Consider the following 115,343-nt stretch of genomic DNA (forward strand, 5'->3'; position numbering starts at 1 on the left):
TATGATACCGATACTGAAATCGGACATTTACTATACTCACAAGTTCAAGCCAAACTGCATAGACATTCGTTGAACCATACTGAAGTGGTTATGGAAGAGAACAAAGCAAATAGATACGGGTCGGAACAAATTATTCATCCGAGAATTGGCCAAGGAACGTTTAAGGTAATGGTGACTGAAGCTTATCACCGCCGCTGTGCAATAACAGGAGAAAAAACATTGCCAGTTCTGGAGGCCGCACATATAAAACCGTATTCTCAGAATGGCCCTCATATGACAAGCAATGGATTATTGTTGAGAAAAGATATTCATACGTTATTTGACCGGGGGTATATTACGATCAATGAAGATTTGCGCATCGAAGTGAGCAAGAGGATTAAAGAGGATTACGGTAACGGAAGAGAATATTATGCATTCCATGGCAAGAGTTTGGCTGAAGTTCCCGACAATATCCATGAAAAACCTTCGATTCAATATCTGAGATGGCACAATGAAAATGTGTACTTGGCCTGAATACAAAGGCTTCCCTTTGTATTTGATGCAAACATACGCGTGCTGACAAGATGCGGTTTAAACCCGTAACTTTAGAGTCTTACACCCTTATTCACACGATTGCGTAATTTCTCATTGATTTACGTCGTTGTCGCTCGTTGTCGCCCTTGACATGGAGCCTCCAGCGGGCATGATTTTTCGCGATAGGGCGATGCGGATAACACATGCATCGCGAGGCTAACAAGCCTATCATGCCCGCCCCTCCATGTAAAGGGCTTTATCCATCATACCTTAATCACAAGCGGTTTTACGGCTTGCTGATGCATAGCTTGATGAAATTCCTGCGGGGATAGATCATACAAACTTCCATGGATCCGCCGCTGATTATAAAACAAGAGATAGTCAGATACGATACGGTATGCATCCTGATAACTCTCAAATTCATGCCTGGAGAGACACTCTTGTTCTAAAATGGCATGAAATGCTTCGATATGCGCATTTTTATTCGGCGTTTTCGGAGGAATACGTTCATGTTCTACACAATACTCCAGGCATGCTTCTTCAAAAGCATGGCTGATAAATTGCGGGCCGTTATCGGTACGAACCACGGGCAGCTGATCTTTCTCAAAGAGCCGCCGTTTCCATAACGCTCTCTGCAGGATTTGCGCAGCATGCTTCCCTTCACAAGAGAGGCCCATGTGGTAGTCGATAATCGATCGGTCGTAGACGTCAATCAGGCTGAGCAAGAAAAAGAAACGCTGCTCTGCTGCAATATAGCCGTATTTCACGTCCATCTCCCAAAGCTGATTCGAAGCGCAAATCTCACGGTTGTTCGCCAGCTTTCGGGGATATTGGATTCGCTTCCGGCGTTGTGGCTGCAGGATGCCCAGTTCCTGACACAGCCGGTATACTTTTTTCTTGTTAATGATCAGCCCATACTGTCGTTTCAGGCATACGGTTAATTTACGGTAACCGTAAGTCGCTTCTTCCCCGGCAATAAGCTCCATCAGCCATTCCTTGATCTGCTCATCGCTGACGGGACGCCGCTTATGATCCAAGGAAAAGCCGGGAATCGGCCGTCCGCCGTTATACACTCGCTCTTGCTTGAAGTGTTTCTTCCGGTAATAGTACGTCGCTTCACTGACGCCGACGATTCGCAGCACCACTGCAGCTTTATAACCCCGCGCAATCCATTTGTCGGCGATCTCTATTTTGTCCGATAGGCGGGGTTCACCTTTTTTACGAGATCACGAAGAATCGCAATCTCCAAATCCTTCTCGCCCAACAGCTTTTTCAATTTGTCGTTTTCCTGCTCTAACGCTTGAAACTCTTTGGATGATGGAGTGTAGGCTGCAACTTTTTTGGATTCTGGTGATGCGTTTTTCCAGTTTGCATGCTTCGATTGACGAATCCAACGAGCGAGCATTTTCCCGTCTATTCCATGTCGTCTTGCAACTTGGCTGGCATTGCCTGCTTCTAAGGCTTCTTGGATGAGCTGTTGTTTAAATTCAATGCTGTAACTCTTGCGCTGCATCTTTGATCCCTCCACTTTTGTTAATTCATATTGTAGTGGATAAGGAGAAAAGACTCAAAGGTAAATATGGGGCTTTAGAGGATGTTGTTGTTGCCGCAGTGTATAATGACTGGGAAAGTGGTGTCGAAAAAAGGAACTTACAGTTGAATTGTGGAATAAGTCTATTGAACTATTACAACGATAGGAGTTACATACATATGGCAAAAGAGAACCTTGTTACCAGTTTGGAAGACAAACTATGGGCAGCAGCCGACAAGTTAAGAGGCAGTATCGCTTCTTCCAAATATAAAGATGTCGTACTTGGCATCATCTTTCTTAAATACATCTCTGATCGCTTTGACCAACGGTACAACGAGCTTGTGGCAGAAGGCGACGGATTTGAAGATGACCGCGATGAATATGAGCGTTTCAATGTATTTTATGTGCCGGAAAAAGCTCGTTGGAAATATATCATTGAAAACGCAACAAAACCGAATATTGGTCAAATCATCGATGAAGCGTTTATCGCTATTGAAAAAGAAAACAAGAAGCTTGCCGGAGTCCTCCCCAAGATTTATTCCGGCGCAGACATTGACCAACGCAGAGTTGGCGAAGTGGTCATGGTGTTTGAGAATGCCAATACCTTACTTATTGAGGAAGATGCGCTCGGTCGCGTCTATGAATACTTCCTCGGCAAATTTGCCTTTATGCTTGGTCAAGGCGGTGGGGAGTTCTATACGCCGAGTAGTGTTGTAAAACTTCTCGTTGAAATGATCGAGCCGTTCGAAGGAACCATCTATGACCCGTGCTGTGGTTCTGGTGGTATGTTCGTCCAAGCTCAGAAATTCGTGAAGGCACATGGCGGCGGCAACGCCTATAAGCTGTCCGTTTACGGTCAAGAGCTAAATGCCGAAACCCGCAGACTTGATGCGGCCAGTTTATTAAACCGTTGATCCAATGCTGGCCGCAACCAATCCGGCCATTGTTGATATGGCAATATGGCATAGCAAAATCCCCTCCCGAGTTCGAGTGTGTCGATGTTAACTCTGTCGGAAGGGGATGGCAAGTTGTGAATTACTACTTTAATGGTTTTTCCTGATATTCTTCTATCCAATATGGATAATATTCATTTTCCCATTTCGAACCATCATAGTATTCAACTTCTTTTACGCAAGCAATGAATTTAACAGCATCGACTGTTTTTGAATACCCTCCAGTCAGTTGAAATCCGCTATTTGAGCCATATGTTTTGCCTGGTTGAATATTTGCTTCGGCATTCCCTTCTTTTAAGAAATCGGGTGACAACCATCCTGTTTTAACAGGATAACCGTCTTTATCAAAGCCCATCCATCCAACAACATATTTTTTGACTACTTTGTCGGAATTGTTTTTTACTTCTATGGTCAAGTAAGTATCATCAAGCCAATCGGTAAAAAGGCTGGTCTTTATAACACTCACTTCTTGCTTTCCCTTTAGTTCCTCCATCTTTTTTTTACGTTCGGTAGCTAATTTCTCCTCGTTCTGTTTTTCGTAAACTGTTTTTTTAGCTATCATATCAGAATCATTAGGGATGATCATCAATGCTTCATCTATGACTTTGATAGCTTCATCGAATTTCTGCTCGGACACAAGCTTTTCGGTATCACTCAGAATGGCTGCTTTATAGTCAGATGAGGTCTCCTTTATCAGTTCTTGTGCTTTGGTATAATTGGCACTGTCAGTTTCGATGACCTTGTTAAACTCCGAAAGAGCGTCTTTCACATTTTTGTTCTTAAGGAGTTCCTCTCCAGTTTTAAATGCTGTTCTCGAATCATTCAATTTGTCTATCTCGTTTTGAGCAGCACTCACTTCGGATTTCAATAGATTGGTTTTTTTAATCGTTTCGAGTCGGTTTGATGCTGAGCTATAATCTATATTTCCGCTAGTAAAATCTTGTTTGATTTTATGAATATCCTCTTTGAGGAAAGTCTCAACCTCTAACTCTTTATCCAAATCTCCCTTTATTTCTTTTTCGTATACTTCAATGGCATCGCCATACTGGTTTCCATGCACAGCTTTTTTGAATGCACTTACGGGATTGCTGTTTATAAAAATGATCAACAGCATACCTACAACGATAAGAACTCCAAGAACACCACTGGCAATTAACCATTTTGTTTTCTTTGTTATTGTTTTTCCATTTGATTCAGCACCGACTTTTGTTCCGCATTTATTGCAAAACAAACTGTCTTCAGCTATTGGTGTTCCACATTTTCTGCAATCCATAATGACTCCCCTCTCAATCAAAGATATTCGAAACAATTATAATAAAGCAAACCGACAACATTATGTCAGCGAATATACGTTCCGCAATGATTAGAACTAGAGATGCAGGTAATTGATACCATTCAACAAAAATATACAAAATCCTCTATCCTACTTGTGAATCAATATTTTGAAAGATAGAAACAATACAATATTTAACCTTTGGGGAATGACGTTCCTGTATGACTTGGAAATAAAATGAATACTGTGATACAATTAATATGGGAACATACATTTGTGCTTGGGAGTGGTCGCAATTAACGATTGGCGAAAAAGAAGACTAGACAATATATTAGTTAGCCCTGTTTTGGATTTCTTTGATGAAGAAATAGTCACTGCTAAAGGAATGAATTATCGAGAAGGTCAAGCGAATATGGCATTAGATATTACTGAGGCCTTTCGAGATAACAAGAATATCATTGTTGAAGCAAGTGTTGGTATAGGAAAATCATTTGCATACCTAATTCCAGCCCTGCTTGTGAATCAAATAAGTGGTAGACCTATTATAATTGCCACTTCATCAATTCATTTATCAGAGCAACTCTTATCTGATGCAAAGCAAGCGGCAAAGCTTTTAAATAGATCTGTTAATGTTGTAGTTGGTAAAGGAAGAAACAATTACTCCTGTTTAAATCGAGCGTATAATCTAAAGGTTGGGAACGATTCAAACTTTAATCGTTTACTTGAATGGGTTTTAAGTAACAAGTTTGGTGATCGTGGAAAACTTGATTTTGAAGTGACTGATCGTGAGTGGAGCTATTTTAATGTTGATAAATGTACTTTTGAACGATGTCACCACAAGAGGGACTGCCATTTCTACAGAATGAGAATTAATATTTCTGATACAGGTTATCAGGATTTAATAATAGTAAATCATGATCTTCTGATTGTTGATTTACTCCGTAAAATCAAAGGATACTCTAAGTCGATCATTACTACAAGATCGCCTATGATTATTATTGATGAAGCACATAATTTAGAGTCTAAAGTTAGAAGTGCGCTTACAAAGACATGGAGCCATAAATTGTATTTGGGTTTCAAGAAAGACTTTACGAAGGTCGTCTCATCACTTCCAACATTTGATGATATTCGAGGGAAAATGGATAAATTCGGAAATATCATATCAATCTTTTTCCATGAAATCCAAAAATACGTCACACGTGTGGCAAGAGATAAGAAATACTGTGAGTCTGAGCGCTTTCCCGTAACAGTACCGAAAAATATTGATTTTGATTTATTGTTAAGTCTTATTGATTCTTTCGAGGTAGCTCTTACCTCTGTTCCTGAAGATCGATTTGGAGATAAAGTGCTTGACGACTTGACCGAACAATTAGATTCGTTGAAACAAATGTTAACCGGACTTTACAAAGATGATCAATCGAACTTTCTATTTTGGGCAACAAAGGATAATCAATTAGAACTTCATTACTGTCCTAAAAACATTAATGAAATTTTAAATAAAGTACTTTTTAAAGGAAATTCACGAATTGTTGTTACTTCCGCAACGTTATGTAGTTCAGCTCAAACATTAGAAGGACAGTATAAATACATTTCGGACACAATTGGTTTTGAAGGAGAGTTTTCTGAACCGAAATATTCAGGATATGATTTTGATAAAAATACCAGATTGTATATTGCTGGAGATTTACCCGATCCGCAACATTCAAAATATGCAGATAGCGACAAGTATTATGAATGCATATCTGATCGAATTCAGGAGTTAAGCCAAATAACCGATGGAAGAACACTTGTACTTTTTACATCGAAGGAGGATTTGAAACAAGTTCATCAATTGCTTCTTAAGAAAACAAACAGGTGGCCGATATTGATACAGAAGGAAGGTAGTTCTCAAGCCAGTGTGATTGAGGAATTCCGTTCAACACAAGGTTTGTTACTCGGTACCGGTGTTTTTGGGAAGGATTAGATATCCGAGGTGATGACTTGTCTCAGGTAATTATTGTACGGTTGCCTTTTCCGGTGCCTGATCCAATAATTGAATATAAAATGTCACTTTCGAGAAATCCTAATGATGAGGTTCTTTTACCGGAAATGTTGATCCGTTTGCGTCAAGGGGCGGGGAGATTGATACGCTCTGAGAGCGATAAAGGAATTTTAAGTATTTTGGACTCACGACTGTCATCAAGGTCAAATAAAAAATACAGGGAAGCTGTATTATCTTCTTTACCTTATAAGCAAATTACTGAAAATATTGATGAAGTTGTTAAGTTTGCCAGAGCAAAATTGCCGCCTTCAATTCGGTGTAAGAATGCGTCATGAGGTTACAATATATTCCTTTCACCGTCTCCACACATGTGGAGTGCTGTTCACTGTTAGTGAGGAAGGACAATTAAAACGGGGATAGGCTAGATTCATGCACAACAATTTTGATTTTGATAGTACTATCTATAAGAAGTAAGGTAGTTTATACTAAATTATTCATTGATATCAGTCGATAAATATATCAATTAGTATTTACACCTCGGGTGGTTTTCGTGAGAATAGCTCATAATATATCAGCATTAAATACATTAAATAGACTTAACAAAATAATAGATCTATTGGGAATTCTTTAGAAAAACTATCCTCGGGTTTACGCATTAACAGAGCGGCAGATGATGCAGCAGGACTAGCAATATCTGAAAAGATGAGGGCACAAATCAGAGGATTAGAGCAAGCGGAGAGAAATATTCAAGATGGGATATCCTTAATTCAAACAGCAGAAGGTGGATTAACAGAAATAACTGATAATTTGCAACGAGCTAGAGAATTAGCTGTCCAAGCGGTAAATGATACATTAACTGATGAAGATAGATATATGATTCAGAAGGAAATAATGCAGTTAAAACAAGAAATTGATGATATTGCAAATCTCACTCAATTTAATGGGATTAACCTTTTAAATGTTGAAAACAGTAATTTAACGACAGTAAGCTTTTCTACATATATTGGTGATAATATATCCTCACTAACAAGATCAACTTTGATTGGAAACAGTGATAACATACATACGGCAAGTGGAATAAATATTATTTCTGGAGTTAATGATGGGTTGACAATCAAGTTTGATGGTACAGCGTACTCCATTAATATATCGCCAGGATTCTACAGCGGTTCTTCTACTGCATTATACAATGATATTAATACCAAGCTGTCTGCTCTAGGCGCACCTGTTACACTATCTGATGTATATAGTGACTGGGATGATACTCATATGAGAACGTTATTAACGAGTACAATTCCAGGTAACCATACGATTGAGGTTGAAGGGACAGCATTTAATGAGATATTTGCAGCAGAACCCCAATTTGGTGGAAATTATGAAGTTTGGGGAAGAGAAGCTGATTTTTCCGTAGGGTATACTGTTGAAGCAGGCATTAATGATACGTTAAACTTTATTGAAAATGGGGTATCTAAAAGAATTGTTCTTACTGCAGGCTCGTATAGTAGAGATGAACTGATTGCGGAGTTAAATAATCAATTTGCCAATGTAGGTGCTAGTATTACCGCTTCAATGTCACCTTCAATTGGAGTAAATATGAGTGCTGGACCTGGAAATAAGCATTATATTCTTAAGCTCACACATAACTGTCAAGGCCGGAATAAAAATTTAATTTTTAGCCGGGTTATTTTTTTAGGATTTAGTCAATATGGAGTAAGGGACAAGGGGGCTAGCCCCCTTGTCCCTTACTCGGCGGCGCGCGGCCGGGAGGTCAGCCGGAGGAGAGCCTGAAATCCGGAATTTAGAACTCACCATATACTTTTCCGACGAACGTAGATTAAAGCGTACATCATGCAGGATGACGTACCAATCCCGATCCATCTCCAGTCGGCCAGGGATAGGCGTATTTCCAATATAAAGCTCTATACCTTCTCCGCAATGTAGATCGTAATGGCGATCATCGGACGCTTTCTCTTCATCCTTCGCCACCTCCCGAACGTCGTGGAGCTTTTGTTGAAGATGGCAGTACGCCGGCGCGTATCTTTTCTTTCAAACGATAGGAATCCCCGCGCATATTAAAGACCGAGCTGTGGTGTAAGAGGCGGTCCAGTATAGCCGTCGCCAGCACGGGACTACCCAGCATCTCGCCCCATTCGCTGTATGACTTGTTGGATGTGATGATGATCGACCCACGTTCGTAGCGCTTAGATATAACTTGGAACAGGATCTGGGCACTCGTCGCATCAAAAGGGGCATAGCCAACTTCGTCCAGGATCAGTATCGTAGGCCTTGCATAACTCCGGAGGAATTTCGGAACTTGCCTGCATTCGGCTGCTTCTCTTGCAGCTTCCATGAATTCATCCGCACGCACAAATAACGCGGTCTGTCCCTGATGGATAGCCTCTAGCGCGATGGCCACGCTAAGGTGCGACTTTCCTACCCCCGGAGGTCCCAGAAACATCAGATTATGGCCCTCCCTATAAAACGAGCGAGCGATTAAATCGCGAATCCGGCGTTCATCCACACTGGTTTGCGCGGCAAAGTCGAATTCGGTTAACGTCTTTACGAAAGGAAAACGAGCATTTCGGACTCTTCGGTTCCATGATGCTTCTTGTTTGTGGTTTTCTTCCACATGCAAGAGGCTGCCTAAAAATTCAGCATATGATATACTGTTGGCAGAAGCCTCTTCAAGCAAGGCGTCGAGCCGATGGGCAATGGATTTCCAGCCCAACTGAGCGCAACGCTGCTGGAGTTCGATCAAGGCTTGCATACCAGAAATTCCTCCTCTCCGATTAACTCGTAATAATCAAGGGAGCGAGTTTCTACCTCAGGAGCTTTCTGAACGTGTGGGGAGGTCGCCAAACCATAGTCCCCTTCTTCAAGAGCTCCTTTTAATTTCGGCAGATGCTCCGGTCGATAAATGGTCGTTTTACCCGTCTCTTCGTTGATCCGGTATGTCGTGATTTTTTGTTCGTGATCCCACACTTCGAAATGATCGGAATCGATCCAACGAATACGAACTTCTTTTAGACCCAAATGACTTGGAACCGTATATTTCTTGGATTTAACCGATATGTAGCCGTCCCACACCAGCCGCTTTTCCCATTTCGCCACCACATAGGGGGCGATACCGCTGATAGGCGACAAGGCCTTGATTTCGTCCTGAAAACGTTCCTCCGGCGGCACACCGGTTGTGGCATTGGGTTTGGCGTTTGCTACCGTCTCCAGCCACTGCAGCGCATCTTGGTTCCAAGCTTCCAGCGCCGGTTCATGCTTGCGTTGCAAGAAGTTTTGGCGAACATATTTGACCGAATTTTCAACTTTGCCTTTGGTTCGTGGTTTCCCCGGTTTGCATACATCCACCTGGAACCCATAGTAGTGTGCAAAATCCGCGAAGACGCTTGTCAGGACGACTTCTTTGAGCAATCGTTTCTGGACCACGGTTTTCATGTTGTCAAAGAGCACTTTTTTTGGTATGCCTCCAAAGTACTCGAAGGCTTGTCTCATGCAGCGCAGGAAACTGTCCATCTTCATGGTATCCGTGAAACATACATACCGTTTTCGTGAATAACCCATCGTCATGATAAATCCATAAATCCGTCGGCGTTTCCCTTCGAAATTTTGAATGCCGCAATCCATCCAATCCACTTGCGCCTGTTCTCCCGGCGCTGTTTCATAGCGCGGAACCCCCTGTTTTCTCGGTGCACTCCGAAACCCTTGCACATAATCTTTGAGAATCGTTTTTCCGCCGGTATAGCCCTTGGCTCGCAGCTCATCGAACAGAACCTCGCAATTGGTCGTGCCTTCCTCGATTCGCTGCCTGATATACGCCTTATATGGATCGAGCTTGCTTCCCCGAGCCGGCCGGGTTTGTTTCTTAGGGATTTCCTTCGTATACTTTTTCGCTGTAGGCCAACTGATCTGCAACTCGTCGGCGATAGCGGTAATGCTCCATCCCTTCTTCTTTAAGTCTTGAATCACCCAGAACATTTCTTCCTTTCTCTCAAAATTCACTACTAAGCCTCTCCCTCGACACAAAGTTGCGCACCCTATTATATCGAGAGATTCGAGACTATTCTAAAATTTTATTCCGGCTATATTCTTAATTTTACATTCGGCGTTAACATAACTACAGTAGTTCGGAAAATGCAATACAATTAGTGTCAGGCAATGCACTTAATCCCTTGTTTTTGCGTTTATCCCAGCCAGGAGATGTATGGACTCCAAAGACAACCAGTTATCTAAAAACGGATATTGATATTATAAGCGGAATAACGGTAAGAGCTGGACAGAATAAGTGGGAGTTTACTGTTGACGAAGGTATTAAAAAGGTAATAACACTATCACCTGGTTCATATACAGCTACGAGTTTAATCAGTGCTTTAAATAATGAATTCAATAATGTAAGTGCAGGTATAATCGCAGTAAACGATAACGGGGTTCTAAAGTTTGAAAGGGAAATGAATGGTAGTAGTTATACAATTTCAAACTTCAGAGTAATTAATGAAACAAGTAGCGTTACGTGGAGAAGTTTACAAATAGGTGCAAACTCAAGCGATACATTTCAAATCCTCTTAACTGATGCGAGAGCAACTGCACTTGATGTGGATAATATTGACATTTCAAACAGCCAAGGCGCAGAATCTGCTATCTCTAAAATAGATAAAGCATTAGAAAAAGTATCATCAGAGCGTGCTAAATTTGGTGCATATCAAAATGCACTAGAACACATTCATAATAATATTTCAAATTATAAAATTAATTTAACGGCATCAGAATCACGAATAAGAGATGTTGATATGGCAAAAGAGATGATGGAGTTTACAAAAAATAATATTCTCGCTCAAGCCTCCCAAGCCATGTTAGCTCAAGCGAATCAGCAGCCTGAAGCCGTATTGCAAATATTAAGTAATAGTTAACTGCTCTCCAATAATATGGAGGGTTTCTTATTTTTTCCTGCATATTGGGCCGGATCCGTTCCTTGCAGCGGCTTTACTTCGTCCGATGTAGCTGCCTTTGGCAGATGGCTTCCAAGTAGGCGGCAGCCAGCTGCGTGTCGGAGAACTGCCTTGTCACGCTTTCCAAATAAGCACGGATACCTTTGGTTCGGTCTCGTCGGTGATTGGTGTTTTGAATGAGTTGCCCTTTCAGAAAGGAACGTTCATGTTCGGCCAGATACTCTCTAGTATCCAAATCATAGATCCGCAGTCTGGTTTCACATGCTTGTACACCGACCTCTTTGGCAGTGCCGTCATATGTGCCAAGCGGAACCGAGTACCGGTTGCCTTCATACCAGATGGTATTGTCCTTTCGCACGGTCCTTGTTATACTCATTTTAGGAGATTTTATTTTTTCGAGGACCGGGCGAAGATGTTGCTTTTCGATGGCAAACACTTCGGCTGGTATTTTTTTCGTGGTATGGTGAACCAGGGCGTTGCCGGTCCGATCCAGCCAGGACAAACATTCCTCATTGAGCTTATCTACACTGACAAACATCCGATGGCGGGCAAAGTTTTGTTTCACATATTTCACGACATTCTCCACACGCCCCTTGCTTTCGGGATCCTGTTTCCGGCACATGCGAACGTGGAAGCCGCGCTGGCGTACATAGGATGCAATTCATGGGTCAGGATCAAGTCGCCGTAATTTTCACTCGCAAGCAGCAAATGATCTTGGTCGTACACAATCTCCCGGGTCATCCCGCCATAATAAACAAAGGCAAGTTCGTGCGCGTCGATCACGTCCTTGGTGACGAAGGGACGGTCTTGCCAATGGACGAATTTATGCCTGGAGTGGGAAAGAACGAACGTGATGAACCATAACTTCACCGAGATGCCTTGCATATTTTTTATTTTCACTTCTCCGAAATCCACTTGCATTTGCTCCCCCATTGGTGGACGTAACTTCTGACGGTGCTCGCTCCGATTTTTAAAATCGGCATGGCGCTCTTTCAGCCAGCCAGGATTTGTGTTGCGGACAGATCCGGGTATTCCCGCAGCCACTGCAAGATTTGCTGCTCATAAGGGTCTAACTTTTTTGCACGGGTTTCAAGCTCTATAAGTTCGTTTTCTTCTGGTGTACGGTTCCGACGAATGCGGAAGCGGATCGCGCAGCTTTCGTGGTTCGGACATTCATGAACAAATTTCGTTTGAAATAACGGTGAACGCAGATAGCACGCACCTCGCGACGGCGCTGCAATCGACTTATTTTCCGTTCAAGCAAAGGACGCCTGGCGGCATGTACAGCGATCAAGCAGTTTCCAATCTGATGGGAGATTTATTCAAATAATAGTTGATATTGAATCAATCAACATTCTTTTGGAGCATCCGCTTAACCCTTTTAATGTTGCTAAGAACACTGATAAGTGTCGATTGGTTTTCACATAACCAATATCAAGTAGAGCAACTAAATTCTTGGACGACAACAGTTAACAACAAATTGAATGTACTAATTTCAAGGAGTTAGAAAATCTGAAATTTGACCGAAAAAAGCACTGCGAATATCAAATGTATGAAATATTTGGTTCCGATAATGGGTTCTGTGAGTGGAAAGTAAAAGCAAAAGGATTTGTCCTTTACTGGAATGATTTCGTGTCAGACGCTTGGTTTGTTAATTGGAACAAGCCCTACATAAAACATGGATTTGAATACAAAGAGCATATTTTTCAAAGAGCCGGTTGCCTCAAATATAAAGGTAACCGGCTTTTTGCATGAAGGTAGGAAAGTCAAGTGCCGAAGGTGATTGCTCTGGCCAACCAGAAAGGTGGAGTGGGAAAGACCACAACGGCGATCAATTAAGAAATCGGACTGGCTACTGAAGCGTGCATGTCCTGCAGGGCAACGCTCAGTCATTTTATAAAAATTCCCTTATAATTGGTAAGTCAGGAGGACGGGCTTCACGAGCACGGCCGCGAGGGATACCGGTTCCGCAAATTGCAAACCATCCAAAAAGACGATCAAACGGATTCAGTTCATTCGGGTGATTAGATCGAATTTCTTTACTAAACCTTGTAATGCGATGTATTATTGTGATACGATGTAATCGGTTGATTTTGAAGGTGAGGTGCAGGTATGGACAAAGAGATCATGAAAGGCAGTATTGATATTTTGCTTTTGTCACTCCTAGATAAACGGGACATGTACGGTTATGAAATCGTAAAGATATTGAAGGAAAATAGTAATGAACTGTACAACATGAGTGAGGGAACGCTGTATCCCGCCTTAAAAAGATTAGAGAATAAAGAATGGCTGCAATCGTATTGGGGAAATTCCGAGAGCGGCGGGAGAAGAAAATATTACAGAATTACACAAGATGGAAAGAAAGAATTGGAAAAGAAATTAAAAGAATGGAATCAAATCAATCATTTAATAAAAGTATGTTCGGAGGGAATCGCGTGGATAAAAAAATCGAAACCTATATTGATAAAATTGTAAGCGAATTAAATTGCGGCGAGGAACAAAAAAGGGAAATCATTGATGAAATGAGGGATCATCTATACTTATTGAAAAATGAATATATAGAACAAGGTTTTACAAATGAAGAAGCGACGCAAAAAGCACTGGAAAATTTCGGGGAACAAAAACAATTGATAAATGGTTTACAAGAGTCGTTATTTCCCTTTTATAAGGTATTCAAGATGGGAACATGGATTTTATTTGGTCTGTACTCCTTGATCATTCTGTTTAAGCTGCTATTTCAGAGAATGATTATACGTATTACAGATTATGCAAACGGTTTTGCGAACCCCTATTATGTTTTCCACCGAATTCAGAAGGATATTTTGATTTGGAAGCTTTAAAGTTTAATTCGAATATCATCCCTTTTAAAAATACGATGGAATACATAACTGGATATGACCGGTTTAACTTAGATATAATCATCAATAACACATTAGGGAATATTTTAATTTTTCTACCATTAGGAATTTTTCTTCCTCTTTTATTTAAAAAATACCAAACCTTCACGAAAGTATTTGCTGCGTCAATTCTAATCAGCTTTTCAATCGAATTCTTACAACTTGTTCTTAAAATTGGACAGTTTGATATCGATGATATCATTTTAAATGTCACCGGTAGTATCATCGGTTTTTTACTTATAGGGACAATAAAGAGTATGATCCATTTACCGAAAGGAAGTATATTCCGAAAAACAACAAATTAATTGCTTTTTCCCTTGGTTGCCTTCCGCAGCTGCTGGTGGTAGCTCTCGATCATATTGGTCATGTAGATCAGCTTGCACAGATCAGGTAAAGAAGGTAGCGAGCTCGTCCCAGTTGCTGCACCATGAACGGATAATGTTGTGGAGTGCTGCTCACTGTTAGTCAGGAAAGACTAAGAGTTGAGATGTATTGGCGGATATCGTAACGGAGCGGGAGAATGCCCGCTTCTTTTTTTGAACTTATTATGATAGGGGCGGCTAAGGAAGACGCTCTTCTTCTACATACCCCCTCAGTGCCGAATGATTGACTTTTTTGTCGTTGTAACCCTTAACTTAAGCATAATTTTCCTTCGTTTGTTTAAAACCATTTCCATTATTTAACTACTAATGTTTTACCTGAATCCGTGACAAACTTAAGTCCACTCCGCCAGAGAGGGCAGTATATGGAAAAAAGTAATCGGAAATCCCCCCATCAGCTAAAGATTCGTGATGAAAACAAATCTACAAATGACAGAATCCATCAAGCAAGGCATGCTCAATAAGCCTTGCTGTTTACGGTAAGGCCGGAACAGGGAAGAGCAGTTTGGGTTGGTCTGGATGGCGAAAAATGGATTCAGGCAAACGCTTGGTACACTCGTCGTACGGTCTGAAACCAGGGACTGTATCGCCCAAAATTGAAAATCGTTTGACGAGCGTGTCGGCTGACTCTAGCCGCGATGTACACGATGTTTTGAATCACGGTGCGGATGCGGCGACGTTGTACGCCTCCCCGAATCGGAGCATCGTCTTGGCGCAAGCTTTCCTGCCCCATGATGCGGAGCAGGTTGTAAGCGAACACCCCCGCGTGCAAAACCAGATCGTTGGTATCGAATTTGCCGGCGGGCAGTCGCTCCAAATCCAGATCCGTCTTCAGCTCACTATGAAATTGTTCGCTCGTGCCGTGATCGCGATACAACTCGATGACACGCCACGGCGAGCAGGTAAGAGAAGTCCAATAGACGTTCACTTCAATTTCCGGGAACAGGAGCATCTGACCTTCACGGTCGATCGTCCGTACGATCACTTGAAACACTTGACGAAGGGCTTGATCGAAGCCTTTTTCGGGAAAGGCGATCACGCCCATGTATTCCGTCTTGCCGGGGCGCTGCTCACAGGCCATGCCCTTGTCTTCGGCGATCCGTAGCCAACTTTCCTTGGATGTATTGCGCAGATTGACCTTGATGATATAATCGACCTCTGGCTCAGCATGACACACCTGCAGATTTTCCAGACTGTCGTGAGCGGAATCCATCCGCACGAGAAGGCGCTCTTTCGTGATGCGCCGGGCATACTGGATGCTTTCGCGCAGAAAATCAGCGCCATCCTTCTGACTGTGCGTGCTGCCTTCCCGAAGCTGCACATTCACGCTATACCCCTCCTGTCCGAGGTAGGCGAAAATGGGGGCGTAGCCGAACGTGCCTTTGTAGGTCAACGAAACACCCTCTTTTTTCGTACCGGAGTTATCGAACGGAGAGACATCGATATCCAGCGGAATCACCGTATGCTCGCCTGCTGTCAGTCCGGTTACAGGTGCTTTTACGTTTCGAATCAGATCGGCGGATTCTTGAAGCAGGATCTCGTTCCAGTTGGCATTCATCGTTTGAGCTGCGGCATCCAGACGCTGACGGAGCGTCGGGCTTGACGGCACCTTGCGGACACCGAGGCAGGTTTGGAATACGGGATCTTTTCGGAAAGGTTCGATGTGGTCGAAGTCGCTTTTGCCTTGGCAAAGCAAGCCAAGATAGCTGGTCATGACATCGCCATGACTGTGAATCGGGTTCTCCATTCCTTTCACGGTGGAGCGATTGAGACGCTGCGGCAATCGGGTATGGGAAAGCAAGGCGCCGACGGTGGCCAGGCCAGCATGCGTAGTCAACAGAATTTCCTTAGATTGGGTGAATTGGATTCTCATATGTAGCACCTCGCAGGTGAAAGTGGATCATTCATGGTTCCTTTAAAATTCACCATCGGAGATGCGATTTCCTTTCTTTTTCTTCTTTTTCACAGAAGAACTATCACGGATTCAGGTTTTAACCAATGAGCAGGAACTTTTAAGTAACGAGGTAATCTGGTCTCTTTATTACCTTTAGCCGAGTTAACCTGAGCTTGAGTAAGAAAAATACTTCCGGTAAGATTTGCACCTGATAAATCAGCATCTCTTAAGTCTGAACCAATAAAATCCACTTTTCTTAAGTCAGCGCCCCTCAAATTAGATGCAATCAACAATGCCCCTCTTAAATTCATACCTCGTAGGTTAGCACCTTTTAAATTCGCACCTATAAAATCCTTGCGTATCTTGCTTTCCTTATTACTTTGAATGAATTCTTTTCGAATGAATTCACTTGTTTTGAGTAATAAATGATTCACGATTTCTCTATGAGCCGGTACATCTAAATTAAGAATATCTTTCGGATTAAGATTAGTTAGAGATAAAGTTTTATCGAAAACGCTTTGCAATTCATTCCGGATGGGTTGAGTTTCTTCTAAATCTAAAGCTTGACTTAAGTAGCAAAGCATCTCATGCAACTGTTGAACAATAGGAAATACTGCAAACATTTCCTTTGATAACTCTGGATTCTTTCTCCAATCTTTACCTTTAAAAATTTCTTGTGAAACATGTTGTCCAGCACCAAAACATTCATAGGAAACACACCCATGAAAACCTTGATCTCTTAGATGTTCATGTATGCTGCAACGATGATCTGGACACAAGTTACGACAAGGGACTCAGCCTTCTTTATTAAAAGCAAAATCTGCTGATTTTGTATAGGGTAAGGCCACACAACATAACCCAAAGCAATTTTCACAGTCAGACTGCAATTTACTATTCAAAAAATCACTTCCTAAATTAATTTGACCCGCTTGCCCGTCGCCAGCGGCGAAAAGCCAAGGTAAGCGTTCCATTTGGTTCATCGAATCACTCTTCTTGATACGTGACCATATGGTAACATCATAATGGATGCTGTTCCATTTGTCACGCCGGCACAAATGTAGGGGCTCTCAACAATGAAACGTCTATATTGTCTAATCTATGAGATCTATCCCCAGCCCTGGGGGACTACCCCAAGCTTGCGACTATCATAGTGCATAGATAGACAGGCAAAACAAAAAAACTACCCATTGCAGTAAGGTAGGTCTTCTTTCTCAGCAACCTGGCGATCATATCACTGGGTATGTAGACCCATGGATTTGCGTCCCTATTTTTCGATAGGTTTGCCTTGTGTATAAATTTTATTGAAAAAAAATGTGCAACCTTCCATACTGGTCGTACAATGTTGATTATTCGACAATTTATTTATTGTACAATTATAGTCCTAAAGAACTCCATTTGCAACCATTTCCATTAAAATTCCTTATGCCAATAGGCCTATAAAATGTCCGCGAAACATTCCTCTACGTAATCAGGAGCAGCTTTGTTCAATTGTTCAATCGTATGTAAATACCTTTGAGTCGTATTAATATGAGCGTGACCCAGATTTTCCTGAACTTGCTGCAAAGAGGCACCGTTAAGAAGAGCAAGCGTTGCAATCGTGTGTCGAAGCCAATGTGGGGTTGGTTCCTTTCTCAGATCGCTTTGTTTACGAACTTTCTGCATAATTCTTTCGACCTGCCTGACCGTTAGGGGAAACAGACGTTGTTCCGGTCGATAGTGGGAAAAACGTTCTGCATAAATCATCCAGAGTTTTTTGGGAACCTTCACTTCTCTTTGTTTACCCCCTTTGCCGTCAACGACGGTTAACCACACGGAAATGCCGGCGGGATCCGAGTGGAAATGCCCCCATTCGATTGCAACCAGTTCCGATACTCGTAATCCCATTAATATTAAAGATAGGCCAATCAAATAGTTGCGTTCACCTGATTTTTTTAGCTCGATTAGGAGATGTATTGCTTCCTTTTTCGTCAGATAATGATTTTTGCTGGTTACCGGTACTTTGGGGGAGCGGATGCAAGTTGTTGGATTTACCGTAAATAGACCAATATTCGGATCACTCCCCCATTTGTATAGCGAACGAATAGGAGCAAGGAAATTTGCTACTGAAGCAGGGGATAAGGGCTTTTTACTAGGACTGCAAAGCCCCTCAGATAAACTGATCTTGAATACCTCGACCTCTTTCCATGTTACTTCACGAAGCGGCTTGAAGGATAGAAATTGACGAAATAATTGGATCGCTCTGCTGTAATTTCTCAAGGTGAATTCAGATTCCATGCAAGTCATTTTTAGGAACATAGACACGATTTGGTCATCTGTGTACGTTCGATTTTTCTGCTCTGTTTGTTGTTCCGGTAATACCATAACTTGATTCATCTTGGTTGTTTCTCCTCCATGATGTCGAATAATCAACATTGTGCGACATTGTACATCGTGTTTCGCATTAATTGCAATATGTTCTAAACGGAGGGACACCACATTGAATCAACGAATCGCAAGTTGGCTGTCCAAATTGCGGTTACACGATTCGTCTACCTATCATCACAGTATTCGCGTTAGTAATATGGCAAGACGAATAGCCGCAGAATTAAATTTAAATCAAGAGCAAACCCAAAAACTTGTGCTGGGATGCATTTTACACGACATCGGTAAAATTTTCGTTCCAAAATCGATTTTAGGAAAATCCTCCGTACTGACCCACAATGAATGGGTCTTGATGAAGCAACATCCGATCTGGGGAAACGATTTTTTACGGAATGAGGGCATTACCGATCAGGATGTTACCGGCGCGGTTCTCTATCATCATGAACGTCCGGATGGAACGGGCTATCCATTCGGTTTGGCTGCCGGTGACATTCCATTCTGCGCCAGAATTTGTGCCATATTGGATGCGTTCGACTGCATGGTTTCGGGCCGTCCCTACCGTAAAAGCATCACGTTCGCGGATGCCAAAATCGAGCTATGGGAAAATCGAAACAAACAATTTGATCCGTATGTTTTGACCGTATTTTTACAGATGAGTGAATCGTACTTTATTGAACTGCACCATACCATGAATTCAGAATATGACAGACAGTATCTTTCCCAGAACGATCCGCCGTATCTTTTATCCGAATCCGCATTCCTTGGTTGAGTGAATATCTAGGGGGTGAAATAGTGGAAGTTTTACAGCAAGACCAGTATATCGTGATTGAACTGGGCACAGAAGAATACGCTCTAAAGATTTCTGAAGTTTATGAAATTATCAAAATGCAAAAAATAACAGCAATACCTAACAGTAGGACTTTTTTGGAAGGTGTTACGCCATAATCATTTTGATAATAAGTACTGTGATTGTTCAGATGCTGTTTAAATACTTATGGAAGAGAGATGTGGTATGAACCGTAACTTAGTTAGAAATGCTGCCGGCGTATCGGTCTATTTGGTAACTGCTGTTTATATACTTCCGTTGATTTGGCTTCTGCTTGCCGCGTTCAAATCAAGAGCTGAAATGTTTACTATGCCTCCGTCTATTTTGCCAAAATCATTAAATTTTAATAACTTTGCCGTCGTTCTTTCCGAAACGTGGCCGTACTTTATTAATTCCCTTACCGCCGGTGTACTTTCAACCGTGATTGCCCTGCTGCTTGGCATACCCGCGGCTTATGCGTTAGCGCGATATACTCTTCGCGGCTCGAAACATATCGAATTATGGATCTTGAGCACGAAAATGATGCCCCCGATTGCCGTTATTATTCCACTATTTATTATTTTTCAAAAAGTTGAGCTTTTTGATACGCGCATGGGGCTGGTTTTGCTTTATACGGCATTCAACTTGCCTTTTGCCGTTTGGATGCTGGTCTCTTTCATTAAGAAAATGCCAAAAGAAATTGAAGAGGCTGCATTGATTGACGGGTGCAATCTGATGCAGACGCTGCTGTTCATCGTACTGCCATTAATTCGCTCCGGCATTGCTGTAGTGGTGATCTTCTCTTTTATTTGGACTTGGAACGACTTGTTGTTCGGGCTTATCATGACGCAGGATGCGGCCAAAACATTGCCGGTCGCATTGACCTCCTATACGAGTCAACTCGATATTAAGTGGGAGTTGATGGCGGCATTATCTGTTTTACAAACGATTCCTATCGTCTTGTTTACATTCTTTAGCCAACGTCATATTGTTTCTGGACTGACATTTGGCGGTGTTGAAAAATAATTACGGAGGCTATTGTCATGAATACTCCAACATGTTCGCTGGGAATTGATTTTGGCACGGAGTCCGGTCGTGCGGTTCTTGTGGATGTGTCGAATGGCGAAGTGCTTGCAAGCCATGTAACGCCGTATGCTCACGGGGTGATTACAGAACGTTTGCCTCATGCAGAATCCAACTCGTTTGTTCCCCCGGATTGGGCTTTACAGCATCCCCAGGATTACCTGGAGGTGCTTTACCGTTCCATTCCGGCTGTCCTTCAGGCGGCCGGCGTATCGGCGGAGCAGGTGATTGGGTTAGGAATTGATTTCACTTCATGCACGATGCTGCCGGTCGATGCTGCTTTTGAGCCGCTCTGTCTCAAAGCGGAATATTCGAATCATCCCCACGCTTGGGTTAAGTTATGGAAGCATCATAGTACCCAAGAGGAAACGGACTTATTAAATCGTATCACTCTGGAACGCAATGAACCTTGGTTAAAACGATATGGGGGGAAGATCTCCTCGGAATGGATGCTGCCCAAATGTCTTCAAATACTCCATGAAGCCCCTGAGATTTACCGGGATGCAGCTTATTTTATTGAAGCGGGAGATTGGATTGTCGCCAAGCTGATTGGTCAGTTGAAACGCAGCGGCTGTATGGCCGGATTCAAGTCGTTTTGGCATGAGGCCGAAGGGTATCCGGCTCCCGATTTTTTTGCGGCAGTAGACCCTCGCCTCCAATCGATTACCGATACCAAATTAAGCGGTGAAGTAGTGCCGCTAGGAAATCAGGCGGGGACGCTTCTGCCTCATATGGCTGCAAGACTTGGGTTAACTCCCGGCCTTCCGGTAGCCATATCGATGATTGATGCCCACGCGGCGGTTCTGGGCACCGGAGTATGCACCCCCGGGAAATTAGTTATGGTCATGGGTACTTCAACTTGTCACTTAATGTTATCGGAGAAGGAAATCTGTGTTCCAGGCGCCGAATTAGGCGGCCCTCATCGGAGGGCCGTTTTCGTTAATGATTGTCCTGGCTATGGCTTTGGCCGGCGTGCGATGGAGTTTCGTACGATTCGTAACGAGAAGCTGAGGATTGAACGGGACAATTTGAACAGAACGTACAGCGGAGAACGATTGCCGTTATGCCAGTCCAGCAATATCGACGAGTTTACGGAGACGACCTCTCATGGCATTCAGCTCATCGGAGGGGCAAAGCGCGGAAAGGCCATTATCATCCTAAATCCCGCCGAACCGCCGGTCATGATGCGGGACACCGTCTATGCGCTGGTCGAAGGGCAGGCGGACGAGTCGGCGATCGCCGCTTCCATTGCCGAAACGGTCGACTATATCCGGTCGTACGTGCCCGGCTATCGGCTGAGAACCGAGCCCATCATTGACGGCAATAAGGTATCGGTGTTTCTCGAGGTCGAGGGCGCGGGGGATTATTTGCCTTCCTATTCCGGCAATCTCGATATTATGACGGCGTCGGCTGTGAAGGTTGCGGAGGAAGTGGCGAAGAACCGGCTGTCCGAAGCCGCCGTATCATGAATCCGGGTCCGAAGGAGGAAGAGGGATTGAAGACGAATCAACGGATTACGATCACCGAGGTGGCGCTTCGCGACGGCAGCCATGCGATTAACCATCAATATACGGCAGATCAAGTGATCAGCATAGCGAAAGCGCTCGATGAAGCGAACGTTCCTTATATTGAAATATCCCACGGCGACGGACTTGCCGGGTCATCGCTGCAATACGGATTGTCGCGGACGAACGAGATGGAATTGATCGAAGCGGCCGTTTCTGTTTGTACCACGTCGAAGATCGGAGTGCTGCTGCTCCCGGGGATCGGAACGATTCGCCATTTGGACGAGGCGGCGAAGTTGGGGATCGGCATGGCACGCATCGCCACCCACGTCACGGAGGCGGACATTTCCGCACAGCATATCGCAAGGTCCAAGGAGCTCGGGCTGCACACCGTCGGCTTTCTCATGATGTCGCATATGGCCCCGCCCCGGCTACTCGCCGAACAAGCGAAATTAATGGAAAGCTACGGGGCGGATACCGTCTACGTGGTCGATTCGGCCGGAGCGCTGCTGCCCCATCAGGTGACGGAGCGAATCCGTGCGCTCACGCAGTCGCTCTCCGTTCCGGTTGGGTTTCACGGGCATAACAATTTGTCCCTTGCGATGGGAAATACGCTGGCGGCGATTGAGGCGGGCGCGACATGGATCGACGGCAGCGTCCGCTGTCTCGGTGCAGGCGCCGGCAATACCCAGACGGAAGTGCTGGTCGCGGTGCTGGACCGTTTGGGCATCGAAACCGGCATCGACGTTTATAAAATCATGGATTTGGCGGAGGAGATCGTTGCGCCGATTCTGCTGAAGCCGCAGGAAATTACAAGAGGCAGTCTTATCCTCGGTTATGCGGGGGTGTACTCCAGCTTTCTGCTTCATGCGGAACGGGCGGCGGAGAAATTCGGGCTTGATGCCAGAGACATTCTGTTGGAAATCGGAAGACACAAGGCGGTAGGCGGGCAGGAGGATATGATTATGAGCGTTGCGGCCGAACTGGCGAAAGGAAAGCGGGAAGCGCCGGTTTAGGATGGGGGGATGTCCATGAATCCAAGTGGTTATGAGGAAATGGCCTTGTTTTTAATCGAGTCGGAGGTCGGCAAACGAGAAGTCGAGCGGTTTACCAAGCGGCGGCCCGAATTGACGGTGGAAGACGGCTACCGCATTCAGGAAGCGCTCATCGCCCGAAAGCTGGAGCAGGGCTATCGGGTGATCGGGCCCAAGATGGGGCTGACGAGCCGGGCGAAGATGAAACAAATGAACGTTGAAGAGCCGATTTACGGGTTCATTTTTGATTATATGGTCGTGGAAGGCGATGTGCTTCGGCTCGATGAGCTGATCCATCCGAAGGTGGAAGCGGAAATCGCGTTTGTGCTGGCAGCGGACGTACAGGGACCGGGAGTGACGGCTGCGCAGGTGTTGGCGGCGACGGAATATGTCGTGCCTGCGCTGGAGATCATTGACAGCCGATATGAGGACTTCCAGTTTGCGCTGCCGGATGTCGTAGCGGACAACGCTTCGTCGTCTCGCGTGTTTATCGGCTCGGGCTTCAGAAGTCCCGTCGGCTTGGAGCTCGATTTGATCGGCGTTACGTTATCGATCAACGGAGAATGGAAGGACGCCGGAGCGGGAGCGGAAGTATTGGGCCATCCGGCCGAATCGGTGGCGATGCTGGCCAATATGTTATCCTGCAGAGGTCAGTCGTTAAAGGCGGGTCAGGTCATCCTGAGCGGCGGCATAACGGGTGCGCACACTTTGAAAGCCGGGGATACGGTCACGGCGATCTGGGACCGGCTGGGAACGATGCAATTCAGGGTGCAAGGTTGAAGTGCCGGCTTACATTCATATTATTTATCGGGGAGGTTGGCGTATGCAGGAGCAAGGATTGTATGACACGATCGGCGGTCATCGCGTGTATTATCATGAAGCCGGACAAGGGGAGCCGCTGCTTTTGATTCACGGTTCCGGGCCGGGGGTTTCGGCTTGGGCGAATTGGCGTTTGGTGTATCCGATTTTATCGAAGCATTATCACGTATACGCTCCGGATCTGATCGGCTTCGGCTCGTCGGAAAAACCCCCTTCGGCTCAATACGGGGTGGACGCGTGGGTGGAGCAGCTGATCGCATTCATTGAAGCGAAGCATATCGGGCCGACGTCGATCGTCGGTAATTCCCTCGGCGGCTGTCTTGCTCTGCATTTGGCCTATCGAAGGCCGGATCTGGTGAAAAAGCTGGTGCTAATGGGGAGCGTAGGTGTTTCCTTCCCCCTGACGGAAGGTCTGGACCGTGTGTGGGGCTATACGCCGGATCCGGAAACAATGAGACAGTTGATCCAAATTTTTTCCTATGACAAAAGCTTTGCCGAAAACAGCGATCTGGTGCATATGCGTTATCAAGCCACTTTGAACGAAGAAAACCAGTCGGCCTTCGCTTCGATGTTCCCCGCCCCGCGGCAGCGCCATATCGATGCGATGGCTTTAACGGAGGATCAAATCAAACGGATCGATTGTCCGGTGCTGCTCGTGCACGGTCGGGAAGACGAAGTGATTCCGGTCGAACAGACCAGCTGGAAATTGGCGCAGCTGCTGCCGAATGCGGAGTTTCATATGTTTTCAACATGCGGACATTGGACGCAGATCGAAAAGACGAATTCGTTCTGCACATTGGTGGAATATTTTTTGCAAAAATAGATGCTTTATAACGGAAAAGAAGCCGCGCCGCAGGCTGCCGCGGGCGGCTTCATGGCGTGATCGCCCGCCCGTTGAATTGAAAAAAGGAAATGTGCAGTGTGAAGATCAGGCTGGGGCCCTGGTCTTTTTTTCGTTCCCGGCGGATCATTTTACAATCAAGATATTGGAAATTAATTTCCGATCGTTTATAATAAAAACCAGGTCCGTCGTCCTAGAAACAGGAGCGCGCGAGAAGCGGACTATTCCTCTTCATGAGGCCGAAAGGCTACCCGTCAGTCCCGGCAGCCGGCCCGGATAAGGGTGTCTTTCTTGGAGTATTGTGAACGCAATTATGATCATAACCCCCATCTTTGTGGAAGCCATGATCAGCCATTCTCAACTGGGCACTTGAATGGCTGGGAGCGAGTAGTGCAACCGACCCCATAATCTATAGGGTCGGTTTATTTTTTACAATGAATTTCGGTGGAGCCGAACCATTCCGGCGGCATCCTTCCAAATCAAATTTAACGGGTGATGAGAGATGAGAAATCAAGGTTCAAATCGTGTGTCCGTTTCACCAACATATCCTTTTTTGGAAAGCCCATTATTCGAAAAGGACGAGAAATTGAAAAATATTTTAAAGGAATTGGCCGATATCAGGCATGCCTTGGACCAGTCCTCCATTGTGGCCATAACCGACCCGCGCGGGATCATACTCTACGTTAATGAACAGTTTTGCAGAATCTCCCGATATGAAAGGGAAGAATTGCTTGGTCAGGACCATCGGATACTTAATTCCGGGTATCACTCCCGTGATTTTTTTAAGAACATGTGGGCCACCATCGGATCCGGAGATATTTGGAGGGGGGAAATACGGAATAAAGCCAAAGACGGATCATTCTATTGGGTAGATACGACCATCGTTCCTTTTTTAAATGAACAAGGAAGACCGTATCAATATGTTTCGATTCGAAATGATATCAGCCTCCGAAAACAAATGGAAGAAGAGATCAGGAAAAGCGAGGAAAGATACCGTTTAATCACCGAAAATTCGTCGGACCTGATTTCAATCATTGATGCGGAGGGGAATTTTTTGTATGTGTCTCCTTCCCACGCAAGCTTGTTAGGACACGATTTGCCTGATTTTGAATCCAGCCAAATCCTTCAATGGGTGCATGAAGAAGACCGCGAGACGGTCGTTGATGCGATTGAGAGCCGGCTGGCCGCAAGAAAAGAGTCTCCGCCGCTGGAGTTCCGGGTCCGTACGAGGGGCGGCAGCTATTGCTATATGGAAACCAAGATCAATCCGATCCTCAACCAATCGGGCGAAGTCAACAGCCTGACTCTGATTATGCGGGATATCACCGAACGGAAAAAGTCGGAACAAACGATTTACCATTTAGCTTACCACGATACATTGACGGATTTGCCGAACCGGAGATTATTTATGGATCGGTTGCGTAAAGAAGTCCATCAAGCTAAGCGCCGTCATTCACAATTGGCCGTCATATTTCTTGATTTGGATCGGTTTAAATATATTAATGATTCGCTCGGTCATGAGGCCGGAGATCTTTTTCTCATCGAAGCAGCCAAAAGAATCAGTCATTGCATTCGTTCGAATGATATGGTCGCCCGATTGGGGGGCGATGAGTTTATCGTATTATTGACGAACCTGTCGAGTTCGGCGGAGGTCGAATCCATATCTCAAAGGATCCAAACCAGCCTCCAGGAACCGATCGAGCTGTTCGGGCAGCGCCATTGTATTTCTTGCAGCATGGGTATCGCCCTCTTTCCATCGGATGGGAGGGACCCGGATGAATTGTTAAAACGAGCGGATATGGCTCTATATGCTGTGAAGGATAGCGGCAGGAATGGAGTTTCATTCTTTCATTCGGATATGGAAGAGCGTTCTTTGGAACTCAACTTTCGCAGCTTAAATTCGGTAGGTAAGCCTTGATGTAATTGGGCAAACCGGCGATCCAATGCTGAAGTTGTGTTTGGATAAGTGTTGTGATCTTCTTACTGGCTTTCTTAGCGACTTCCTCGAGCAATTCAATAAGTTGCTTTAAGGCTACTGCCCAATCTAATTGACTTACTTCATCGCATAGCAAATGAAACAAGCCGCCTAGCGTGCGGTTGTCAGTGCTTTGTCGGTGTTGCCACGCCAGCAATATGTAACGGGAAAAGACAATCGTAGTATGACTGATGAGCAAGTCATACGAGCGCCCCTGAAACTCTTTTTGTAGACGCAGCAAGGATTTGGCGCACTTGAAGAACACTTCAATATCCCAGCGAATTCCGTAGATCCGGATTATTTCTTCTTCGGGGATGGAGAGGTCAGTGCATAGAATCGCAAGCCATTCTTTCTTCTTTGAGCGGTGGCGCACGAAAACCATTGTGACCGGAATCCCTGGGGACAACTCGGTACGAATGGAACGCAGGATTCCATTGTTCTTCCCTTGAACGGGGATGGCTTCAAAGTAAAGCTCTTGCAAGGATAAACGGCGACCGCGAACAAGATAACGTTTCTTGTCCGCTTTGACCATGCCGATCACATCCAGACCGCAATCAAGGATCGCTTGGATTAATGGGGCATGTGTGAACCAACTGTCCATGAGGACGTACGAGGCTTGCATGCCCGCCGAAAGCGCACGATCAATCATCGCTGGAATGACTTCAGGAGCAGGCAGCAAAGCTTCGACCCGCCGTTTGTAGCCGGACGTTCTCTTGTCGATCCCCTGCATGATGCCGTTCACTTGCGACTTGATTGAAGCGAGCAAAGAGAAGTCAACCGGAATAAACGTATGGCCGTCCGACCAGCCTAGCGTGAGCATCCGGAATCCTTTGTAGTAGCAACCCGTCGCATGATCCTTAAATCGGGAAAGCAGTTCAACCGCCTTGCTGCGATTTCGCTCAAACATGGAGTCGTCAACAACAAATACGGTTACGCGATTTTCTCCTGTCAGCGGCTGAATCTTACCAATGGTGGAGGAACTAAGCAATGTTAGAAATCTGCGCCATGCATAGCCGCTGTGATTTAGGAAGCGATAGACCGCATCCTTGCCAGGAAATGATTCACCCTTGTGGCTTTCCAACAAACGAAACCAGTTCTTGTGATGAAACAAGAGCACAAAGACAAGTTGGAATAGAAACGAGCAAGTATATCCGAATTTCTTTTTGAAGCCCGCTGTTCTTAAGTGTTGCAACACTTTCAGTTCTTTGAAGGCTGATTTGATTTCATTTGGAAGTTGATTCTGTTGTACGTTTTGCTCTATCATGTAGAGGACACCTCTTCTGTATGGTAGTGTTTGATTCGACACTCTCACTTTACCAAACGAAGCGGTGTTTTTCTATTTTTACAACATCCGTATTGAATCTGCTGTTTGTCTAGTCACATCATGCAATTAAACCGATTTTCGCTCTGCGAAAGTTGAGTTTGGAACGCATCCTGTTGGAAAATGAACTGAAAAAGGCCATTCAATATGAGCAATTTCGTATTGATTATCAGCCCAAACTCGACCTTGCGACAGGGAAAGTAACCGGCATGGAAGCGCTTGTTCGTTGGGATCATCCCGAATTAGGGAGGATCGCGCCGAATAAATTCATACCTATAGCCGAAGAAACCGGATTAATCATTCCTTTGGGAGAATGGGTTCTTCGCCGAGGATGTGAGCAAAATAAACATTGGCAGGATCAAGGATACCCTCCGTTAAAAGTATCCGTGAATTTGTCTGCCCGACAATTCTATCAACCTGACCTGTTGGACATGATCAGCAGGATATTGAAGGATACCGGACTGGAACCGCAATGGCTGGAACTTGAGGTTACAGAAAGTATTTTTGCGGACATAGACAATGCGGCAGCGATTCTGCAGGAAATCAGGAATTTAGGCGTTCATACGTCTATCGATGATTTTGGAACGGGATACAGTTCATTCAGTTATATCAAGAATCTTCCCATAGACACCTTGAAAATCGATGCTTCTTTCATCCGGGATATTCACCGGAATAAGGAAAGCCATGCGATTGTAAAGGCGATACTGACCATTGCCCAAACGTTAAATCTAAGCGTGATTGCCGAGGGAGTTGAAATTCCGGAGCAGCTGGCCGTTTTGAATGAGGACGGATGCGGTCACGGGCAGGGCTTTCTATTCAGCAAACCGTTGTCCAGTCAGGATTTTGAGAACTATTTGAAAGATTTGCCGATAACCACTTAGGCATTGTACCTATTTCTCCCCTATGCGGGTGAACAGGTCAAAGAGACCAAGAAAACGAATGCTTGGCCGAGGAGGGGATTCCCCTCTTTTTTGTTTTCATCGTATTTTTTAAAGCCAAATGAGGGACTGGGGTGTCTAATAAGTGAAACCGGGAGGAGGGAGACGACATTTGGATACCATAAACCTTGTCCAAAAGGCGCAGAAGGGTGATGAAACGGCCTATTTGGAACTTTTTAGGCAGCATGAGGAACGGATTTACCGCATGGCTTTTGTCTATGTGAAAAATCAGGAAGATGCTTTGGATGTAGTCCAGGAAACGGCTTATCGCTCATTTAAATCGATAAAGACTTTAAAGCAACCGCAATATTTTAAGACCTGGCTTACAAAAATCGCCATTCGTTGTTCTTTAGACTTACTACGCCAGCGAACCAAGGTGATTCACTTTGAACCGCGGAAATGGGATTGCGTACGGACGGAAAACGAAGATGATGTAACGATCTCCATTATGCTGGATGATGTCATCGAGAAATTGGATGAAACGGAAAAAAGCATCATCTTGTTAAGATTCTATCAGGATTACACCATCAAGGATGCAGCAGAGATGCTGGAGCTTCCATTAGGAACAGCCAAAACGGTTTTGTATCGGGCATTGGATAAACTTCGCGGGATGTGCGGGGAGGCGGAAGCGAATGGGAAATAACATCAAGAAGGAAATGGACAAAATAGAAATCCCGGCGGAGCTTCATCAAAGAAGTGTACTCGGTGTTCAAAAAGCAAAGCAGGAACTTGCCGGGCAAAGAGATGGGAGCGGTATGGGAATGAAACGGTTATGGCAAGGAATTGGGGGCGTCATCGCCGCTTCCGCCTTGGTCTTTGCATTAATGATGGCAGTTGAACCCGGCCTTGCATCATCCGTTAAGGGATACTTTAAAGATATAGTAAACGGGAGAGGGGCAGTAACGGGTACGGAATATAGGCAAGCGACCGATGAAATCAAGGTTGAACTTGGCGAGCCTGATATGAATGCAGAGAACGCCGTTGTGCCGCTGACCGTAACCATACTTCACGGAACCAGTGTACCTTACCGTGAGATCGAGGTGGTCTCGTTGGGGGAATTCACGATTGTCGGAAGCTCGGGTGAAATGTTGGATGACAAGGAAGTGACCGTTCAAGCGATAACGGATCAGGACTACAGCTTCGAGATCCGGGATTCCAGTAAACTTTTATCGGAAGCTATACCCGACGACAATAGCAGTAAAAAATTTCAAGCCCGTCTGATCATACCAAGAGATATTTTTGAACGAAATCATCATCTTGCGTTAAGAATTCATTCTTTTTATGGGCATAAAAAGGGCGATGCGCCGTTGGAAATAAAGGGGGAGTGGGAAGCGCAAATTAAATTACAGGAGTCATAACAGGGATGATGATTTCGCTAATAAAGGCAATCGTTTAACGGAATGAGTTAATCCATAAGGCTTTGGACTGTGCGCTTAACAATGGTTAGGAAATCATTGAGATGTAAAGAGGGGAATACCCCTCTTTTTTGTTTGGATTGTTCATGCCGTCAAACGTTTGGAATATCGTGTCAACTTGAGGATATTTGATGTTCCCAGTGAACAAAATAAAACAATCAGGTAATGGGGCTCGAAGCGGTCTATCCGAAGCCGAACCTGAGCAAGCGTCTCCACGCCACCTACACTCGCCCCTACCTGCAAGCCGGAAATCATGAACAGCGACCAGGGCTCTCACTTCACATAAACGAATTCGAAGACCCTCGCGCGTTGCGTCAAGGGATAGCTCGTTATATCCAATTTTACAACGAGGAACGTCCTTACCAGTCCCTCGGCGAGGCAAGGCCCATAAGGAGGTTTTCACCATGACTCAATCGATTGAGCGTGCAAACACGCGACGCATCACAAGCAACATCTTCAAAGGATCGGTTGGAAATCTGATCGAATGGTACGACTGGTACGTATATGCAGCTTTCGCCGTGTATTTCTCGTCTGAGTTCTTCCCGAAGGGAGACCCGACCAGCCAACTGCTCAACACGGCGGCAATCTTCGCCGTCGGCTTCCTGATGCGCCCATTAGGGAGCCTGCTGCTGGGCCGCTACGCCGATCGTTATGGCCGCCGTGCCGCGCTGACGCTTTCCATCACCGTCATGGCCAGTGGCTCCCTGATCATTGCCTGTACTCCAAGCTATGGCACCATTGGCGTGCTGGCCCCCATTATTCTGGTGCTTGCACGCTTGCTCCAAGGGTTGTCGCTGGGCGGAGAATATGGAACCTCGGCAACCTACCTGTCCGAGATGGCCAGCAGCGGCCGCCGCGGCTTCTACTCGAGCTTCCAGTACGTCACGCTTATTGCCGGACAGCTGGTGGCGCTGGGCGTCCAGATCATCCTCCAGCAAATACTCAGCGAACCCGATATGAAATCCTGGGGCTGGCGTATTCCCTTCTTCATCGGAGCCGTTGGAGCATTAGCCGTATTGTGGCTGCGCCGCACGATGGACGAATCGGAGCAATTCTCCAAAATGGGATCTGAAAGCAGGGAGCGTGCCGGAACCATTCGGACCCTGATGAAACACCCCAAGGCGGTGTTGACAGTGGTCGGACTAACGCTTGGAGGAACCGTCGCTTTCTATACCTATACGACGTATTTGCAGAAGTTCATGGTGAATACGGTGGGCCTCAGCAAGGAGGTCGTCAGCTGGATCAACTTTATTGCCCTGCTGGTATTCGTCGTGCTTCAACCGCTCGCGGGTCTGCTATCGGACCGGATCGGCCGGCGCCCGCTATTGATTAGTTTCGGTATCCTCGGAACGCTGCTGACCGTGCCGCTGTTCCTGATCTTGGAGCAGATGAAGAACCCTATCGGAGCATTTTTCCTCATGCTGGCAGGTCTCATCATTGTCACCGGCTATACTTCCATCAATGCGATCGTGAAAGCCGAACTGTTCCCGACCGAAATCCGCGCCCTTGGCGTGGGATTCCCTTACGCAATTACCGTTGCGGTGTTCGGAGGGACGGCGGAGTTCATCGCGTTATGGTTCAAGAGCATTGGAGCCGAGTCGCTTTTCTATTTCTACGTAGCCGCCTGCATTTTCGTGAGCTTCATCGTCTACTGGCGTATGGATGAGTCTTCCAAACATTCCCGTATCGAAGCCGAGCTCGACGGTAAAAGGGGCTAGCTGTCCGCGAACCTGGCTCAGGCACTCTGAAGCTACAATAAGTGGGCTCAAAGCGCCCCGTCAAAGGCCAGCTTTTTATTTTCTTAAAGACATTCAAAGCAGTCGCCGCGGCGGCTGCTTTTTCAGTGAAAGAAAAGACGGCGATTCTGGTGACCGGATGCTTCCCGGGGCAGATTCTTCTAGAATTTATGCATTTATTAATATATCTGATCAATCTTATAAGGTTATTCTAATTGACCTGCACCGCCAGCTGTGATAGGTTCAGAATAGTAGGAAATTATTAAGATGTGTATACTGGGAATTTCATATCATTTGGAAGCTTTGCGAGGTGGATATTGTTGAAACTGGAAGTAACAAACAGCCCTTTTAATCAGGAGCAAGTAGAACTGCTCAATCGCGTTCTGCCTCTGCTGACGGAAGCACAGCGTATCTGGCTGAGCGGATATCTTACGGCTCTTCAAGGTTCGGCGGCCGCGGTGACGCCTGTTCCTGCGCCGCTGGCGGCTTTGCCGGCGAATGAAGCGGTCGTTTCCAAGGAGGTTACCGTACTCTTCGGATCGCAGACAGGCAACAGTCAAGGATTGGCGAAGAAGCTGTCCAAGAAACTGGAAGAGCGGGGCTTTCAGGTATCGCTCTCTTCGATGGCCGACTTCAAGCCGAATAGCTTAAAGAAGGTCCAAAACCTGCTCATTGTGGTGAGCACCCACGGGGAAGGAGAGCCGCCGGATAACGCGATTGCTTTCTATGAGTTCCTTTACAGCAAGAGAGCGCCCCAATTGGAGGGCACGCAGTTTTCCGTGCTCGCGCTCGGAGATACGTCCTATGAATTTTTCTGTCAAACGGGCAAGGATTTCGACAAGCGCCTGGAAGAGCTGGGCGCAAGGCGGCTTACCCCGCGCGTCGACTGCGACGTGGACTTTGAAGAACCTGCAGCAGAGTGGATGAACCGCGTCCTGGAATCCCTCAGCGGTGCATCGGCGGCCCCGGCCGTCGCAAGTGCAGCCGGCGCGGCGGTCGTGAGCGGGACGGAAACGGAATATTCGAGATCGAATCCGTTCCATGCCGAGGTTCTTGAAAATTTGAATCTGAACGGCCGCGGATCGGAGCGGGAAACTCGCCACGTTGAGCTGTCCCTTGAGGGATCCAATCTTCAGTATGAACCGGGCGACAGCCTGGGCATCTATCCGGAGAATCATCCCCGCCTTGTGGATGAATTGATCGAAGCGATGGGCTGGAAGGCAGAGGAGCCCGTTGCCATTAATAAGAATGGCGAAGAGCGGCCATTGCGGGAGGCGCTGCTTCGTAATTATGAAATCACCGTTCTGACCAAGCCGTTGCTGGAGCAAGCGGCAAAGCTGACTTCGAACCAGGAGCTGAAAAAGCTTCTGGAGGCGGGACGCGAACAAGAGCTCAGAGCGTATCTCAACGGGCGGGATCTGTTGGATCTGGTACAGGATTACTCGCTTAAAGGTGTGCCTGCGGGCGAATTCGTATCGATCCTTCGGAAGATGCCTGCCCGTCTGTACTCGATCGCGAGCAGCCCGAAAGCGTACCCGGGTGAGGTACACCTGACGGTCCGCGCGGTTCGCTACGAGGCTCATGGACGAAACCGGTACGGCGTCTGCTCCGTTCAGCTTGCGGAGCGGGTACAGCCGGGCGATACGCTGCCTGTGTACATTCAGCATAACCCGAACTTCAAGCTTCCGGAGAATCCGGATACGCCGATCATTATGATTGGACCGGGTACCGGGGTCGCTCCGTTCAGGGCCTTCCTCGGAGAACGGGAGGAGATCGGAGCCGAAGGCAAAACATGGCTGTTCTACGGCGATCAGCATTTCTCCACGGACTTCCTTTATCAGATCGAATGGCAGCGTTGGCTGAAGGAGGGCGTGCTGACACGTATGGATGTCGCGTTCTCCCGCGATACCGACAAGAAGGTGTACGTACAGCACCGTATGCTTGAAAAGAGCCGGGACCTCTACCAATGGCTGCAGGAAGGAGCCTGTGTGTATGTCTGTGGCGACGAGAAGAAGATGGCGCATGACGTCCATGCGGCTCTGATCACGATCCTCGAAAAAGAGGGAGGCTTGGGCCCTGAGGAAGCCGCGGAATATTTGACCCGTATGCAACAGCAGAAACGTTATCAGCGGGATGTTTATTAAGTCCGAGTCCCGAAGATCGCGAGAGGAGAAAATCCAACATGTCAGAAAATAATTTACTATCACCGAACAGTGCGCCGCACAGTGATGTAGAGGAAATTAAGAAAAGAAGCAATTATTTGCGGGGAAGCCTTGCAGAAACGCTGGAAGATGTGATCACAGGCTCCATACCCGAAGACGATAACCGGTTGATGAAATTTCATGGCAGCTACATGCAGGACGACAGGGATTTGCGCAACGAACGGCAGAAGCAGAAACTGGAGCCGGCTTATCAGTTCATGGTGCGCGTGCGTGCGCCAGGCGGGGTGGTTACGTCTGATCAGTGGTTGATGATGGACCGCATCGCGCAGAAATATGCGAACGGAACGATTCGATTGACGACGCGTCAGTCCTTCCAGCTGCATGGCGTACTCAAGTGGAACATGAAGAATACGATACGGGAAGTCAACGATGCGCTGCTGAGCACGCTAGCCGCTTGCGGCGACGTAAACCGCAACGTCATGTGCAACCCGAATCCGTACCAGTCGGCGGTTCACTCCGAAGTATACGAGTGGGCCCGCCGGATCAGCGAGCACCTCAATCCCCGGACCAGAGCCTACCACGAGATCTGGCTTGACGGGGAAAAAGTGGTGGATAGCCGGGATAACGGGGGAGAGCAGGAGCCGATATACGGGCCTGTCTATCTGCCCCGGAAGTTTAAAATCGGCATAGCCGTCCCGCCTTCCAACGATGTAGACGTATTCTCTCAGGATTTGGGCTTTATCGCGATTGTCGAAGATGGACGCCTGAAGGGCTTCAACGTCACGGTAGGCGGAGGCATGGGGATGACGCACGGCGATCCGAACACCTATCCCCAGATCGGTCAAGTGATCGGGTTCTGCTCGCCGGAGCAAGTCATCGACGTCGCGGAGAAGACGGTCACGATCCAACGGGATTACGGCGATCGCTCGGTCCGTAAGCACGCGCGGTTCAAGTACACGATCGACGACCGCGGCATCGACTGGTTCATCAATGAGCTAACCGAACGTCTAGGGTGGAAGCTTGAGGAAGCGCGTCCTTACCATTTTGACCACAACGGGGACCGCTATGGCTGGGTAAAGGGAACCAACGGAAAATGGCACTTCACGCTCTTTATCCAGAACGGCCGGGTCAAAGACGATGGCGGCTATCTTCTGATGACGGGTCTGCGGGAAATCGCCAAGGTGCATTCCGGAGATTTCCGGCTCACTCCGAACCAGAACCTGATCATCGGCAACGTAAGCAGCCAGAAGAAGAAAAAGATTGAGGAACTGATCAAGCAATACGGGCTTACCGACGGGGCCCACTATACCGCATTGCGGAGAAATTCCATGGCCTGTGTGGCGCTGCCGACCTGTGGATTGGCGATGGCCGAATCGGAGCGCTACCTTCCTACGCTGCTGGATAAGATCGAGCCGATGCTGGAGGAAGCGGGCTTGCGCGACGAGGAGATCGTCATTCGCATGACCGGCTGTCCGAATGGCTGCGCCCGACCGATGTTGGCGGAAATCGCGTTTATCGGCAAGGCGCCCGGCAAATACAACATGTACTTGGGAGGCGACTTTACCGGAAACCGGCTGAATAAGCTGTACAAGGAAAACATCGGCGAAGCGGAAATTCTGGAGTCGTTAAAACCGATTCTTACTCATTATGCAAAGGAACGGCGGGAAGGCGAGCACTTCGGCGATTTTGTCATCCGCGCCGGCTATGTCAAGGAAGTTCGTTCCGGTCAGGATTTCCATTCGTAAGTAAACCTACGTTTGGATTAAATGCATCATAGGGCAAGACCAACAGGAGCAGTCTGAAGCTGTCATTGCAGCTTTAGACTGCTCCTTGCTTATCTCGCGGAGAGGCGATGAGGATTAAGGAAGCTCGACGACTTGAGCCGCCGCGTTCCATTGATAATGCATCTGCTGCCCATGGCTGGTGAGGATGAAATGCAGCTGGTTCCGATCCCAGAAGTAAGTGTGCGTTCCTTCCACTTTTGTGGCGGAGAGCGCATCTTCGAGCATGGATGAGGTACCTTGTTCGATGTCCAATAGAAGAACATGGGATTGGAACTGCTTATCATCGTCCGAGAAAAGATCCAGCGCTGCGTACCGGCCGTCCGGCGATACGATGATTCCTTCTACGCCAACATTCTTCATGCCGTTCATGGCGGTGACATGCTCCAATAGCTTGAACGTTCCGTTGGCTATGTCATAAGTAACGACCTTCACGGAGGACGCCTGACCGATGCCCGGATCCTGTAAAACCTGGAGAGAGAAAATAACCTGATTCTGCTTCGAAAGGTAGGCTAACGACGAAATACGAAAATTTCCTTCGGGCCGAAGCTCGTTTGGAAGGGTATCGGCTGAAAAGAGCCTTTGCTTCGAGCCGTCATCCTTTTCCATCACGATGAATCCGTCCGGCTGCTGAAGTATCGATCCCCCTCCCGGCAGGTCCTTCGTTTCATCAATAAGATAACCTTGTTCTTTTGGCGTAAGATAGTATCGGACGTGGCTGAAGGAATAATACGGATTAGCGGTATAGGCCCAATGTTCTTCCACATCCACATAAGGCCTGTTATTCTCCGTTCCCGAACCTGTAATGGTATAGCTCACTTGGTGCGGATTGGAAACGATGAGGAAGTCCTGATGATCTTTCAAGAGACTCCGGGCAAAATCAAGGTCGCGCAGAATCTTCGCCTGATTAAAAGCACGGACCGTTTCTTCTTCCTGCAGCGCCTTTTTCGAGAAATCAATGCGCATCACACTCATGGTCGAGCCTTCCGAGTTCTTGCTTTTCAAAGCAAACAAGCTTTGGGAATCGCTGCTCCAAACGGGATGATAATAGCTGTACAAGCCTGTAACCTTGAGCACTTGCGGCGTATCGCCCGGCGTAAGTCCTTTAGGCAGGTCCTGTTCATGGGTTTGGCGGTTTGGCGTATTGGAAGTTACCACTCGCTTGGTTTTGCCGTCAATATCGGAAATCCGGATTTGGTCTACCGTATCCTCCGCATACACATGGGATTGCAGCTCACGTCGGTTGTTCTCGGATGTAATATAGGCGATATATTTTCCATTGGGAGAAACGGCGGGATTCCGCCCTTCATCAATCACGGTCTCTTGGCCGCTGGCTAAATCTTTGAAGACCACTTCAGACCGGGTGTCTGCCGTTTTTTCAAATACGATGGCTTTCTCTCCGTTAACATAGGAGGGAGATGCTCCATCGCCAAGCTTTGTCGGCGCCAGGCTGTCCAGAGTCATTTCGTAGATGCCGGATTCTTTCACTGTAAATCCATGCTCTTGTTGTTCCAGCACTTTTTTGACATACAGGATGGTTTGATGATCCTTCCAGGAAGGCTGTTCATAGAATACCGCAGAACCATCGCCTTTAAGGAGCTCTGTATACTTCTTTTGCGCAACATCATAAACGCCCAGCGTGCCGCCGGTTTGCAGAATCAGCTTGCTTCCGTCCTGATTGATTTTGGCCTCGTTGACTTCCTGCTGAAGCAGCTGGTGAAATCCGCTTTGGTCATAGGCGAACAAGCCCTTTCCGGCAACCGGGAGGTATACCGTTCCTTTGTACTCGGAAACTCCTAACGGGCTTCCGGAGCCTATATCGATAAAGGATATCTGGTTTTGCACATGCAGCTCCTGAGCCTGAACCGTTTGCAGCCCTCCCGGGCCCTGAAGCATAAATGTCCCTGCCAACAACAGGAGCGCCGCGGCAAGACCCCATTTTTGCAAAGTTCGCTGTCTTTGCCGCCGTTTGAACGCTTTTCCAAGCCGTTGTTTGAGTTCCATATTGACAGGTATCCGTTTTTTTAATTCCTTTAAAGCTTGCTCGACTTGATGATCATCCACCGATTTTCTCTCCTTCCAAACATTGCTTAACAAGCACGCCCAGCTTTTTGATTAAACGATAGACACGCGTCTTGATGGTTTCCTCCGACTTACCTGCAATCTCCGTCATCTCTTTGTACTTTAATTCTGCAAAATATCTTAGCTGAATGAGTTCCTGGTCTTCTTCGGAGAGAGAGGACAATGCTTTTTGCAGGCATTCCATATCCTCTTTAAGCTCTACCTGTTCTTCAAAGGAGAACGGCTGAATCAGCCTATCCATTCCCTCGCCGATGAACGTATCCTTCTTCTTGCGGTAAAAATCGATGATGGTATTGCGGGCGATCGTAATAAGCCATGCTTTCGCACTCGACTGCTCCTGAAGTGAAGCATAGCGTTCAAACGCCTTGCGGAAAATATCGCTTACGATGTCGTCGGTATCCCATTTGTTGCCTAATTTCATGTAAACATACCGGTAAATATCACTAAAAAAACGATCGTATATCTCGATAAAAGGTTCTTTCATCGGGGCCCCACCTCTCACACTAAATAACGAAGCCAAACGAAAAAAGGAACACGTTGGTTCAAAATAAATATTAATCGGAATACAAAACAACAGGTTTTCGCTGCAAAAGTAAGAGGATGGAGTGCCGCGGCAAGGAATATGCAAATTTTTCTTGATCCCTTGGATCATCCGACGATACAATCATGATAGATCGTAACGCGTTAAGGCGTTATCGCGCGGCTAATCCCGCTTATGATTCATCATGCGGCCCATCATCATACCATGCCGTTGATGTTATTCATTTTATAATTCACCGTATGAAAAATGGAACAAATAAACCGGAGCATATCCTATGCGGAAGCGGTTGAGAGGATGTTTATGAAGACAAAATCCATTTATTTTCTGTTTGGCGTGTTCGCCAGTGCTTTCCTCAAATCGTTGTTTATGGCAGTAACCTATCCATCGAAGAGCGATTATATCCTTTTTCACAGCGAAGGGAAACCGCATTTGTTTTTCATTTTTCTGGGAACGCTGCTTCTTCTGGATGCGCTTGTGATTTGGCTCATACTGAGGCCTAAAGCGATCGGGTTTTGGTTAGCCCTCGCAAGTATCGCCGTATCCAAATTGGAGGAGTTTACCGCACTGCAAATCGCACTGAGGAATAATGATCTCATTAAACAACTGTTCATTGAACAAAGAGAAGCCAGGGGCCGGCTGATGGACGATAAAGCGTTGCGGATGACCGACGTTCTCTTTTCGCCAACGGGGTTGTATGCAGGCTTCTTTTTGATGCTTGCAGGCTCACTTCTGGTGCTGCTCGTACTTTGGCGGAATAGGGATTACTTCTTTAAAAGCTATATATGGCGCTAAAGAGACAACCGTTTCCGGATTTGGTTATACGAATGACCTTAGATGCAAGGACCTGGCCGCAATAAAAAGACACAGATGAAAGGATAGCGGAGAATATGTATAATTACATATACATGGAAACCTCATTAGGTGGAATGTTCTCCTCGCCAATTATATCATAAAATATAAGCTTCCTTAACTTTATTAGAATGGGGGAAAGCCCTTGACAGTAACCTACGACGCTCACTATTATCCGTATCCTTCCCGGCGAAATGTGGTCTATGGACGAAAAGGGATGGTGGCCGCCTCTCAGCCGCTGGCAGCGCAGGCCGGTTTGCAAATCTTGAAAGCAGGCGGGAATGCCATTGATGCAGCCATTGCGACGGCAGCCTGCTTAACGGTAGTCGAGCCGACATCGAACGGAATCGGCTCGGACGCTTTTGCGCTTGTCTGGGTTAATGGAAGGCTGCATGGCCTCAACGCCTCGGGTCCAGCCCCCAAAAAGCTGACGATGGAAGCCGTCAAAGCGGCTGGTTATGATCATGAGATGCCTAAGCGCGGCATGATTCCCGTTACGGTCCCCGGGGCTGTCGGCGCTTGGGCCGAACTGTCGAGGAAGTACGGAAAGCTGCCTTTGACGCAGGTGCTGGCCCCGGCTATCGACTATGCCGAAAGCGGTTACCCTGTTTCCCCGACGCTGGCAAAGTTTTGGCAGCTTTATTATGAGGACTATAAAGAAAGCTTTAAAGGGGAAGAGTTCCGGCCCTGGTTCGATACCTTTGCACCAGGAGGAAGAGCTCCGAAGGCGGGGGAGATCTGGCGGTCGACCGGACATGCGGCGACCCTGCGGCTGATTGCCGAAACGAATGGAGAAGCCTTTTACCGCGGGGAGCTTGCCGAACGGATCGATGCCTTCTTTCAAGAGCATGGCGGATTTTTGCGGAAGGAAGATTTAGCGGAATATGCCCCGGAATGGGTGGACCCCATTAAGGTCAATTACCGGGGGTATGATGTGTGGGAGATCCCGCCTAACGGGCAAGGCCTGGTTGCGCTCCATGCCTTGAATATCCTGAAGGGATTCGATTTCCCGGAGAAAGAGAGCGTGCAAACCTATCACAGGCAAATCGAGGCCATGAAGCTCGCTTTTGCCGATGGAAGGAAGTATATTACCCAGCCTTCAGACATGAAGGTCACGGCAGAAGAACTGTTAAGTGAGCAGTACGCGGCGGAACGCCGCGCCCTGATTGGTCAAAAGGCTCTTGCGCCCGAACCCGGACATCCGCCGAGGGGAGGAACCGTTTATCTGGCCGCTGCGGATGGGGAAGGGAATATGGTATCCTTTATTCAAAGCAATTATATGGGATTTGGATCAGGTATCGTCGTTCCGGGTACAGGCATAGCGCTGCAAAACCGCGGCCATACCTTTTCCCTGAACCCGGATCATGCCAATGCGTTAAAACCGGGCAAGAAAACCTACCATACGATTATTCCGGGGTTTCTGACAAAGGACGGTCAACCGGTCGGCCCATTCGGTGTGATGGGCGGATTCATGCAGCCTCAGGGTCATGTTCAGGTCATTATGAATACGATTGACTTCCATTTAAATCCCCAGGCTTCCCTGGATGCACCGCGTTGGTTATGGACCAGGGATAAAACGGTGGAGGTTGAAGCGGGCTTCTCCAGCGAGATAGCCAGAGCATTAATACGCAAGGGGCATCAGGTGAATGTCGTATTAAAAGAGGATGGCTTTGGCCGGGGACAAATCATTTGGCGTGATCCTGAAACCGGCGTTTTATCCGGAGCTACCGATCCGAGGACGGATGGAGAAGTGGCCGCGTGGTAGGCCTGTTCCCAAAAAACGTCTGACGACCGCATGATCGTCAGACGTTTTTTGTGCTTCGCTTTATCGATGAGCATCACACATAATATTTCAAATAGACCGATTCGTAGTAAGGGCTTGCAGGATTGGGGGTGACAATTTCGATCATATGTCCGTCAGGGTCTTTAAAGAAGACCTGACGCAATCCGCTGGGGGCGTTTTCCAGCTCATACCAGGGAATATTTTCGGATTCGACTTTTTGGATAACCTTTTGGAGTTCTTCTTCATTGTCAACAAAAAAAGCAACATGGGCGTCCTGTGCGGACAATTTCGCCCGATCAACATGCTCGGGCTGATCTGGCTGTTGAATGATATGAATCATAATATCGCCTAATTTATACCATATTCCGGGGAAGCTGAAATTGGGCCTTGGAATTTCCGGCAAGCCCAAAATCCGGCTGTAAAAATCCTTTGATTTCATGGCATCCTTCACGGACAAAGCTACATGATCAATTCGGGATAATTTCATTATGCATCGCTCCTTTTTGGTTTTAGACCGGTTTACGTAAGGCCGTATAAACAGCCGTGTCCAATTTTTGGGACAAATCGGCAGCATACGTTTTGATATACTTGGGCTCGGAGGTAACCTTACCCCCGTAGAACATAATGTCGTCCGCTCTGTCAATGGCCAATTCCACACAAAGCATGGGAAACGGCATATCGGGAATGGGATCGGGCAGAACACGGGCAGTTCCCGTAACGGCTAACGTATGCTCCGGAATGGAAAATAAAATTTGCATCCTTGGACGTTCATTCACGTTGCGGATCAAGGGTGACTTGGGCGAAACCGCAAAGCGAATCAGATGGGGATTGACGGCCGCCAACCAGGAGATCGCCGTCGAATAGATTTCGTTGTCCGCATTGGTGGTGACCGCGAACGCCAATTTTTCTCCTTGAAGCTGATCGACGACCGCTTGAGGCAAAAGCGTGGTATCGGTTTTCATAAGTTAACTCCTTTCTTAATTATGATTTTTTTTCCAACCAGCCCGCGTTCACATCAAGGCCCAGGCTCGCCTTTCCGATAATTTCCAAGCATTTGTCATTATTCGGCGGCATGACCATTCCGGCACGGGCATCGCGGTGGATTCTTTCCAGGGGAAATTTTTTCATGTAAGCTCTGCCTCCGCATACACGAATAGCTAAATCGGTTACTTTGACGGAAACCTCTGTTCCGACATATTTGGCGATCGTTACAGGCAGAATCCGGTCTTCCGCGGTACCGTAATCACGTGCGTCCGCAGCTTGATAAAGCAGCTGCTTCGCAGCTTCAATTTCCAGAGCCATTTCAGCGACACGATGCTGAATCGTAGGATAATGGCTGATCGGATGAATTTCCGGTTTAAATGTGGTGTTTTGGGCATAACTGACGGTAAAATCCAAAGCGGCCTCCGCCAGACCTATGCCGACGGCAGCGAAGCCAAAGGCATAACCGTCACTCACATTTTTACGAACGGCATCCCCGGGTTCTCCGATCGCATTCGCTTCTTCTACAAAACACTCTTTAAAATGAATGGTATGGCTGGCCGTTCCCCGCATCCCCATGGCATTCCAGGTATCTTCAACCGTTATCCCCGGAGTGCCGCTGGGAATTGTCAGCATGATAAGGCCGTCTTCCACCGAGGTGGTGCCTTCGATTTGACACAGCGTATTGAAATAATCCGCCGCTGAGCTTAACGAGGCGAAATGCTTTACACCGGAAACGACGTAACCGCCGTCCACCTTGCGGGCGATGGTGCTTGGCTTGAAATTCCCCCTTAAACTGCTTGTAGGTTCACTGGTAACAGATGCGAACAATTTCCCATGCTCAACCACTTCCCTGAACAATCGCTGCTTTTGCTCCTCATTTGCCATTTCCTTCAAAATATTGATGACCGTACAATGCATATTAAAAGTATTTGCGGTGGAACCGCACGCTTTCGCCAGTTCTTTAAGAACTTCCCCCATTAACCGGGAATTGGCTCCAAGCCCCCCATACCGCTCGGGGACCATGAGGGAGAGAATCCCGTGCTCCCGTAAATCCTGATAGTTTTCATAAGGAAAACGGCTTTCAAGATCGTATTGGCTTGCACGGGCGGCGAAGTTTTCTTTCGCCAATTGCTTTACCACACCGAGAATATGGCGGGCTTCCTTGCTATGTGTTAATTGCATGAGCATCCTCCTCGAATTTTACGTGTCAATGATATACACAGCATTTTCCATGCCAAACTTTGCTCCAATCATAAAATAATCGTCAACCTCAAGCCTTTCGTGCGTATTTCCCCGCATATGATGAAAAAGTTTGATCCCTCGGAAGCAAGAGGCTGCATGTTTCAATCAGTTTTTGGTGTTTTTTTGCACCGAATGGTGGTGAATTGCACCGATGGAGAAGGAGGCCGCACCAGCGAATGGAAGTGAAGGATGGGAATACTCCATTGATTCAGGAAAGAAGGTCAAAAAAGTAAAGCTGGCATGAAAATTGCTCTTTAAATGCTAATAGGGGATGGAAATGAAGCCGCAGAGAGTAAATGGAGGCTGAACGGATGACGCAATTTTGGTTTTTCCTGTTGACGATAGTTGGAGGAGCGATATGGGGAGCCCAGGCTTCCATCAACAGTGCTTTAGGTAAAAAAATAGGCACGTTGGAAGGCGCTTTTGTCAATTTTGCAGTGGGTACGTTAATTTTGGCGATCATTGTTTTATTTTTTGGCAGGGGAAACCTCCTTCAGGCAGTGACGGTTCCGAAATGGCAGCTGGTTGGAGGACTTATGGGAGCGGCGGTCATTTTCACGACGATCATCAGCGTACCCCGGATCGGAGCGGCATCGATGCTTCTGGCCATGATTAGCGGACAAATCGTCATCAGCATGATCATCGATCATTTCGGTTTTTTCGGTGTTCCGCGAATCGCTTTTGATTGGCAGAGGCTTCTGGCCTTATTGTTAATGAGCGGCTCCTTATTTTTAATTTTCAGAAGCAGTATGTAAATGTATATTCATTATTGACACGAGAGGGGGACGGTTAGATGAGTTTTCCGAATCCAATGGATCCTATTCTGGGTATTCGCTTTGTGGTCTCGAGCTCTAACCTCCGGGAGTCCGTCAAATTTTATGGAGAGACTTTGGGTTTGAAGGAGGTTTCCTCCGGTTCAGAATTCACAAGATATGATATCGGTGGAATGATCCTGGATATTATTCCGGGAGCGATCAAAAAAGAAAAGCAAAATCAACTTGCCATCTCCTTGAGTGATCCTCATCTTGTGTTTGAAGTCGACCCTCAACGGTATGAGCGGATGAAATGGCTGTTGATACGGGAGGATATCACGTTATTGGAATTAAGCGACTTGGAAGGGAGGAACAAAATGTTTTTCAAAGACCCGGACGGCAACCTCAACGCGATCTTATCCGGTTAAGGCTTGATAACAAAATGGGCCGCGCCGCATTTCCCGGTAACGTTAAGGGGATGACTTTTATTCTTTCTTTCCATTATAATGAAGGATGTATTTCATAAATTATGGATGAAATCCCCGACATTGGAGGTTGACGAGCATGGAGATGGATGCGTCAAGCCTGCCTTCTGCAAGAGAGAGTGAATGGCATACCATTATAAACGCATTGTTCGATGGAATTTGGGTTGCTGATGGTGATGGCAGAACCGTACTGGTGAATAAAGCCTATGAGAAATTAACCGGGATTCGCATAGATGATGTGATCGGTCAACGCGCCCAGGATTTGGTTGAAGCAGGAGTGCTGTCGCAATCCGCCATTCCCGGTGTTATGGAAACCTTGCAAACCGTCACGATCATAAACAAAATGAATGGAAAGCGCTTACTCGTCACCGGGGTTCCGGTTTTAAATGATGAAGGGGAATTATGGAGAATCGTATGCAGTGTCAGGGATATTACGAACCTTGCCGAGCTCCAGCAGGAAATCGAACGGAAAAGCGCATTAATTAAACACTATGAAACGGAATTATTAAAGCTTCAACAGATCGACAATGGCCCTGTTATTCGCAGCCCGCATATGATCCGGTTGTTTGAATCGGCCAAGCATGTCGCAGCCACATCGTCTACGGTGCTTATTTTAGGAGAATCTGGAGTAGGGAAGGAAGTGTTGGCCAAATGGATTCACCAAATGAGCCAGCGGGTAAACCAACCCTATATGACCGTCAACTGTTCGGCTATCCCTGAAAATCTCATTGAATCCGAGCTTTTCGGGTATGAAAAAGGGGCATTTACAGGCGCACAGCCGACCGGGAAGGCAGGATTATTCGAAATGGCTCATAAAGGGACGATTTTTCTTGACGAAATCGGGGAGCTTCCTTTTGCCATGCAGTCTAAACTGCTCAGGGTGCTGCAGGAAAAAGAAGTCCGGCGCATCGGTTCCGGAAAGCCTGTTCCTGTTGATGTGCGGGTGATTGCCGCTACCAATCGATCCTTGGAAAAGATGGTGGCGGAAGGAACGTTTCGAGAGGATTTATATTATCGCATTAATGTCATTCCGTTTACCATACCTCCGCTCAGGGAACGTAAAGAAGATATTCCTATATTAGCCGCACACTTTTTAAATGAATTCAACCAAATCTATGATCGGGATGCAGAAATAGGTCCCGTCGTATTGAACCGCTTGATGGGATATCATTGGCCCGGCAATGTGAGGCAGTTAAAAAATATCATTGAGCGCATGATCGTACTGTCCAAAAGCAAAGAAATTACGGCAGACGATTTGCCTGAATTTTTGGGAACGGCCCCCGTATTGCAGCAGAACAGGGATACGATTGTCCCCCTGCGCCAGGCCCGGATGGAGTTTGAAAAGAATCTCATTATCCAAGCGTTGAAAAAAAGCAAGTCGATTCGTCAGACCGCGCAATTGTTGGAGCTGGACCATTCGACCCTGATTAGGAAAATCCAACAGCAGGATATCGATCCTGAGTCCTTCTTGGGACGGGAATGGTCTAACTAAAACGATAAATAACAACAAAACAGTCTGCCATTAGGTGAAACGGCACTCCATTGTTAGACATCGCTAACCCTTGGAGGGCAGTTCGCAAGGTGCAGACTGTTTTGATTATCCATACACGATTATTTGGGAACGATTAAAGTGACCTTGGTTCCTTCTCCGGGCTTGGATTGGACGGAAAACTGGCCATGCACGGACCGGGCTCTCTCTTCCATGCTGAAAAGCCCTACGCCTTTGGCGCCGGTTCCACGGATAAAGCCCTTGCCTTGATCCTCAACACTGACTTCAATATAATCATCGAACTCATGAAATCTTACGCGTGCCTCGGCCACATCCGCGTATTTTGCAAGATTGGTTAAAGCCTCTTGAATGACACGGTAAATGGTCGTCTCTTTTTTGGCCTCCAAGCGTCTGCGAAGATTGCAGTCAAAATGAACCTTGATGCCGTAGTGGTTGGAATAGCTGTCGATGTAGGAACGGATGGCCGGAACGACGCCAAGGTCGTCCAGGACGGACGGGCGCAATTCCCACGCTAATCCGCGCACATCCTCGATAATTCCTGCCACTCTGTTTCGCAGGTCGCCCAGCTGCTGCACTCCGGTTTCCCCGATTAAACGGTCAATTTCAATGAGCAGGGAAAAGAGGCTCTGTCCGATCCCGTCATGCAGCTCCCGTGAAAATTTGCGCCGCTCGTCTTCCTGAACCTGCATGACATGCCCCATCATATGCTTCAATTCTTCTTCTACCTTTTTGAGCCGGGTCACCTCGTTGCGAATGGCTAGATACTGGTAAGGACGCCCATTGTCGTCTTGAAACGGCACGATGGTGGTGTTTACCCAATAGTAGGTGCCGTCTTTGGCTTTGTTCTTGATGTCTCCCCGCCACACCAGTCCGGAGGAGATCGTTCTCCACAGCTCTTTCATGAACTCTTTGCTGTGAAAGCCGGAATTGATAATCCGATGGTCCTGACCGATCAGTTCATCGCGGTCATATTTGGAAATTCGGCAAAAATTGTGATTCACATATTGAATGATTCCGCGATGGTCGGTGACGGCAACAATAGAGGATTCGTCCAGTGCAAATTTGACATTCGCCAGCTGGTTTAACGATTGCTTCAGAAGATCGCGAAAGGATGGATCGGCGATATGGGTATCCAGCTGTTTTTGTAATTCAGCGACATTCTGGCCAATGACCTCAGGGTGAGTCTTGCTTGTTTTAGGCTTCAATACAATCCTCCTTCCTGCCGGGTTCATTTCTTATCTTAGCAAAGAAGGAAGAACCGGTACAATGCTCGCGGCGCAAAAAGTGAAACAAATCAAGACCGGCTAAGCTTGCTGCTGCCCGGTCTTGATTTGTTTTCCGAATGGATTATTTATGGGCCGGCACCTTCATGCGGCTTTTGGCTATCGGGTTATGCCCGCCGTTCCTATAATTCAGGTGAAACCATTTGCGCAGCAGCGGCAGCAAGTAATAGTCGGCGCCGAATTTGCCGGCATTGGCGCCCGCGACCAACACGATTCCGCCGAGCAGAATCATCCACGGGTTTGTGCTTACCGTTCCGGCGAAAAGAAACATGAAGTTCATCAATAATCCAAAGCCGGCGGCGGCCGTCGTTAAGGCGCCAAGAATCAGACCGAGACCGACCAGCGTTTCTCCCAAAGGGATGATGAAGTTGATCAGTTTCGCGTTAGGCAGTGCGAAATGGTTCAAAAATGCAGTATAGTTAGGATAGATTAATTCGTTTGTCGCTCGATCGAGAACCGGTTTGTTTATTGCGTTGTTCAAAAAGCCTGTCGAGTCAAACTCACCCGTTAGCTTGTGCCAACCCGATGTCAGCCACATCCAGCCAAGATAGATGCGAAGGACAAGAAGCAGGCCGGCGGCATAAACATGCTCTCTTAAAACATTCATCATGGCAACCATCTCCTCAACAGCAGTGGACTTTCCTTTCACGACTTCACTGTACATCAAGCGGTAAAGCTGCGATATGATTCGCATCACAGGATAAGAAAAAGTCTTTGAGTCTGTTGCTCCAAGGAACCTGATCCATACGTTTGGCCTTAAATACGGCAAATATGCTTCGGACAATTTTCACAGTGGCAGATATCGCGCAAATAAGTCAAATCCTTGATAATGAAATAACCGTTAACCATGTCGAGGATGTTTTCCTTTCTCATATCGTTCAGCATCCGGTTGACGCTTTCCCGGGTGGCGCCGATCATTTCGGCCATTTCCGTATTGTTCAGCTTAACCGAGATGCGGCTGTACTCACCGAAGGGCTCCCCGTAGGAATTGTTCAGGCGAATGAGAAGGGAGCAGAGCGCCCCGGGCTTACCGAACATCATCAAATCGCGGAATTTGGTTTGTGTCAGCAGGTGCATCGTCGCCTGCCAGCGCATGAATTCTACCGCAAGATCGCCATGCTGCCAAAGCAGAACCTCAAGATCCTTTTGCTGAATCAGGCCAAGGTCGCAATTCTCAAGCGCTTCTGCGCTGAGGAGGTAAGCCGAGCTCGCCATGCCGTCTCCATAGCCGATCAAGTCTCCGTCGTGGTGCAGATACAAGGTGAACGTACCGCCGTTATCGGCCGATTTGGTGATTTTGACGCGGCCTTGTTTGATGTAATACAAGTATTCGGCTTTATCGCCTTCCCGGAAAAGGCGGGAGCCCTTCTTCACCTTTTTCGAATACATGATACCGGTAAGCCGTTCAACATTCTCTTCCGTAAAATACTGCTGCAGCCCCCGGGTTTGAAACCGAACGGCGTCCGATGTATGATTAACCGGATAATGATGAATCATCCGCGCCTCCTCCTTTTTGCATTCTTTGTATTTATCTTACCAACTCCAATGACCCGGCGTTATCGGGGAATCCTCTGATATTCAGGGGGGAAATCCTGAATTGCGGCATATTCCCCGACCGGGAAATCAGGGTATTCCCTGACTTACAAACGAAGCTGCAGCGGTTACAATGAAAAGCATCGGGATATGGATTTCGGTTGGAGAAGTGCACGGAGCAGCATGGAGGGAGGCGAGAAGGGTGGACACGGAGCACAACCGGATTCTAAACGAGTTGTGTATGATCCGATCCTTGGTATCAGGAGACTTTGCCGCACTGGCCTTAGGCGTTGGCGATGGCCGTCTGTTTCGCTGGACATTGTTTTCCGGTAATGAGACAGAGCGGAGCGAAACGATGACGTTTCGCTCGGGGCGGGGTGTGGGCGGTCTGACGATTCGGATCGGACGGACGATAGCATGGAACGAAACCGATGAGGCTATGGTCCACCTGTATCGCGAATGTCCCCTTACGCTTGCGGAAAGATTGCGAACCTCCGTCACGGCTCCCGTTGTCGTACAGAGGGAGAGCCGGGGTGTGATATTGGTGGGTTCCCGTACGGGCCGTCTGTTTAGCGAGGAGGATATAGCCGCGGTGACGCTGGCGGCGCAGCGGATCGGCAAGCTGATGGAGGATGAGCGGTTTTGAGACCGGGTATGATAAAGAGGAGGGTGATCGTATGATAAAAATCATGGTAGTCGACGACCATGCCGTTGTACGATCGGGGTTGAATCTGCTGCTCCACGGCAAGCATGACATGGAAGTCGTAGGGGAAGCGGCGGACGGCGACGAGGCGATTCGCCTTGCCGGAGAGCTGAACCCCGATGTCGTGCTGATGGATCTAAGCATGCCGCACGGTAAGGACGGCCTGACGGCTGCCGCCGAGCTGAAGCAGAAGCAGCCGGATACGACGGTGCTGATATTGACCATGCACGATGACGAGGAATATTTGTTCAGGGCGATTCAAGCCGGGGCGTCGGGCTATATTTTGAAAAGCGCGCCGCACGAAGAACTTCTTGCGGCCATTCAATCCGTAGCGGAAGGAAACGCATACTTGTATCCGAGCGCGACCAAACGTTTAATGGGCGAGTATCTGGAACGGCTGAAGCAAGGCGAGAACACAGGCCCTTTCGACACGCTATCCGAACGGGAGAAGGAAGTATTGGCGCTGGTCGCCAAAGGGTATTCCAATAAAGAAATAGCCGATCAATTGATTATCAGCGTCAAGACGGTGGAAACGCACAAAAGCAATGTGATGGAAAAGCTAAAGCTAAAGACGCGCCCGGAGCTTGTGAAATTTGCGCTGAAGAAGGGGCTTTTGAACTTCGAATAAAGACGGGAAATCCAATGAATAAGGAACAGGGGACTGCAGCGGCACGCGTGAAGAGCCGCTGCAGTTTTTTTGTCTAAACTGTGACAAAAATCACAGCTTAAATCCGGGGTACGCGATATGCTGAATCCACCACATGTAGGAGGTCTGATTGATGGAACGGGGAAAAGATCGGTTCTTGAATGCTGCACGTCCATCGGATTTGGTTGTCATGTTGGAACGGATGAGGGACGAGCACTTGAAAATGAAACAAACCATAGCAGAGCTCGAAGCGGCGGTGGAACGGGCCGACCGGATGCCGGATGTATTGACGGTGGCGCATGAAATGCGGCGCATCAAGCAGCCGCTGATCGCGTACATGAATGAACTGGAACGCCATGCGACCTGGGAAGAGAAAGAACTGCAGCCTTTGCTCGACGATTATTTTTTTAATAAGCATGCGCCGAAGATCAAGGATTCGATCTGGGCAATGGAAAAAGACCACCAGTTGGGCACCGCCAGCCTTGAAACGTTCCTTCAAAGACTGGACGAATTCGGACTTCGGCCGCACGCAGCTGCGGTGGCGGAAGCGGTCGGCTGTTTTATGCAAGGCTGCGGCCTTCTTAAGAAGCATTTCAGACTCGAGGAGGAAGTCATAATTCCCCTGGTGGAACAAATGCTGAATGATTCGGATGCTGATGGTCATAGCAAACGAAAATGACTGGCAAGGAGGAAATCGCCATGCTGACAGGCCTTATTTTAGCCGGTGGGCCTAATACGCGGATGAACGGCGATCCGAAGGCGCTGCTTCCTTTTGGAGGGGAGACGCTTATTGAGCGGCAGATCAGGGTCATGAGGCAGATTTGCCGGGAAGTCATCGTCGTCACGAGGGAACCGGCTCCGTTACTTCGATTGCTGGACAAGGAGGTCCGCATCATTACCGACTTTTTTGGCGGCAAAGGTCCCCTTGCGGGCATGCATGCCGGATTCAGTTTGGCCAAGTACGATCAAATTTGGGTGGCGGCCTGCGAAATGCCGTTTCTTTCGGCGAAAGCGGCTGAATTGCTATTGGAATCCAAGAAAAGCGGTTGGAACGCGGTTCTTCCTGAGGTGAACGGCAGTCCATTTCCGCTGCACGCCGTTTATGATAAAGCCTGTGCCGGCCCCATAGCCGCTTTATTGGAGAAAGGGGACTACCGTCTTTCGGAGCTGTTGAAGTCCCTTCATTGGCTGGGGATACCGGAAGCGGCTTTTAGGGAAAAGGGGATTGACCTCCGGTTTACTGTGAGCATAGATACCCTTGAAGATTATCGGCAGGCGCTCCAAAGTGAGTAAGGTTACGGAGGCTACATGCAAGCCCGCATATTGCTAATATTTCACCGCTGGGGGGATGGATGATGGATTTATCGGAAAAACGCAAAAAGCAAATCGACTACTTGGGCATAACGGCGGATGACTTATTCCTTTTAGAAAGTAAAAAGGCGGAATTGACGGCGATCGCTGACGCTCTGGTGGAAGAGCTTTATAACCGCATTATGCTCCGTCCCGAGCTCAGGACCATTATTGAAGCGCACAGCACGATCGAGCGATTGAAAAAAACGCAGAGATGGTACTTTCTTTCACTGACCGACGGGAAAATCGATGAGGCTTTTATCGAAAAAAGACTATTGATCGGGAGCATGCACTCCAAAATCGGCTTAACGACGCAATGGTATTTGGGAACGTATATGCTTTATCTGGATTTGGCGGCCTCCCATCTCCGGCAAGTGCTTCCAAACGAGTGGCTGCCGGTTCTTCATGCGATAACCAAAATGTTTAATTTGGATTCGCAGCTTGTGCTTGAAGCCTATGAAGCCGAAGAGAAGCAGAAAGTGCAAAGACTTGCGGATGAACGCGGCCATCTCTTGGCCGGCATTAACGCGGCTGTGCAGGAGCTGGCTGCGATGATGGTTGAGCTTAGCAGCAGTACGCAATCCGTAGCGGAAACCGCCATCCATACGGCGGAATCCCAGGAAAAGTCGCTTGGTACGGTAAATGAGCTGACCCGGGAAATTCAACACATTCATCATATGGGATCATTCATGGAAGAGATATCGGAGCAAACCCATCTGCTTGGGCTTAACGCGGCCATTGAAGCAGCACGGGCGGGCGAGCATGGCCTCGGTTTTGAAGTGGTGGCCAAGGAAGTCCGCAAGCTCGCCGCCAGATCCAAAGACGCTCTTGTACAAATTCACTCCAAGCTGGATATGATTTCAAGATTGCTGAAAGAAGTGAAGAAGGAGTCCGAGCAGACGAGCATACAAGCACAAACGCAAGCAGCAAGCTCCGAAGAGCTGTCCGCGTTTGTTCAAATGATTGAGAAGGTGATCGCAGAGCTGGAGCAATTGAGGCAATAAGCTGTGAATGGCATGGTACGGGATATCCCTTATCCATGAAAAGAAACGGACATCGCTTGGGATCCCGTATTGCTGCCGGGGGAGATGATATGAGGTTTTGACGCGACCAACGGATCGTTTTATAAGAAACGGCGGAAGCCGACCCTGCTAACGCAGCGATAGCTCCGCCAGAACGATCACTGCCGCAATGACAATAGACGGAAGCAGATTGGCGACATTGATGTTTTTGATGTGGAGGATGTTGAGCCCGATGCCAATAATCAATACCCCTCCAACAGCCGTAACTTCAGTGATGACGGCACTCAAGTCAGCCTCGCTGATAAATAGGGTAAATAACGTTGACGTAAGCGCAATGGTCCCTTGATATAAGAACACCGGGACTGCTGAAAGCGTGACGCCGATGCCTAAAGTGGAGGAGAGAATGACGGCAGAAATGCCGTCCAACATCGATTTGGTGTATAAAATATCATGGTTGTGCCTCAGTCCGCTGTCGATCGAGCCTAGAATGGCCATGGCGCCTATGCAGTAAATGAGCGTCGCCGTAACGAAGCCTTCCGCGATGCCGCCTCTATTCGTCGGACCGGTCTTCTCCTCCCGGCGGAATTGTGACTCTACCCAGTGACCGAGCTGGTTCAGCCGATATTCAATTCTCATGACTTCTCCGAGAATCCCCCCGACTGCGATACTGATAATGACTATTAAGAAATTCTCCGATTTAAGCGCCATCGTGATGCCAAGAACGGCAATTGCAATCCCCAGTCCCTGCATGACGGTATTACGAATTCCTTCCGGAATACGGGGCAGAACTAGACTGCCCAATAAACCGCCTACCATAATGGCAAGCGCATTGATGATGCTTCCCCATAAAGCCATAAATGCTAATTTCCTCTCTGTTCGGGCCAGGTATGTGACAAAATATCGGTCCGCTGTCTATTGATTAATCCTATAAACCATATACCATAATAACCATTTCTATTAAGCTCATCAATGATTGAATTGGAAAAATTTCTTAACACCGTTCGAGTGAGTGAAGCCTTGACAATGAAATTGATTATCATTACCATATATTCATAATAAAAAATGATAATGATTATCAATATCTTTGGGTTAGTCAGGATGAAAACCAATGAAGCAGGAGGCTAAGGGTGGAAACCAATTCAATAATTGAAGACAGGTGTTTAAGTGACTGCCATGAACAGGACTTGTGTGCTGCGGTCTCCAAAATGGTCCGGGAGGATCCTATTGGTTCGGCGGCCGGGCATGAGCGTTATTTGTTCGTGGAAGTTCCGGTTCCCTGGGACTACGATGTCACGGCATCGAGGCATTTCCCGAAGGGCTTTATGGAAGTCCTCAAAAGGGCGGCCGAGAACGCGCCAAAATTCCGATTTTTATCTTTTGTATCCGATGCTCATCCCTCGCCCGCAGGGTACAGAAGAGTCATGTATTTTCAGAAGCCGCTTCCCCCTTTTGCCCGGTACGAAAAGAAGGAGTATGTAGCTCCCGAAGCAGAGTTAAACGCTTTAGCCGAAGCGCTGCTGAACGGCTCCGAGCTTATGGATCGTTATGAATCTTACAGGTTTCATTCGGAAAATGTCAGGGACTTGTTTGTCTGTACCCATGGAAGTCATGATGTGTGCTGCGGCAGGTTCGGTTACCCCATGTATAAAATGCTTGAAGATCATTATGCGGTGAAATCGTCCGGAAAGCTCAGAGTCTGGCGTGCCAGTCATTTTGGCGGTCACCGCTTTGCTCCTACGATTGCCGATTTGCCCGAAGGACGCTATTGGGCCCAAGTGGAGCCGGAAGATCTTGACACGCTCGTTCTTCGTCAAGGGCCGTTTTCCAATATCTCCCGAAAATACCGGGGATGGGGAGGTGTCGGAAAATATGAACAAATGGTCGAGCGTGAAATCTTCCTTCGTGAAGGATGGAGTTGGCTTGACTACAACAAGAAAGGCACGGTGTTGAGGGAAGAAGGACATTCCGCGGTGGTGAGAATAGATTATTCTTCCGCGGATGGAACGGTTTCAGGAGCATATGAAGGAACCGTTGTTTCCGCAGGTACGATCAAAATGGGCGGTTGCGGAAGCGCAATGAAAGATGTTCAGCAATATCAAGTCTCCCGGCTGACCAAGCTTTAATCCGGTTTAAAACATCATGACATAAGGCAGGAATTTCATAAAATGAAGAACAGCTCTGTAGTTTTCAAATGTTTAATTGTTATTTTGTTGGGTTTTATCGCTGCCTGCGGGGTCAAGCAAGACCAGGCAGCGGAGAATCAGGGAGTGGCGGCTCCGGATCAAGTGAAGGCGGCACAGGAAGAAAGAACGATAAAGCACAAGATGGGGGAAACGAAAGTACCTGCCGATCCCAAGAACATTGGCGCCCTTCAGCCGTTTATCATGGATCATTTGTTGGCGCTGGGAGTCAAGCCCGGTTCCGGCGTGATGTTCGACCAGAAGTGGCCTGCGTTTCTTGCAGATGATTTAAAGGAAACGAAAGTAATCGGCAATGATGCGAACCCGAATCTGGAAGCGATTCTGGCCGCCGGTCCGGATTTAATCATAGGGCAGCCCTTTCAGGAGAAAGCCTATGACGGGTTATCGAAAATCGCTCCTACCATCATTTTGGACACGAATGCAAAGGATTGGCGCAGTACCTTTCTAGAGGTAGGCGAAATCACGGGTAAAACCAAAGAGGCCCGGTCCGTGCTGGAAGCTTTCGATAAAAAAGCCTCCGAAGCCAGGAAGACGCTTCAAGAGTCCATTGGTAATGAAACGGTCATGTTTCTGCGGGTCACCGATAAAGAGCTTCGTTATTACGGAATCAAAAATTATAAAATTTTGTACCAGGATTTGGGGCTTCAGCCTCCGAAGGAATTTGTGACGGACGAATCCAAAACATTCCAGGCGATTTCGATGGAAAAGCTGCCGGAGATTAATCCGGATCATATCCTGCTGCTCGTACAAAGTGAAGAAAAGCTGAATGAATTAAAGGGAAGCTCCCTGTGGCAAAACATGACTGCCGTGAAGAAAAACCAGGTGCACTCTGTCGATTATGATCTTTGGCTGCAGGGCTGGGGGCCCATCGCTTATAGCAAGCTGATTGATGAGACGCTTCAGTTTTTGGCGCGCAAATAACAGAGGCCTCCATGAAGATGCCTATGAAAAAGAAGAGGGGCAGACCATGAAGCAAACCTTATACTCGGAACATTTGAATATTGCTTATGCGGATCGGATGATTGTTGAGGATTTAAACTTGCACTTTCCAGAAGGGAAAATCACCGCGCTCGTAGGTGCCAACGGTTCGGGAAAGTCAACCATTCTGAAGGCGATGGCAAGAATTATGAAGCCTGAAGGGGGACAGGTATATCTCGACGGCAAATCGATCTACAGGCAGTCGACCAAAGAAGTCGCCAAACAGGTGGCCATTCTTCCGCAAAATCCAGCCGCTCCTGATGGATTGACGGTCAGCGAGCTTGTCTCTTACGGCCGGTTTCCGCATCAAAAAGGCTTTGGCACGCTGACGAAGGAAGACAAAGAAATCATTCAGTGGGCGATTCAGGTAACAGGGATGACGGAATTTTATGATCGCCCGGTAGATCAGCTTTCCGGCGGTCAGCGGCAGCGGGCGTGGATTGCCATGGCTCTGGCCCAAGGAACTCAAATTCTTTTTCTCGATGAGCCTACGACATTTCTGGATATGGCCCATCAGTTGGAAGTACATCAGCTGTTAATGAAGCTCAATCAGGAAGAACAGCGAACGATTATTATGGTAGTCCATGATTTGAATCATGCCTCCCGATATGCCCACCATGTGGTGGCCATTAAACAGGGGAAAGTGGTCAGTGAAGGAAGTCCGGACAAGGTCATGACCAGAGAAGTGCTCAAAGAGGTTTTTGGGATCGAAGCGGATATTATATCTGATCCGAGAAGCGGGGTTCCTCTATGCCTGCCCTTTGCGCTGGCTTAGGAAGGGACCTGCCGTGCGTCGCCCGTATTCGTATTGAAGTTATGAATTTATAGTGAGGATGTTTTAACGTGTCAATAACAGAAGCAACAGAGCCTATTGCGGATTCTTCAACACCAAAGCTTCGTTCGCGTCCCGCCGCCGCCATCGTTTTGATCGGAGGTCTTGCCGCTCTTGTTCTCGGCATCGCGGCATCCATTTCATTCGGTGCGGCGGATATCGGATTGATGACCGTATGGGAAGCTGTATTCCGGTTTAATCCGGATCTTACGGCTCATCAAATCATCCAGGAACTGCGATTGCCGCGGGTGCTTGGAGGTGCCGTAGTCGGGGCCAGCTTTGCCGTCGCCGGAGCTTTGATGCAGGGCATGACCCGCAATCCGCTGGCCGATTCCGGTTTGCTGGGACTGAATGCCGGAGCCGGCTTCGTCATGGCGTTGTGCTATGCCTTATTCCCCGGCCTTCCTTTTATTTATCTGATGCTGTGTTCGTTTCTGGGTGCCGGACTCGGGGCAGGGCTCGTGTATGGCATCGGCTCTTCCGCGACAGGCGGGCTTACACCGGTTCGCCTTGTCCTTGCCGGCGCGGCGGTCACCGCCTTGTTGTCGGCGCTTAGCGAAGGGATCGCGATCCATTTTAATGTTGCCCAGAATCTGGCTATCTGGTATGCGGGGGGGTTGGAAGGCACCCGATGGATTCAATTGCAAATCATTTTTCCGTGGATTCTTGGCGCATTGATCGCCGCCATGCTGCTGTCTCGTTCCATCACGCTGTTAAGCCTGGGCGAAGAGATTGCGGCGGGACTTGGCCAGCGCACGGAAGTAATCAAGCTTGCGGGACTGGTCATCGTCCTTATACTCGCCGGTGCGGCGGTTTCGGTCGCCGGTACGATCGGTTTCGTCGGTTTGATGATTCCCCATGTAACCCGGTTTCTGGTTGGCGTCGATTACCGTTGGATCATTCCCTGCTCGGCTGTTCTCGGAAGTCTTCTGATGGTTTTTGCCGATCTGGCGGCGAGAATGGTTAACCCTCCGTTCGAGACGCCGTTAGGGGCGCTCATCGCTTTGCTGGGGGTTCCTTTCTTTCTCTATCTGGCGCGTAAAGAAAGGAGGGGGCTGTAATGGGAGCAATGCCGGAATCCGTCTTGGAAAACAGAAGAAAAAAAGGCGGGTTTACCGTCATGGCCGTTCTCGGCATACTGATTATCGCTGCTTTCATCATCAGCATGAACACCGGATATATACGTTTGTCGCCGCTTGATGTGATAAAGACGTTGTTTGGATGGGGGACCGGGAAGCAGGAATTGATTCTGTTTGAATTCCGCTTGCCGCGCATTGTCATTTCCGTTCTTGTTGGTGCCGGCTTAGCCGTGTCCGGCTGTATTCTGCAGGGCATCACCCGCAATGCGCTGGCTGATCCCGGCATTCTTGGCATTAACGCAGGCGCCGGTTTAACAGTCATGCTGTTTATTTTTTTATTTCCGACATCGGCAGCCGCCCCGGTACTTTGGCTTCCGGTAACGGCATTGGTTGGTGCGGGGCTAACCGCCGCATTGATCTGCATACTCGCTTACAAACGGCATAAGGGATTTGTGCCGACAAGGCTGCTGCTTACCGGGATTGCAGTGGCCACAGGCATCAAAGCGGCAATGATCGTACTGACGCTGCGGTTTGATCCGGATCAGTATCAGTTTGTGGCCACCTGGCTCGCAGGCAGTATATGGGGCTCGAGCTGGAAGTTTGTGCTCGCGCTTTTGCCATGGATTGTGGTGCTTCTTCCGTTTGTATTTTTCAAAGCCCGTGTGTTGAACGTGCTGAATCTTGGGGATCAGACAGCCGTTGGGCTTGGCACGCCGATTGGGAAGGAAAGGCTTATGCTGCTGGGTGCAGCGGTAGGTTTGGCCGGATCGTGTGTAGCGGTAAGCGGCGGCATCGGTTTCATCGGGCTGATCGCTCCGCATTTGGCGCGAAGGCTTGTCGGGCCGAAGCATCAAATGCTTTTGCCGGCATCGGCTTTGGCCGGGGCTTTGCTCCTTATCGTGGCGGATACCTTGGGCCGTTGGATTGTGCAGCCGTCAGAGGTTCCTGCCGGTCTCGTCGTTGCTGTGATCGGAGCGCCATATTTTCTTTATCTGCTGGCGCATGCGAAATCTTGAATCAGTTTGAATGTTGGAGGGAAATCTGTGTTTTTAATAAAAAATAGATTGTTGTATGTAACCTTGATGATCTGGCTAGTCATTGCTCTTGCTGCCTGCGGAGGCCAAGCGGGATCCGGGGCGTCGAATGCTCCAGCGGAGCAGACCGGCGATTCTTCCCCTGTGACCGACAAAAGCACGAAGATATTTAAAGCGGCGAATGGGGACGTTGAAATTCCGGTTCATCCGCAGCGCATCGTTGCGATCACGTTCTTGGGAGATCTGCTCGCGCTCGGGGTCAAACCGGTCGGCGCCGGTTCGATCGCGTTGAACAATTCCGTTCTTTTGGAAAAGGAGCTTGAAGGTGTAGCCGATGTCGGGGACGTCTCCGTGGAAAAGGTACTGGAGCTGAATCCGGATTTAATTATTGTACCGACGTATCTTCCGTCTGAAACGGTCGAGCAGCTGAAGAAAATTGCTCCTACCGTAGCGATTCCTTCCGTTGGCCTGGAGGGCGGAGATCCGCTGGAAGAATTGAAGACCTTCGGCGTGATGCTCGGTAAAGAAAAGGAAGCGGAAGCCTTCATTGCCCGGTATAAGCAAAAGGCTGAGGAAGCGAAGGCAAAATTAAACGGCATCATCGGTCCGGACGAAACGGTGGGAAGCTATTCCATTTGGGCGAAAAATCTTTGGGTATGGCCTAAAACGCGCGATGCGGGCTACAATCTGTTCGAGATGTTACAATACAAACCGCAAGACAAAATAGCCAAGGAAATTTTCCCGGATGGCAAAGGGAAGGACATTTCCTTGGAGGTGCTGCCCGAATTTGCCGCCGACCATATGTTTATTACGGTATACGAACCGGACGGAGGGGCCGAACGGGCGAAGGAAGTAGCGAATGGGGCCATTTGGCAAGGCCTGCCCGCCGTGAAAAATAACCATGTTTACTATTTGGATTATAAAAAATTCTGGATGATCGACGGGCTTAATTTGGAGAAGCAATTAGACATTCTGGTCGATCTCATCGTGAAGCAAAATCAAAAATAACCGGTCCCCCGGATATTCAAGTCTTGATGAAAAACCCGTCCTCACCGGACGGGTTTCGTTCGTTACATATCCATATCAGGCGTGCCACCAATGCCTTTCTTTTTCTGTTCCGGTTTATCGCTAACGACACATTCCGTTGTCAGGAACATGGCGGCAACGGAAGCTGCATTTTGCAAGGCGGAGCGGGTTACTTTAGCAGGGTCCACAATTCCCTTCTCAATCATATGTACCCACTCGCCGTTGGCCGCGTTATAACCTATGCCCGCAGGCTCCCGTTGAATCCTTTCCACCACGACGGAACCGTCGATCCCGGCATTGGAAGCGATCGTTCGAATCGGGGCCTCCAGCGCATGACGCACGATGTTGATGCCCGTCGCTTCGTCGCCGCCGTCGGTTTTTATGTTTTCCACAGCCGAAATCACATTGATCAGTGCGACGCCCCCGCCTGCGACGATTCCTTCCTCGACTGCGGCACGTGTGGAGTTCAATGCGTCTTCGATACGTAATTTTTTCTCCTTCATTTCGGTTTCCGTCGCCGCGCCTACTTTAATCACAGCAACACCGCCGGCCAATTTGGCCAGCCGCTCCTGCAGCTTCTCGCGGTCGAATTCGGAGGTCGTTTCTTCGATTTGTTTTTTAATTTGTTGTACGCGCGAATCGATATCCTGCTTTTGTCCATAACCGTCGACAATCGTCGTGTTCTCTTTGGTTACTTGCACTTGACGAGCGCGTCCGAAATGTTCGAGCCCCGCATTCTTCAGGTCAAGACCAAGTTCTTCTGTAATGACTTGTCCACCCGTTAGCACTGCAATATCCTGCAGCATCGCCTTCCGGCGGTCGCCAAAACCAGGTGCCTTCACCGCTACGCAAGTAAACTTGCCGCGCAATTTATTAATGACAAGCGTGGCCAACGCTTCCCCTTCCACATCTTCGGCAATGATCAGGAGAGGCTTGCCCTGCTGAACCACTTTTTCAAGCGCGGGCAGCAAATCTTTGACATTGGATACCTTTTTGTCCGTAATCAAGATATAGGGCTCATCCAATACCGCTTCCATTTTATCCGTATTTGTAATCATGTAAGGGGAGATATAGCCGCGATCGAACTGCATCCCGTCAACCGTTTCCAGTTCGGTCGTAAAGCCTTTTGATTCTTCAACGGTGATGACCCCGTCTTTGCCGACTTTCTCCATCGCTTCCGCGATCAGTTGTCCGATTTCTTCATCCGCGGCGGAGATGGCAGCCACCTGTGCGATTTCATTTTTGTGATCCACCGGTTTTGCGATTTTCTTAATCTCATCAACCGCAACGCGAACGGCTTTCTCTATCCCTTTTCGGATGAGCATCGGGTTTGCGCCGGAGGTCACATTCTTAAGACCTTCACGAATCATTGCTTGGGCGAGTACAGTAGCGGTGGTAGTACCGTCGCCGGCTACGTCATTGGTCTTGGTTGCCACTTCCTTCACCAATTTGGCGCCCATATTTTCAAACGGATCTTCCAGTTCGATTTCTTTTGCAATGGTTACTCCATCATTGGTAATCAGTGGAGAGCCGAATGACTTTTGCAAAACCACATTGCGTCCCTTAGGACCAAGAGTCACTTTCACGGCATTAGCCAGCGTGTCCACACCGCGAAGCATAGCGCGGCGAGAATCTTCGTTGAACAGGATTTGTTTAGCCATGGGTTACCAGCTCCTTTTGACCTGAAGGTTCCAAAATCGCCAAAATATCCGACTCTCTAAGGACTAAATAGTTTTTTTGCTCAACTTTTATCTCGGTGCCCGCATATTTGCTGTAAAGAACGAGGTCACCTTCATGCACATCCAAGGGTATGACGTTACCCTTTTCTATTCGTCCTCGACCCACCGCAACAATTTTGCCTTGCACCGGTTTTTCCTTCGCCTTTTCGGGAAGTACGATGCCGCTGGCTGTCACTTCTTCCTGCTTCTGTGGTTCGATCACCACTCGGTCACCTAACGGTTTCAACATCGAGTACCAACCTCCCAACTGAATGTATTAGCACTCGTACAGTAGGAGTGCTAATGCTGATAATTAATATACATCATTTGTATCGTCGATCAAAGGCGGTTTTCCCGTATGAAAGCTTATAAAAATGAATTCAGTTCGTGATTTTTTATCATTTCTCTTGATTTTGAAGGAATACTTGTATTTTTTACCGTGGACGCACAGAAAAAAAGAGAAAAATTAAGCAAAGAAAAGAAAGAAAAAGAAAATCCGGGATTTTTTTGTTCCGGTTGCCCTAAATTAGCAAAATGTACCTTTGAAAAAAAGCAAAAAGAAAAAATATACTCAAATTAGCACTCGTCTCATTAGACCGCTAACAAAAATGATATGAAGAAGACAATCATATTTGAAGCTTTTTATTGATCGTGGGAACATGACGGTAAAGAATTTCACCTATGATCATGTCTTCTTTTTTGTGGGGTGAACCGGTATGAAAACATGATGAAGTGCGACTCTCATTGCCAGACAGGGGTTTGACATACAGGGCCTGTTATTGATTCATTTGATAGGAGGTATTTGCCGTATGAATGCATTACTGCTTGCCGGAGGTCTCGGAACCAGGTTGAAGCCGCTCACGGAAACATTGCCCAAACCGATGGCTTTAATCGCCAATCGTCCGTGGCTGGAGCATGTGATTGTTCATTTGAAAAAACAGGGTATTCAAAATTTCGTTATCGCGGTCAAGCATCATCCGGAGAAAATACAGAATCATTTTGGCAATGGAGAGAAATGGGGGATCACGATCCAATATGCGATGGAAGATTCCCTCAAAGGCACTGCCGGAGCCATCAAAAATGCAGAGCGTTATCTTGACGATCGGTTTATCGTGGTCAACGCGGATATCGTTCATGAAATCGACCTTAATCCCTTATTGGAATTTCACCGGAAGCACGGGGGAAATGTCACCATCGGCTTGACGGAGGTGGACGATCCCACCCAATATGGCGTCGTGCAGCAGGACGGGGCCGGACGCATCCTTCGGTTTGTCGAAAAGCCCCGTTTGGAAGAAGCGCCGTCACGTCGGATCAATGCGGGAATTTATGTGATGGAAAAAAAGGTGCTGAGCTTCATTCCCCCGGATCGGGAAGTTTCCATCGAGCGTGAAACCTTCCCTCTGCTGATTACCAGGAATGCAGGTGTTTACGGAAAAGTGATTTCGGGATACTGGATGGATATGGGAACCAAAGACAGGTACCGCCGGATTCATTGGGATGTCTTAAATCGCGTGAACAACCTTCCGATCCCCGGCAAAGAAAGCGGAAAAGGAATCTGGCTGGGCAAAAACTGCGATATTGGCCCCGGTGTACTGCTCATTCCGCCGGTTCTTATCGGAGATAACGTGGTTATCGGGGAACGCTCCATTATCGGGCCGTTCAGCGTAATCGGAAACGATTGTGTAATCGGCCGTAACGTGCGCTGTTCCGAAACCATTATGTGGGACCGCTGCAAAATAAACGACGCAACCCATTTAAGCAACTGCATTTTCGGTTACGATCTTGAGATGGGCTCGAAGCATATTTTGCATGAAGCGGTCATGAATCGAATGGGGGTGCTGCAAGCATGACTCGAGTGGCTTATGTCAGTACGTACGTGCCTCAAAAATGCGGGCTGGCCACCTATACGTTTCATTTAAGGCAGGCGGTCAATAACGCCAAGGGTTGGAAAGGGAAGGACCCCGTCGTTGTGCTCACGGAAAACCCGGCCGACCGGTCCGGTGATCCCGTTTTGTGGCCGCTTCAGCGCAATCAAGTTGAAGATTACGCCAAAATGGCGAGGAAAATAAATGGCTCCGATATCGACGTTGTTTCCCTGCAGCATGAATTCGGGATCTTTGGCGGTGAAGCGGGAGATCACATCTTAACCTTTATCCAAAATCTAAAAAAACCTCTCATCACAACCTTTCATACGGTTTTCAAGAAACCCGAGCCACCCTACGCCTCGATCCAGAGGGAAATCGCGGAAAAAAGCGCAAAGATCATCGTGATGAACCGGAAGGCTATTGCCTATTTGCAAGAAGCGTACGGAATCCCGAAAGAAAAAATTTGCTTTATCCCCCACGGTACACCAGAGCCGAGTTCGGAAAAAAGGCAGCATGTCCGGGAGCAGCTTGGCTGGCAGAACCGAAAAGTGCTCATGACGTTCGGGCTGCTGAGCCGTGGCAAAGGCATCGAACTGATCCTGAAGGCATTGCCGGAAATCGCACGCAGGATTCCCAATGTTTTATATGTGATTGCCGGACAAACGCATCCGGAAATCAGGAAGCGGGAAGGAGAGTCCTATCGGAACGAGCTGCAGGAACAAATTCGAACCAGCGGTATGCAGCAGCATGTTGCAATGATTGACAAGTACATGGACGAGGACGAACTGATCAAGCATATTTCAGCATGCGATATCTATGTGACCCCTTACCCGGGGATGCAACAGATTACAAGCGGCACATTGGCATACGCCGTAGGGTTGGGGCGGCCGGTATTATCCACGCCCTACGCTTATGCGCAGGATTTGCTTTCCGACTATCCGGAACTGCTTTTGCCTTATGAAAATGAACAGGCATGGATCGATAAAACGGTCTCGCTGTTGACCAACGATCCTTTATTGAAGAGCTGGAACAAACGAATGGAGCGTATCGGGGAAACAATGCATTGGCCGGTAATCGGAAGGCAGCACGCAAGCTTGTTCGCCGAGGTGAGGGAACGTGAATCCGTCATCAGTTAGTTTTCGACATATGTTTCGGCTGACTGATGACACCGGAATCGTAGAGCACGCTCTTGGCCGCATTCCCCGCCGCCAGGAGGGCTACAGCACGGACGACCAGGCCCGGGCGCTCTGGGCGTGCCTGGAGTGGCTTGATTATGTTCCCGAGAAGGAAGCTGACGGTTTACATTCGCTCATCGATACGTATCTCTCCTTTTTGCTTTGGACACAAAACGAAAACGGACATTTTCACAACAACATCGCTTTTGATCGGACGAGAGAAGCCGAAACGCCCTCGGATGATTGCCTGGGACGCTGTTTGTGGGCCAGTGCGCTCGCTTTTATAAAGCTGAAGGATCGGGAACGCGCGCTTGCGGCAAAAGAAATCCTTGAAAAGGCGATGAACCAGGTGGCCAATTTGCAATACCTGCGGGGATCTGCTTACGCGATGGCGGCGATAAGTCTCTTGATTCGCCATAACTATCCGCGCGACTTGGATGCTGTATTGGCGGCACTGGCGGCGAAATTGCTTCATGCTTACCGGACCCATGCCAGGCCGCAATGGTTATGGTACGAACCGGCATTATCCTACAGCAACGGGATTATTCCCTGGGGATTGTTTTGCGCGTATGAGGCTATGAAAAACAATGAGCTTCTTGACGTTGCTGTAGAAAGCCTGGATTTTCTAATCCGGTTATCGCTGAATGAGAAGGGGCATATTCGTCCGGTAGGGAATAGGGGATGGTGTACGCCAGAGTACAGAGCACTGTGGGATCAACAGCCGATCGATGTCATGAAGCTCGCTTTGGCCGCTTCCAAAGCCTACGAAATGACAGGAAAAGCCCGTTATGCAGAGATCGTAGGTAAATGCAGGGGCTGGTTTTACGGCGAGAACGATGCGGGGGTTCCGATGTGCAACGCGCTGGAAGGGAGCGGATACGATGGATTGGGGGAAAAGGGTCCGAATCTGAACCAGGGAGCGGAATCTACACTATCTTATTTATTGACAGAGGCTGTTTATCTGAAACTTAACGAGAACAAAAGAGGTGCAGAGAACTATGCGGCTTATCGATGCTAAACGTAACCTGCTGCCAACCCAGGTTTTTCGGGAATATGATATTCGCGGAAAAGCCTACGCGGAAATCGATCTTTCTTTCTGCTACTTGCTTGGCAAAGCGTTTGGGGAAAAGGTTAGGGCTACGGGAACCGACAAGGTGATTGTCGGCCGTGACAACCGTAAATCGTCTCCGGAATTTCATCGTGCGCTAATTTCCGGTTTGCACCAAGCGTCCTGTCACGTCGTGGATATAGGGGAAGTCACGACACCGATGTTTTACTATGCGCTTGAATTTCTAAAAACGCCCTGCGGTGTAATGATTACTGCAAGCCATAATCCCGGTGACGAGAACGGATTTAAGATTGCGATGGACTATTCGACCATTTATGGAAACGCGATTCTAGAGCTGCGGCAAGGGATGCGCCGGCTTTCGGAAGAGGAGGACATACCGCAAAAATACAGATGGAACATGCGTCTGCTGAAGCGTGAAGACGTGGAAGAGCCGTACTTGACCATGCTGGCCGAAAAAATAAAACTTGGCCCGAGAAAATTAAAAGTAGTGGTGGACTGCGGCAATGGCACGCCGTCTCCTTTTGTTCCGAAAGCGTTGAAAAACTGGGGCTGCGAAGTAATTGAGCTTTATTGCAAGTCCGACCCGGATTTCCCGAACCATCACCCGGATCCCGTGGATCCTAACAATTTGAAAGATCTGATCGACAAGGTGAGAGCGTCGAAGGCTGATATTGGTATTGCCTTCGACGGAGACGGCGACAGGCTCGGCGTCGTGGATGAGCAGGGGAACGTGTTATGGGGCGATCAATTAATGGTTCTGTTCTGGCGCGAAATTCTTCCCCGATATCCCGGCTGTGACGCTTTAATTGAAGTGAAATGCTCAAAGGCGCTGGTGGAAGAAGTCGAGAGACTCGGCGGCAGGCCGGTGTATCACCGCACCGGGCATTCGCATATCAAAGCTACGATGCGCAGGCTGAATACGCCGTTCAGCGGCGAAATGTCTGGTCATCTATTTTTCCGTGACGAATACTACGGATTTGACGACGCCCTGTATGCGGCCGGTCGGCTCCTACGGATATTGACCCATACGGATAAGCGTCTTTCGGATTGTTTTAAGGATGTACCCCGTTATTATGCAACACCTGAAACGAGAGTTCCGTGCAGCGACGACGCCAAGCTTCGCATTTTGAACAAAGTGAAGCATTACTTTCATGGAAGTCATGAGACGATCGAGGTGGACGGAATTCGTGTTTTGTTCCCTGGAGGATGGGGGCTTGTCCGCTGCTCCAACACGCAGCCGATTTTAGTATTGCGTGCGGAAGCGGAAACGGAGGAAGGGTTGAATGAAATCAAGTCGGAACTGGAAAAGGCCTTGAAAACTGCATCCGGAAGCCTGCAAGTCAACTGGTAATTGGCAGTGCCCGGTTAAGGAGTGGAACATGGATTTGGACTGCTTGGAAGGGGGTTACATGCAATGAAAGTATCCCGATATATCGGCAACCCGATCATTGAGCCCAAAGATATTCGTCCATACCTTAAAGATTATGAAGTCATAGGCGTTTTTAATGCCGGTGTCATGCGTTACGGAGATGAGATCCTGCTGCTTCTGCGCGTAGCGGAAAGGCCGGTACACCGCGATCCGAACGTTGGATTGAGTCCGTACTACGACGTCGCCAACGGCAGAATGGGGATCAATCAACTGGAAAAGGGAGTCCCGGGATATGATTTTTCAGATGCTAGGGGCATCGCTACACCGGAAGGCTCATTGCTCACGTCCCTTTCCTATTTGAGAATAGCGAGGAGCAAGGACGGCGTTCATTTTGAGATCGATGACCGTCCCGCTTTATTTCCGGAAAACCAATATGAGATTTACGGAATTGAGGATTGTCGGATCACTCAGATCAACGATACGTATTTTATCAATTATTCGGCCGTGTCCAACCTGGGAATTACAACTTGCCTGGCTTCCACGAAAGATTTTGCATATATTCAACGCGAGGGCGTGATTTTCCAACCGGACAGCAAAAATATCGTCATCTTTCCGCAAAAAATTAACGGCAAATATTATGCCCTTCATCGGCCTTCCAGCTCCAGCTTTGGCAAACCAAGCATGTGGTTGGCGGAATCTCCCGACCTGCTTTGCTGGGGGAATCATCGTTTCTTGATGGGCTGCCGGCCGGGCCTATGGGATGAAGCACGAATAGGGGGAAGCTGCGTTCCTATTAAACTCGAACAGGGGTGGCTGGAAATTTATCATGGCGCCGATCGCAATAATAGATATTGCCTGGGGGCCGTGCTGCTGGATTCGGAACAGCCCTGGCGCGTCATCGCCCGCAGTACGCAGCCTTTTTTGGAGCCGGAAACGGACTATGAAAAAGAAGGTTTTTTTGGCAATGTCGTTTTCAGCTGCGGGGCGCTTTATGAAGACGGCAAGGTAAAAATTTATTATGGCGCAGCGGATACCTCTATGTGTTATGCTGAGGTAGAAATGAGTGAAATTCTGGAGCAATTGGAACAGGTTTGACCGGCAACCCGGCGATGAAGGAGCGAATGGAGACTGTTTCACAAGAAAGACATCAACTTTTGGGACAGTCTCTTTAGCATCTTTCTAAACGTATCCAGTCCGAACAGGTCACACGTCGTTTGAGGATGACTCTTATTTCAGCGGGCTGTTACCTTTATGATGATGTGGTTATAATAGTTATATATCTTGAATACGTTTTAAAATGAAGCGGCGGTTTTATAATGGGGAGTGAGTGTTATGAATAAGAAGAATGTGAAACTAAGAGGAGCCTGGATCATCCCCAATATATGCTTATATTTGCTTTGTATTGCGGTCGGCGTCTTTGTGATGGCGAATGCCAGTGGATTAAGTGAAATCGATAGATTAGGTACTTGGGTGGTTTTGTTGCTTGCGCTTTTATCGGTCGCCCTCATTGGCACGCTCAGAATCGTATTTTGGATTAAAAAAGGTAAGATGTGATCCTGCGGGAATATTTGTAATATATTAGCATAAATAGTAGTAAAAGCGTTTCTTTGATTGACGAATGTTTAACTATTAGGTATTATTATAGTACGCTTAATTTCCGAGTCATCGGAAAGCGGGGGAACCAATTTTCTGGGGCGAATCATGATTGTAGGGAACCATCTTTCCCGAGCCCGGCAGCTAACCTCGTCAGCAGTTAGATGGGTCAAATTCATTTTTTATTCGAATGATGGTTTACATTGACCCGTATTGCGGGTCTTTTTGTTTTGTTAGACCCGCCATATAGCTGCTGATCGTCAAAGGCATCTGCGGTCATGCTGCTTATTGCGGGTTTTTTGATGCGGCGAATTTTAAAGGAGGAGTGGAGCAGGAGAGGACTCTTCTTTAAAAGGAGATGCTGTAAAGCTATGATTATGAAAACAAGAGATGGGAAAGTCGTTGAAATTTTATATAAGGATGAACAGGGATTTTGTTATTGTGATGATGGGATGACCCGGCCTAAAAGCGAATTAACCGTACCTACCAAAGAAGAGGTTTTGGATAAACGTAAAAGCAATAAACTAAAGACAGAGGAAAGGAACATGCCATGATTCAGAGAATTACTGCCGCTCATTTACAGCAGCTATCCAAAGAACAGCAAGAAAAACTGCGCGAACAATGGCATCCGGAAGAAGGGGAATATATCTTTTACAGCGGACAAGAAGAGATGATCTACTACATGGGCGGTTTTCATAAAGAGAAAGCGCTCCCGTTATTGACGATTGGTCAAATGCTGGCGTATTTGCATCAATATGACAGCTATATTCGCATTGATAAGATTTACGAAGAATGGCTGATCAAGACTTCAAGCCTTGAAGTGAAGGGTCGCGAGCTGTGCGATGCGCTGTGGAATGCCATGAAATTGATCTTATAATGAACCAAGATCCCCCATTTCCAGGGGGATATTTTTATTAACTCCATTGACACTCTCTATGTCAGCAGGTCATAATCAATTTTGAACCGGTACAAATATGTATTGGATGGATGAAGTGAATACAATAAAGAAAGAGGTGTTTACGATCGAAACAAACCCGCGTGAAATATATGGCAGCCTGGTTTCAACGGGGGAATATGTATGCGTCAGCATTGTCGGCGAACGCATCTTTTCCGTCACGCCCGCAGAGAAACAAAAGCGTGCCGATAACGAAAGGGAAGTCTGGATTTGTCCCGGTTTGATCGATCTGCAAATTAACGGTTTTGCTGGCTATGATCTGAATAGGGCTGATGCGGACCTGGAGGAACGTGTGGAAGCGATTCGGCAAATGACACGGGAAGTGCTGCGAACGGGTACGACTTCTTTTTGTCCGACGATTATTACGGCCGGATTCGAACAGATTCATTCCAGTTTAACGGCGATTCGTCTGGCCTGCAGCCGGGATCCGATCGTAGACAGCTGCGTGCTGGGCGTCCATTTGGAAGGACCTTACTTGTCTGATCAGGACGGTCCGCGAGGCGCTCACCCCCGCGAACATATTAAGGATCCCGACTGGGAAGAGTTTACCGCTTGGCAGGAAGCCTCGGGCGGGCGCATCCGTATGGTGACATTGGCGCCGGAACGCACGGGAGCTGTCGAGATGATTCGCAGGCTTGTTCAAGAAGGCATCCTCGTATGCATAGGCCATACGGCCGCGTCTCACGATGAAATTATTGCGGCTGCCGATGCCGGTGCGAGAATGTCCACTCATCTGGGGAACGGAGCGCATGCACAGCTTCCCCGGCATCCGAACTATATTTGGTCACAGCTTTCCGACGACCGTTTGACTCCGGGCATCATTTCCGACGGACATCATCTGCATCCTTCTGTCATGAAGGTGATGGCGCGGGCAAAGAATAATCAAATAGTTCTTGTCAGCGATGCGGTGCATTTGGCCCATATGAAGCCGGGCATTTACAAGACGCACGTTGGCGGGGAAGTGGAGCTGCTTCCTTCCGGGCGGCTGCAGATGGTTGCCGATCCGCTGCTCTTGGCCGGAGCGGCCGTATCCCTTGCAGACTGTGTGCAAACCTATATGCGGCTTACTTCAGCGAGTCTCCATGAAGCCATAAGGTTGGCTACGATCATGCCTGCCCGCTTAATCGGAGAGCCGCTGCTTGGACAGGTGCGGCCGAATGGAATGGCGGATTTGTTGACCTTTACTCTGAATCCAGAGGACGGCAGGATCGATATGCTTGCCGTTACAAAACGTGGACAAACGGTATATTCAGCTGCGCAGGAAAATTTGTGAATAAAGAAATCTACCATTGACGATAAAAAATGAAAGCGCTATAATTTGATTTGAAACGGTTCAAAAATTTCGTCCCAAAATGGTCGAAAATGATGTTAAATGGTTGCAGTTGCAAGCCATTTAACAAATTTAAATCCATTTGCAAGCGCTTGCATAATTGTAGAAGGTGATTGGTTTTATGGCAATCGTCTAATATCCCACTAGAAACGCAAAGGTCACAACATTAACACGACAAATTATGTTATATATATGTTATTAATTTTATGTTAATCAAATTTATATTGATTAATTCCGTTTTTTGATGTTAATATAAATAACATAAATTGCTTGAGAGCAGCGTATTATTTTTTTAGTCCTTATTTGAACCGGTTCAAAAAATGAGCCGAATCAATAGTATTCACTATCAGAAGGGGGAAGTGATCATCCGCTGCACCCACGTCAGGAAGTGTAAGTAGTCGCAAGTTAGAAAGCGTGAGGTAAACTTCTGCTGGTTTTCGGTTTTGGCATGACATGTTCGATGGCGAAACGTAAATAACTTAGGGGAGTGATTGCAAAATGGCATCTAAAAAAGCAGTCTCAAGCGGTCTTGCAGGTGTGTTGGTATTATCGGCAATGTTGTCTGGCTGTTCGGGCGGCGGCGAACCGGCCCCCGCAGGCGGAAATGCACAGGGCGGTGGGGGCCAGCCGGCAGATCAAGCGGTGAGTCTTTCCATCTGGACAGGATGGCCGGAGCTTGATCCGTATTTCAAAAAAATGGCTGAGGAATACAAAAAACAAAGCCGAACGTATCCATTGAGGTCTCTTCTTTCCCGCTGCGCGATTACGAAAAGAAGGTGGCTGCGGCGCTTCCGTCCAAAAGCGCAGCGGATATCCTCCCCTTAAATCCAAACCTGGCGCTCCGCTACATTGAGGGAGGCTTGATTCAAACCACCCCCGAGGATCTCGTGAAGTACGTGAATTCCGGGATTCACGAGAAGTTGATCGTCGATACGACCAGCGTGAACGGTAAACCATACGGTGTGCCTTCTTTCATGGGGGCCGGAGCGATTTATTACAACAAAGACATGCTGAAGGAGGCCGGGCTGACAGAGCCGCCTAACGTCGATAATCTGCTGGAATATGCCCAAAAACTGGCCAAACGCGATGCTTCCGGCAATCTGGAGCGGGCGGGAATGAGCTTGCGGTTAAGCGGCGGCGGCAGCGGCGTCGGGGAGAAATTCTGGAACCTTCTGGCCCAGCGCGGCGGCAGTATCGTCAAGGAAGTGTCACCGGGAAAATATACGGCGAATTATAACACCGAAGAGGGTTACCAAACGTTGAAGCTGTATGTGGACATGGTGCACAAGTTCAAAACGGACGATCCGAAGCTCAAGCACGACACGGAAGCGTTCCAGACGAACCTGGCTGCATTCTATATTCGTGAATCCAATGTCATTATGGACACGAAGAAAAAAGCTCCCGATCTAAATTATGATGCCGCTCCGCTCAAAGCCAACGTCATCAGTCTGATCAACTATTATGTCTCCAGTACGGATAAAGCGAAAGCCGAGGCGGCATGGGATTTCATCCGTTTCCTGACCAAGCCGGAGAATCACAAGCAAATCATCACGATGAGCGGCTGGCTGCCGGCCCGCAATGATCTGGATCTCAATGACGTGTATAAGGAATATCCGCAGTATAAAGCGTTCTTTGTGAAGCAGGACCTGCAAATGTATCCGCCGCTGCCCGAATTCGATGAAATTCTGACGAAATTCGCCGACCGTCTGGCAACCAAAGGGTTTACGGATCCATCCTTTGTTGATAATCCGGATAAAATGAAAGCTTTCCTGAATGATGCGGCAAAGGAAACGAACGATATTTTGAAAAAAGCAGGCCGATTGGCGGAATAAAAGGAAGTTTATGATCGAAATCATTAACAACCTACAATTTTAGCAGTACTAACTAAACCGCAGCCGGGTCCGATGGTCACGGTCGGGCCCGGTTTGCCAGTTGGGGTGGGAGTATGCCGGACAAAATCAGATTCGCTATCGTGGGTGCCGGTGTGATTGCAAAGTATCACGCAGAATCCATCCGTCAGCATCCGGATGCAGAGTTGGCGGCGGTCGCCGACAACAGCACCGAGAAGGCAGGACGGTTGACGGAAGGACTTACGGACGCTCGCTTGTTTAAGGATTATCGGGAAATGCTGAAGATGGAGGACATTGATGTGGTCTGTGTTTGCACGCCGAGCGGTTCTCACAGCGATGTGACGATAGCCGCCGCCCAAGCGGGAAAGCACGTGCTTTGTGAAAAGCCTCTGGATATCAACGGCGACCGGATGACCGCGATGATCGATGCTTGCCGCAAAGCGGGAGTGAAGCTCGGATGCGTATTTCAAAGACGCTTGATGCCGGCCATGCTACATGCCCGTCAGGCGCTGCAGGACGGCAAAATCGGCAGGCCCGTTCTCGGCAATGCTTATCTCAAGTACTACCGCAGTCCGGAGTATTACAAGAGCGGCGGCTGGCGCGGAACCTGGAGGCTCGACGGCGGCGGGGCTCTTATGAATCAGGGGGTTCACGGCGTAGATTTGATTCAGTATATCATGGGTGAGGTCGAGTCGGTATTCGCTTACACGGCCACGCTGGCTAGGGAGATTGAAGTGGAAGATACGGCCGTTGCGGCATTGAAATATAAGAGCGGAGCGTTCGGCATCATTCAGGCCGCGACCTCCGTCTATCCGGGTCAGGAGACCCGGTTTGAGATTCACGGAGATCAAGGGACGATCGAATTCGGTGATGAAGGCATCAAGCAATGGACGTTCATGGGGCATGACGAACCGGCCCCGGTGTTGGAAGATACGCTCGGCCTGGCCTCAAGCAGCAATCCGCAGCAGATTTCCATTGCCGGTCACTACTTTTACGTGGACGATATGATTCAGGCGATCCGCGGCAATCGTGAGCCTCACGTGAACGGCGAGGAGGCCAGAAAGTCGGTTGATCTGATTCTGGCCATATACGAATCGGCAAGGTCGGGTAAAGAAGTCAAGGTGTAGACGCCAAGGAGGAGACGGATGTGGTAAAATTGGCAATAGATGGGGGAAGTCCGGTGAGAACGAAGCCATTCCCGGAATGGCCGATTTATGACCAGTTGGAAGAAAAGCTGCTGCTTGAGGTTCTGCATTCGGGAAAGTGGGGTGGAGCAACCCGCAGCAAGCTTCCCGAAGCGGAGAGGCTGTTTGCCGAGCTTCATGATGCGAAGTATGCGGTGACGGTCGTGAATGGGACGGTGGCCATCGCTATAGCCCTTCAAGCGGCCGGAGTAAGAGCCGGTGACGAGGTCATTGTACCTCCTTACACGTTCTTTGCTACCGCAGCGGCTCCGCTCCTGTTCGGAGCGATTCCGGTATTCGCCGATGTGGAGGAACAAACGCTTTTGATCGATCCGGATCAAGTGGAGGCGCTGATTACCCCGAGGACAAAGGCGATTGTACCGGTGCATATCGGGGGAGCGCCGGCGAACATGACCAGGATGAAGGCGATTGCCGAGAAGCACGGCTTGCGCATCATCGAGGACTCGGCGCAAGCGGCAGGGGCCCGCTGGAACGGAACGGGTGTAGGCGCTATCGGCGATTTGGGCACATTCAGCTTCCAGTCGTCCAAAAATATCAATTCCGGCGAAGGCGGCATGATTCTGACCAACAACGAAGCCTTGGCGGATCAAGCCTGGTCGCTGGTCAACGCGGGCCGCATCCGTGACGGTGCTTGGTACCAGCATGAAGTGATCGGTTGGAATTTACGCATGACCGAATTTCAGGCGGCCCTGCTTATCGGTCAGCTCAGCAGACTGGAACAGCAAATGGCCGTCCGTGAGAAGAATGCCCGCCTCCTGAATGAACTGCTTCAGGATGTGGATGGCGTAAGTCCGTTGGCAACGGACCCGCAGGTTACCCGGCACGCTTATCATCTGTATATTTTCAAATTGCATAAGGATCTGGCCGACAAGCTGAATAAAAGCGACGTATGCCGTATGCTGAACGCGGAAGGCATTCCCGTTCATGAAGGCTATGTGGCTTTAAACCAAAACCGCGCGATTTCGGAAGAGATTCGCAAGAGGACAGGGCAAGCCCGCAGGGATTCTTGTCCGGTAGCCGAACGCGCATGTGAAAAAGAAGCCCTGTGGCTTCCGCAAAATGTTTTATTAGGGGACGAACAAGACATGCACGATATTGCTCAAGCCATTCGCAAGGTCGTGCAATCGGTTTAGTTCCTGCAGGAAGGAGAGTACCCTACCCAATGATATGGGATCGTGTGGGCGTGTTAACCGACGAAGTATCCCCGCATGTGGAGGAAGCTCTGGATTGGATTGTGGAGCATCAGCTAAAGCATGTGGAAATTCGCATGGTTAACAGAAGGAATGTCATGAATTTATCCGACGAGGAGTTGGCAAACCTGCGCCGGGAAGTAGAGAAGCGGGGATTGTTTGTCTCCGCCATAGCCTCACCTGTATTTAAATGCGCTTTAGACCCGGCGCGTCCGGTTTCAGCCGGAGACACGTTTGGTCAGCCGGAGGAAGCGGTCGAAGCGCATTACCATAAATTGCACAGGGCAATTCAAATTGCCAAACAACTCGGGACGAGAAGAATCCGCATTTTTTCGTTCTGGCGGGAACAGGATCCGATGAAGTATGAAGCCGACATCGTCGCGCATCTCAAGGCGGCGGCAGCGATCGCGGAGCGGGAGGATGTCACCTTGCTATTGGAAAACGAGCCTTCCTGCAACGGAGGATACGCGGAGGAAGTAGGGCGTTTCGTCCGCGGCGTGGCATCCGAAGCCGTCAAAGTGCTTTGGGATCCTGGGAATGAGGCCTATGGGGGAAAGCCTGCATTCCCTGACGGATATGAACAGATTAGAGATGTGCTGGGTCATGTACACTTGAAAGACGCCCGGGTAGAGCCCGACGGAACGCCGCGCTGCGTGCCGATCGGAGACGGCCGTGTTCCGTTTGCGGCTCACATTTCCGCTTTGGAGAGAGATGGTTACCGGGGGCTGTACACCATTGAGACGCATTACATTCCCGAGGGCGGGACGGCTGCGGAAGGAACCCGGTTGACACTGTCAGGCTTGCGCAGGGCGCTCTCACAAGGGGAGGTGCAGCTATGAACGTGACGATCGCCGATATTGCCAAAGCTACGGGCCTCGCGAAAAGCACGATTTCCGGAGTGTTGAACCAAAAAAGCGGTTTTTCCGAGAAGACCCGCCAGAAGGTGCTGAAGGCAGCGGAACAGCTCGGGTATGTGCCTAACGAAATCGCCAGAGGCTTATCTTCAAGATCGACCGGTTCCATTGGATTGATCATCAAGGATATCACAAACCCTTTTTACAACCACATTACCAAAGGGGTACAGGAAATTGCCGGTGAGCATGGGTACACCGTATTTCTATGCAGCAGCGGCGAGGATCATCAAGCCGAGATTGATCACATTCAGGCCATGGTCCGCAAAAGGGTAGACGGTTTGATCATTGCTCCGCTCCTGGAGGAAGTCACATTCGACCATTTTTTGAATTGAAAAAAACGAACGTCCCGTTTGTGCTGCTCGGCAAAATTCCCGGCTTGTCCTGCGATACGTATGAATTCGACGATTATGACGGCGGACGCCAAGTGACGGAGCACCTGTTGTCCATGGGGCATACCCGCATTGGTTTTGTACGCGGCCCCAAAACCTCCAAAGCGGCCAAAATGCGCTATGCCGCATTTGTGGATACGATGAAGGGGCAGGGCATTGAGGTGGATGAAAGGTTTGTGTTTCATGATGCGAACGGAATAACGGACGGAATGGACATAGGCCATCGGATCGCCGAAATGACGGATCGGCCTTCCGCGATCATCTGCTTTGATGACGTGATTGCCATCGGTGCCGTTAAAGCGCTGCTGGAGGCCGGACTCCAGGTGCCGGAGGATGTCTCCGTCGTCGGGTTTGACGACATCGAACTGACTACGTTTCCGCTGACAACCGTGTCGATTCCGACTTATGAAGCGGGGAAAGCATTGGCCTGGACGCTGTTCGACCGTATTTTCGGGCGGCGCGTTTCAGGGTTTCAGCATATCATGTTCGAGCAAAAGCTCATCGTTCGATCATCGGTCAGACGGTTACATCATCTTAAAGAAACGGAAGGTTGATCTATGGAGTCCACAACAATTCATCAACTGACAGTATTGCGTCATACGACGCGCGAAGCGATGGGTAAGGCTGTAGCGCTCGATGTTGCGGGCAAAATGAAAGAACTTCTTGGGCAAAAAGAGGTCATTTCCATGGTGTTTGCTTCGGCTCCGTCCCAAAATGAATTTCTTGATGCGCTTCGAGACGAGGAGGGCATCTTCTGGGACCGGGTCATCTGCTTCCATCTGGATGAATACGTCGGGTTACCAGCCGATGCGCCGCAAAGCTTCTCCTTATATCTCAGGGAGAGGCTGTTCAATCATCGCCATCCCAAGCAATTTCATGCCATTAACGGCTTGAACGATCCGCAGGAAGAATGTAAAAGATATTCGGAATTGCTGGCTTCCCATTCCATCGATATTGCCTGCATTGGAATCGGAGAGAATGGCCATATCGCATTCAATGATCCCCATGTAGCGGATTTTCAGGACCCCTTGAAAGTGAAAGCCGTCCAGCTGGATGAATCCAGCAGGCAGCAGCAGGTAAACGATGGATGCTTTGACGCATTGGACCATGTTCCTGTTCAAGCCATTACGTTAACCATTCCGACGATTTTATCGGCGTCCGCTATCTTTTGTACCGTGCCGGGCGACAGGAAGAGCAGGGCCGTGCATGAGACGTTGTATGGTCCAATCGATGTGCAGTGTCCCGCTTCGGTGCTGCGCAGGGCCGAATCCTGCCGCATTTATTTGGACGAAGACAGCGCTTCGTTATTGTAGGCCGAATCGATGGTGAACGGAAAGGGAAGGAGGGGCTAGGGAAATGGAAGCATCTGTGAAAAAAAGGTTTCGGCTGAAGCCGGGTCACTGGTTTTGTATTCTGGCATTGGCGCCGATCATCGCCCTGTATACGTATCTTAGATTCATACCGATCGCCAAAACGATGTACATCAGCTTGTTTGAATGGGACCTGATATCGGTCAAAAAGCCTTTTGTTGGTTTGGAGAACTTTATCACGCTGTTTCAAAGTGAACCTTTTATTATTGCTATCCAAAATACGTCGATCATTGCCTTTGGCATTCTCATCTTTAGCGTGCCTACCGCGCTAATCATCGCCTCTATGCTTCATAAAGGCATCCGCTTTAAAGCATGGTACGAGGCGCTTTATTTTCTGCCTGTCATTACGCCGATGGTACCGGTGGCCGTAACCTGGAAGTGGATCCTTGATTCGCAGCACGGTTTGTTCAACTATTTTTTATCCTTTTTTGGGGTGGCGCCGAAGGCTTGGCTGTTTGACCCGGTACTCGCGATCGTATCGGTGATTATGCTGACCGTATGGAAAACGGTGGGATATAATATGATCATTTTTCTTGTGGGTATGACGGGGATATCGAAGGAATTTTACGAAGCCGCTGCCATTGACGGGGCGACGGGAGCCAAAGCATTGCGGTACATTACTCTTCCGCTGCTCAAACCGATCACGGTATTCGTGTCGATCATCACGCTGATTCACGGCTACAATGTGTTCAGCCAAATCTATATTCTGGCTTCCGACATTCAGGGTTCCCCGGGATATGTTGTGCGTGTGCTTGTGTATGACATGATCGAAAACGGATTCCGTTATTACAAGATGGGGTACGCCTCGGCCGAAGCCGTTGTGCTTTTCCTGATCGTGCTTGCGCTGACGATGGTACAGCTTTGGTTGGCTAAGGATAATACCACGTCTGGAAAGGGGTTGAACCGATGAAACGGAGAAATCAGATCATGACGGCCTTGCGGATGCTCCTATTGACTCTGGGAGCGATCCTGATGGTCATCCCTTTCCTGTGGATGGTATCGACGGCGTTTAAAACGCCTCCGGAGCTGAATATCTATCCTCCGTCATTTATTCCGCAGCAGTTTAATTTCGACAACTTTGTTGCGGTGTTTGAAACGGCGCCCTTTCACCTTTACTTTTTTAACAGCCTTAGAATGGCGGTATTCTCGGCGCTTGCCATTGTGTTCACCTCTGTGATTGCCGGGTACATTTTCGCCAAATTCCGGTATTATGGTCTGGCTTTTATTTTTTCATTATTGCTTGCAACAGCGATCGTCCCTTTTGAAATCTACATGATTCCGCTTTACTTGCAGATGCAAAGTCTGGATTTGCTGAATAAATTCAGCGGATTGGTCCTGCCGTATTTGGTCATGAGCTTCGGTATCTTCTTTATGCGTCAGAACGTCATTCAGCAAATTCCGGATGAAATTCTGGAGTCGGCCCGGGTGGACGGAGCGTCGGAGTGGCGCATCTTTTTTCAATTGGTCGTCCCACTGCTGGTGGCGCCGATGAGCGCCTTGGGGATTTTCGCGTTTATCGAGGCGTGGAACGCTTTTGTTTGGCCGCTTCTTGTCGTCGGCGACAAGTCTTTGTTTACGATGGAGCTGGGTCTGGCGATGTTCCAGTCGTCCTTCTCGATCGATATGACGGTAATGTCCGCCGGATCGGTGATTTCGGTGATTCCGATATTGATTGTGTTTATCTTCCTCCGTCGTCACATTATTCAAAGCATCAGTATGACAGGCAGCAAGTAAATACTGCAGCATATTCCAGGGTTGATCGGGGTGGGCCATGAATCATTTATTGTCGTTTTACCGGGAGCATGCGGAGAAGGTTCTATTGCCCTTTTGGTTTCGGGCTATCGACCTTGAGCGCGGCGGAATTTACACTTGCTTCAATAATGAAGGTACGGAGCTTGTCAGTACCGACAAGTATACGTGGTCCCAGGGGCGGATGATTTGGATTCTTGCCCATACGGCGTCCATGATCCAAAAAAATCTCCTCTCGGGAGATGCGGACTTTTGCTTGCGGAACGCCCGCAAAACGATGGATTTTCTGCGCGATCATGTATTCCTGGATAATGGGAACTGTGCTTATGTGCTGACGGCAGACGGCGGGAAAAAGGAAGCGATTCCGGGGTTGGGGTACGATATCAGCTTTTATGCGGATTGCTTTGTCGTACTCGGCTTCGCCAAATTTGCCCAAGCGGCCGGAGATTCGGCGGCGCTTCAGGACAGCTTGCGTTTGTACCGGCGGATCATGGAGCGGGTAGCGGAGGGGGATTTGCGAAGCGAGCCGTACCCGGTGCCCGAAGGGTATGAAGCCCATTCCGTTCCGATGATTCTGCTCAATGTCTCCCAGGAGCTTGCCGATGCGCTAGATGCGTTCTCGCATCCGGAGGTACAGGCCGTGCGGAACGAGGCGATTTCCTTCATGGATACGATCATGGACCGGTTTTATGATCTCGACGGCGGCATCATCCGTGAAATGCTTCCGGCCGATCGGAACGAAGCGGATACGCTGCTCAGCAGGCATGTGACGCCGGGACATTCGCTGGAGTGCATGTGGTTTGTGATGACGGAAGCGGTGAAGGCCGGCAGCAGGCAGCGGGTGGAGCAAGCGGCTGCAGTGGTCGAACGGGTGTTCGATTTGGGCTGGGATCCGCAACACGGAGGACTGTTTCGTTACGTCGACCGCGAGGGAGGGGGAGGTACGCGGCCGCAGAAGCGGCGGGCGCTATGAGGCATTGGTAAGCGACACGTGGGACATGAAAATATGGTGGCCCCACTCCGAGGCGCTGTATGCTTTGCTTCTCGGCTATCGACTGACGGGCAGAATCGATCTATATGCGAAGTATGAGCAGATGCACGATTATGTGTTTCGTACGTTCCCCCATCCGGATCAAGCGGTCGGCGAATGGATTCAAATCCGGGATCGGAGCGGTCAGCCGGTACAGAAGACCGTGGCCCTTCCGGTCAAAGATCCCTATCATATTTTGCGAAACGTATTGTTGATCATTGAGCTGCTTGCTTCGGAATAAAGGGTTTGCAGTTGAGGGGGAAGAGACCATGACAAACCATAACGCGGTTTTCTCCGAGAAACCGGACGGGTTGGCGCCATCTTATGATCTTCAGCTTGGCTGCTCCAAGGTCGACATCACCCCGCAAAGCCCGCTGCCGCTTGCGGGCTTTGCGCATAGACAAGGAGATTTTGAACGCGTCGAACGTCCTTTGTATGCAAGAATCTTGTTTTTTCAACAAGGCGGGACTGGAAGCGCGCTGGTGATATCAGCCGATTTGCTGTGGTGGGGGGCGGAACGCGTAGACAGCCTGAGGAACAAGCTGAATGAACGCTTTGGACTGAGTGAAGCGCAGATTGTGCTGCATGCCACGCATAATCATTCAGGTCCGCAAACCAGCGGCTTGTTCACGCCTTCGCTTGGCCGCCCGGACCCAGAATATATCGCTTTTTTGGAAGAACGTATCTTGGACGGCGCAGAACAAGCGGCACGGGCTTTCGAGCCTGTGACGGCGGAGCGGGGAATCGGGAGCTGCCGTCTTGGCATTTACCGCCGGAAAAGGGTAGACGGGAGTATACGGATGGCGCCGAACCCGGAAGGGCCTGCAGATCCTGAAGTGACCGTTATTCGTTATGCGTTATCCAACGGCAAAACCAAGGCCCTTCTGGTTCATTATGCCTGTCATCCTACCACATCGGGTGACAATACGGTATCGTCCGAATTTCCGGGGCTGGCCATGGGGCTGATTGAAGAGCAGCTCGGTTGTGGAGCGGTCTCGGCGTATGTGCAGGGCTGCTGCGCCGACGTTCGGCCGGCCCTTGTACGGGACGGCGAATTTTATCGCGGCGGCGATGAGGATGTGCGCAGCATCGGGCAGGCACTGGCTAGCGAGGTGTTGGCCGTTTTGACAAGGCCGATGAAGCCGCTTGCGCCGCGGATGCTGCATTCACGAACGGTGCGCGTTCAGCTCCCCTTGCAAGAACCACCTTCTCCGGATGAGCTCAGGAAGTGGGCCCGCCTGGAACCGTCACAGAAGGAACTGGAGCTTGGCGGGGGAAGAGCCGGCGAAAAAGCCGGGGACGCGGTTGGAGCAGATCGTCCTGATGCCCATGCGAATCCCATCAAGCAGCTCGCGCCGGACGAAGATATTCTGGAGCAGTGGAGCAGACTGCTGCTTTCCAATCATCACTACCGGCAGCGCACCGTCGAGTTGGAGCTTTCGTATCTCGAATTGGCTGAGGGGTTCGCGCTGCTTGCGACCAATGCGGAAATGGCTGGAGACTACGGCCGCTTCGTCAAGATCGGCTTCGGAGGCAGGGTGCTCCCCGTGTGCTACTCCAACGGCATGATCGGGTATATCCCTACAGCCGGCCAGCTGGCCGAGGGGGGTTATGAAGCGGTCGATTATATTTATTATTTTGGCCTGCCCGCTCCGCTTGCTCCGGAAGCGGAGGAAATCATACGCAGCGGAATCCGAACCTTGGTTACCGCTTAGGAGGGCTTTGGACGAGACGCTCACGCTGACCGGGCCCGCATAGCCAGACCCAAACAAGCGCCTTCCGGCATCGTCATGTACGATCGGAAGGCGCTTCGCTTGTCGCGATGCTTATTCAATCCACTGCACAATATCCTCCAGGTTTTGTCTCGTTTTTGGACGATGCGGGTCTTGGGCCCGGTATCCGAAGGCTACCATGACCGAAATGTCCAGATTCCCGTTTTCCAACAGTCCCTCCTCGTCAAGAATCTTGTGTACCTCGTCAAAATCGAATCCTTCGATGGGGAGGAATCAATTCCGATCAGAGCCGCAGCGGTCATCATATTGCCAAGGGCGATATCCGTTTGCTTGCAGGCCCAATCGAACAAGGTACGCTCATTGTCCAGCAAATGTAGATCGGATTCCTGGAATTTTCGATATACGGTAGGGATGCGTTCCAATACTTCCGGGGGCATCTGTTTTACATTTTTGTACAGGTTGAGCACATAGTCGGAATCGTATCTTACGTTTCTCCGGGCCAGAATAATCACAAAATGACTGGCTGTCGGAAGCTGTCCTTGTGCTCCCCAGGATACCTTTTTCAGCTTTTCTCTCAATCCATCGTTCTGGACGATCAGGAACTTCCAGGGCTCAAAGCCGACGGAGCTTGGAGACAATCTTCGGGTTTCGAGAATAAACCGTTTCGAGAATAAACCGGAAATCCTCGTCGGAAATTTTTTTCGTCGGGTCGAACTGTTTGGTAGGTAGCATGTCTGAAATAGAAGGCGTCCAGTATTTCCTGTTTTTTGATCGCTGTCTGGTTCAAGGGTCATACTCCCTTTCCCGTATTTTTCCATGATCTCTTCATCATACCACATATCACTTATTTTAAGTAATCGCCCGAAGCTGCCGGTGCGGTTTCGAGGGGAGAGCGGCATATTATCCACAATCTTATCCACATCATCAACAATCATTTTGCTTATATGACGCATGTATTCCTGCAGCAGTGTCAACATATCCACAGTTCAAGTTATCCACATATGACGGCGCCGCAAGAACAACCATGTTTATAAAATCCACCGGGGGTTAATTAAAAGGTTGCGGAGGATTCATTTTGTCCAACGGATTTTTTTAGCTGTGAAAAATAGTATTGACAAAAGAAAAATTAACTTGCTAATATGTATTTCAGAAATCATTTTCTGATAGCGGTTACAAAATGACATCTATAATTTATGGCTGAGTATATTTTTTAACCATTTCAGAAATCGTTTTCTGAAACCGTTTACTGATGATTGTTTCATCAAAATGGGAGGTGCTTGCTTACCAGTTTTGGTTTACAAACGAGGCCTGAAGATTTGAGACTTCAAGTTCAGTCAGAGGAAGCCAATAAGGTTTACAAATACTGAGGGGAGTTAGGAATATGTTAAAAAAATCCAAACCATTCATGATGTGCATGGCTTTGACTGCGGCCGTTTCGCTGCTCGCTGCAGGCTGCTCTTCTTCGTCTTCTTCTTCCAACGGTTCCACCGCGCCTTCGGGAGAGGCCAAGCCGGTAAATTTGCGTCTCGGTCATGTTTTTGCCGCCAACAGCGTCACGGATCAAGCCTCCCAAAAATTTGCCGAATTGGTGGGCCAAAAAACAAACGGCGCCGTGAAAATCAGCATTTTCCCGGCAAGCCAAATCGGGGGGGATGAAGCACTTGGGCAGAATCTGTCCCGTGGTACCCTGGATATGGCCTTTTTGAATCAAGGATCGCTGGCAGGGATGGATCCGCTGCTTGACTTCAGCTACTTGCCTTACATTGCGGAGAACAACGAACAGGCGGATCAGCTCTTCTATGGCAGCGGCATTATCCCGGCGACGATTAAAGAAACGCTGAAAAAACACAATATTCATGCTCTGGGCTTTTACGAGCTGGAGTTTAGAGGATTGACGAACTCGAAGCATACAGTCAAAACACCTGCGGAAATGAAGGGACTTAAGCTGAGAGTTCCGGGTTCCCGCGCGATCAAAGGATTCTTCGAAGCGGTCGAATCCCAAGCCGTATCCATTCCTATGCCGGAGTTGTACACCTCACTGCAGCAAGGCGTTGTTGACGGGCAGGATAACGGCCTAATTATTACGTATGACAATAAGCTTCACGAGACGAACAAATACGTCACCCGTCTGAATCATGTTTATGCGTCCGGTACGATCAGCATCAGCCAAAAAATGTGGGACAGCCTGACACCGGAACAGCAGAAGGCATTTGAAGAAGCCGCTAAGGAAACGCAGCAGTGGCAAATTACGGAGAACCGCAAGCTGATCGATTCCTACGTACAAAAAATGAAGAATGAAAACATCGAGGTCGTCGATTTGTCGCCGGAGGAAATCGCGGCTTTTAAAGAAATCGGCCGTTCCTTATGGGATAAATTTGCCGACGTCTATGGCGCTGATCGGATATCGAAGCTGAGAGAAGAAATTGCAGCATTGAAATAAAACATCCGGGTCAGCGAATCTATGTGCCCGGATGCAGATACATTTTATGATACGGCGGTGGTTAACTGTGTTGGAGCGTATTGAAAATACAATGGCACGGATCGAAAAAGCGGTCGTCATCATTGCCTTTGTCGTCATGCTGATTTCAATCTTTCTGCAGGTATGCTTTCGAGCCTTCGGCTGGCCTTTGTTGGGAACGGTCGACATCGGTTTACTCAGTATTTGTGTATTGACCTTTATCGGATTCGGATTGGCCGTTTATACGAAAGACCATATAACGATCGAAGTGACCGATTTGCTGCGAAGTCCGAGACTACGCAAGGTGATTCATTTTTTATCCGAGATTCTCATGCTGACCTTCAGTGTTGCGCTCATTTCGATTGTGTATCCGTTCTTTACCTATATCGCCGAGTCCGGTGAGAAAACCATCGAGCTGGGGATTCCGATTATGCTGCCGATTGGTGCACTGGTGATCGGTGCAGGCCTTGCCATCTTCCATGGGGTGATCCAATTGCTTTTGATGATCCGTGAGATGCGTCCTACAGCAGAAATGAGGTGACTACTTCATGACCCTGGTTATCGTTAGTGTCTTCATTTTATTGATTCTTGCCGTACCGATCGGTGCAGCCTTTGCATTATCGGCTTTTCTCGGAGCGAAGATGAACGGGCTGCCACTCGATACCTTTGCATCGCTGCCGTACCAGACGATCAACTCCTTTCTTCTTCTGTCCATACCGTTCTTTATCTTGACCGGACAAATCATGAATCAAGGCAAGCTGATCGGCCGGCTGATAGAGATTGCCGAAATGTTCCTGTTCTGGCTGAAGGGCATGCTCGGATATGTGACGATTCTGGCCAGTGCGTTTATTGGCGCGATCACGGGTTCTTCGGTAGCTACCGTGGCTGCCATCAGCAGCATCATCGGCAATCGGATGGTCGATAAAGGATACAAACGTGGCTATGTAGCGGCTCTGATGGGATCCTGCGGGCTGCTTGGCGTTTTGATTCCGCCTTCTATTCCTTTGATCGTGTACGGTGCGGCCGTGGGCGCTTCGATTTCCGATTTGTTCCTTGCGACACTGCTTCCGGGCATCCTGATGGTCTTTGCCTTTTCCATCGTGCATTTTCTGCTTCTTAAGAGGGTGCTGAACCATCCGGAAGGGGAGCAGGGGAGCGGAGAAACTCCGGTCTTCAAGCAGAGCAAGAGGATCGCCTTTGTCCAGTCGATTCCCGTACTGCTGATGCCCGTGATCGTGCTCGGCGGAATATACGGAGGGATCTTTACGCCGACAGAAGCGGCTGCGGTGGCTTGTGTGTACGGCCTGGTGTTGGCGCTGGCGGGCAAAACGATGAAAATGCGCGAGCTGTCCGGAGTGTTTTATAAAGCGGCACTGACGTCCATCTCCATCTTATGCATCATTGCCTTTACGTCTGTGTTTAACAATTTCATGATTCTGGAGCAGGTTCCTCAGATGCTTACGGGTGCGATTCAGAACATCACGGACAACAAGATCATGTTTTTGATCATAGTCAATTTGATTTTGTTTTTGGTCGGCATGTTCATGGAAACGAACGCTGCCGTGCTGCTGATGGCCCCGCTTCTTTATCCGGCGGCTATGCAGTTCGGTATGGATCCGATCCACTTCGGTATCATGCTGGTGACCAACATCGAGCTTGGACTGATTACCCCTCCTATGGCGGCTAACTTGTTCGTGGCGGCAAAAACAAACAACAGCTCGCTGGTGGAGATGATGCCTTACGTCGCTTGTTTTTTTGCAGCGGCAGTCATCATCCTCGGGATGATCACCTTTATGCCGGGATTAAGCCTTTGGTTCAAATAACTCATCCAAGATCATCGACAATGAAAGGAGTTTATGAACAGATATGCAGCTACCCAAAACGTCTCAATCGGCGGTCGTACGCGAATTCGGCAAGGAAATCGGAATTGAGGAGGTTCCGGTGCCGCAGCAGCTGGAACCCCGGTCGCTGCTCGTGCAAATCGACTGTTGCTCGATCTGCGGTACGGACGTGCATCTGTGGGAAGGCACGCTTTCCCTGAAAGTGGATTTGCCTGTTATTCTTGGCCACGAAATGGTGGGCAGGATCGTGGCAATGGGCCCGAACGCCGACCAGGATTCCGTCGGGCAGTCCCTCCAGATTGGAGACCGGATCATCTGGTCTCATACCAGTTGCGGTTCGTGTTACTACTGCACCGTAGAAAGACAGCCGACGCTTTGCCATCATCGCCGTGCTTATATGTACGAAACAATGGAAAAGCCTCCTTATCTGATGGGAGGGTTCTCACAATACGGATATGTCGTACCGGAATCGGGACGGATAAAAGTGCCGGATTCTGTCGAGGACAAATTGGCAAGTCTGAGCAGCTGCGCTTTCCGCTCGGTTATTAACGCGTTCGATCAGGTCGGCACGATCCGTCCGACGGACACGGTGCTCGTACAAGGTACGGGACCGTTAGGCTTATTGGCCATCGGGGTGGCCAAAGTATCGGGCGCCAAAAAAATTATAGCCATCGGCGCCCCGGACAGCCGTTTGAAGCTGGCCGAGGAGTTCGGCGCCGACTGCGTGATCTCCGTAGATCAGCATGATCCCGCAGCACGAAAGGCTATTGTCATGGAGGAAACGGGAGGCCGCGGGCCTGCAAAGGCATTCGAATTTTCCGGTCATCCCGGCGCTTTCGCGGAAGGGCTGGAGATGGTGGCCAAGGGTGCGCGCTATATGGTCGTCGGCCAGCTCGGCGAAGGGAAGGTGACGATCCAGCCGTCGATGATTACAAAGAAAAACTTGAAGGTGTTCGGTTCGTTTTCCGGGGATATCAGCCATTATTGGAAGGCGCTGCAGTTCATCGCCAAACATCAGCGGGATCTGCCGTTCAGCAAGCTGATTTCCAACGAATATTCGCTCAAAGACGTTAACGTCGCATTGAAACGAATGCAGTCGTTCCAGGAGATCAAGCCCGTGCTTTATCCCTGGAAATAATTTATACGAAAAGACGAGGTGACGAGGATGGACGATCAGAAACGAGGCGAGCTGCCTCTTGCAGGATTACGGGTGGTCGATGCCTCGACGATATTGGCGGGGCCTATGCTGGCCACCTACCTAGGAGATTTTGGAGCGGAGGTCATCAAGGTTGAGCATCCGTCGGGTGATCCGCTGCGAAACGCCGGCCGGCAGAAGGAAGGCAAGTCGCTGGAATGGAAGCTCGTTTCACGCAACAAAAAGCCGATCACCTTGAACTTGGGTAAACCCGAAGGTCAGGAATTGTTTATGAAGCTGGCGGAAACGGCGGATATTGTCATTACCAATTTTCGGCCGCAAACCTTGAAAAAATGGGGGATCACCTACGAGACGCTGAGTGCCCGCAATCCCGGCCTGATACTTGTACAGGTATCCGGCTTCGGTGTGGAGGGTCCTTACAGCGACAGACCGGGATTCGGCACCCTGGCTGAAGCGCTCAGCGGATTTGCCGAAATCAACGGATATCCCGACCGCGGTCCGCTGCTGCCCAACCTGGCTCTCGCCGATCAGGCGACGGCACTGCTTGGAGCGTATGCCACGATGGTGGCGGTATACGAGCGCGATCATTCCGGGAATGGCAAAGGGCAGTTTATCGATCTGCCGATTTATGAGGCGCTTATGGGCATGCTTGGCAATCAGGTGATGGAATACGACCAGCTCGGTATTCTCCAGAAGCGAATGGGCAACCGTACCCAATGGACGGTCCCGCGGAATTTGTACCAGACCTCCGACGGCAAATGGGTGGCCATTTCGGGCAGCTCTCAGCCTATTGTCGAACGCATCCTGAAAGCGGTGGAGAGAGAAGATCTGATTACCGATCCGCGATTCAAAGACAATCAAGCCCGGCTGCAGCATGCGGAAGAAATCGATGGCGTCATCGCGGAATGGATGTCACGCCACACGCAATCGGAAGTGCTGGCGCGTTTCCACGAGTGCGATGCAACCATCGCGCCGACCTATACGATCGAAGACATTTTCAAGGATCCGCATTTCCGGGCGAGGGGCAACATTGTTGAGGTGCCCGACGGAGATTTCGGAAAGGTCAAAATGCTGAATACAGCACCGAAATTTTCCCGTACCCCGGGGCGAATCCGGCACAGCGGGCTGGAAAAAGGGGCCTGCAATGACGAAGTGTTCGGCAAGCTCGGGTTAAGCAAAGCTGCGCTGGATGAACTAAAGAAAAACGAAATCATATAACTTACCAACCGGGAGGATGACTATGGAACAGTATCAGCTTTATATTGGCGGGCAGTGGGTGGAGGCACAATCGGGAGAGCGCTCCGAATCCATCAATCCTTATACGAACGAAGCCTGGGCGAGCGTCCCCGTCGGTGCGGAAGCGGATATCGATCTGGCCGTACAGGCGGCGCGCAGGGCGTTTGACGAAGGTCCATGGTCGAAAATGTCGAACAGTGAAAGAGGACGTCTTCTCATCCGTCTGGCGCATTTGATCGAAAACAACATCGAACGTTTGGCGCAAATCGAAACCCGGGACAACGGCAAGCTGATCCGGGAGACTACAGCGCATCTGAAATCGCTGGTCGATTATTACATCTATTTCGGCGGCATGGCCGATAAAATTCACGGGGATGTCATTCCGCTCAACAAAACATCGGTGCTGAACTATACACTGCGTGAACCGATCGGCGTCGTCGGGGCGATTACGCCGTGGAATTCGCCGCTCCTGCTCACAACATGGAAAGCGGCGCCTGCATTGGCTGCCGGGAACGTCATGGTGATCAAGCCTTCCTCCACGACACCGTGCTCGATTCTGGAATTCGCCAAGCTGGTCGAGGAAGCGGGGTTTCCGCCAGGCGTATTCAACGTCGTTACCGGACCGGGCAGCCGCATCGGCAATTACCTCGTACAGCATCCGGGTGTGGACAAAATTTCGTTTACCGGCGGAACCGATACCGGACGTTCGCTGGCTTCGCTCGCGGGCAAGCACATTAAACGGATCACACTCGAGCTGGGCGGCAAATCGCCGAACATTGTGTTTGAGGACGCGAACCTTGATAATGCGGTCATGGGCGTCATGGCGGGAATATACGCCGCCTGCGGCCAAACGTGCAGCGCCGGGTCCAGACTGCTGCTTCAGCGTTCGATCTACGATGAGTTTCTGAACAAGCTGGCGGAACGCTCACGTCAAATCAAGCTCGGCGATCCGAGTGATTGGCATACGGAGGTCGGTCCGCTGGCCAACCGTTCGCAGTTGGAAAAAGTGGCTTACTATGTGGACATTGCCAAGCAGGAGGGGGCCGAGGTGCTGCTGGGCGGTAAACGTCCGGAAGCGGCGGAGCTGCAGCAGGGGCTGTTCTATGAACCGACAATTCTTACGAATGTCACCAACGACATGCGTGTGGCGCGTGAAGAGATTTTCGGGCCGGTCTTGTCGGTCATTCCGTTCGAAACCGAGGACGAAGCGATTCGCATCGCTAACGATTCCGATTTCGGTCTGGTCGCCGGCGTATGGACGAACCACATCTCCCGCGGACACCGGATGGCGCGCGCGATCCGCAGCGGTACGGTATGGGTCAACACCTTCCGCAATGCCAACTATGCTTCTCCTTTCGGCGGTTACAAGGCGAGCGGCTACGGACGCGAGAACGGTCTTGAGGTGTTGAAGGACTACACGCAGGTCAAAAGCGTATGGGTGGAAACGGAAGAGAAAATGAGAGATCCGTTCGTCGTTGGTTAGAATATGAAGGATAGGGGTGGATACCTTTGTTATATAGAACGATGATGTTTACGCCGGGTAACCGGCCCGACAGGCTGATCAAATCGTTGGATAGCCCGGCGGATGCCCTGATTTGGGACGTCGAGGATGCGGTCCACCCGAATGAGAAGGAGGCGGCCCGTACGGTGATCCGGGATGTGCTGGACTCTATGGACGATGCTCCCTCCAAGCCGATTTTCATCCGGGTCAATCAAGCAGGTACCCCGTGGTTTGAAGACGATGCCCGTCTGGCGGGACATCCGCTGGTTCGCGGCTTGCTCCTGCCCAAGACGGAGAGCGCCGCACAAGTGGAGCAGGCCTGGAAGCTGATGGGCCGCAAGGGCGAGCTCATCGTCCTGATCGAAACAGCTGTTGGCGTTCGCGACCTGGAGAACATTCTGGAGTCGCCGCTGATCACCGGTGTCGCTTTAGGCGCCGTCGATTTGGCTGTCGATCTGAATTTGACACTGACGGATTCCGGGTTGGAGCTGCTCTACTTCAAGTCCCGTATCGTAACGCTGGCCAGAGCTGCAGGTATTCAAGGCATTTATGATTCGGTATTTCCCGATTTTAACAACTTGGACAGCCTCCGCATACGAGCCGCGCTGACGAAAACAACCGGATTTACCGGACAAATGTGCATCCATCCCGTGCAGATCCCGATCATTACTGAAGTCTATACCCCCTCAGCGCAGGAAATCGATTGGGCTAAGCGGGTCATCCATGCGCTGAAGAATGAAGCGAAGGGACTGGGCGTCTTTACGATTGACGGCAAAATGGTGGATCGCCCGGTGATCGAAAGGGCAAAACAAGTCCATGAGGCGGCCGTTCGCTGGAAATTGGCCTGAAAGCACCCGGTTTATTGACATGCGGTTAGTTTCATTCTATACAATAGAGGTATAACTTTTTTCGTGAATGGGAGCAATGTGGATGAAGGTAACCATCGATGATGTAGCGCAGAAGGCGGGGGTATCCAAAGCGACGGTTTCGCGCGTACTGAACAAAAACTATCAATACATTTCGGATGATACGAAAGAACGCGTGCTGAGAGCGGTCGAACAGCTGGATTACCGGCCGAACGCGCTGGCCAAAGGCTTGAAGTCGTTAAAGACGAACGTAATAGGTCTCGTGCTCTCCAATCTGCGAAATCCGTTCTGGTCACAGGTATTGGAAGGTATCGAGGACGTGTGCAAACATTACGGATATAACCTGATGATCGCCAATTCCCGCGACAGCCTGGAATCGGAGGAGGATCACATCAGGGGCTTCGGCTTACGTCAGGTAGACGGCATCATTGTGAACCCTGCAACAGGTATGAATCCATTATTCGAGACCCTGTCCGAAAAACAATTCCCTCTGGTATTTCTCAACCGTAAAGTGGAAGGCGTAGCGGCCGATACCGTCGTGGTAGACAACATCAAAGGCTCCAGGATGGCCGTAGAGCATCTGCTGCGGCTCGGGAAGCGGAAAATTGCCATTTTCCTGTATCCGCCCAACGGAATCAGTCCTCGTCTCGAACGGATTGAGGGGTATCGATTAGCGATGGAAGAAAACGGTTTGCCGGTCCATCCGGACTGGATCAAAATCGTGCGGAACAAGCAGGAGTGTCAAGTCGAAATCGGCAAGCTATTGGAAACGGGGCTGCCGGATGCGATCTTTTCCACCAACAGCATTCTTACCCTGGAGATTATGGATGCGCTGAAGGAGTTGGGGCTTTCGGTACCCAAAGACATCGCCGTATTGGGCTACGACGAGACAGCCTGGGCCAAGCATCTCGATCCGCCCTTGACGACCATCGAGCAGCCCGCTTACGAAATGGGGAGGGTGTCCGCCGAGCGGCTGATCCGGAGAATGGATAACAAAACGGATGCAGCTTTGGAAACGATTCTGTTGGAGCCGGCGCTCATTGTCCGCCGTTCCTGCGGGGAAACCTAAAGGACCAGCGATCCGCATAGGAAAAAATAATTCAACCGTCCGCCCGCGGCATGCTTGAGAGAGCAGCCGCGGGTGGACGGTTTTTGGACTGCCGGACAGCTGGACTGGACCGGTAGCCTTCAAAGAGCGGGAAGACGGACGGAGAACGTGCAGCCTTTACCGGGTCTGCTATCGACGCTGATCGTGCCGTCATGGGCTTCCACAATCGATTTGGAGATCGAGAGTCCAAGTCCCGCGCCCCCATGCTTGCGCGTTCGGGACGCATCGCTGCGGTAGAATCGCTCAAAGATATGGGGAATATGCTCTTCGGCAATGCCGATACCGTTATCGCGGATCATCAGGTCCGCTTGATTCCTGCGGGACGACAAGCTTACCTTAATCACTCCGTGTTCCGGGTCGGTATGCTGAACGGCGTTATGGAATAGGTTGAGGATGACCTGTTTGATTTTATCCGAATCGTAAATCCCCCGGATGCCTGCCGTCAGGTCGAAATCAACGGTCCGGCTTCCCGCCAGCATCCGCAGGTGCGGCTCCATTTCCCGGATGAGTTCGTCCAGCCTTGTTTCCTTCAATTGAAGCTCCGGGGAACGGTCGAGCTTGGCCAGCATCAGCAAATCCTCTACGAGCTTCTTGATGCGTTTGGATTCGCCATGCATGCTTTTCAAGGCGGGATACAACTGTTCCGGCCTGTCGGCCGCCCCGCGAAGCAGCACCTCCAAAAAGCCGTGAATCGACGTCAAAGGCGTGCGCAGTTCATGGGAGGCGTCGGCAATGAACCGCCGCATCTGTTCTTTGGCTTCCCGTTCGGCCTCAAAGGAGGTCTCAAGCCGTTCCAGCATGCCGTTAAAAGAGTCAGCCAGACGGTCGATCTCCAGCTGCCCTTGCGGACCGGGGAACCTTTCGGCTAAATTTCCGGCATCCGTCCGTTCGACCGCCTTTACCATCATATCGAGTGGATTCAGCGTACGGCGAAGCACAGGCAGATAGAACGCCAAGCCACCCGCCAATGCTAGAACGGACAGCGCCACGAACGTCAGCAGCTGGCGCATGACCACATCCTGCAGAGGCGCTGTGGCCGTCCCCATTTGAAACATGCCGCCGATCTGCAAGCCGACCGGCCGGAACACGATGAGCTGTTCTTTCCCTTCCTCGTCCCGGACAACGCGATAATGGACCCGTCCCCGATGATCGGACGGCTGAATGGAGCGGTACTCCTCGTCCGACAGACGCGGCGAAACGGAACCATTGTCTCTGGTCAGATCGATGAAGGTTCCGTCATGCCCGATATAGGCGACAGACATATCCGGGAGGAACAGAACCGGGCCTCGAGGCCGGCCTGTATCGGACTGCGAGCCGGGCGCACGGTCGCCGGAAGACCGTTCCGGAAGCGGATTCGGCCGGGTCAATATATCTCTTGGCAGCGTCCTTAGCTGCGTTACCATCGTTTCCGCCTGATTCCGGTATAGAAAATCCTTCATTAATACATATTGCAGCGCGCCGATCAGCAGGAGAAGGGCGGCCAAAATGAACAGCGACCGTGTCAGAAGCTGAAAACGGAGCGAACGGGGAGCCATCACCCGTTTAACCGGATCAAGAACTTTCCTTATCATGGCAAATCCATCCGGTACCCGGCGCCCCTGAGCGTCCGGATCAACCGATGCTCCTTGTCGGCCAATTTGTCCCGCAAGGAACGGATGTAAACCTCGACAATATTTCTTCCCCTCCGAAGTCATATCCCCAGACCTTATCCAAAATTTTCGTCTTGCTTAGCACGATGCCATGATTGATGACCAAAAATTTAAGCAGCTCGTATTCCGTCGGGGAGAGCCCCAGCGCCTGCTCCTGATAGACGATTTCTTTTCTGCGGTCGTCAATGCGGAAAGGGCCGATCGTTACCTCGCCGAACAGATTCGGAAACTGATTGCGAATCCGGGCGCCGATGCGGGCAAGGAGTTCTTCGAAGCTGAACGGCTTGACCACGTAGTCGTCCGCTCCGAGTGTCAGTCCCTTTACCCGGTCATCGACTTCGTCTTTGGCAGTTAACATGATCACGGCAATATTGTTCCCGTTCTTCTTGAGCAGCCGGCACACCTCAAATCCGTCCATGCCCGGCATCATCACGTCCAGCACGACGACATGCGGCTCGAATTCTTGTGCCAGATTGACGGCGCTCATGCCGTCAGGCGCGGTTTTGACTTCGAAGCCTTCGTTTGTCAGTCCCAGCTCCAGAAATTGCAGTATGTGGGGTTCGTCATCGACCAGCATAATTTTAATGCCTTTTAAGCTTTTCATCCCTATGCCTCCCACGTCAGTCCATGGTATAAATTATCCGCCACGAAGCTGAATGTACGCTGAATGCGGCCTGAACCGCGGCTGAATCATTGCAGGAGGCTTGAAAGCATGCCGAGAAGCGATGCCGTACTCGAATTAAAGGAGGGCCTTGCCATGACAAAACCAACGGTTCTGTACGAAGCGGACTTGGATCAAAGAAGCTCTTCTTCTATGGTAACGTTTTGGCTGTATGAAGTAAATTCAACCGGATAAACAAACGATTAAAAGCAGGCTTTCGAGTGATTATCGGAAGCCTGCTTTGGTTTCATCCATATTCGTCAAGGGGTCATTTATAAGCCGAGGTAGGCTGCTTTGACATGCTCGTTTTCCTGCAATTGTTTGCCTGTTCCGCTGATGGCCACCTTGCCATGCTCGATGACGTATCCCTTGTCGGCAATCGACAAGGCGTGATGAACATGCTGCTCTACGAGGACAATGGTGATGTCCTTTTTCATTTTTTGGATCGTTTCGAATATTTCATCCACGAGAATCGGTGCGATTCCAAGTGACGGCTCATCCAGCAGCAGCAAGGAGGGCTTGGATGCGAGGCCCCGGCCGATGGCCAGCATCTGCTGTTCTCCGCCGGACAGGTTCCCGGCCATATTGCCTGCTCTTTCTTTTAAGCGGGGGAAGGTATCAAGGATATGGGCGATGGATTCCTCGCGAAATTTCGCCGCCCGCTTGTTATAGCTGCCCATTCGCAGGTTCTCCAGGACGGTCATTTGCGGGAATACCTTACGGCCCTCCGGGACATAGGCGATTCCGAGTTCGGCCATTTTGTGAGCGGGAAGATGGCCTATTTCCTGATCTTTGAAACGGACCGATCCTGTGTGAGCGGTCAAACCTACAATCGACTTCAGTATCGTTGTTTTACCGGCTCCGTTGGTGCCGATGATGGATACGACTTCTCCGGGACTGACATCAAAAGAAACATTCCAGACCGCTTGCACCGCCCCATAGAAAGATTCCAGATTAGTGACTTTTAACATATCCATCCCCCAAGTACGCTTTAATCACCGTCTCATCGTTCATAACCGCCTTTGGGTCCCCGTTGGCAATCATGACGCCGTTCTGGAGCACGACAATGTGATCCGAAACCGCCATCACGGCTTTCATAATATGCTCGATAATCACAATGGTTGTTCCATTCGTACGGATTTGATGAATCAGCTTGATCGCCTCGTCCACCTCGGATGGCGTGAGCCCGCCCATCGGCTCGTCCATGAGAAGCAGCTTGGGTCTTGTCGCGATTGCGCGCGCCACCTCAAGCCGTTTCAAATTTCCGATCGAAAGCTGTCCAGCCGGAATATGCTGAAGAGATTCCAAATGCGTGAAGGACAACATCTCCTTTGCTTTTTCTTGAGCTTCTTTTATATTTTTGCTTTTAGCCAAGGAGGCGACCATCAGATTATCGAAAACGGTTAATTTGGCTAGCGGTTTTACGATTTGGAAGGTGCGTGCAATCCCTATGGCATTCAACTCATGCGGCTTCTTTCCGGTAATGTCCTGACCGTCGTAATAAATTTTTCCTTCGGAAGGAGGGAAGACGCCTGCAATCATGTTAAAACAGGTCGTTTTGCCGGCTCCGTTAGGTCCGATGAGCGCGAGTATCTGCCCTTCTTTCACATCAAAGCTGATGTTCTCATTAGCGGTGACTCCTCCGAACCGTTTAGTAATGCGGTCGATTTTCAGTAAGCTCATGCGGTTCTCCCCTCCTTTTTTTCATGCGTGTCATCCATTTCTTTATCCCGTCAACCATGCCGCCCGGAAGGTAAACGATAACGGCCATAATCATCAGACCGTAAATGACCAGATAAAGGGAAGGGTAGGTTTGCAGCGCAGGAATTCCCTTTAAGTATTCCTGCAGGCCGATAAGCAGCGTGGACCCGATTATGGGCCCGGCGATGGTTCCGATACCGCCGATAACGGTGACAAAAATCATTTCCGCTGAAAGATGTACGGTAAAGGCCATCTCGGGATCGATAAACTTGTTGAACAATCCGTAATAGGAGCCTCCCAAGCCTGTGATCGCTGCAGAAAGAAATAAGGATAGGCTCTTATATCGTGCGGCATGAATCCCCATGGACTCCGCGGCATCTTCATTCTCGCGGATCGCGATGAGCGAATAACCGGTTTTTGTTTTCATCAGATAAGAAATGAACAGACAAACCAGAACCGTTAACGCCAAGCCGAGAAAAAAATACTCCTGTTTATCCGAAACGCTTATGCCAAGAAAGGTGCCGCCGGACTCCAGCATGATCCCTTCGCCGCCATTGGTCACGCTTTTCCAGTTTCGGGCGATAATCAGCAAAATTTCGGCCATCGCCAAGGTTCCTAAACCGAGATAAGGTCCCCGCAGCCGGAATATCAGTTTGCCCAGAGGGAGGGAGAACAGTCCTGCCAGCAGGGCGGAGAGCGCCATGCTCAGAAACATATCCATGTTGAGCTCGTTCATGAAAATCATGGAGGCGTAAGCCCCGATGCCAAGAAACATGGCGTGACCGAAGGAAATTTGTCCGGTGAAGCCGCCGAGCAGGTTCCAGGCTTGCCCCAAGATGATCCAAACGAGAATATAGGAGCAAACGGTGTAGAAGTAAGCGTTTTGTGCGCCGATGAAGGGGACGATCAAGCCTATGGCCAGGGCTGAGACGAGGGCAATGACAGCCGTTTTGGTTTTCATGTTTTATTTCGCCCTCCCAAACAATCCCTGCGGTCTGAACAGGAGAACCAACAGGAAGATGACTAACCCGAACATATCGCGGAAGCCCGTTCCGCCCGGAATGTAAGCCGCACCGAAGCTTTCCGTAACGCCAAGAATTAAACCTCCGAGCGCGGCTCCCGGAATGGAACCCATGCCGCCCAATACGACGATGACGAATGCTTTAACGACAAAAAGTGTTCCGATGGAAGCATAGATGGGATAATTGGCCGCCAATATATTTCCGGCAATCCCGGCAAAGGCCGCACCGAGACCGAAGGTTAAACCGGAGATGACCGACACGTTGACGCCGACAATCGTAGCCGCCATAGGCTCTTGTGATGCGGCACGGATGGCAAATCCGGTATCTGTTTTCGTTAAGAACTTGTGCAGACTATAGATCAAGAGTGCGGTGACGACAAAACCGGCCGTAAGGGTGGCATTGAGCGACAAGCTTCCGATATGCCATACTTTGTTTTCCCAATACAGGTTTTCACCGTTAAGACGCAGGAATTTAGGTCCGATAAAAGCGGGAAGCGCCATCACATTGGCAAATAAAATTCCCGTGCCTGCCGTAAGCAGAAGCGTATTTTCCTCGCGAGCTTTTTTGGCTTTTTCAACAAACCATCGATAAAGAAAATACCCGATAGCAAAACAAACGGGTACAGAGAACAACATGCTGATAAAAGGATCCATGCCGAATTTGGAAAACAGGAAATAACTGATAAACATACCGATCATCACGAATTCGCCGTGGGCCATATTGATGACGTGCATAACCCCGAATATCAGGGTCAACCCGAGGGCGATAATGGCGTAAATACCCCCGATCAGCAATCCATCCAGGAGGGTCTGGAGCATAGGTGTACTTCCTTTCTGTAAATAAAGTCGGGCAAGAGGGAACGGGGGATCCCATCCCCTCCGCCACGATACGCATCGTAAAGAATGCCTCTCTGATTCCTGCCGGGCTCTTTACCAGCCTTTGAAATCTTTCATTTGATCCTGTGCGTACTCATCCGGATACACGGTGATCATTTTTCCGCCGATCCATTGGGAAATATCGGTCATGCCCTTGTTCTGATTTTGTAACCGTCAAAATCTTCGAACTTCACACGTCCAAACACCGTTTCCAGATCGGTGGCTTCCAGCGCTTCCTTTACTCCTTCACGATCCAGGGTTTTGGCGCGCTTCAAGGCGTCGGCGATGACATAAATCGCTGCATAGCCCTCTACCTCGTGCTCGCCGGGCTCATGCTGGAACTTGGCGGTGAAGTTTTTATGGAACTCCTGGAATTTCGGATCCTTTTTGTTTCCGTGCCATGGGCCTGCGGTCAATACCGTTTCGGCGAGCTCGCCGGACTGCTGCGCAAAGCCGATGATCGAGTGGCCCGCGCCGGTACCGACAAACATCTTTGGAGACAGGCGGGATTCTTTGGCTGCCTTCATGATTTGAGTGGCGTCGTTGTCATCCCCGGCGGTGACGATAACCACCTCGGGGTTAGCCGCTTTGATTTTTTCCATTAATGGCTTGAAGTCCAGCTCTCCGGCTTTATACTTTTCCAGCGTGAATGGAATGCCTGCGGAGTCGGTATATTTTTTGATGCCGTATTCATACACCGCTTCACCGAACGCATTATCTACATTGATATAGGCGATGGATTTCGGCGGATTGGTTTGAAAGTAGTCGCGCAAAGCGGAGGTGTACATTCCGGCTGTCGGGCTTAAACGAAATACGTAATCATAATCGCTCATCGTGGCTTTATCGGAGCTGCCATGATCGATCAGGTAAGGGATTTTATTTTCATTGGCCACTTGGGCTTCGACCAGGGTGACCCCGGATGAGCGTCCGCCGGTCAGCAGCAAAATGTCCTTATTGGCCACCAGCTTCTCCGTCGCGGTTTTACCCACCTGGGGCTTTTCTTGAGAATCTTCAATGATAATCTCGAGCTTTTTCCCGTTGATCCCCCCGGCCGCGTTAATTTCTTCAACGGCAAGGGAGTAGGCTTGCTTGAATTTTTCTCCGAATACGGCCGAACCGCCTGTCATCGGCAGCACGGCGCCGATTTTCAGGGTACCTTCACTGGAGGGGGCGGGCGTTCCGGCGTTCGAAGGTGCATTCGTCTCCGCAGCTCCGCATCCGCTGAGAAGCGAGCCTGCCAGAAAGACGGCGGACAAAACACCCCAATAGGCTTTACGTGAATTTTTCATGGCTTACTCTCCTCGTATCATATTTGTTGTAAAGCTTTGAAGGCCAATTTCCAGTTCCCCAGGGAACTGGCGACCGCTTTCAAAATTTCCAGCGTTGGCTCTTTGAAAATTGAATTGGGACTGGACTTTTCGAGATGCTTCCAGACAATAATTCTTAGGGTTATTCGGGGAAATCCTTCTCTCTCCTGTAGCATCGACTACTCTTAAAGTCTGCTTCCTCGGCTCTCGCTTGAACTTCTAACCCGCTGGCTGTCCCCTTCGGCAACCCATGCTCGAAGATAGCAGCTTCGAGGCAGCTCATGGACCGAAGTGAGTTCTCATATGCGAGGGTGATTGAACGGCGAGTGCGCTGGGGGCATCCCGAAAGGTCCAGTCCCTGAATCCCATAAAGAAAGGAGGAATCCCACGTGAAGTTGTTTGTCGGGATTGACGTGAGTTCGCAAGATTTAAAGGTGTGCATCATGGATGCTGGCGGCGATACCCTCCAAGCGTTCACGGTGCTCAACAACTACCACGGTGCCTGCCACCTGCGGGATCAGATCCTTGCCCAAGCCGACCGCATCAAGCCATCGGAGATTCACATCGGTCTGGAATCAACATCGGTTTACAGTTGGCACCCCGCCATGTTCCTGCATGAGGACAAGCTTCTCAGCGAGCGGCATACGAAGGTATTTACCATTAATCCGAAGCTCATTAGCAAGTTCAAGGAAGCCTATGTGGACCTCGATAAGAACGACCGCATCGATGCCTGGATTATTGCAGACAGGCTGCGTTTTGGAAGGCTGCCGATGACCGTTGTCGCCCAAGAGCAGTACATCGCTCTTCAAAGACTGACCCGCATGCGGTTTCACCTCGTCCACAACCTGACACGAGAGAAGCAGTACTTTCTCCAGCACCTGTTCTACAAGTGCAGTGCGTTCTCCGCGGAGGTGGAGAGCTCCGCCTTCGGCCATGCCATCACTGAATTGCTCCTTGAGAAATACAGCCTGGATGAGATCAGCTCGATGGATGTGGCGGATTTAGCCGACTACCTCAAGGATAAGGGCCGTAATCGATTCCCTGATCCGGAGGGTGTAGCGAGGTGCATCCAGAAAGCCGCGCGTGCTTCCTATCGTCTCTCAAAAGTCGTCGAGGACTCCATCGATATCATCCTGGGCACTTCTATCGAAGCCATTCGAAGTACGCAGAAGCAAATCAAGGAGCTCGACAAGGCGATTGAACGCATTATCGCCGGCTTACCCGGTGAAAACGTCCTGAAGACGATCCCCGGTATCGGCCCGATCTACAGCGCTGGTATTATCGCCGAAATCGGTGACATCCATCGCTTTGACGATCAAGCCGCTCTGGCGAAGTACGCTGGGCTTACTTGGCGAAAGAATCAGTCTGGCAAGTTTGAAGCCGAAGAAACGTCCCGTATTAAATCCGGCAACCGGTTTCTGCGTTATTACCTGGTTGAAGCTGCCAACTTGGTAAAGAACCGCGACGCAGAATTCGGAGAGTACTACCGGAAAAAATACAACGAAGTCACGAAGCACCAACACAAACGCGCCCTCGTCTTAACCGCAAGAAAACTTGTGCGTCTGGTCGATGTGCTGCTACGCAACGACCAAGTCTACACGCCGCGGAGGAAGGTGACTAACGCCTAAAGCTTCTCACCTACTTTCTGCGAAGCCCATTGGGAATTCCCAGTAAAATCGAGGTATATCCTGGAAAAAACGCTCGATTTTACTCAGGGTTTATTTCGTGATGCCATTTTTCCTGACTCAAAGCGATTTTCCATCAAAAGAATTTCCAATTACCGCGAATCAGGGACTTGACATCTTACCGCTGGACTTTGAATGAATTAAAGCTGAATGACAATCAATTTTTCTTCGGTCATTTCCGAAATGGCATAACGGATTCCTTCTTTGCCGATTCCCGAGTCCTTGACGCCGCCGTAAGGCATATGGTCGGCACGGAAGGTAGGAATTTCATTGATCATGACCTGACCGACGTGCAGCCCTTGTGCGGCACGGAAGGCGGCATCCAGATTCGTGGTGAAAATCCCGGCATTCAGGCCGTAACGGGATTGATTCGTTAGACGAACCGCTTCTTCCACCGAGGCGACGCGATTGATGATGACAACGGGGCCAAACACTTCCTGGCAAACGACCTTCTCTGACTCGTTGACATCGGTCAAGATGGTAGGGGGAATGACTTGTCCGTTGGCTTCACCCCCGGCCAGGAAAGTCGCACCGGATTGCCGGGCTTCGTCGAGCCAGGCCGTAATACGCTGCAGGCTGCATTGATTCACCACGGCGGAGACATCGGTTTGTTCATCGGAAGGAGCTCCGACGATTAATGTTTTGGCGGCTTCGACAAAGCGTTCCACAAAAGCATCGTAAATCGCTTCGTGCACATAAATCCGCTGGGTATGAATACAAACCTGTCCCGCGTAGGTGAAGGCACCGGTTAAAGCTTTAGGAACGGCTTTATCGAGATCGGCCTGCTCGTCGATGATGAGCGCCGAATTCGATCCTAATTCTAGGGTGATCTTCTTTAAGCCCGATTGGGAACGAATGAGCTTTCCTACTTCGGGAGATCCCGTAAAGGAAATTTTCTTCACTCGTTCATCCGCCAAGAGAACAGGCCCCAGCGTCGGTCCATCCCCTGCAACGACATTCAACGCACCGTCGGGAAGTCCGGCGTCCCGCAGCAGTTCAGCGAGCTTGAAGCTGGTCAGCGGCGTTTGTTCCGCCGGCTTAAGCACGATCGTGTTACCGCTTGCAATCGCAGGAGCGACTTTGTGGGCTACCAGGTTCAGGGGAAAATTGAACGGTGTGATAGCTCCAATCACTCCAATAGGTTCCCGGACGGTAAAAGCGATTTTTCCTTCCCCGCCTTTGGCCGCATCCATCGGGATGGATTCTCCGTACATCCGCTTGGCTTCCTCGGCGGCGAACAAGAACGTTTGAATCGACCTGGTTACTTCCATGCGGGCGGTTTTAATCGGTTTCGCCGCTTCCAGGGAAATCGTTCGGGTGAAATCCTCCGCCCGCTCTTCCAGCAATTGTGCGGCTCTGTACAAAATGCTTGACCTTTCATGAGAGGAAAGGGTTTTCATAAGTGCGTAAGCCTGTTCGGCTTCTGCAATGGCTTCCTCCATTTCCTCCGGTGTAGAGAGCGGGATTTCGGCAATGGTGGATAGATCATAAGGATTCTTTAATTCATAATGAAAAAAGCTCGATTTCCATCGTCCCCCTATAAAATTGGCTTTTCTTATTACAGCTGCCCCATTCAACGGATGTCCCTCCTTTTTCTCGCCTTCGTACGGCTCAAGTTATAAATAAGCAAAGTCCATGCCAAAGCTTTTTGTATCAAATAAAGGCTAGCGCATGTTTGGAGAGCGGCTGATAACCGAAAGCCCACACCTCAAGTGTGGGCTTTCGCACAGCAACTATTTAAAAATCGAGCGATTTCGCACAGTATCCGGGCGCTAGAATACCTCGCCAAAGTATTTCTTCACTCTCCGCTGTAAGGAAAATCGGCTGATCCCCAAGAGCTGGGCCGATTTACTTAAGTTCCACCGGGTTTGATGCAGAGCCTGCTCGATATATTGCTTCTCCAATCTCTCCAATTCCCGTTCCAGATGGAAAGCTTCCGGGAAAGGGCGGACGGTTTCGCGGACGGAGGCCTTTTCGCAGTCATTTTCCGCCGCTTTGAGATCCAACTGATGCAAGGCCTCGATGACGATTTCCTCCGGCAGTTGGGAAGGGGTGATCATGGTGTCATGGTTGAGGATGACCAATCGTTCAATGCAATTTTTCAATTCCCGCACGTTCCCCGGCCATGGATATTGGCGGAACAAGTCCAGTACGGCGGGGGAAAAGCCGGGAATATTTTTGTTGAGCTTTGCGGACAGCGATTTCAAAAAATGGTCGGAGAGCAGCACCACATCGTCTCCGCGGTCGCGCAAAGGAGGTAAATAAATGGGGACCACATGCAGACGATAATAGAGATCATTGCGAAAAAGCCCGGCATCGACCATTTCTTTCAGATGACGGTTGGTTGCCGCTACCACGCGCACATCGATCGCCCGATCCTTCGTGCCGCCTACCCGGCGAAGCTTCCGATCCTCCAGGAACCGCAAAAGCTTGACTTGAATGTCCAACGGCAGTTCTCCGATTTCATCGAGAAAGATGGTGCCTCCGCAGGCTAATTCAAGCAAACCGGATTTTGCCTTGTCGGCCCCCGTAAACGCATGCTTCTCAAAACCAAACAGCTCGCTCTCGAGAAGATTGGCGGGTATTGCGCCGCAGTTCAGAGCGATAAAGGGCATTTGCCGGCGATGGCTGCAGGCATGGATGGCATGGGCAGCCAATTCCTTTCCTGTGCCGGTTTCTCCCATAATCAGAATACTTGTATTGGTCTCGGCCACTTGGCGGATTTGGGCAAGCACGTCCAGCATCGGACGGGACCCGCAGATGATCGGAGGGTGATCGATAGGCTGCTCCCCCTGATGCCGGGGGGAACCAAGCTCCGCCGCCTTTTTCTCCTTTGTCCACACGCTTTCGATGAGGGTCAGCACATCCTCCAGTTCAAACGGTTTATCAATGTAATCAAAGGCTCCCGCTTGAAGGGCCTTGACCGTGGATTGGGCATCTCCGTAGGCCGTCATCATCAGCACGGTCACGTCGGGATTCATTTTTTTAATGTCCTTCAGAATCTCGATCCCGTTTTTCCCCGGCAGCCGAACATCCAAAAATACCAGATCCGGCTGAACCTCGGCGATCCGCTTCAGCCCCGTTTCGCCGGTTTCTTCGGTCCAAACCGAAAATCCCTCATCCTCCAAACCCATTTGCAAGGACAAGCGGATTACCGCTTCATCATCAATAATGACCACTCGCTTCATCAACATGCTTCCTCCTCTTCTTCGGTATTGTAAAGGAAAATACGGTGCCTTGTTCCTCATCTCCAACATCTTTGGCGTCAATATGTCCGCCGTGCTCCGTCACGAGCCGGTGTACGACAGACAACCCTAATCCGGTTCCCTTCGGATCGGTCGTAAAAAAGGGATTAAATATTTTATCCGCATGTTCGGGAGGGATCCCGATGCCATTATCCGAGATGTCGATGCGGAGTTCTTCGGAGTTTTCCGTCATGTGAATGACAATTTTGCCTTCTGCAGACGGGACCACTTTAATCGCGTTCAGCAGTAAATTCAGATAAATCTGTTTCAAATGATCCGGATCGTAAAAGGCGAAAAGAGGGGTATGCGTCTGTCGTACTTCAATGCGGATCTGTTTGTCCCGGATGGGCTGAGCGAGAAGGGCCAGTACTTCATCCAGTACTTGGCAGATGTCAACCCGGAGCAGCCTGGCAAGCTGCGGCTTGGCGAAATGAACCAGCTGAATGGTTAGCCGATTCAGCCTTTCAATTTCCGACTGAATTCCGGTGAGCAGCATATCGTTTTGCTCATTTCCGGCAATCCGCCTTTGCAGCACCTGCACGCTCGTTTTCATTCCCGTCAGCGGATTGCGGATTTCATGGGCCATACCTGCTGCAAGCTCACCCAGCGCGGCTAATCTTTCCAGGCGGGTCAGCCGGACTTCCATCTGTTTTCTCTCTTCCATTTGCCGGACCATTTGATGAAAGGCGTCGACAAGGATTCCGACTTCATCCTTCCTTTGCAGCATTTCCTCGTTTTCCTTTTCAAGGTGGAAGGGCTGCCCGTCCCGAACCTGATCAAACCATCCGGCCAGACGTTTCAATGGCTTGGCAATGTGGTGCGCCAGCAGGATGGTTGCCTGAATGACGAATATACTGGCAATGACGATGGTGATCAGCGTATACTTCTGGATATTGGTTAAGGCTGGGGAAAACGGATTTATCGTTACCAGGATGCCTATGCGCCAATTCCATGGTTCATAGGTATCAAACAGCAAATACGACTGATGAAACCAGGTATTGTCAAGGATGACCCGGCCATGAGGCTGATCCGTTCCGGACAGATGCAGCCGGAGCTCCGTCCATGGATCGGACGGCGCCAATAACATGACCTCTCCTTCGACAATGACCATCTCGTTCTTCCACAGCTTTTGGGTAAACTCGATACTATCCTTCTTTCCGTCTGTCAATGAAACGGCCCGGGCGAGGACTTTCTGATGGATGTGCTCCAGCTGCAGCAGCGCTTGATTAAGGCTTAACGCCGCTTTTTCTTCCATGCTCTGGCTATAGTTTTTATAAGCGGACCAATAGGAAATTCCCCCGACGAAGAGAACGGGGAAAATGACCAGCAGGAGAAAGGGAAGCATAATTTTGGTTTCAATGGAGGGTGAGAATGGGATCTTCTTCATTTTTCCTGTTCCTTTTTCTTCTATAGAATGTGCTGACCGTTACCAGACAGAGAAGAGAGACCAGGACGCCGGGTAAAGCCGGATTCGTCCATTCGCCTTCGAGACGGAAGAAGAGGATTTCCATGATATAGATCGAGGTGCCGCCGACAAATCCCGCCCATGCCCCTTCCTTGGTCGCCCCCTTCCAGAACAGTCCGCCATACAGGGGGACGAAGAACGTCGCGGCAAAAAATCCCCATATATAGCTGCTGTAATCGAGCAAAGTACCGGGAGGAATAAAAGCCATCAGCAAAGAGACGGTTGCTCCAATGGTAACAAGCCATCGGCTCACGCGAATCAGCTTCTCTTCAGTGGCTGGGCGTTTCACGGCATAACGATAAATATCCCAGCTGAAGCTCCCCGCCAGAACCAGAAGCTGGGAGTTGGCCGTAGAAACGGCGGCAGCCATAATGGCCGTCAAAATCAGTCCGGCCCAATAGGGGGCGAATAGGCGTTCCACTGCCATGGGCATGATTTCGTCTAACGATACGGCCGCAAGCTCCGGGGATAAGGCCCGGATTCCCAGGCTGGTGAAGATCAGAACGGCATACGTCGCAACCAGCAGGATGAGGGAGATGCCGATCATTTTGACTGCAGTGGAACGATCCTTCGCCGCGAGCACCCGGTTCATATATTGGGGATAGGTGGATTTGCCCAGTGCCCAGCTCATAAACATAAACATGCCTAAATAAAAAAGCGAGGACCGGTCTGCGGCCATTGGGGATGGGGTGCCCTGCGGCAATGAAATGGAAGCGGATACAAACTTTTGTGCAGTGTGCAGGCTTCCGCCAAGCTCCTGATAAACGAGGATGGCTCCGGTGAAAGAACCTATTAGAATTAACAAAAAATTGACCATATCTGTCCTGGCAACGGATTCAAAGCCGCCAAAGGTCGTGTAGATCAGGAATAAATAAACCAGTAACACAGCCAGCGCGTAAGGAATTTCCAGCATATGGCCGACAACGAGGCCAAAACCCCGAATCTGCAGCATGATATAAAACAGGTGGGAAAAAACGACCGCCATTCCGCCTACCGCCTGCAATCTTCTGCAGCCATAACGGACATAGAAATATTCCGGGAGCGTACGAAGGGATTTCCGGAGGGATTGATGGGCCAACCGGTTGGTCAAAGGAATAAAAAGCAGCGCCCCTGCGAACCAGCCCAGAACGCCGAACACGGACGGATACAGACCGAAGCGGTAGACGCTGCCCGTAATGAATAGCATGGAAGTGGCGCTAATCCATGATGCGCAGAACGTACAAACGCCCAGAAATACGCCCATATTCCCATGGCCTATAAAATAATCCTTGCTGCTTTTCACCCGATCAAATCCGTATTTTCCAAACCACAGCAGCACGATACTGTAGAATAAAAAATAGAGCAGGTACAACAGGCTATGTTCCATCCAAGCTCCTCCTTAACGGACTGCATACAAGAGACGATTCAACCATTCTGCGATGAATAATTTTACCAGTTAAATATATACCAAAATATGAACAAGATCTATTGGAAACGCATTAAATGGATAATTTTATACCATAAATGTTAAATAGATTGCATATCAAAAGATTGAAAATTGCTATAAAATGAACTATTAGCAAGTGCTGGAGGGAGGATTATATGAGAATCAGATGTATTCAATGGACAACTTTATTTGTTTGCATCATGCTGATGGCAAGTACATTGGCGGGTTGTTTCGGAGGTCATGATCAGGATTCCGATAATTCTTTCGGCAAGAACGGCAAACCGTATGCGGGCACAAGTATAACCGCTTACATGGGGGTTAGCCCTGCGGCGGATGTGATCAGGTCGATGCTGCCCGAATTTGAGTCCCAAACCGGGTTGAAGGTCAATTTGCAGATTTTGGCCAATGAACAGCTGAGCCAAAAGCTGTCCGTTCAATTAACGGCAGGCAGTTCCAATCCCGATGTCTTCATGATTCGCCCGTTGGAAGAAGTGAAGCTTTTTCATAAAAACGGTTGGGTACAGCCGTTGGATGAATATGTGAGAAGAAATCCGGATTATGACTTTGATGATTTCTCCAAATCAGCCATAGAATCTACAACGGCCGACGGGAAGCTGATTTCCGTGCCGCTCTCTACCGAACAGCAAATTCTATACTACCGGAAAGACTTGCTGGAACAAGCCGGCATACCCGTTCCCAAAACGTTGGATGAGCTGGAGGAGGCGGTAAAAAAGCTGCATGATCCGGACAATGGCGTCTACGGTTTTGTGGCCAGGGGGCAGAGGAATGCACTTGTCACTCAGCTTTCGTCTTTCTTATATTCGGAAGGCGCCGATTTTCAAAAGGACGGTAAAGCGACAATCAACACGCCGGAAGCCATCAAGGGGATCAGCAGATATGCCAATTTGTTGAAAAATTATGGTCCTCCGGGTGTTTTGAATATGGCCTGGCCGCAAGCGATGGGTGTGTTTGCCCAAGGGAAAGCGGCGTTCTTTACCGACGCGAGCGCGATCTACAGCAGCATGCTTGATCCCGGTACGTCGAAGATTGTGAATAAGGTTGGTTTTGCTATGTTCCCTGCGGGCCAGGCCGGGGCCAAGCCTTTTAATATCACGGCTTGGGGACTGGCGATGAATTCCGCATCGGCGAATAAAGAAGCGGCATGGACATTCATCGAGTGGGCAACCGGTAAAGACCTTGTCTTGAAATCGCAGCAAAGGGGAAACCCCGGAGCGCGGAATTCGGTATGGAATGATCCTCAAGGGGTTTCCGGATTTCCGGAGGAATATATCCCTGTCATAAGCGAATCCATACAAGTCGGGGTGGGCCATGACCGCCCGCAGGTGATCAGTGTAAGCGAGGCGCGCGATATCATAGGCGACATTGTCATTAAGGGCTTGTTAGGCGAGGATATTAAAGACGCAGCAGATAAGGCCAATCAAGCATATCAAGCGATCATCGACAGGGAGAAAGCCAAATAATACATCATTGCAGGAGACGTCGTATGAACATAAAAATGAACACCTTCGGCAAAGTGATCACGCTCGTCTTTTCTTTGCTTATCCCGATCATTTTATTATATGGATATTCCCATCAAGTAAGCATGAACGTGGTTCGGGAGACGGTTGAGGACGGAAATCGCAACCGGCTTTCTTTTTTATGAGCCAAATGGAATTAATGATCGAGCAGTTTACCAAGTATTCGGTGATTGCCAGCCGGGACTACAGTATAAAAGAATATTTGGAGGGACGCAGCACAGGCAAACCGCTCGATCAGGTGCAAAGAAAAATGCGGATTGTGGAAATGCTGAATATGCAGATTGCAACCAGCGGCTGGAACAATCAGATTATTCTCCATTTGTCGGATTCCAAGGAAGTCATATCCACCGACTATTCGGTTGAATACAACCAGGACTATATCGATCAGACGGAATTAAAAAAATGGCTGCACCGGGATACGGTAGTCTTTGGAGCAAAGCAGATGTTCTTTTCCCGAATGAGGGAATCCGATAACCCGAATTTACTTATTGAGGTTAGATTTACAGATGACAATCTAAAAAATATGCTGAATCAGCTGAAGCAGGGCGGGAGGAGCGAGCCTTTTTTCTATCTGGCCGGTAAGGAGCCGATCTTAAACCGTACGGCGGATCATACGCTTGTGAGCAGCGCCGTCGAACAACTAGACCGTTTGAAGCTGGGCAAGAGCGGAAATTTGACGATATCGCTGAATGAACAGCAATATATTGTCAATTATATCCGTTCGGAAAGCCTTGGCTGGTATCTCGTGGATCTGGTCCCGCTGGAAAGTATCTATTCTCCGATTACGGTCAGCCGGAATTTATTTTATACTTCGGTCGGTCTGCTGATGGTGTTAAGCATTTTGATGACGTTATTATTGTACCGGAATGTTCAAAGGCCGATTCAATTGCTGCTGCGCGGCGTACAAAGAATCAAAGACGGGCAGTATTCCGTAAGGCTTCAGAAGCAGCCCAACAATGAATTTGATTTTTTATTTAACAGCTTTAACCAAATGGCCGAACAAATCCAAGAGCTCATAGAAAAGGTATATAAAGAAACGCTCCGCTCGAGGGAAGCGACTTTGAAGCAGTTACAATCGCAAATCAACCCTCATTTTTTATATAATTGTTTGTTTTATATCAAGAACATGGCGAGTTTGGGAGAAAAAGAGGCCGTGGTGGCCATGTCTCTGAATTTAGGAGAATATTACCGTTATACGACCAGGCTCGAAAACCCGATGACCACCATCAGGGAAGAAATGAAGCTGATCCAAAATTATCTGGAGATCCAGACGATGAGAATGCAGCGTTTAGGCTACGAGATCGCGATTCCTGAAGACATGATGGAATTGGAAATTCCGCGCCTGCTGATTCAGCCCATTGTGGAGAATGCCGTCATCCATGGGGTGGAGAATCAGTTGGAATTCGGCATCATTCATATCAAAGGCGAATGTTCCAACGGGACGAATCGGATCATTGTAGATGATAACGGCGGCGGCATGTCGAAGGAGGCCATGACAGAGCTCCAAACCAAAATCAACGTGCCCATGGATGAACAAACAGGCTGCGGACTCTGGAACATTCACCAGCGTTTAATTCACATGTATGAAGGGAAATCCGGGTTGGTTTTTTCACCGTCACCCTTAAACGGACTTCGCGTTGAAGTGATATGGGAAACGGCCGGCGGTTCAAAGAAAGGAGAGGATGGAGATGTTCCAATTACTGATCGTAGATGATGAAGCCAGTGTCGTGGATAGTCTTGCAGATACTCTTCCTTGGCCTGAAGCCGGAATCGGCTCCGTTTATAAAGCGTATTCCGGATTTGAAGCACTGGACATCTTAAAAACCAATCCCATCGATATTATCATGACCGACATCCGGATGCCCGGCATGAGCGGATTGGAGCTTTTGGAGGAGGTCCGCCGCAATTGGAAAAAAATTAAATGCATTTTATTGTCGGGACATGCGGAATTTGAATATGCCAAGCAGGCGATTCAGCATAATACCTTTGACTACTTGTTGAAGCCGATTAGCGATGAAGCGATTTTATCGAAGGTGAAGCATGCGGTGGATGTATTGCAAAGGGAGCGCGAAGAAAGTCAGTCTTACCAGCGCGTGCTGAAAGCGTTGGAGGAGAACCTTCCGAAGCTGAGGGCCGAGCTGTTAAACGAATTATTGCAGGGTGTGAAGTATTCCAAGCAGCGATTAACGGAGAAGCTGGATTTGCTTAAGATGAGCATTGCTCCCGATTGCCCGTTCGCTTTAATGCTGGTTCGGATGGAAGGGCAGCTTTCGGAGCTGGATTTTTACAGCTTGTCTTTGATGGAATATGCGATCGGCAACATGGCGGAGGAAATATGCGAAGGTTATTTCCATCTATGGCCGGGTAAAGACGTTTACGGCTATTTGGTCTTCGTTGTCACGGTTACCGATGAGAAACAGGCGGAGCTTGCCCAAACGGAGAATAGGCGGGAGACCGTAGAAAATCAGCTGCAGCTTATGGCCTCCCAATTACAGCTTAGCGTGAGCCATTATCTGAAAGGGACCGTTTCCGTCTTGATAAGCAAATGGGGGTCGTTCCCCGATGATATGAATAGGCTTTACCAGGACAGCCTGTTATCCCTCCGCAGGCGGGTAGGAAACCAGAGCGGGCTGTTGATCTACGTATCCGACGAAATGGAGCAGCAGCCTGTCCATTCGCTGCAAAGACTATATGAGCCGCCCCTGCTTATCCATTTGCTGGAGTCGGGGAATTGGGATGCGGCACATGAAAAATTAACGGGCATCTTGGACGAGCTTCACATGAAATGGGCGGATTCCGCCGAGCATCTGATCGAAGTTTTTTTCTTCGTCTATGCTTCCTTCAGCTCCTTTGCCCATAAAAACGGCCGGGAGCTGGCGCAAATGATCGGACCTGTGTTGTCCGATGCAGCGGGCTTGACGGCATGCCGTTCGATCGCGGCTTTGGAGAACTGGATGTTTCAATCGTTTCGGCGGCTGCAGCAGTGTATGGAGAATGAAACGAGGAACAACCGCGAGAATGCCGTCCGCAAAATCCAGCAGTTTGTCCAAAAGCATCTGGTGGAGGATGTTTCTTTACAGGCCATCGCCGATCATATGTATATGCATCCTGTGCATGTCTCCCGGATTTATAAGCTGGAGACCGGAGAAAATATAAGCGATTATGTCCTGCGCCTCAAGATGGAAATGGCCGCTTCTTTGCTTGCGGATAACACATTGAAAAACTATGAAATTGCTCTCAAGCTGGGCTATCAGAACCCCAACTATTTTATCAAAGTGTTTAAAAAGTACTATTCCTTAACTCCGCAGGAGTTTCGTTTAAAGCTTGAAGAAGGAAAATAACAGCCCTATGGATGCAGCCGCCTCGGAACGAGGTTTGGCTGCATTTTTGTGTCGGTGGCCATCGGCCCAAAACACGTTAATTTTGTATCACGAAAGTTAAATAGTTGTCATTTTATCGTAAGTGTGTACACATTACAATGAACATGAAAGCAAGCTGAAACGATTTTGCACCCTATTGAAGGAGGTCTTTTTCATGAAACCATGGGTAACCAAAGCAATGGCCGTCACTTTGATGGCATCGGTTGCCGCAGGCTGCAGCGGCGGGCCGTCGGCAGGCGAAGCGCCAAAACAGGAGAAGCCGACACAAACGTTAACGTTCTGGATGAAAAAACAATTGTTCGAGGATCAAAATAAATTGATCCTCGAACGGGCTAAACAATTTGGAGCCGAAAATCAGGTCAATGTCAATGTCGAACTCATCGCCTATGAAGATTTTTATCCCAAATGGTCCGCGGCCATCGAATCCAAAACGACTCCGGATGTATCCTTCTTCGGATATCAGGAAGTAGGGCAGTTTTATGCCAAGGGTGTTCTGGAGGATGTAAGCGATTTGGTGAAAAAGGTAGAAAGCGATAATGGCGAAATTCATGAAAGCATGAAGAAAGCGATCAGCTTCCAAGGCAAGCAGTACGCCGTTCCGTTTTGGACGGAATCGCAGGTGCTTTATTACCGCAAAGATCTGCTGAAAAATGCCGGCTTCGATGCGCCTCCGAAAACCTGGGATGAGTTTAGGGCAATGGCGAAGAAGCTTACGGATCCTGGTAAAGGCGTATACGGCGCGGGGCTGGGCTACGGAAAAGGGAACTCCGACGCTGAATTTTTGACAAGAGCGATTATCTGGTCCTATGGCGGCTCGCTGGATACGAAGGACGGCAAGACCGTCATCGTGAACAGTCCTGAAACGATTGCAGCCGCGAAGTTTATCAAAGAGATGTTCACCGTGGATAAGAGTACGCCTCCAAGCTCCATCGGTTGGGATGACAGCGGGAACAACAAGGCGTATTTAAGCGGTCAGGCCGCGATGATTTTCAACGTCGGAAGCGTACTCGGCACGATCAAGAAAGACAACCCTGAGCTTTACGAGAATACCGGCATTGCTCCTATTCCGGCCGGACCTAAGGGAAGCGTCATTCCGGGCATCAGCAACAACCTGGGCATTTTTAAAGATTCCAAAAATAAAGACCTGGCGAAGAAGTTTGTCGAGTACATGGTGAAAGAGGATTGGTACAAAACCTGGGTGGAAAAAGGCGCTCCGCTGACAGGACCGATCTATCCGGAATTGGCCAATGAGCCGGTGTGGCAGGAAGAGAAAAACAAAGGGTTTGTGGAATCCATCAAAAGCTTTGCGTTCCTGGGATTCCCCAGCGAGTACAATCCGAAGGCGGGAGAAGTATTCAACCTGCGTTACGTGAACGATACATTCCAGAAGCTGTTGCTCGATGCCAACTATACTCCGGAAACGGCAATCAAAGATTTGCATGCCAAAATTGAAGAAGTGTACAACAAACAATAATGTCCAAAGGCGGTTAAGGTATCAGAGGCATTCTCCTGATACCTTAACCTAACAAGTAAGGCGGGGTGCGGCTTGAAAACCAATATAGATCATAAACTTGCCTATGTGTTAGTGAGTCCGGTAGTGATTTACCTGCTTGCCATCATGGTTCTTCCGTTCGGATGGGCGGTCTATTTAAGCTTTACCAACAAAGTCGTGGGTGTACCTGCCACGTTTATCGGTTTGAATAACTACATTGAATTAGTCAAAGACTCGTTGTTTTGGAAAGCCGTATGGAACACCATCCTGTTTACTGCGGCAGCCGTCATCGCCAAAACGGTGTTCGGCATGATTATGGCCTTGGTATTGAATGAAAAAATCGTGTTTCGCAATCTATTTAGAGTTCTGTTATTTCTCCCTTGGACAATTCCGACCATCGTCTCGGTCTTTACATGGCAGTGGATATACTCCGACGTTGGAGGCGTACTGAATTTCTTATTACTAAAAACCGGCATCATCAGTCAACCGGTAGGCTGGCTGTCCACTCCGGATTTAGCGATGTTCTCCGTTATTCTGGTCAATGTCTGGCGGGGCATTCCGTTCATGGGCATTGCCATCCTTGCAGGTCTGCAGACCATATCCAAGGAAATGTACGAAGCGGCTATGCTGGACGGAGCTGGGGCGGTCAAACGCTTTTTCTATATGACCCTGCCTTCCATCAAAGAAGTCACGATACTGGCAGCCGTGATGACCACGATCTGGACGCTGAACGATTTTGAAATCATTTGGTTATTGACCCACGGAGGTCCGGACAACGGCACTCAAGTATTGTCTACACTCAGCTATACGATAGGGTTTTTGAACATGAGCCTGGGTAAGGCGATTGCCATTGCGATCATGACCATGCCTCCGCTGATTATGCTCATCAACTATGTAACGAAGCGTTCGCTTTCATCGAAAGAGTAGGTGGTCCGCTATGGAAAGAAATTCATTAAGCAAGCAAATCATAGTTTACGCAACGTTGGCCGTTTTGTTGATCTTCGCCCTGTTTCCGCTGTATTGGATGATCAATACCTCCTTTAAATCACAAAGCGAGATCTACAATATGACCCCGACGTTCTGGCCTCATCACTTCGGCTGGTCGGCCTATGTCAAATTAATGGAAAAAGAATTTCTCGTCAATATCAAGAACAGCCTG

General features: G+C 49.1%; 109 protein-coding genes, 6 pseudogenes and 3 riboswitches (1 of these 118 running past the window's edge). Of the genes and pseudogenes, 79 read left to right on the forward strand and 36 right to left on the reverse strand.

The window, feature by feature from the left end; translation table 11 throughout:
* The coding region (locus EXW96_RS21515; protein ID WP_174351380.1) for an HNH endonuclease at positions 1-513 on the forward strand (513 nt) is incomplete at its 5' end.
* A 263-nt stretch (positions 514-776) separates the two neighbouring features.
* On the opposite strand, the gene EXW96_RS21520 is transcribed toward EXW96_RS21515, so the two are convergent.
* On the reverse strand, positions 777-1,703 hold the full coding sequence (locus EXW96_RS21520; protein ID WP_141336822.1) for an IS3 family transposase: 927 nt from the start codon (positions 1,701-1,703) through the stop codon (positions 777-779).
* Positions 1,700-2,026: a transposase gene (locus EXW96_RS21525; RefSeq protein WP_141336823.1), complete on the reverse strand. Its 327-nt coding sequence runs from the start codon at positions 2,024-2,026 to the stop codon at positions 1,700-1,702. The genes EXW96_RS21520 and EXW96_RS21525 overlap by 4 nt, the downstream gene beginning before the upstream one ends.
* A gap of 197 nt (positions 2,027-2,223) precedes the next feature.
* Here EXW96_RS21525 and EXW96_RS21530 point away from each other — a divergent pair, with 197 nt between their 5' ends.
* On the forward strand, positions 2,224-2,958 hold the full coding sequence (locus tag EXW96_RS21530; protein WP_174351381.1) for a type I restriction-modification system subunit M: 735 nt from the start codon (positions 2,224-2,226) through the stop codon (positions 2,956-2,958).
* 124 nt (positions 2,959-3,082) lie between these two features.
* Here EXW96_RS21530 and EXW96_RS21535 read toward each other — a convergent pair whose 3' ends face one another.
* Entirely contained in the window at positions 3,083-4,270 is a 1,188-nt protein-coding gene (locus EXW96_RS21535; RefSeq protein WP_174351382.1) for a DUF5780 domain-containing protein, read from the reverse strand.
* 286 nt (positions 4,271-4,556) lie between these two features.
* On the opposite strand from EXW96_RS21535, the gene EXW96_RS21540 reads away from it, so the two are divergent.
* The 3 genes from EXW96_RS21540 to EXW96_RS28340 all read left to right on the forward strand — a co-directional run bounded on the left by EXW96_RS21540 (position 4,557) and on the right by EXW96_RS28340 (position 8,039).
* Positions 4,557-6,233, forward strand: a complete 1,677-nt coding sequence (locus EXW96_RS21540) for an ATP-dependent DNA helicase (RefSeq protein ID WP_309225195.1) — start codon at positions 4,557-4,559, stop codon at positions 6,231-6,233.
* 17 nt (positions 6,234-6,250) lie between these two features.
* Positions 6,251-6,586 (forward strand): helicase C-terminal domain-containing protein, encoded by a 336-nt coding sequence (locus EXW96_RS28130; RefSeq protein ID WP_217437461.1) that lies wholly within the window; start codon positions 6,251-6,253, stop codon positions 6,584-6,586.
* Between the two features lie 319 nt (positions 6,587-6,905).
* Positions 6,906-8,039, forward strand: coding sequence for a flagellin N-terminal helical domain-containing protein (locus EXW96_RS28340; RefSeq protein WP_309225196.1), 1,134 nt, complete (start codon positions 6,906-6,908; stop codon positions 8,037-8,039).
* Here the strand turns inward: EXW96_RS28340 and EXW96_RS21555 are convergent.
* Genes EXW96_RS21555 through istA form a run of 3 tightly spaced genes read right to left on the reverse strand, consistent with a single transcriptional unit; the run spans position 7,941 to position 10,262 of the window.
* Entirely contained in the window at positions 7,941-8,237 is a 297-nt protein-coding gene (locus tag EXW96_RS21555) for a DUF5348 domain-containing protein (protein WP_174349717.1), read from the reverse strand. The two genes, EXW96_RS28340 and EXW96_RS21555, sit on opposite strands and share 99 nt — an antisense overlap.
* Positions 8,224-9,018, reverse strand: coding sequence for an IS21-like element helper ATPase IstB (gene istB, locus EXW96_RS21560; protein ID WP_196427002.1), 795 nt, complete (start codon positions 9,016-9,018; stop codon positions 8,224-8,226). The genes EXW96_RS21555 and istB overlap by 14 nt, the downstream gene beginning before the upstream one ends.
* Positions 9,006-10,262: an IS21 family transposase gene (gene istA, locus EXW96_RS21565; protein ID WP_155615815.1), complete on the reverse strand. Its 1,257-nt coding sequence runs from the start codon at positions 10,260-10,262 to the stop codon at positions 9,006-9,008. The genes istB and istA overlap by 13 nt, the downstream gene beginning before the upstream one ends.
* Before the next feature lie 146 nt (positions 10,263-10,408).
* Here istA and EXW96_RS28135 point away from each other — a divergent pair, with 146 nt between their 5' ends.
* Complete coding sequence (locus EXW96_RS28135) at positions 10,409-11,167, forward strand: flagellin (RefSeq protein WP_309225179.1); 759 nt, start codon at positions 10,409-10,411, stop codon at positions 11,165-11,167.
* Positions 11,168-11,240: 73 nt separating this feature from the next.
* Here the strand turns inward: EXW96_RS28135 and EXW96_RS21575 are convergent, their stop codons facing one another.
* Together EXW96_RS21575 and EXW96_RS21580 are read right to left on the reverse strand one after the other, a co-directional pair.
* Entirely contained in the window at positions 11,241-11,780 is a 540-nt protein-coding gene (locus EXW96_RS21575; RefSeq protein ID WP_174351384.1) for a Mu transposase domain-containing protein, read from the reverse strand.
* Positions 11,777-12,139, reverse strand: coding sequence for a DDE-type integrase/transposase/recombinase (locus EXW96_RS21580; protein ID WP_217437462.1), 363 nt, complete (start codon positions 12,137-12,139; stop codon positions 11,777-11,779). Before EXW96_RS21580 ends, EXW96_RS21575 begins: the two co-directional genes overlap by 4 nt.
* Before the next feature lie 846 nt (positions 12,140-12,985).
* Between EXW96_RS21580 and EXW96_RS21585 the strand changes: the two genes are divergently transcribed.
* The 4 genes from EXW96_RS21585 to EXW96_RS27795 all read left to right on the forward strand — a co-directional run bounded on the left by EXW96_RS21585 (position 12,986) and on the right by EXW96_RS27795 (position 14,408).
* Complete coding sequence (locus tag EXW96_RS21585; RefSeq protein WP_249929688.1) at positions 12,986-13,045, forward strand: ParA family protein; 60 nt, start codon at positions 12,986-12,988, stop codon at positions 13,043-13,045.
* Positions 13,046-13,318: 273 nt separating this feature from the next.
* Positions 13,319-13,681 carry a PadR family transcriptional regulator gene (locus EXW96_RS21590; RefSeq protein ID WP_054820355.1) on the forward strand — a complete coding sequence of 121 codons (363 nt, stop codon included), beginning with the start codon at positions 13,319-13,321 and terminating at the stop codon, positions 13,679-13,681.
* A complete protein-coding gene (locus tag EXW96_RS27790) occupies positions 13,642-14,046 on the forward strand; it encodes a permease prefix domain 1-containing protein (RefSeq protein ID WP_309225180.1) in 405 nt (134 codons plus the stop codon). The genes EXW96_RS21590 and EXW96_RS27790 overlap by 40 nt, the downstream gene beginning before the upstream one ends.
* 35 nt (positions 14,047-14,081) lie before the next feature.
* Positions 14,082-14,408 (forward strand): VanZ family protein, encoded by a 327-nt coding sequence (locus EXW96_RS27795; protein WP_254611513.1) that lies wholly within the window; start codon positions 14,082-14,084, stop codon positions 14,406-14,408.
* 2 nt (positions 14,409-14,410) lie between these two features.
* Here EXW96_RS27795 and EXW96_RS27800 read toward each other — a convergent pair.
* The 4 genes and pseudogenes from EXW96_RS27800 to EXW96_RS21610 form a co-directional block, all read right to left on the reverse strand.
* Positions 14,411-14,543, reverse strand: a pseudogene (locus EXW96_RS27800) (IS256 family transposase); the annotation flags it as partial.
* Positions 14,544-15,018: 475 nt separating this feature from the next.
* Positions 15,019-16,356, reverse strand: coding sequence for an IS1380 family transposase (locus EXW96_RS21600; protein ID WP_027093557.1), 1,338 nt, complete (start codon positions 16,354-16,356; stop codon positions 15,019-15,021).
* Between the two features lie 89 nt (positions 16,357-16,445).
* A pseudogene (locus EXW96_RS21605) lies at positions 16,446-17,276 on the reverse strand (pentapeptide repeat-containing protein).
* Between the two features lie 311 nt (positions 17,277-17,587).
* Positions 17,588-17,672, reverse strand: a riboswitch (cyclic di-GMP riboswitch).
* 139 nt (positions 17,673-17,811) lie between these two features.
* The gene (locus EXW96_RS21610; protein WP_174351386.1) at positions 17,812-18,750 is read right to left on the reverse strand and encodes a tyrosine-type recombinase/integrase; all 939 of its coding nucleotides are present in this window, start codon (positions 18,748-18,750) and stop codon (positions 17,812-17,814) included.
* A gap of 103 nt (positions 18,751-18,853) precedes the next feature.
* On the opposite strand from EXW96_RS21610, the gene EXW96_RS21615 reads away from it, so the two are divergent.
* The 8 genes and pseudogenes from EXW96_RS21615 to EXW96_RS21650 all read left to right on the forward strand — a co-directional run bounded on the left by EXW96_RS21615 (position 18,854) and on the right by EXW96_RS21650 (position 26,743).
* Positions 18,854-19,507: an HD-GYP domain-containing protein gene (locus EXW96_RS21615; protein WP_074727449.1), complete on the forward strand. Its 654-nt coding sequence runs from the start codon at positions 18,854-18,856 to the stop codon at positions 19,505-19,507.
* A gap of 23 nt (positions 19,508-19,530) precedes the next feature.
* Positions 19,531-19,683, forward strand: a complete 153-nt coding sequence (locus EXW96_RS21620) for a chemotaxis protein CheW (RefSeq protein ID WP_309225181.1) — start codon at positions 19,531-19,533, stop codon at positions 19,681-19,683.
* A gap of 67 nt (positions 19,684-19,750) precedes the next feature.
* A complete protein-coding gene (locus EXW96_RS21625) occupies positions 19,751-20,569 on the forward strand; it encodes a carbohydrate ABC transporter permease (RefSeq protein WP_174351387.1) in 819 nt (272 codons plus the stop codon).
* 17 nt (positions 20,570-20,586) lie between these two features.
* Positions 20,587-22,071: pseudogene (locus tag EXW96_RS28345) on the forward strand (FGGY family carbohydrate kinase); the annotation flags it as partial.
* 50 nt (positions 22,072-22,121) lie between these two features.
* Positions 22,122-23,147 (forward strand): 4-hydroxy-2-oxovalerate aldolase, encoded by a 1,026-nt coding sequence (gene dmpG / locus EXW96_RS21635; protein WP_254611498.1) that lies wholly within the window; start codon positions 22,122-22,124, stop codon positions 23,145-23,147.
* A 15-nt stretch (positions 23,148-23,162) separates the two neighbouring features.
* Complete coding sequence (locus EXW96_RS21640) at positions 23,163-23,945, forward strand: 2-keto-4-pentenoate hydratase (RefSeq protein ID WP_254611499.1); 783 nt, start codon at positions 23,163-23,165, stop codon at positions 23,943-23,945.
* 43 nt (positions 23,946-23,988) lie between these two features.
* Entirely contained in the window at positions 23,989-24,807 is an 819-nt protein-coding gene (locus tag EXW96_RS21645; RefSeq protein WP_174351390.1) for an alpha/beta fold hydrolase, read from the forward strand.
* Between the two features lie 345 nt (positions 24,808-25,152).
* A riboswitch (cyclic di-GMP riboswitch) is annotated at positions 25,153-25,236 on the forward strand.
* 175 nt (positions 25,237-25,411) lie between these two features.
* Positions 25,412-26,743, forward strand: a complete 1,332-nt coding sequence (locus tag EXW96_RS21650) for a diguanylate cyclase domain-containing protein (RefSeq protein ID WP_254611500.1) — start codon at positions 25,412-25,414, stop codon at positions 26,741-26,743.
* Here the strand turns inward: EXW96_RS21650 and EXW96_RS21655 are convergent.
* The gene (locus EXW96_RS21655; protein ID WP_074730243.1) at positions 26,706-28,064 is read right to left on the reverse strand and encodes an IS4 family transposase; all 1,359 of its coding nucleotides are present in this window, start codon (positions 28,062-28,064) and stop codon (positions 26,706-26,708) included. The two genes, EXW96_RS21650 and EXW96_RS21655, sit on opposite strands and share 38 nt — an antisense overlap.
* A 155-nt stretch (positions 28,065-28,219) precedes the next feature.
* Between EXW96_RS21655 and EXW96_RS21660 the strand changes: the two are divergent.
* From EXW96_RS21660 to cysI, 6 genes and pseudogenes are all read left to right on the forward strand, one after another.
* A pseudogene (locus EXW96_RS21660) lies at positions 28,220-29,002 on the forward strand (putative bifunctional diguanylate cyclase/phosphodiesterase); the annotation flags it as partial.
* Between the two features lie 169 nt (positions 29,003-29,171).
* Positions 29,172-29,702 carry a sigma-70 family RNA polymerase sigma factor gene (locus tag EXW96_RS21665; protein ID WP_137670720.1) on the forward strand — a complete coding sequence of 177 codons (531 nt, stop codon included), beginning with the start codon at positions 29,172-29,174 and terminating at the stop codon, positions 29,700-29,702.
* Positions 29,692-30,417 carry a hypothetical protein gene (locus tag EXW96_RS21670; protein ID WP_137670721.1) on the forward strand — a complete coding sequence of 242 codons (726 nt, stop codon included), beginning with the start codon at positions 29,692-29,694 and terminating at the stop codon, positions 30,415-30,417. The genes EXW96_RS21665 and EXW96_RS21670 overlap by 11 nt, the downstream gene beginning before the upstream one ends.
* 461 nt (positions 30,418-30,878) lie before the next feature.
* Positions 30,879-32,192 (forward strand): MFS transporter, encoded by a 1,314-nt coding sequence (locus tag EXW96_RS21675; protein WP_137670723.1) that lies wholly within the window; start codon positions 30,879-30,881, stop codon positions 32,190-32,192.
* Positions 32,193-32,530: 338 nt separating this feature from the next.
* The gene (locus EXW96_RS21680) at positions 32,531-34,354 is read left to right on the forward strand and encodes an assimilatory sulfite reductase (NADPH) flavoprotein subunit (RefSeq protein ID WP_137670724.1); all 1,824 of its coding nucleotides are present in this window, start codon (positions 32,531-32,533) and stop codon (positions 34,352-34,354) included.
* Positions 34,355-34,392: 38 nt separating this feature from the next.
* On the forward strand, positions 34,393-36,117 hold the full coding sequence (gene cysI / locus EXW96_RS21685; RefSeq protein WP_137670725.1) for an assimilatory sulfite reductase (NADPH) hemoprotein subunit: 1,725 nt from the start codon (positions 34,393-34,395) through the stop codon (positions 36,115-36,117).
* A 114-nt stretch (positions 36,118-36,231) separates the two neighbouring features.
* Here cysI and EXW96_RS21690 read toward each other — a convergent pair whose 3' ends face one another.
* Both EXW96_RS21690 and EXW96_RS21695 read right to left on the reverse strand, forming a co-directional pair.
* Entirely contained in the window at positions 36,232-38,217 is a 1,986-nt protein-coding gene (locus EXW96_RS21690; RefSeq protein ID WP_174351392.1) for a TolB family protein, read from the reverse strand.
* Positions 38,210-38,719 (reverse strand): RNA polymerase sigma factor, encoded by a 510-nt coding sequence (locus EXW96_RS21695; RefSeq protein WP_074727432.1) that lies wholly within the window; start codon positions 38,717-38,719, stop codon positions 38,210-38,212. Before EXW96_RS21695 ends, EXW96_RS21690 begins: the two co-directional genes overlap by 8 nt.
* 357 nt (positions 38,720-39,076) lie before the next feature.
* Between EXW96_RS21695 and EXW96_RS21700 the strand changes: the two genes are divergently transcribed.
* The gene (locus EXW96_RS21700; RefSeq protein WP_137670726.1) at positions 39,077-39,568 is read left to right on the forward strand and encodes a hypothetical protein; all 492 of its coding nucleotides are present in this window, start codon (positions 39,077-39,079) and stop codon (positions 39,566-39,568) included.
* A gap of 274 nt (positions 39,569-39,842) precedes the next feature.
* Positions 39,843-41,390, forward strand: coding sequence for a gamma-glutamyltransferase (gene ggt, locus EXW96_RS21705; protein ID WP_174351483.1), 1,548 nt, complete (start codon positions 39,843-39,845; stop codon positions 41,388-41,390).
* Positions 41,391-41,463: 73 nt separating this feature from the next.
* Here the strand turns inward: ggt and EXW96_RS21710 are convergent, their stop codons facing one another.
* From EXW96_RS21710 to EXW96_RS21720, 3 genes are read right to left on the reverse strand one after another with little or no spacing between them, the layout of a single operon-like run.
* The gene (locus EXW96_RS21710) at positions 41,464-41,895 is read right to left on the reverse strand and encodes a VOC family protein (protein ID WP_174351393.1); all 432 of its coding nucleotides are present in this window, start codon (positions 41,893-41,895) and stop codon (positions 41,464-41,466) included.
* A 22-nt stretch (positions 41,896-41,917) separates the two neighbouring features.
* On the reverse strand, positions 41,918-42,370 hold the full coding sequence (locus tag EXW96_RS21715) for a pyridoxamine 5'-phosphate oxidase family protein (RefSeq protein ID WP_174351394.1): 453 nt from the start codon (positions 42,368-42,370) through the stop codon (positions 41,918-41,920).
* Between the two features lie 19 nt (positions 42,371-42,389).
* A complete protein-coding gene (locus EXW96_RS21720) occupies positions 42,390-43,574 on the reverse strand; it encodes an acyl-CoA dehydrogenase family protein (protein ID WP_174351395.1) in 1,185 nt (394 codons plus the stop codon).
* A gap of 371 nt (positions 43,575-43,945) precedes the next feature.
* Here EXW96_RS21720 and EXW96_RS21725 point away from each other — a divergent pair, with 371 nt between their 5' ends.
* From EXW96_RS21725 to EXW96_RS21735, 3 genes are all read left to right on the forward strand, one after another.
* Entirely contained in the window at positions 43,946-44,389 is a 444-nt protein-coding gene (locus tag EXW96_RS21725; RefSeq protein ID WP_174351396.1) for a DMT family transporter, read from the forward strand.
* Between the two features lie 38 nt (positions 44,390-44,427).
* Positions 44,428-44,814 carry a VOC family protein gene (locus EXW96_RS21730; protein ID WP_137670731.1) on the forward strand — a complete coding sequence of 129 codons (387 nt, stop codon included), beginning with the start codon at positions 44,428-44,430 and terminating at the stop codon, positions 44,812-44,814.
* Between the two features lie 136 nt (positions 44,815-44,950).
* On the forward strand, positions 44,951-46,363 hold the full coding sequence (locus tag EXW96_RS21735; RefSeq protein ID WP_171005966.1) for a sigma-54 interaction domain-containing protein: 1,413 nt from the start codon (positions 44,951-44,953) through the stop codon (positions 46,361-46,363).
* A gap of 119 nt (positions 46,364-46,482) precedes the next feature.
* Here the strand turns inward: EXW96_RS21735 and EXW96_RS21740 are convergent, their stop codons facing one another.
* The 3 genes from EXW96_RS21740 to EXW96_RS21750 form a co-directional block, all read right to left on the reverse strand.
* The gene (locus EXW96_RS21740; RefSeq protein ID WP_062410574.1) at positions 46,483-47,613 is read right to left on the reverse strand and encodes a PAS domain-containing sensor histidine kinase; all 1,131 of its coding nucleotides are present in this window, start codon (positions 47,611-47,613) and stop codon (positions 46,483-46,485) included.
* Positions 47,614-47,728: 115 nt separating this feature from the next.
* Complete coding sequence (locus EXW96_RS21745) at positions 47,729-48,274, reverse strand: DoxX family protein (protein WP_074727423.1); 546 nt, start codon at positions 48,272-48,274, stop codon at positions 47,729-47,731.
* Between the two features lie 146 nt (positions 48,275-48,420).
* Complete coding sequence (locus tag EXW96_RS21750; protein ID WP_083351225.1) at positions 48,421-49,161, reverse strand: Crp/Fnr family transcriptional regulator; 741 nt, start codon at positions 49,159-49,161, stop codon at positions 48,421-48,423.
* 238 nt (positions 49,162-49,399) lie between these two features.
* Here EXW96_RS21750 and EXW96_RS21755 point away from each other — a divergent pair, with 238 nt between their 5' ends.
* The 5 genes from EXW96_RS21755 to EXW96_RS21775 all read left to right on the forward strand — a co-directional run bounded on the left by EXW96_RS21755 (position 49,400) and on the right by EXW96_RS21775 (position 52,900).
* On the forward strand, positions 49,400-49,843 hold the full coding sequence (locus EXW96_RS21755; protein WP_054817297.1) for a GAF domain-containing protein: 444 nt from the start codon (positions 49,400-49,402) through the stop codon (positions 49,841-49,843).
* Between the two features lie 31 nt (positions 49,844-49,874).
* Complete coding sequence (locus tag EXW96_RS21760) at positions 49,875-50,528, forward strand: response regulator (protein ID WP_137670733.1); 654 nt, start codon at positions 49,875-49,877, stop codon at positions 50,526-50,528.
* 151 nt (positions 50,529-50,679) lie between these two features.
* Entirely contained in the window at positions 50,680-51,225 is a 546-nt protein-coding gene (locus EXW96_RS21765; RefSeq protein WP_137670734.1) for a hemerythrin domain-containing protein, read from the forward strand.
* Positions 51,226-51,245: 20 nt separating this feature from the next.
* Positions 51,246-51,839 carry a molybdenum cofactor guanylyltransferase gene (gene mobA, locus EXW96_RS21770; protein ID WP_171005967.1) on the forward strand — a complete coding sequence of 198 codons (594 nt, stop codon included), beginning with the start codon at positions 51,246-51,248 and terminating at the stop codon, positions 51,837-51,839.
* Between the two features lie 59 nt (positions 51,840-51,898).
* Positions 51,899-52,900: a globin-coupled sensor protein gene (locus tag EXW96_RS21775; protein ID WP_062410577.1), complete on the forward strand. Its 1,002-nt coding sequence runs from the start codon at positions 51,899-51,901 to the stop codon at positions 52,898-52,900.
* A gap of 147 nt (positions 52,901-53,047) precedes the next feature.
* On the opposite strand, the gene EXW96_RS21780 is transcribed toward EXW96_RS21775, so the two are convergent.
* Positions 53,048-53,773: a DUF554 domain-containing protein gene (locus tag EXW96_RS21780; protein ID WP_174351397.1), complete on the reverse strand. Its 726-nt coding sequence runs from the start codon at positions 53,771-53,773 to the stop codon at positions 53,048-53,050.
* Between the two features lie 272 nt (positions 53,774-54,045).
* Here EXW96_RS21780 and EXW96_RS21785 point away from each other — a divergent pair, with 272 nt between their 5' ends.
* From EXW96_RS21785 to EXW96_RS21810, 6 genes are all read left to right on the forward strand, one after another.
* A complete protein-coding gene (locus EXW96_RS21785; protein ID WP_174351398.1) occupies positions 54,046-55,041 on the forward strand; it encodes a ferredoxin family protein in 996 nt (331 codons plus the stop codon).
* A 42-nt stretch (positions 55,042-55,083) separates the two neighbouring features.
* The gene (locus EXW96_RS21790) at positions 55,084-56,040 is read left to right on the forward strand and encodes an ABC transporter substrate-binding protein (RefSeq protein ID WP_074727417.1); all 957 of its coding nucleotides are present in this window, start codon (positions 55,084-55,086) and stop codon (positions 56,038-56,040) included.
* Between the two features lie 46 nt (positions 56,041-56,086).
* On the forward strand, positions 56,087-56,872 hold the full coding sequence (locus EXW96_RS21795) for an ABC transporter ATP-binding protein (RefSeq protein WP_054817303.1): 786 nt from the start codon (positions 56,087-56,089) through the stop codon (positions 56,870-56,872).
* A gap of 68 nt (positions 56,873-56,940) precedes the next feature.
* On the forward strand, positions 56,941-57,990 hold the full coding sequence (locus tag EXW96_RS21800) for a FecCD family ABC transporter permease (RefSeq protein WP_054817304.1): 1,050 nt from the start codon (positions 56,941-56,943) through the stop codon (positions 57,988-57,990).
* An 8-nt stretch (positions 57,991-57,998) separates the two neighbouring features.
* Positions 57,999-59,024 (forward strand): FecCD family ABC transporter permease, encoded by a 1,026-nt coding sequence (locus EXW96_RS21805; RefSeq protein WP_373864984.1) that lies wholly within the window; start codon positions 57,999-58,001, stop codon positions 59,022-59,024.
* A gap of 27 nt (positions 59,025-59,051) precedes the next feature.
* Positions 59,052-60,050: an ABC transporter substrate-binding protein gene (locus EXW96_RS21810; protein ID WP_235594214.1), complete on the forward strand. Its 999-nt coding sequence runs from the start codon at positions 59,052-59,054 to the stop codon at positions 60,048-60,050.
* A gap of 62 nt (positions 60,051-60,112) precedes the next feature.
* Here EXW96_RS21810 and groL read toward each other — a convergent pair whose 3' ends face one another.
* Positions 60,113-61,729, reverse strand: coding sequence for a chaperonin GroEL (gene groL, locus EXW96_RS21815; protein WP_174351399.1), 1,617 nt, complete (start codon positions 61,727-61,729; stop codon positions 60,113-60,115).
* Positions 61,722-62,036: a co-chaperone GroES gene (gene groES / locus EXW96_RS21820; RefSeq protein WP_174351400.1), complete on the reverse strand. Its 315-nt coding sequence runs from the start codon at positions 62,034-62,036 to the stop codon at positions 61,722-61,724. Before groES ends, groL begins: the two co-directional genes overlap by 8 nt.
* A gap of 559 nt (positions 62,037-62,595) precedes the next feature.
* Here groES and EXW96_RS21825 point away from each other — a divergent pair.
* The 22 genes from EXW96_RS21825 to EXW96_RS21920 all read left to right on the forward strand — a co-directional run bounded on the left by EXW96_RS21825 (position 62,596) and on the right by EXW96_RS21920 (position 82,554).
* Positions 62,596-63,636 (forward strand): nucleotidyltransferase family protein, encoded by a 1,041-nt coding sequence (locus EXW96_RS21825; RefSeq protein WP_054817305.1) that lies wholly within the window; start codon positions 62,596-62,598, stop codon positions 63,634-63,636.
* Positions 63,633-64,787: a glycosyltransferase family 4 protein gene (locus tag EXW96_RS21830; protein WP_174351401.1), complete on the forward strand. Its 1,155-nt coding sequence runs from the start codon at positions 63,633-63,635 to the stop codon at positions 64,785-64,787. Before EXW96_RS21825 ends, EXW96_RS21830 begins: the two co-directional genes overlap by 4 nt.
* Complete coding sequence (locus tag EXW96_RS21835; protein ID WP_174351402.1) at positions 64,768-65,844, forward strand: glycoside hydrolase family protein; 1,077 nt, start codon at positions 64,768-64,770, stop codon at positions 65,842-65,844. The genes EXW96_RS21830 and EXW96_RS21835 overlap by 20 nt, the downstream gene beginning before the upstream one ends.
* Complete coding sequence (locus EXW96_RS21840; protein WP_054817307.1) at positions 65,825-67,246, forward strand: phosphomannomutase/phosphoglucomutase; 1,422 nt, start codon at positions 65,825-65,827, stop codon at positions 67,244-67,246. The genes EXW96_RS21835 and EXW96_RS21840 overlap by 20 nt, the downstream gene beginning before the upstream one ends.
* Before the next feature lie 63 nt (positions 67,247-67,309).
* Positions 67,310-68,359 carry a glycoside hydrolase family 130 protein gene (locus tag EXW96_RS21845; protein WP_062410589.1) on the forward strand — a complete coding sequence of 350 codons (1,050 nt, stop codon included), beginning with the start codon at positions 67,310-67,312 and terminating at the stop codon, positions 68,357-68,359.
* A gap of 237 nt (positions 68,360-68,596) precedes the next feature.
* Positions 68,597-68,818: a hypothetical protein gene (locus tag EXW96_RS21850; RefSeq protein WP_174351403.1), complete on the forward strand. Its 222-nt coding sequence runs from the start codon at positions 68,597-68,599 to the stop codon at positions 68,816-68,818.
* 83 nt (positions 68,819-68,901) lie between these two features.
* Positions 68,902-69,031: riboswitch (cyclic di-AMP (ydaO/yuaA leader) on the forward strand.
* Positions 69,032-69,228: 197 nt separating this feature from the next.
* Positions 69,229-69,411: a hypothetical protein gene (locus EXW96_RS21855; protein ID WP_062410591.1), complete on the forward strand. Its 183-nt coding sequence runs from the start codon at positions 69,229-69,231 to the stop codon at positions 69,409-69,411.
* Positions 69,408-69,734: a hypothetical protein gene (locus EXW96_RS21860; protein ID WP_137670740.1), complete on the forward strand. Its 327-nt coding sequence runs from the start codon at positions 69,408-69,410 to the stop codon at positions 69,732-69,734. Before EXW96_RS21855 ends, EXW96_RS21860 begins: the two co-directional genes overlap by 4 nt.
* Positions 69,735-69,849: 115 nt before the next feature.
* Positions 69,850-71,085 carry an N-acetylglucosamine-6-phosphate deacetylase gene (locus EXW96_RS21865; RefSeq protein WP_174351404.1) on the forward strand — a complete coding sequence of 412 codons (1,236 nt, stop codon included), beginning with the start codon at positions 69,850-69,852 and terminating at the stop codon, positions 71,083-71,085.
* A gap of 555 nt (positions 71,086-71,640) precedes the next feature.
* The gene (locus EXW96_RS21870; protein WP_174351405.1) at positions 71,641-71,967 is read left to right on the forward strand and encodes a hypothetical protein; all 327 of its coding nucleotides are present in this window, start codon (positions 71,641-71,643) and stop codon (positions 71,965-71,967) included.
* Positions 71,898-72,974: an extracellular solute-binding protein gene (locus tag EXW96_RS21875; protein WP_217437472.1), complete on the forward strand. Its 1,077-nt coding sequence runs from the start codon at positions 71,898-71,900 to the stop codon at positions 72,972-72,974. The genes EXW96_RS21870 and EXW96_RS21875 overlap by 70 nt, the downstream gene beginning before the upstream one ends.
* Positions 72,975-73,087: 113 nt before the next feature.
* The gene (locus EXW96_RS21880; protein WP_174351406.1) at positions 73,088-74,119 is read left to right on the forward strand and encodes a Gfo/Idh/MocA family protein; all 1,032 of its coding nucleotides are present in this window, start codon (positions 73,088-73,090) and stop codon (positions 74,117-74,119) included.
* Between the two features lie 20 nt (positions 74,120-74,139).
* On the forward strand, positions 74,140-75,330 hold the full coding sequence (locus EXW96_RS21885) for a DegT/DnrJ/EryC1/StrS family aminotransferase (protein ID WP_174351407.1): 1,191 nt from the start codon (positions 74,140-74,142) through the stop codon (positions 75,328-75,330).
* Positions 75,331-75,359: 29 nt separating this feature from the next.
* Positions 75,360-76,226, forward strand: a complete 867-nt coding sequence (locus EXW96_RS21890) for a sugar phosphate isomerase/epimerase family protein (protein WP_062410595.1) — start codon at positions 75,360-75,362, stop codon at positions 76,224-76,226.
* Positions 76,223-76,633, forward strand: a complete 411-nt coding sequence (locus tag EXW96_RS27815; protein WP_254611502.1) for a LacI family DNA-binding transcriptional regulator — start codon at positions 76,223-76,225, stop codon at positions 76,631-76,633. Before EXW96_RS21890 ends, EXW96_RS27815 begins: the two co-directional genes overlap by 4 nt.
* A complete protein-coding gene (locus tag EXW96_RS27820) occupies positions 76,630-77,244 on the forward strand; it encodes a LacI family DNA-binding transcriptional regulator (protein ID WP_254611503.1) in 615 nt (204 codons plus the stop codon). Before EXW96_RS27815 ends, EXW96_RS27820 begins: the two co-directional genes overlap by 4 nt.
* A 3-nt stretch (positions 77,245-77,247) precedes the next feature.
* A complete protein-coding gene (locus tag EXW96_RS21900; protein WP_062410597.1) occupies positions 77,248-78,003 on the forward strand; it encodes a glucosamine-6-phosphate deaminase in 756 nt (251 codons plus the stop codon).
* Positions 78,004-78,046: 43 nt separating this feature from the next.
* The gene (locus tag EXW96_RS21905) at positions 78,047-78,970 is read left to right on the forward strand and encodes a carbohydrate ABC transporter permease (protein ID WP_137670742.1); all 924 of its coding nucleotides are present in this window, start codon (positions 78,047-78,049) and stop codon (positions 78,968-78,970) included.
* Positions 78,967-79,794 (forward strand): carbohydrate ABC transporter permease, encoded by an 828-nt coding sequence (locus tag EXW96_RS21910; protein WP_062410599.1) that lies wholly within the window; start codon positions 78,967-78,969, stop codon positions 79,792-79,794. The genes EXW96_RS21905 and EXW96_RS21910 overlap by 4 nt, the downstream gene beginning before the upstream one ends.
* Positions 79,795-79,831: 37 nt before the next feature.
* A complete protein-coding gene (locus EXW96_RS21915) occupies positions 79,832-80,782 on the forward strand; it encodes an AGE family epimerase/isomerase (RefSeq protein WP_217437464.1) in 951 nt (316 codons plus the stop codon).
* Between the two features lie 25 nt (positions 80,783-80,807).
* Positions 80,808-81,080 carry an AGE family epimerase/isomerase gene (locus EXW96_RS27000; RefSeq protein ID WP_217437465.1) on the forward strand — a complete coding sequence of 91 codons (273 nt, stop codon included), beginning with the start codon at positions 80,808-80,810 and terminating at the stop codon, positions 81,078-81,080.
* Between the two features lie 28 nt (positions 81,081-81,108).
* Complete coding sequence (locus EXW96_RS21920) at positions 81,109-82,554, forward strand: hypothetical protein (RefSeq protein WP_174351408.1); 1,446 nt, start codon at positions 81,109-81,111, stop codon at positions 82,552-82,554.
* Between the two features lie 111 nt (positions 82,555-82,665).
* On the opposite strand, the pseudogene EXW96_RS21925 reads toward EXW96_RS21920, so the two are convergent.
* Positions 82,666-83,359 (reverse strand): annotated as a pseudogene (locus tag EXW96_RS21925) (NAD(P)H-dependent oxidoreductase).
* Positions 83,360-83,953: 594 nt separating this feature from the next.
* On the opposite strand from EXW96_RS21925, the gene EXW96_RS21930 reads away from it, so the two are divergent.
* The 8 genes from EXW96_RS21930 to EXW96_RS21965 all read left to right on the forward strand — a co-directional run bounded on the left by EXW96_RS21930 (position 83,954) and on the right by EXW96_RS21965 (position 92,699).
* Positions 83,954-85,012: a TRAP transporter substrate-binding protein gene (locus EXW96_RS21930; RefSeq protein ID WP_137670745.1), complete on the forward strand. Its 1,059-nt coding sequence runs from the start codon at positions 83,954-83,956 to the stop codon at positions 85,010-85,012.
* Positions 85,013-85,082: 70 nt separating this feature from the next.
* Positions 85,083-85,571 carry a TRAP transporter small permease gene (locus EXW96_RS21935; protein ID WP_160327406.1) on the forward strand — a complete coding sequence of 163 codons (489 nt, stop codon included), beginning with the start codon at positions 85,083-85,085 and terminating at the stop codon, positions 85,569-85,571.
* Positions 85,572-85,578: 7 nt separating this feature from the next.
* Complete coding sequence (locus tag EXW96_RS21940) at positions 85,579-86,853, forward strand: TRAP transporter large permease (protein ID WP_062410603.1); 1,275 nt, start codon at positions 85,579-85,581, stop codon at positions 86,851-86,853.
* Between the two features lie 43 nt (positions 86,854-86,896).
* Complete coding sequence (locus EXW96_RS21945; RefSeq protein ID WP_062410604.1) at positions 86,897-88,009, forward strand: zinc-binding dehydrogenase; 1,113 nt, start codon at positions 86,897-86,899, stop codon at positions 88,007-88,009.
* A gap of 27 nt (positions 88,010-88,036) precedes the next feature.
* A complete protein-coding gene (locus tag EXW96_RS21950) occupies positions 88,037-89,245 on the forward strand; it encodes a CaiB/BaiF CoA transferase family protein (RefSeq protein WP_062410605.1) in 1,209 nt (402 codons plus the stop codon).
* A 22-nt stretch (positions 89,246-89,267) separates the two neighbouring features.
* On the forward strand, positions 89,268-90,746 hold the full coding sequence (locus EXW96_RS21955) for an aldehyde dehydrogenase (RefSeq protein WP_074727407.1): 1,479 nt from the start codon (positions 89,268-89,270) through the stop codon (positions 90,744-90,746).
* Positions 90,747-90,772: 26 nt separating this feature from the next.
* Positions 90,773-91,612 (forward strand): HpcH/HpaI aldolase/citrate lyase family protein, encoded by an 840-nt coding sequence (locus EXW96_RS21960; protein WP_062410606.1) that lies wholly within the window; start codon positions 90,773-90,775, stop codon positions 91,610-91,612.
* Between the two features lie 82 nt (positions 91,613-91,694).
* Complete coding sequence (locus tag EXW96_RS21965; protein ID WP_054817333.1) at positions 91,695-92,699, forward strand: LacI family DNA-binding transcriptional regulator; 1,005 nt, start codon at positions 91,695-91,697, stop codon at positions 92,697-92,699.
* A gap of 119 nt (positions 92,700-92,818) precedes the next feature.
* Here the strand turns inward: EXW96_RS21965 and EXW96_RS21970 are convergent, their stop codons facing one another.
* The gene (locus tag EXW96_RS21970; RefSeq protein ID WP_054817334.1) at positions 92,819-94,309 is read right to left on the reverse strand and encodes a sensor histidine kinase; all 1,491 of its coding nucleotides are present in this window, start codon (positions 94,307-94,309) and stop codon (positions 92,819-92,821) included.
* Positions 94,306-94,991: pseudogene (locus EXW96_RS21975) on the reverse strand (response regulator transcription factor). The gene EXW96_RS21970 and the pseudogene EXW96_RS21975 overlap by 4 nt, the downstream one beginning before the upstream one ends.
* A 108-nt stretch (positions 94,992-95,099) precedes the next feature.
* Here EXW96_RS21975 and EXW96_RS21980 point away from each other — a divergent pair.
* Positions 95,100-95,243, forward strand: a complete 144-nt coding sequence (locus EXW96_RS21980; protein WP_174351409.1) for a hypothetical protein — start codon at positions 95,100-95,102, stop codon at positions 95,241-95,243.
* A gap of 77 nt (positions 95,244-95,320) precedes the next feature.
* Here EXW96_RS21980 and EXW96_RS21985 read toward each other — a convergent pair whose 3' ends face one another.
* The 5 genes from EXW96_RS21985 to EXW96_RS22005 all read right to left on the reverse strand — a co-directional run bounded on the left by EXW96_RS21985 (position 95,321) and on the right by EXW96_RS22005 (position 99,935).
* Entirely contained in the window at positions 95,321-96,019 is a 699-nt protein-coding gene (locus tag EXW96_RS21985; RefSeq protein WP_171005970.1) for an ABC transporter ATP-binding protein, read from the reverse strand.
* Positions 96,003-96,731, reverse strand: a complete 729-nt coding sequence (locus EXW96_RS21990; RefSeq protein ID WP_137670748.1) for an ABC transporter ATP-binding protein — start codon at positions 96,729-96,731, stop codon at positions 96,003-96,005. Before EXW96_RS21990 ends, EXW96_RS21985 begins: the two co-directional genes overlap by 17 nt.
* On the reverse strand, positions 96,700-97,710 hold the full coding sequence (locus tag EXW96_RS21995; RefSeq protein ID WP_062410608.1) for a branched-chain amino acid ABC transporter permease: 1,011 nt from the start codon (positions 97,708-97,710) through the stop codon (positions 96,700-96,702). The genes EXW96_RS21990 and EXW96_RS21995 overlap by 32 nt, the downstream gene beginning before the upstream one ends.
* A gap of 3 nt (positions 97,711-97,713) precedes the next feature.
* On the reverse strand, positions 97,714-98,589 hold the full coding sequence (locus tag EXW96_RS22000; RefSeq protein ID WP_074727402.1) for a branched-chain amino acid ABC transporter permease: 876 nt from the start codon (positions 98,587-98,589) through the stop codon (positions 97,714-97,716).
* 203 nt (positions 98,590-98,792) lie between these two features.
* Positions 98,793-99,935, reverse strand: coding sequence for an ABC transporter substrate-binding protein (locus EXW96_RS22005; RefSeq protein WP_174351410.1), 1,143 nt, complete (start codon positions 99,933-99,935; stop codon positions 98,793-98,795).
* 407 nt (positions 99,936-100,342) lie between these two features.
* Between EXW96_RS22005 and EXW96_RS22010 the strand changes: the two genes are divergently transcribed.
* Positions 100,343-101,581 carry an IS110 family RNA-guided transposase gene (locus tag EXW96_RS22010; protein WP_174349928.1) on the forward strand — a complete coding sequence of 413 codons (1,239 nt, stop codon included), beginning with the start codon at positions 100,343-100,345 and terminating at the stop codon, positions 101,579-101,581.
* A 197-nt stretch (positions 101,582-101,778) separates the two neighbouring features.
* Here EXW96_RS22010 and EXW96_RS22015 read toward each other — a convergent pair whose 3' ends face one another.
* The 4 genes from EXW96_RS22015 to EXW96_RS22030 all read right to left on the reverse strand — a co-directional run bounded on the left by EXW96_RS22015 (position 101,779) and on the right by EXW96_RS22030 (position 107,714).
* Positions 101,779-103,215, reverse strand: coding sequence for an aldehyde dehydrogenase family protein (locus EXW96_RS22015; protein WP_217437466.1), 1,437 nt, complete (start codon positions 103,213-103,215; stop codon positions 101,779-101,781).
* Positions 103,216-103,410: 195 nt separating this feature from the next.
* Positions 103,411-104,826 (reverse strand): sigma-54-dependent transcriptional regulator, encoded by a 1,416-nt coding sequence (locus EXW96_RS22020; protein ID WP_174351411.1) that lies wholly within the window; start codon positions 104,824-104,826, stop codon positions 103,411-103,413.
* Positions 104,804-106,270, reverse strand: a complete 1,467-nt coding sequence (locus EXW96_RS22025; protein WP_174351412.1) for a two-component system sensor histidine kinase NtrB — start codon at positions 106,268-106,270, stop codon at positions 104,804-104,806. The genes EXW96_RS22020 and EXW96_RS22025 overlap by 23 nt, the downstream gene beginning before the upstream one ends.
* Positions 106,239-107,714 (reverse strand): sodium:solute symporter family protein, encoded by a 1,476-nt coding sequence (locus EXW96_RS22030; protein ID WP_137670752.1) that lies wholly within the window; start codon positions 107,712-107,714, stop codon positions 106,239-106,241. The genes EXW96_RS22025 and EXW96_RS22030 overlap by 32 nt, the downstream gene beginning before the upstream one ends.
* A gap of 215 nt (positions 107,715-107,929) precedes the next feature.
* Here EXW96_RS22030 and EXW96_RS22035 point away from each other — a divergent pair, with 215 nt between their 5' ends.
* The 7 genes from EXW96_RS22035 to EXW96_RS22060 form a co-directional block, all read left to right on the forward strand.
* Complete coding sequence (locus EXW96_RS22035; protein ID WP_171005972.1) at positions 107,930-109,255, forward strand: ABC transporter substrate-binding protein; 1,326 nt, start codon at positions 107,930-107,932, stop codon at positions 109,253-109,255.
* A gap of 23 nt (positions 109,256-109,278) precedes the next feature.
* On the forward strand, positions 109,279-109,437 hold the full coding sequence (locus tag EXW96_RS27825; protein WP_254611504.1) for a hypothetical protein: 159 nt from the start codon (positions 109,279-109,281) through the stop codon (positions 109,435-109,437).
* Complete coding sequence (locus tag EXW96_RS22040) at positions 109,434-111,026, forward strand: sensor histidine kinase (RefSeq protein ID WP_254611505.1); 1,593 nt, start codon at positions 109,434-109,436, stop codon at positions 111,024-111,026. Before EXW96_RS27825 ends, EXW96_RS22040 begins: the two co-directional genes overlap by 4 nt.
* Positions 111,001-112,653: a response regulator transcription factor gene (locus EXW96_RS22045; RefSeq protein ID WP_062410616.1), complete on the forward strand. Its 1,653-nt coding sequence runs from the start codon at positions 111,001-111,003 to the stop codon at positions 112,651-112,653. Before EXW96_RS22040 ends, EXW96_RS22045 begins: the two co-directional genes overlap by 26 nt.
* Positions 112,654-112,846: 193 nt before the next feature.
* A complete protein-coding gene (locus tag EXW96_RS22050) occupies positions 112,847-114,166 on the forward strand; it encodes an ABC transporter substrate-binding protein (RefSeq protein ID WP_174351413.1) in 1,320 nt (439 codons plus the stop codon).
* A 72-nt stretch (positions 114,167-114,238) separates the two neighbouring features.
* The gene (locus EXW96_RS22055) at positions 114,239-115,111 is read left to right on the forward strand and encodes a carbohydrate ABC transporter permease (RefSeq protein ID WP_174351414.1); all 873 of its coding nucleotides are present in this window, start codon (positions 114,239-114,241) and stop codon (positions 115,109-115,111) included.
* 10 nt (positions 115,112-115,121) lie between these two features.
* Positions 115,122-115,343: the 5' portion of a carbohydrate ABC transporter permease gene (locus EXW96_RS22060; protein WP_174351415.1), read on the forward strand. 606 nt of this gene lie beyond the right edge of the window; the window shows 222 of its 828 coding nt (coding positions 1-222); it begins with the start codon at positions 115,122-115,124; its stop codon lies off the right edge, out of view.

This window comes from Paenibacillus sp. JMULE4 (genome assembly GCF_013337105.1).
GTDB lineage: Bacteria > Bacillota > Bacilli > Paenibacillales > NBRC-103111 > Paenibacillus_G > Paenibacillus_G naphthalenovorans.

Coding starts and splice junctions, on each gene's coding strand:
- EXW96_RS21525 (WP_141336823.1), bottom strand. CDS start 2,026: ATGCAGCGCAAGAGTTACAGCATTGAATTTAAACAACAGCTCATCCAA.
- EXW96_RS21530 (WP_174351381.1), top strand. CDS start 2,224: ATGGCAAAAGAGAACCTTGTTACCAGTTTGGAAGACAAACTATGGGCA.
- EXW96_RS21535 (WP_174351382.1), bottom strand. CDS start 4,270: ATGGATTGCAGAAAATGTGGAACACCAATAGCTGAAGACAGTTTGTTT.
- istB (WP_196427002.1), bottom strand. CDS start 9,018: ATGCAAGCCTTGATCGAACTCCAGCAGCGTTGCGCTCAGTTGGGCTGG.
- EXW96_RS21580 (WP_217437462.1), bottom strand. CDS start 12,139: ATGGGGGAGCAAATGCAAGTGGATTTCGGAGAAGTGAAAATAAAAAAT.
- EXW96_RS21590 (WP_054820355.1), top strand. CDS start 13,319: ATGGACAAAGAGATCATGAAAGGCAGTATTGATATTTTGCTTTTGTCA.
- EXW96_RS27795 (WP_254611513.1), top strand. CDS start 14,082: ATGGAATACATAACTGGATATGACCGGTTTAACTTAGATATAATCATC.
- EXW96_RS21600 (WP_027093557.1), bottom strand. CDS start 16,356: ATGAGAATCCAATTCACCCAATCTAAGGAAATTCTGTTGACTACGCAT.
- EXW96_RS21610 (WP_174351386.1), bottom strand. CDS start 18,750: ATGAATCAAGTTATGGTATTACCGGAACAACAAACAGAGCAGAAAAAT.
- EXW96_RS21625 (WP_174351387.1), top strand. CDS start 19,751: ATGAACCGTAACTTAGTTAGAAATGCTGCCGGCGTATCGGTCTATTTG.
- EXW96_RS21640 (WP_254611499.1), top strand. CDS start 23,163: ATGAATCCAAGTGGTTATGAGGAAATGGCCTTGTTTTTAATCGAGTCG.
- EXW96_RS21645 (WP_174351390.1), top strand. CDS start 23,989: ATGCAGGAGCAAGGATTGTATGACACGATCGGCGGTCATCGCGTGTAT.
- EXW96_RS21655 (WP_074730243.1), bottom strand. CDS start 28,064: ATGATAGAGCAAAACGTACAACAGAATCAACTTCCAAATGAAATCAAA.
- EXW96_RS21670 (WP_137670721.1), top strand. CDS start 29,692: ATGGGAAATAACATCAAGAAGGAAATGGACAAAATAGAAATCCCGGCG.
- EXW96_RS21675 (WP_137670723.1), top strand. CDS start 30,879: ATGACTCAATCGATTGAGCGTGCAAACACGCGACGCATCACAAGCAAC.
- cysI (WP_137670725.1), top strand. CDS start 34,393: ATGTCAGAAAATAATTTACTATCACCGAACAGTGCGCCGCACAGTGAT.
- EXW96_RS21695 (WP_074727432.1), bottom strand. CDS start 38,719: ATGAAAGAACCTTTTATCGAGATATACGATCGTTTTTTTAGTGATATT.
- EXW96_RS21700 (WP_137670726.1), top strand. CDS start 39,077: ATGAAGACAAAATCCATTTATTTTCTGTTTGGCGTGTTCGCCAGTGCT.
- ggt (WP_174351483.1), top strand. CDS start 39,843: ATGGTGGCCGCCTCTCAGCCGCTGGCAGCGCAGGCCGGTTTGCAAATC.
- EXW96_RS21710 (WP_174351393.1), bottom strand. CDS start 41,895: ATGAAATTATCCCGAATTGATCATGTAGCTTTGTCCGTGAAGGATGCC.
- EXW96_RS21715 (WP_174351394.1), bottom strand. CDS start 42,370: ATGAAAACCGATACCACGCTTTTGCCTCAAGCGGTCGTCGATCAGCTT.
- EXW96_RS21720 (WP_174351395.1), bottom strand. CDS start 43,574: ATGCAATTAACACATAGCAAGGAAGCCCGCCATATTCTCGGTGTGGTA.
- EXW96_RS21725 (WP_174351396.1), top strand. CDS start 43,946: ATGACGCAATTTTGGTTTTTCCTGTTGACGATAGTTGGAGGAGCGATA.
- EXW96_RS21730 (WP_137670731.1), top strand. CDS start 44,428: ATGAGTTTTCCGAATCCAATGGATCCTATTCTGGGTATTCGCTTTGTG.
- EXW96_RS21735 (WP_171005966.1), top strand. CDS start 44,951: ATGGAGATGGATGCGTCAAGCCTGCCTTCTGCAAGAGAGAGTGAATGG.
- EXW96_RS21740 (WP_062410574.1), bottom strand. CDS start 47,613: ATGAACCCGGCAGGAAGGAGGATTGTATTGAAGCCTAAAACAAGCAAG.
- EXW96_RS21745 (WP_074727423.1), bottom strand. CDS start 48,274: ATGATGAATGTTTTAAGAGAGCATGTTTATGCCGCCGGCCTGCTTCTT.
- EXW96_RS21750 (WP_083351225.1), bottom strand. CDS start 49,161: ATGATTCATCATTATCCGGTTAATCATACATCGGACGCCGTTCGGTTT.
- EXW96_RS21760 (WP_137670733.1), top strand. CDS start 49,875: ATGATAAAAATCATGGTAGTCGACGACCATGCCGTTGTACGATCGGGG.
- EXW96_RS21765 (WP_137670734.1), top strand. CDS start 50,680: ATGGAACGGGGAAAAGATCGGTTCTTGAATGCTGCACGTCCATCGGAT.
- mobA (WP_171005967.1), top strand. CDS start 51,246: ATGCTGACAGGCCTTATTTTAGCCGGTGGGCCTAATACGCGGATGAAC.
- EXW96_RS21775 (WP_062410577.1), top strand. CDS start 51,899: ATGATGGATTTATCGGAAAAACGCAAAAAGCAAATCGACTACTTGGGC.
- EXW96_RS21780 (WP_174351397.1), bottom strand. CDS start 53,773: ATGGCTTTATGGGGAAGCATCATCAATGCGCTTGCCATTATGGTAGGC.
- EXW96_RS21790 (WP_074727417.1), top strand. CDS start 55,084: ATGAAGAACAGCTCTGTAGTTTTCAAATGTTTAATTGTTATTTTGTTG.
- EXW96_RS21795 (WP_054817303.1), top strand. CDS start 56,087: ATGAAGCAAACCTTATACTCGGAACATTTGAATATTGCTTATGCGGAT.
- EXW96_RS21805 (WP_373864984.1), top strand. CDS start 57,999: ATGCCGGAATCCGTCTTGGAAAACAGAAGAAAAAAAGGCGGGTTTACC.
- groL (WP_174351399.1), bottom strand. CDS start 61,729: ATGGCTAAACAAATCCTGTTCAACGAAGATTCTCGCCGCGCTATGCTT.
- groES (WP_174351400.1), bottom strand. CDS start 62,036: ATGTTGAAACCGTTAGGTGACCGAGTGGTGATCGAACCACAGAAGCAG.
- EXW96_RS21825 (WP_054817305.1), top strand. CDS start 62,596: ATGAATGCATTACTGCTTGCCGGAGGTCTCGGAACCAGGTTGAAGCCG.
- EXW96_RS21830 (WP_174351401.1), top strand. CDS start 63,633: ATGACTCGAGTGGCTTATGTCAGTACGTACGTGCCTCAAAAATGCGGG.
- EXW96_RS21840 (WP_054817307.1), top strand. CDS start 65,825: ATGCGGCTTATCGATGCTAAACGTAACCTGCTGCCAACCCAGGTTTTT.
- EXW96_RS21845 (WP_062410589.1), top strand. CDS start 67,310: ATGAAAGTATCCCGATATATCGGCAACCCGATCATTGAGCCCAAAGAT.
- EXW96_RS21850 (WP_174351403.1), top strand. CDS start 68,597: ATGAATAAGAAGAATGTGAAACTAAGAGGAGCCTGGATCATCCCCAAT.
- EXW96_RS21855 (WP_062410591.1), top strand. CDS start 69,229: ATGATTATGAAAACAAGAGATGGGAAAGTCGTTGAAATTTTATATAAG.
- EXW96_RS21860 (WP_137670740.1), top strand. CDS start 69,408: ATGATTCAGAGAATTACTGCCGCTCATTTACAGCAGCTATCCAAAGAA.
- EXW96_RS21870 (WP_174351405.1), top strand. CDS start 71,641: ATGGCATCTAAAAAAGCAGTCTCAAGCGGTCTTGCAGGTGTGTTGGTA.
- EXW96_RS21880 (WP_174351406.1), top strand. CDS start 73,088: ATGCCGGACAAAATCAGATTCGCTATCGTGGGTGCCGGTGTGATTGCA.
- EXW96_RS21890 (WP_062410595.1), top strand. CDS start 75,360: ATGATATGGGATCGTGTGGGCGTGTTAACCGACGAAGTATCCCCGCAT.
- EXW96_RS27815 (WP_254611502.1), top strand. CDS start 76,223: ATGAACGTGACGATCGCCGATATTGCCAAAGCTACGGGCCTCGCGAAA.
- EXW96_RS21900 (WP_062410597.1), top strand. CDS start 77,248: ATGGAGTCCACAACAATTCATCAACTGACAGTATTGCGTCATACGACG.
- EXW96_RS21905 (WP_137670742.1), top strand. CDS start 78,047: ATGGAAGCATCTGTGAAAAAAAGGTTTCGGCTGAAGCCGGGTCACTGG.
- EXW96_RS21910 (WP_062410599.1), top strand. CDS start 78,967: ATGAAACGGAGAAATCAGATCATGACGGCCTTGCGGATGCTCCTATTG.
- EXW96_RS21915 (WP_217437464.1), top strand. CDS start 79,832: ATGAATCATTTATTGTCGTTTTACCGGGAGCATGCGGAGAAGGTTCTA.
- EXW96_RS27000 (WP_217437465.1), top strand. CDS start 80,808: ATGAAAATATGGTGGCCCCACTCCGAGGCGCTGTATGCTTTGCTTCTC.
- EXW96_RS21920 (WP_174351408.1), top strand. CDS start 81,109: ATGACAAACCATAACGCGGTTTTCTCCGAGAAACCGGACGGGTTGGCG.
- EXW96_RS21930 (WP_137670745.1), top strand. CDS start 83,954: ATGTTAAAAAAATCCAAACCATTCATGATGTGCATGGCTTTGACTGCG.
- EXW96_RS21940 (WP_062410603.1), top strand. CDS start 85,579: ATGACCCTGGTTATCGTTAGTGTCTTCATTTTATTGATTCTTGCCGTA.
- EXW96_RS21945 (WP_062410604.1), top strand. CDS start 86,897: ATGCAGCTACCCAAAACGTCTCAATCGGCGGTCGTACGCGAATTCGGC.
- EXW96_RS21950 (WP_062410605.1), top strand. CDS start 88,037: ATGGACGATCAGAAACGAGGCGAGCTGCCTCTTGCAGGATTACGGGTG.
- EXW96_RS21955 (WP_074727407.1), top strand. CDS start 89,268: ATGGAACAGTATCAGCTTTATATTGGCGGGCAGTGGGTGGAGGCACAA.
- EXW96_RS21965 (WP_054817333.1), top strand. CDS start 91,695: ATGAAGGTAACCATCGATGATGTAGCGCAGAAGGCGGGGGTATCCAAA.
- EXW96_RS21970 (WP_054817334.1), bottom strand. CDS start 94,309: ATGATAAGGAAAGTTCTTGATCCGGTTAAACGGGTGATGGCTCCCCGT.
- EXW96_RS21980 (WP_174351409.1), top strand. CDS start 95,100: ATGCCGAGAAGCGATGCCGTACTCGAATTAAAGGAGGGCCTTGCCATG.
- EXW96_RS21985 (WP_171005970.1), bottom strand. CDS start 96,019: ATGTTAAAAGTCACTAATCTGGAATCTTTCTATGGGGCGGTGCAAGCG.
- EXW96_RS21990 (WP_137670748.1), bottom strand. CDS start 96,731: ATGAGCTTACTGAAAATCGACCGCATTACTAAACGGTTCGGAGGAGTC.
- EXW96_RS21995 (WP_062410608.1), bottom strand. CDS start 97,710: ATGAAAACCAAAACGGCTGTCATTGCCCTCGTCTCAGCCCTGGCCATA.
- EXW96_RS22000 (WP_074727402.1), bottom strand. CDS start 98,589: ATGCTCCAGACCCTCCTGGATGGATTGCTGATCGGGGGTATTTACGCC.
- EXW96_RS22005 (WP_174351410.1), bottom strand. CDS start 99,935: ATGAAAAATTCACGTAAAGCCTATTGGGGTGTTTTGTCCGCCGTCTTT.
- EXW96_RS22020 (WP_174351411.1), bottom strand. CDS start 104,826: ATGAAGCGAGTGGTCATTATTGATGATGAAGCGGTAATCCGCTTGTCC.
- EXW96_RS22025 (WP_174351412.1), bottom strand. CDS start 106,270: ATGAAGAAGATCCCATTCTCACCCTCCATTGAAACCAAAATTATGCTT.
- EXW96_RS22030 (WP_137670752.1), bottom strand. CDS start 107,714: ATGGAACATAGCCTGTTGTACCTGCTCTATTTTTTATTCTACAGTATC.
- EXW96_RS22035 (WP_171005972.1), top strand. CDS start 107,930: ATGAGAATCAGATGTATTCAATGGACAACTTTATTTGTTTGCATCATG.
- EXW96_RS27825 (WP_254611504.1), top strand. CDS start 109,279: ATGAACATAAAAATGAACACCTTCGGCAAAGTGATCACGCTCGTCTTT.
- EXW96_RS22040 (WP_254611505.1), top strand. CDS start 109,434: ATGAGCCAAATGGAATTAATGATCGAGCAGTTTACCAAGTATTCGGTG.
- EXW96_RS22045 (WP_062410616.1), top strand. CDS start 111,001: ATGTTCCAATTACTGATCGTAGATGATGAAGCCAGTGTCGTGGATAGT.
- EXW96_RS22050 (WP_174351413.1), top strand. CDS start 112,847: ATGAAACCATGGGTAACCAAAGCAATGGCCGTCACTTTGATGGCATCG.